Here is a 115,343-nt window from a genome sequence, read left to right as displayed (position 1 = left end):
ACGCGGCTACCATCTTTATCGTCTAGACGATCTTGGCGAGCACGTACTGAACCGATAACTACCGGGTTTACGATTTCTAAGTGAGATGGGTTAAATGCTAGTGCTAAGTGAACGTTGCCACCTGGTGTCGCGAAATCTGCAGAGAAACCTTGATGATATTTAACATCACCAGTACCCCACGAGTCATCGCTGTGCTTGCCCGCAAACTCGTCAAACAGGTCTTGTGGCTTTTTACCAAGCACATTGACCAGCATGTTTAGACGACCACGGTGAGCCATACCAACAACAACTTCACGCATGCCTTGTCCACCTGCATGACGAATAATTTCCTTCGTCATTGGGATCAACGCATCACCACCTTCCAACGAGAAGCGTTTTGCGCCTGGGAATTTAGCACCAAGATAGCGCTCAAGACCTTCAGCAGCAGTTAGCTCTTCTAGGAAAGCTTGCTTTTCTTCTTTATCGAAAGAGGGTTGACCAGAAACAGACTCTAAACGTTGTTGGATCCAACGCTTTTGCTCTGTGTTAGTCATGTGCATGTATTCAGCACCAATCGAACCACAATAAGTTTGCTTTAAAGATTTGTACAAATCTCGAAGCACCATCGTCTCTTGGCCAATGGCGTAAGAGCCGACGTTAAACGTCTCATTGAGGTCATCTTCGGTAAGAGTGTGGAAAGAAGGATCCAGTTCAGCGACTGTATCTCTTTCCCATAAACCTAGGGGGTCTAGATTTGCTGATTGATGCCCTCGGAATCGATAGGCATTAATAAGTTGCAGAACCTTTACTTGTTTCGCATCGACATCTGGATCACTAACTTGGACACTGTAATGCTTTGTTTCTTGAGCGAGTCGACGGAAGTATTCACGAACACGAGAGTGTGGTTGTTCCACTGCTTCTGAAGCTTGCACAGGCAATTCTTCAAAAACACTTCTCCATTCGTCACTTACCGAATCGGGGTCACTTAGATACAGTTCATAGAGTTCTTCTACGTACGTTGCATTGGCGCCAGCCAAGTGTGAAGACTCGAGCCATGCCTTCATCACGCCGTTGTGCATATTTTCCCTTAACCAGTAGTTTTCACGTTTGCTGCGGTCTATGCCGAGCTATTAAAAGGCCGCCCCAAAACTTCTAGGGCGGCAATTTTTATATAACTTAAACCGAACGATTCACAAGCATGGTCTTGATGTGACCAATCGCTTTCGTCGGATTTAATCCCTTAGGACAAACACTTACACAATTCATGATGCCATGGCAACGAAAAACGCTAAATGCATCATCAAGATCGGACAGACGTTCGTCTGTCGCCGTATCTCGGCTATCTATTAGCCAACGGTATGCTGCAAGCAGGCCAGCTGGTCCGATGAACTTATCTGGATTCCACCAGAATGATGGGCACGAAGTTGTACAACATGCACACATGATACATTCATACAAACCATCTAAATGAGCACGCTCATCAGGGCTTTGTAGGTTTTCACGAGCCGGTGGCACATTGCCATCAGACACTAAGAACGGCTTAACTTTTTCGTAGTTATCGTAGAACTGAGTCATGTCTACGATTAAATCACGTACCACAGGCAAACCTGGAAGTGGGCGAATTACGATTTTATCTTGGCCAGTAAGAGCAGACAGAGGTGTAATACACGCCAATCCATTTTTACCATTCATGTTCAAGCCATCAGAACCACATACACCTTCACGGCATGAACGACGGAATGAAATCGTTGGATCTTGCTCTTTCAAAAGAATAAGCGCATCCAAAAGCATCATGTCCGAGCCTTCTTCCACCTCTAGGGTGTACTCTTTCATGTAAGGCTTCTGGTCCACATCTGGGTTGTAACGGTATAAAGAGAAATTCAGTTTCATGGTCATATCTCCTTAGTACGTACGTGCTTTCGGCGGGAATGCTTCACGATGGATAGGTTCCATGTTCACGCCACGCTTAGTCATACTTTCTGATTCTGGGTTGTAAAGTGAGTGGCATAGCCATTGCTCATCATCACGGTCTGGGAAGTCAAAACGAGCATGCGCTCCACGACTCTCTGTACGGAAGTTTGCTGCAACCGCAGTTGCGAATGCCGTTTCCATCAAGTTTTCAAGCTCTAAACACTCAATACGTTGCGTGTTGAACTCTGTCGACTTGTCTGAAAGGTGTGCATTCTTAAGACGCTCACGAATCACTTTAAGCTCTTCTAAGCCATCAGCCATCGCTTTACCTTCACGGAATACAGAGAAGTTGTTCTGCATACATTGCTGAAGATCTTTACGAATTACCGCAGGGTCTTCACCGTCAGTACTGTTTTCCCAACGATTGTATCGCTCTAGTGAACGTTCAATGTCGGCCTCAGTTGCAGGTTTTGCTTCAGCTTGCTTATTCAGAGTCTCACCAAGGTGAAGACCTGTCGCACGACCGAACACAACCAAATCAAGTAGCGAGTTGCCACCTAGACGGTTTGCACCGTGCACTGATACTGAAGCGATTTCGCCACAAGCGAATAGACCTTGAATTTCAACGTCTGTACCGTCTTCAGTTTGTTTGATTGCTTGACCAGAAACCTGTGTAGGAACACCGCCCATCATGTAGTGACACGTTGGGATTACAGGAATTGGTTCTTTAACAGGATCAACGTGAGCAAACGTACGAGAAAGCTCACATACACCCGGTAGACGAGACTCAAGCGTCTCTTTACCTAGGTGATCAAGTTTTAGCTTAATGTGAGGACCCCATGGGCCATCGCAACCACGACCTTCACGAATCTCAACCATCATTGAACGAGCTACCACATCACGACCTGCTAAATCTTTAGCATTCGGAGCATAACGTTCCATGAAGCGCTCGCCGTCCTTATTGAGAAGGTAACCACCTTCACCACGACAACCTTCTGTTACCAAAACACCTGCGCCAGCGATCCCCGTTGGGTGGAACTGCCACATTTCGATGTCTTGCATTGGAACGCCAGCACGAATTGCCATGCCAACACCGTCACCAGTGTTAATGTGTGCATTCGTTGTTGATGCGTAGATACGACCAGCACCACCAGTAGCAAGGATTGTTGCCTTCGCTTTGAAGTAGCAAACCTCGCCCGTTTCCATACAAAGCGCGGTAGTACCTAAGATTGCACCATCTTCGTTTTTAACAAGATCCAGTGCATACCACTCAGAGAAAACCGTCGTTTTGTGTTTAATGTTTTGTTGGTAAAGCGTATGAAGCAGTGCGTGACCAGTACGGTCAGCTGCCGCTGCAGTACGAGCCGCTTGCTCACCGCCAAAATTCTTAGATTGGCCACCAAACGGACGTTGGTAAATACTGCCGTTATCAAAGCGAGAAAATGGAAGACCCATTTTTTCTAATTCGATAACTGACTCAGGGCCATTTTTACACATGTACTCGATAGCATCTTGGTCACCGATGTAATCGGAACCTTTAACCGTATCGTACATGTGTTGTTCCCAGTGATCTTCATGCGCATTACCAAGAGCAACGGTGATACCACCTTGCGCAGATACAGTATGAGAACGAGTTGGGAAAACTTTAGAAAGCAACGCACAAGATAGGCCTTGCTCAGAAATTTGTAGCGCGGCGCGCATACCAGCACCACCAGCGCCAATTACTACAGCATCAAACTCACGAACAGGAATAGTCACTTACGCACCCCACAAAATAAACAGACCAGAGAAGAAATATCCTAGAAGAACCGCAACAACACCGACTTGAAGACCAACGCGCAATTTTGCACATTTGATGTAGTCAGTTAGTACTTGCCACAAGCCGATCCACGCGTGAACCAAAATTGAAGTAAGTGCTAACATGGTGAAGACTTTAGTAAAGGTACCACCAAAGAATTGCGTCCAAGATGCGTAAGAAATATCACCTGAGAAAGCACAGAAGCTCACTAGGTAGATAGTGTAAAGCGTCATAATGATGGCTGTTGCACGAATCAATAGATAATCATGCACACCATTACGACCAAAAGTAGAAACGTTGTTTACCATACTAAGATCCCCGCTAGTAGAGACAATACCGCTGTTGCTGCGAATGCAACCTTCGCGCTCTTAGCGCCAGATTCCAGCTCTTCAAAGTGACCAAGGTCCATAAGAAGGTGACGAATACCACCAGCAATGTGGTAAGCCAAAGCGGTTAAAATGCCCCACAGAATAAACTTCACGAAGAAACCGTCGACAATGTCGCTAGCTTCCATAAAGCCTACAGGGGAAGAGAGGGAAATGGATAGTAACCAAAGCAGAATTCCGATCGCAACAAAAGTAATCACCCCAGACACACGGTGTAGGATGGAAGCTATTGCTGTGATAGGAAAGTGGATGGTCTGTAAATCTAAATTAACAGGTCTTGTCTTTCTTTCTTTCACGGGCTCGCTCACTCAGCTCCATTGAGCATGATGGTCATTAAATAACCTTATGTATTGTTATGGACAAAATTTGATTGCAAACCTTCAAAATTTAACATTAACTTAACAAATAACGTAGGTTGAGCCTTAGATAATTGTAAAATAATTGTTAACAGCTAGGTTTCTGAAGACACCTCACATTTCTTCTTAGCCTTGCATTTATAAGGTTTTAACCAAACTTTTCAGCGCCACTATACGGCTGGCAACATTCTAATACAATTGATGCAACAAATAATGCTACACAGAACAGATTTTTAACGAATTTAATGTAAAAAACACTAACAAGTGCACACAAAGCTGCAGAAAAATTGACTTTCTCACGTAAGACCAGTAAAAAAATGGCACATAAACATCCTGGACGGATTAATAATAACAAAGGAGATTGTTATGGCGGATAAGAAAGCTACCCTTCATATTGAAGGTCAAGCACCGATCGAATTGCCGATTACAGAAGGTGTACTTGGTACTCCAGTCATCGACGTTCGTACACTGGGTTCTAATGGTTTTTTCACTTTTGATCCTGGTTTTCTTGCCACTGCATCTTGTGAATCGCAAATAACTTATATTGACGGTGGAAAAGGTATCCTTCTACACCGTGGTTATCCAATTGATCAACTGGCCAATAACGCTGATTACTTAGAAGTTTGTTACATTCTTTTATACGGCGAAGCTCCTTCTCGAGCTCAATACGAAGAGTTCAAGACGACTGTCACGCGTCACACCATGGTTCATGAGCAAATTGCTAGTTTCTTCCACGGCTTCCGTCGTGATGCTCACCCAATGGCTGTTATGTGTGGTGTGGTAGGTGCGCTTGCTGCGTTCTATCATGATTCATTAGATGTTAATAACGACACACACCGTGAAATTGCGGCATACCGCCTAATTTCAAAAATGCCAACACTGGCTGCAATGTGTTACAAATATTCTATCGGTCAACCGTTTATTTACCCGCGCAATGACCTAGGCTACGCAGAAAACTTCCTACACATGATGTATGCAAACCCATGTGAAGAATATGAAGTAAACCCTGTTGTCGCTCGCGCAATGGACAAAATCTTTACGTTACATGCTGATCACGAACAGAATGCTTCAACGTCAACGGTTCGTTTAGCAGGTTCTTCGGGTGCAAACCCATTTGCTTGTATTGCTGCTGGTATCGCTTCTTTGTGGGGTCCTGCTCACGGTGGTGCTAACGAAGCTTGTCTAATGATGCTTGAAGAGATCGGTAGCGTAGACAACATTGAAGAATATGTAGCAAAAGCAAAAGACAAAGATGACCCATTCCGCCTAATGGGCTTCGGTCACCGTGTTTACAAAAACTACGATCCACGTGCAACAGTAATGCGTGAAGCGTGTCACGAAGTACTTAAAGAGCTAAACATTCAAGATCCACTACTAGACGTAGCAATGGAACTTGAGCGCATCGCTCTTTCTGACGAGTACTTTGTTTCTAAGAAGCTATACCCGAACGTAGATTTCTACTCAGGTATCATTCTGAAAGCGATAGGCATTCCTGTCTCAATGTTCACAGTAATCTTCGCGATGTCTCGTACTATCGGTTGGATTGCACACTGGAACGAAATGCACAGCGATCCGACGAACCGTATCGGTCGTCCTCGTCAGTTGTATACTGGTGAAGAACAGCGTGATTTCCAAGCTCTACACGAGCGCGAATAGTAAAATTTAGACTTTTCTAATCGATTAAATTCAAAAAGGGTTGATGTATTAACATCAACCCTTTTTTGTCTTCCAGTATTTCGTATCACTTCAATGAAGGTACAAATATCCAGAAAGTCATAATCTCTAAACGTGGTTACACTGGATTATCAATATCGATAAATTCTACGTCTAAGCCATGTTCTTTCGTTAGCCATTCACCTAGCGCTTTCACACCATAGCGTTCTGTTGCATGGTGGCCTGCGGCAAAGTAATGAATGTCTTGCTCACGTGCAGAGTAAGTTGTGCGCTCTGAAATTTCACCAGAGATAAATGCATCAATACCTTGAGACGCAGCTAACTCAATGTAGTCTTGACCACCACCAGTACACCAACCAACAGTCGTAATCATTTTATCTTGGTTTTCTGGAGTGATATGTAATGGCTTGCGGTTCAAAGCTTGGCCAATCTTTTCTGCGAACTCTGCACCAGTCATTGGTGAACTCAACTTACCAAACATCGCAACAGATTGTGGATGCCCTTCCAAGCCGCCTTCAACTTCAATGTCGAGCAACTCTGCAAGCTTGGCGTTGTTACCAAGTTCAGGGTGGATATCAAGTGGTAAGTGGTAACCCAAAAGGTTGATGTCGTTTTTAATCAGAGTTCGAATGCGCTTACCCTTCATACCACGAATGGCTTCTGACTCACCTTTCCAAAAGAAACCGTGATGGACTAATAAAGCGTCTGCGTTCAGCTCTACCGCTTTATCAATTAATGCTTGAGAAGCTGTCACACCAGTAACAATGCGCTTTACTTGAGAAGTACCTTCCACTTGAAGACCATTAGGACAGTAATCTTTAATCTGCTGTGGCTGAAGTTTTTCGTTAAGTAGCTTTTCTAATTGTAAGTTATTCATTTTTCTTTCCAGCTTAACTTTATAATAACGTCGTTATATCAATTTACGGGTAGAATGTCGAAAGCCCCACGATGAGTTTATGAGGAACCGATGACAGCACTGCAACGTTTTTACCAATGGGTCATCGACTCACCGCCGTTACTGAAAATTAAGCCACCGATTTCCGATCTTGGTGCATTCTTAAGCACCCATGCCATCGACTCATTACACACTTATAACGGAAACCCAAGGTTAGGTTTCCTCTACCAGCATCTATGTGAACAAGTCATTGAAGCCTCACCTGATTATTCGGTCAAGTACGATGAGATTCAAATTAATGTTGAGGGAAGAACACTCGGTGCTATCGACTTTATTTTAGAAGAAGAAAGTAGCCAGAAACTGCAACACTGGGAAGTCGCGATCAAGTTTTACCTGCTCCATGAACAGACATGGTTTGGTCCTAACTCTCATGACCAATTGGATAAGAAGTTAGACAGGATGCTCACCCATCAAATTGGCATGTCCTCTTCAGCGGCGTTTGTGGAGCAATATCCAGAGATCGATGTCGACTCAAAACATCTCCTCATGCAGGGTCGTCTATATACCAACCCATTCTTAGATCAAAAAGTACCTACTGAATGTTTAGGCTATGACATTAATTCAAGCCAAGTAAACGGTTTTTGGTGTTATCAAAACCAAGCCCATTTAATTACTGATGTACTCTACCCTCTCACCAAAGAGCAATGGGCAGCTGGCACTGATGACTTCACCTGTGAACCTATCACCGAGTTTGGTGATCGCTTCGTTCATGGGCAAACTAAATCAGGGCAGTTTTGGTTTGTGATGCCACAAAGTTGGCCACACGGTTAAGACAATCTACTCATTTGCAAATTAATTCAAACACTTAGCCTTAACCGCTATACCCACAAGCTGATAAAAAAGGGCTGATGCTTTCACATCAACCCTTTCACTATTTACTTGATGACTCTACTAATCGGTATTCGATTATAGGCCAGCGGCTGCAAATACTTGATTAACAATCTCTTGAGCTTCTGCTTCGATTGCTTTCAGGTGCTCTTCACCTTTAAAGCTTTCACAGTAGATCTTGTAGATGTCTTCTGTACCTGATGGACGAGCAGCAAACCAACCGTTTTCAGTCGTCACTTTTAGGCCACCAATCGCAGCGCCATTACCCGGAGCGTGCGTTAGGCGTGCGGTAATTGGGTCACCAGCCAGCGTCTCAGCAGAAACCATCTCTGGAGACAGCTTCTTAAGTACGTCTTTTTGTGCACCGTTTGCTACCGCTTGAATACGGTTATACTTAGATTCACCGTGTTTAGCAGCAAGCTCTTCGTAATATTCTTGTGGGTTCTTACCCGTTACTGCTGTGATCTCAGCCGCAAGCAAACAAAGAATTAGGCCATCTTTATCTGTTGACCAAGGCGTACCGTCTTTACGTAAGAAAGATGCGCCAGCACTCTCTTCACCACCGAAACCAAACTGACCGTTGTATAAGCCATCAACGAACCATTTGAAACCAACCGGCACTTCACAAAGTTCACGACCTAAGTCGGCAACAACACGGTCGATTAGTGCACTTGATACTAGTGTTTTACCCACTGCAACGTCTTTGCCCCAACCTTCACGGTTACGGTATAGGTAGTCAATACAAACCGCTAGGAAGTGGTTTGGATTCATCAAGCCTTTTGGCGTAACAATGCCGTGGCGATCGTAATCAGGGTCGTTACCAAACGCTAGTTGATAGTCATCTTTAAGCGCCAGTAAGCCTGCCATTGCGTACGGAGAAGAACAATCCATACGAACCACACCATCTTTGTCTAGAGACATAAATTGGAACGAAGGATCAACCGCTTCACTGACCAGAGTAAGATCTAGGTTGTACGCTTTGCCAATTTGACGCCAGTAATCAATACCGCTGCCACCCAGTGGATCAACACCAATCTTGATGTTTGCTTTCTGGATCGCTTCCATATCAACCACGTTAACCAAGTCAGCAATGTAAGGAGCAACGAGATCAACTTCTTTCACTAGCTCAGACTGTTTAGCCTGTGCGATAGGAGTACGCTTTACACCTTGCATTTGCTCAGCAATGATGACGTTCGCACGATCTTCAATCGCTTGAGTTAGCTCAGCCTCAGCAGGGCCACCGTGTGTCGGATTGTATTTAATACCACCGTCTTGTGGTGGGTTATGCGAAGGCGTGATAACAATGCCGTCCGCTTTTTTGTCATTCACTAGGTTATGCGTAAGAATCGCGTGCGAGATACCTGGTGTTGGAGTAAAGCCATTGTTTTCTTGAATAATAACTTCAACATCGTTGGCTACAAGCACTTCGATTACAGTAGAAAACGCAGGCTCAGAAAGAGCGTGAGTATCTTTACCTAGGAAAAGAGGCCCTGTTGTACCTTGCTCAGCACGAACTTCAGCCACCGCTTGTGCGATCGCTAGGATGTGGTTTTCATTAAATGTTGATTTGTCTGCTGTACCACGGTGACCTGAAGTACCGAACAGTACTTTGTGGTCTGGGTTAGTAGCATCCGGTTGCTGTAAGAAATAGTTAGCAACTAAAGCCGGAATATTATGAAGATCTTCCTGCTGAGCTTTCTGCCCAGCACGAGGGTGCATAGCCATTTTTCGACATCCTTATATATAAAATTTAAAAACAAAAAAACCTCATAATATCTTCTTATCCATGGATATTATGAGGTTTAAATCAGATTTCGTTAAATTGAACCTGTTACTTTTTCTATCAATTCTGCTTGGAAACTCATGCGGCTCATAAGCTGTTCAACCATTTGTCTTTTACGGCTAGTGTTATTATTAGTTATAACCCAAAAAGGACTTTGTGGAATGGCTTTAGGCTTCGTTGTGTTGCCGTTTGCTAGCAAGGTCTCTTCGTTGTCTGCAAAGTAAACACGCTTGCGGCCTTTTACTTGAGTTGCTTCTGAAAAGCTTAAAGGGTCGATTTTATGCAGTGTCGATAACACAAGCATGAAACGATCAATGGCTTTCTTCAGTGATGCAAACTCATCTGATATTAGTAGTGAGCGCATTTCTTTAACACCATCGAACTTCTCTGGAGTAAAGCCTACCTCTTTGCTAACAACGATACCTTTTGGCTCAACGATCTCTTCGATCGGAACCATGCCTTGGCTATCAACCTGTAATAAGCGGCGCAGAATATCTGAAGCGCTTTCGCCAATACGTTCTGTCTGACCCGCAATAAAACGGTATAGGTCCTCATCAACCTCAATTGTTTTCATTCGCTTTTCACAATCTCAATGTTTAAACTCAGGGGGATTATAGCGAGATCCGCGCGGATACTCTACGTCAAACCCACCATGAATAAGATAAAAATGTCAGTACAGCTCAACTATAAATTAGAAGGTGCGGGTCACACCATTGTTTTGATCCATGGATTATTCGGTAATCTGGACAACCTTGGCTTGCTAGCTAGGGATCTAAAAGCCGATCACCAGGTACTTAGTATCGATCTACGCAACCACGGCCAATCCTTCCATAGTGACACTCACAGCTATAAAGCAGTGGCACAAGATGTGGCTCAACTACTGAATGATCTTGAGTTAAATGATATCACTGTGATTGGTCATTCCATGGGTGGCAAGGTAGCGATGGCGCTGACACAACATCTTACGCTGCATAAATTGATTGCCTTGGATATGGCACCAGTTGCGTACACCCAAAGTCGTCACGACAACGTATTCGCCGGCCTACAAGCTGTGATAGAAGAAAAACCGACATCACGCTCAGACGCGCTTAAGATCCTCGCAAAACATATCGAAATTGATGGGGTTCGCCAGTTCTTGACCAAATCTTTGTTCAAAACGGAACAAGGCATCATGGAATGGCGCTTCAACGTTGCTTCGTTATTGAGCAACTATCCACAAATTATTGGTTGGGAACCGATCGTGAAAACCTCGGTCAAAACCTTGCTAATAAAAGGTGGGGATTCTGATTACCTCACAGCTGAGCATCAAACCGCCGTTCAACAGCAGTTTTCCAACGCAAAGGCTCATGTTATCGCTAACACGGGACACTGGTTACACGCGGAAAAGCCAGCCGAAGTACTCCGTGCAATAAGAAAATTCATCGCTTAGATAAGTTGATTAGTCGATATAAATGAGAGCTGTGTAATCACAGCAGATTAACTTTATCTCACAACAGTGATATAGTGCGCCCAAGCAAATTTGGTATATAAGGTTCCCATGCTTTACGACTACATGAACATCATTGAATCTATTGGTTTAGATCTTCTGTTTGCCGCGATTTTCTTTCTAATCGGAATGGCAATTAAAGACGTTCTAAAGGAAGGAAATGTTCCTGCATTTGGTCGTCGCATCGTATGGTTAGTACTTTTCCTTGGCTGCGCAGGTTTTATCGCAAAAGGGATAATCCAACTAAGCTGGGAAGGAACTGGAATCTAACGATTTCCTCCGAACTTTATTACACCGACAACAGACAAAATGAAAGGTAATGATTCTATGGCAAGTGTAGGTCTCTTCTTTGGTAGCGATACAGGTAACACTGAAGCTGTTGCTAAGATGATTCAAAAGCAATTGGGCAAGCAGCTCGTTCAAGTTCAAGACATTGCAAAAAGCAGCAAAGAAGATATCGATAACTTCGATCTACTGCTGCTTGGTATCCCTACGTGGTACTACGGCGAAGCACAATGTGATTGGGACGACTTTTTCCCTGAGCTAGAAGCTATTGATTTTTCAACTAAGCTTGTTGCTATCTTTGGTTGTGGCGACCAAGAAGATTACGCAGAATACTTCTGTGATGCTATGGGTACTATCCGTGACATCGTTGAAGCGAAAGGCGGTACTATCCTAGGTCACACATCAACTGAAAGCTACGAATTTGAAGCATCGAAAGGCTTAGTTGAAGGCGATGACAGCCAATTCGTTGGTCTATGTATCGATGAAGACCGTCAACCTGAGCTAACTGATGAGCGTGTATCTAACTGGGTTAAACAAATCCACGAAGAAATGTGCCTAGCAGAGCTAGAAGACTAATTCTCTAGCGATTGTTAATTGTTACAATTAATGACCGATATGTAGATATGAAAAAACCTCCTTATAGGAGGTTTTTTGCTATTTAATGTTCATCAATCAACACTCAGCTTCTAATGCTTCGTCATCCTCTCTGAACTGCGGCTTCTTTCTCACATACAGGGTTCGCTGAATTGCTGACACCACATTCCCCTGCTTATCTTTAACGTGGATAATAAATTCGGGGAAGCACTTCTCACCAAGCTGTGTCTGACGATAGATATCATCCAGTTGCCCTTGGCTTATCTCAAAATCTGCATACAAGTCGGATTGACCCGGCTTGATAAAGTTAATACTCGCCTCTTTATCCCAAACATAATATCGCTCACCTAAAATACCCATTAACATCAAAGAGTAAACTGGATCGGTAAGAGAAAAGATACTGCCGCCATATTGAGTACGATTGGCGTTCTTATTCCACCAGCGCAGCTTTAGTATCGTCTTAACAACCCTAAAGTCAGGGCTAATGTGAGCTATTCGAATTCCCGCCCCCCAAAAAGGAGGCCAAATATTGAGAGCAAATTTTACAATGTTGGGTTTATATATTTTTGCGAGTTGCTTATTCATAACAACATTCCATGTTCATATCAGAAACACCGTCAGCTTGACTGGTCGTACCTCCACTATAAGTGAGATACTTCCAATTTACAAAACAGATTGTGATGTCAGTAAGTAACCCTTTGAAGTTCGTGGTTTATTGTTATGCCTGACTAAACTATAATGGTATTAATATTGAATTCTGTTAATTGCTGCAGATCATCAACAGGAAAGTATATGTCAGACAATAATCAAGCGCTAAAAGATGCTGGTCTTAAAGTGACCCTCCCACGGCTCAAAATTTTAGAAGTATTACAACAACCAGACTGCCAACATATTAGTGCTGAAGATTTATATAAAAAGCTGATCGACTTAGGTGAAGAAATCGGCCTTGCGACCGTTTATCGCGTACTGAACCAATTCGATGATGCTGGCATTGTAACTCGCCACCACTTTGAAGGTGGTAAGTCTGTATTTGAACTTTCAACACAGCATCACCACGATCACCTAGTATGTTTAGACTGCGGTGAAGTTATCGAATTCTCTGATGATCTTATCGAAGAAAGACAAAAAGAAATCGCTCAACGCTACAACGTACAGCTAACCAACCACAGTTTGTATCTGTATGGTAAAAGCATCACTGGGGATTGCAAAGGCAACCCAGACGCACATAAAGCGAAGAAGTAACACAGAACGCTGGCTTAGGCCGGCGTTTTTTATTTGGGTTGATACCGTATTAAGAATCACAGTAACTTGGCCCACAATTTGGTTATTTCCCAGACACAAAAAAACCGGCTCTAAGCCGGTTTTTTATTAAGCGTATCTTGAGAAACTAAGCTTTAAGACACTAAGCTTGGAAAAACAGAGCTGAGAAAAACAAAGCCATTAAGCTTCAGTTTTACCCCAAGTGTCACGTAGACCAACCGTACGGTTGAATACTAACGCGTCTGCTTTCGAGTCTTTCGAATCCACACAGAAGTAGCCTGTACGTTCAAACTGGTACGCTTGCTCTGCTACACCTTCCGCTAGGCTAGGTTCAACAAAACCGTTTAGCATAACAAGTGACTCAGGGTTAAGCGTTGCAGCGAAATCATCAGCAGCGGCTGGGTTTGCCACAGTGAATAGACGATCGTACAAACGAATCTCAGCAGGCAATGCTTTATCAGCCGATACCCAGTGGATAACGCCTTTCACTTTACGGCCATCTGCTGGGTTCTTGCCGAGTGTTTCGTTATCGTAAGAACAGAAGATAGTCGTAATGTTGCCTTCTGCATCTTTTTCGATACGTTCAGCTTTGATCACGTAAGCACCACGTAGACGAACTTCTTTGCCAAGAACCAAACGCTTGTATTTCTTGTTTGCTTCTTCACGGAAGTCGTCACGCTCAATCCAAACTTCACGTGTAAATGGAACTTCACGAGTACCCATTTCTGGCTTGTTCGGGTGGTTTGCCACTGTCAGTGTTTCTACTGTATCAGCGTCGTAGTTTTCAATCACGACCTTGATAGGGTCAAGAACAGCCATTGCACGAGGTGCATTTTCGTTCAGATCATCACGGATACAAGATTCAAGTGAGCCGAACTCAATCATGTTCTCTTGCTTAGTCACACCAATACGTTTACAGAATTCGCGAATCGAACTTGAAGTGAAGCCACGACGACGCAAACCAGAGATTGTTGGCATACGTGGATCATCCCAACCTTCAACTAGGTTTTCAACCACAAGTTGGTTCAGCTTACGCTTCGACATTACCGTGTATTCAAGATTCAGACGGCTAAACTCGTACTGACGAGGTTGGCAATCAATCGTGATGTTGTCTAGAACCCAGTCATACAAACGACGGTTATCTTGGAATTCAAGCGTACAGATAGAGTGCGTAATGCCCTCTAGCGCATCAGAGATACAGTGAGTGAAGTCGTACATTGGGTAAATGCACCACTTGTCAGCAGTCTGATGGTGGTGAGCAAAACGAACACGGTAGATAACTGGATCGCGCATAACCATGAATGAAGAGCTCATGTCGATCTTAGCACGTAGACATGCTTTGCCTTCTTCGAAGCCACCGTCACGCATTTGTTCAAACAACGCTAGGTTTTCTTCAGGGCTGCGATCACGATATGGGCTCGCTTTACCAGGCTCTTTTAACGTGCCACGGTATTCACGGATCTGCTCAGGACTTAGCTCGTCAACATACGCTAAGCCTTTATTAATTAATTCCACAGCATAAGCGTAAAGCGTATCGAAGTAGTTTGATGAGTAACAAATATCACCCGACCATTCGAAGCCTAACCAACTTACATCATTCTTAATTGACTCAACGTATTCAACGTCTTCTTTTTCAGGGTTTGTATCATCGAAACGAAGATTACATTGTCCCTGGTAGTCCTGAGCAATACCAAAGTTCAAGCAAATAGATTTAGCGTGACCAATGTGCAGGTAGCCATTTGGCTCCGGCGGGAAACGAGTATGCACGCTACTGTGTGTACCATCCGCTAAATCTTTATCGATAATTTGGCGAATGAAATTCGATGGACGAGCCTCAGCTTCACTCATCTATAGCACCTCTATGTATTTAGTATTGTCAGAGAAAGTTATCTTTCATATCCGAGACAAAGGCGGCTTTTGCTGCCGATCAAAGATAGAAAGATCATTGTTGCTAATCATCCACAATTCTTCGCCTTTGCACAATAAGAACCATCAGTTAATTGTGATTATTTCTGCTATTCGATGAAGAATAGAACGAACCTTGTTCACTGGCCTTAAATGACAGGCACAAAAAAGCCTCCCGTGTGGGAGGCTTTCAATTTGAAACTTAGTTAAGAGCCGTTGTTACGTCTTAACAAGTACTTCCTTTACTATGGAAGTTTTACATCAGATAGGTCTTCACCTGCACCGATAGCTTTCATTTCGCCAGCGACGATTTCAGCTAGTGGGCCTAGGATAACCTGTAGGTTGTTCTCACCTAGTTTAACCACACCTTTAGCGCCAAGTTTCTTAAGAACAACTTCATCAGCGATAGAGCGGTCTTTAAGAGTTAGACGTAGACGAGTGATACAAGCATCAATTGAAGTCAAGTTTTCGTGACCACCTAGAGCTTTCAGGTATTGACGAGCAACGTCACCTTTTGGCGCGTCGCCAGCAGGAGCTGCAACAGCTTCGTCATCATCTTCACGGCCTGGCGATTTCAAGTTGAAAGCGCGGATTGCGAAAGAGAAAGTGAAGAAGTATAGAGCACCGAAGCCAAGACCGATTAGTAGTAGTACGAATGGTTTAGTTGCTAGACCCCAGTTCAATACGAAGTCGATAAGACCAGCAGAGAAACCGAAGCCGTGCAGAGTACCAAACATGTTAGCAACTACTAGAGACAGACCTGTAAATACAGCGTGCATTGCGTATAGAGCAGGAGCTAGGAATACGAACATGAATTCTAGCGGCTCTGTGATACCTGTTAGGAATGAACAGAATGCAACTGAGAATAGTGCGCCACCAACTTGGCTACGTTTTTCAGCAGGAGCAGCTAGGTACATTGCAAGTGCAGCACCTGGTAGACCGAACATCATTACTGGGAAGAAACCGTTCATGAATACACCAGCGCCTTTATCGCCGCCGAAGAAACGGTGTAGGTCGCCAGATTTAACTGTTTCAGTTACTTCTTTAACAGTTGCAACAATTTCTGGGTTAACTGAGTTAGCAAATTCAAATGTGTACTCTTGACCAACAACTAAAGTTTTAGCTAGTGCAGGGTCAACACAAAGTTGAGAGAAGCCTTCTGCAGCAACTACGATCTCTTGACAAGAGCCCATACCGAACCAGAAGTACGAGTTCAGTACATGGTGTAGACCTACTGGGATAAGTGCACGGTTAAGAGTACCGTAAACGAATTGACCGATAGCGCCAGACGTTGAAACTGCATGAGCAAGTGCATCTAGACCAGATTGAACAGCAGGCCATACAACACCAAAGATTGCGCCAGCAACTAAAGCAAATAGACCAGCCATAATAGGAACTAGACGTTTGCCAGAGAAGAATGCTAGCCACTCTGGAAGACGAGTCGCGTGGAATGCATTGTAAGAGTGACCTGCGATGATACCTGCAAAGATACCGCCGAAGAATGACATATTTACACTAGCATCGATGTTTGTTGCTGTTGCAGTCAGAACAAAGTAAGCAACTGCACCAGCAAGACCTGCTGCACCGTTACCGTCTTTAGAAAGACCAATCGCGATACCCAAACCAAACAACAATGGTAGTTGGCTGAAGATTGCGTTACCAGCAGATGCCATGAATGCGATATCGAGTAAGTCTGGTTGACCCAGACGTAGCAGCAATGCCGCAATCGGAAGCGTAGCGATTGGTAGCATTAACGCCTTACCAAGCTTCTGTGCATACCCTAGAATATTCACCAGTTGTTTCCCCCTATAGGATTTTTTAGAATTCGTTTGAGAAACTTATTTTAGTCGCTCAATTTAGTCCTATTCAGTGTATTCAATTAATTTTGCTCCGCAAATTAAAACCTTACCATTTGTGATCCTAATCACCAGTTTTTACCAAATCCAGAGGTTTTTGCTAGCGAGATCATAAAACTTATTTTATCATTCAAAAAAATGAACATTTATAGATAAAATCCAAATCTAATCATTAGGCAAAAAGATTGTATCTCCGGGTTTACAAAGCCCCTAGAACAATCATTATCAATATGCCTAAATGTATAATAACAATCAATTGTTCATATGTTTTTCAACAACTTAAATAGCTTTTCAATTTAAAGCCGTTTGCCCATAAAAGATAAATCGTTACGTAAATGATGCTCGCAAACTAAGTCCACATTTAGGTAACGAACGAATTTAAAAGATCTCACGAAATAAGGATTAGCTGACTATGTACGCGCTAAGTAACTGTAAAATTTACACTGGTAGTGATGTTCTAACCGATCATGCTGTTGTAATAGAAAACGAACTGATCAAAAAAGTCTGTCCTATCTCTGAATTACCAGAAGGAATCGAGGTTCGCGACCTAGATGGAGCAAACCTAAGTCCAGGTTTCATTGACCTACAATTGAATGGTTGTGGTGGTGTAATGCTTAACGATGAGATCACTGCAGAAACCATGCAGATCATGCACAAAGCAAACCTGAAATCTGGCTGTACTAGCTTCTTGCCAACGCTTATCACCTCTTCAGACGAAGATATGCGTGCGGTTATCGCGGCAGCTCGTGAATACCATAACCAGTACCAAAACCAATCTTTGGGTCTGCACCTTGAGGGTCCTTACCTAAACGTTGCGAAAAAAGGCATCCATAGCGTCGACCACATTCGTAAGTCTGACAGCGAAATGATTGAGCTTATCTGTGAGAACAATGACCTTGTTGCAAAAGTAACATTGGCTCCAGAACTCAACGACCCAGAACACATTGAGCGTCTGCGCAAAGCTGGTGTGGTTGTTTCGATTGGTCACACGAATGCAACGTACGCAGAAGCTCGTCAAGGTTTCGAATCAGGTATCACTTTCGCCACTCATCTATTCAATGCAATGACACCAATGGTTGGTCGTGAGCCTGGCGTTGTTGGCGCAATTTACGACACACCAGAGGTTTACGCTGGCATCATTGCCGACGGTTTCCACGTTGATTACGCAAACATTCGAATTGCGCACAAAATCAAGGGAGAAAAGTTAGTATTAGTGACGGATGCCACAGCTCCTGCAGGTGCTGACATGGAATACTTTATTTTTGTCGGTAAGAAAGTATATTACCGTGATGGTAAGTGTGTTGATGAAAACGGCACACTGGGCGGCTCAGCTCTGACTATGATTGAAGCAGTTCAGAATACAGTTGAGCACGCTGGTATCGCTTTAGACGAAGCTCTTCGCATGGCTACGCTATACCCAGCTACGGCTATCGGTGTAGAAAGCAAGCTAGGTCGAATCAAAAAAGGCATGGTTGCAAACCTAGCTGTATTTGACCGAGACTTTAACGTTAAAGCGACTGTTGTTAATGGACAATACGAGCACAATTAAGTATGAATGGCGGACAAATAGGTAACGTAGACTTAGTTAAACAACTAAACAGTGCGGCGGTATACCGACTAATAGACCAACAAGGGCCTATCAGTCGTATACAAGTGGCTGATGTAAGCCAACTCGCACCGGCAAGTGTTACAAAAATTACCCGCCAACTTTTAGAGCGCGGCCTAATTAAAGAGGTTGCGCAGCAAGCGTCTACTGGCGGTAGACGCGCTATCTCCCTAACCACAGAAGTAGAGCCTTTTCACTCTGTCGCTGTGCGCTTGGGTCGAGATTACATTCAAATAAGCCTGCATGACCTTGGCGGTCGTGAGCTGGCTTTCCAACAGCAAGACCTGAATTACTCAGACCAATCAGACCTCACCCAAGGCTTGGTCAATAACTTGAAGGCTTTCATTGCTGAACACCAACCAAAGATCGACCAACTGATTGCCATTGGTGTCACTCTTCCAGGCTTGGTTAACCCAACGACAGGTGTCGTTGAGTACATGCCAAATACAGACATCGATAACCTTGCGTTAAGCGACATTATTCGCGACACATTCCATGTTGCTTGTTTTGTTGGTAATGACGTTCGAGGAATGGCGCTTGCTGAGCACTACTTCGGTGCAAGCAAAGACAGCCAAGATTCTATTTTGGTTAGCGTTCACCGTGGTACTGGTGCTGGTATTATTGTTAATGGTCAGGTTTTCCTTGGCCATAACCGCAACGTGGGTGAAATTGGTCATATCCAAATTGATCCACTTGGCGAGCAATGCCAATGCGGTAATTTCGGTTGTCTTGAAACCGTAGCGGCAAACCCTGCCATTGTTGAACGTGTCCAAAAGCTAATTAAGCAAGGTTATGAGTCCTCGCTAACAGAGATTGAACACATTACCATTCAAGATGTATGTGACCATGCTATCAATGGCGACGAACTGGCTAAGCAAAGTTTGGTTCGAGTAGGTAATCAACTGGGTAAAGCTATCGCAATGACGATTAACTTGTTTAATCCTCAGAAAGTTATCATTGCTGGTGATATTACAAAGGCACAAGAGATTGTTTTCCCTGCAATTAAGCGCAATGTAGAGAATCAGTCGTTAACGGCTTTCCATAGCGGCCTGCCTATTGTAGCATCACAGATCGATAAACATCCTACGATGGGAGCTTTTGCCATGATTAAGCGCGCCATGCTCAACGGTGTGTTACTTCAAAAGCTTCTTGAAGACTAAAGAAAAACAACTCTGATTTTCCGCGGGCCGTGTTTGTATAAACACGGCCCGTTTTTTTAAGCTAGGGAACTACTACTACAAGTTATGGAACTTATATTAATATCCACTGCGTTTATTGCAGGATTTATTGCTTTAAAGTGTCACCTTCCCCCATTGGTCGGCTTTTTGGTCGCTGGTTTTGGGCTCTTTGCTCTGGGTTTTGAAACCAATGACACCATCATTACCTTGGCTGACCTTGGTGTCACCCTGCTTCTATTTACGATTGGCTTAAAGCTCGATATCAAAACCCTGCTCTCTAAAGAGATCTGGGCTGGCGCAACAATCCACAACCTTTTATCCACTCTGTTTTTTGCGGTCGCCCTGTTTGGTTTTAAATTCCTAGGTATTTCCTCGTTGGCAGCCATGTCAATAGAACAGATTGTTCTACTCGGCTTTGCCCTTTCATTCTCTAGTACCGTATTCGCAGTTAAGTCTCTGCAAGAGAAAGGGGAAATGAATGCGACCTATGGAACATTAGCGATCGGTATTCTGGTCATGCAGGATATCTTTGCCGTGGTCTTCTTAACGGCATCGACAGGCAAAATTCCAGAGTGGTATGCCATCGCACTGTTCGCTTTGCCATTCTGTCGTCCGTTGTTCTACAAAGTCCTCGACTGGGTTGGTCACGGCGAAATGTTGGTGCTGTTCGGCATTTTCTTCGCATTGGTCGTCGGTGCAGGTTTGTTCCAGTTTGTAGGGGTTAAACCAGATCTAGGTGCTCTTATCTTAGGTATGTTGCTAGCCGGTCACCCAAAAGCTTCAGAGCTGTCGAAATCGCTGTTTAACCTCAAAGAGCTTTTCCTTGTTTGCTTCTTCTTGAATATTGGATTATCCGAGCAACCTACCATTCAAGGCTTTATGCTCGCCATCTTATTTTTGCTGTTGCTGCCAGTGAAAGGCGTGCTTTACTTCTTGGTACTCAACCGCTTCAAATTCCGTGTTCGAACTTCTCTACTCGCCTCTCTATCATTGTTTAACTACAGTGAATTTGGTCTTATCGTCGGTGGTCTTGCCTTTAAGATGGGGTGGATGTCTGGCGATATATTAGTAGCGGTGGCGATTGCGGTTTCGTTATCGTTCTTAATCGCTGCTCCTTTAAACAAAGCGGGTCATAAGCTTTATCAACAGTCAGGTAAGTGGCTCAAAGAGCACGCTGCTGAAAAGCTTCACCAACGTGATAAACGAATTGATCCTGGTCGCGCACAAGTGCTTATTCTTGGTATGGGGCGCATTGGTACCGGCGCCTACGATGAATTGCGTTCTCGCTATGGTAAGGTTAGCTTAGGTGTCGAAGTTCGTGAAGAAGCCGCACACAACCATAGAAGCCTTGGAAGAAACGTTATTTCTGGCGATGCAACTGACCCAGATTTCTGGGAGCGTATCTTAGATACAGCAAACGTGAAGCTAGTGATCTTGGCGATGCCTCATCACCAAGGTAATCAAACAGCCTTAGAACAGCTAAAATCACGTGATTTTAAAGGTCAAATCGCAGCCATTGCTGAATACTCCGACCAGCTAGAAACATTGAAAGAGAATGGTGTCGATGCGGCATTCAACATTTACAGTGAAGCTGGTAGTGGTTTTGCTCGACACGTATGTGAGCAATTAAACCCAAACATCAATAAGATCTAGTCCTAAACATTGTCTAGTTAACCTCTCAAAATTGCTGTTCTTTTGCACTTTTGAGAGGTTTTTGTTTAAAAAACCAACCGCAATTAGACGCCACTCACCAAAACCACCTTAAAATTAGATAATTTCTAACAGAATCCCCTTTATATTATTTTTTTGCTCACATTCGGTTGCTTTTTTTAGCCAGAATGGCAAATTGAATACAGTTGATTTAGAAATTATTTAAAAGGAAGTTCTATGTGTTCAGTATTTGGCATTCTCGACATTAAAAGTGATGCCGCAGCACTTCGCCCTATTGCTTTAGAAATGTCTAAAAAGCTTCGTCACCGTGGCCCAGACTGGTCTGGTATCTATGCTGGTGAAAAAGCAATTCTTGCTCACGAGCGTTTGGCTATCGTTGGTCTGAACAGTGGTGCACAACCACTATACAGCCAAGATAAAAAGCACATTCTTGCAGTGAATGGTGAAATTTATAACCACAAAGAACTTCGTGCACGCTATGAAGATAAGTACCAGTTCCAGACTGACTCTGACTGTGAAGTTATCCTAGCGTTATACCAAGAAATGGGCGCGGACCTTTTAGAAGAACTTAACGGTATTTTCGCATTCGTTTTATACGACGAAGAGAAAGACGAATACCTAGTCGGCCGTGACCATATTGGTATCATCCCGCTTTACCAAGGCTACGACGAGCACGGCAACTACTACGTTGCTTCAGAGATGAAAGCACTCGTTGAAGTATGCAAGACGATCAGTGAGTTCCCTCCTGGTAGCTTCTATTCTTCGAAAGATGCAGAGCCTCATCGCTACTACATCCGCGATTGGAATGAATACGCTGCGGTACAAGGTAACAGCACAAGTAAAGAAGAACTGACTGAAGCGCTAGAAGCTGCAGTTAAACGTCAACTAATGACAGATGTACCTTATGGTGTACTTCTATCTGGTGGTCTTGATTCTTCAATCACTTCAGCAGTCGCTAAACGTTTTGCTGCAATGCGTATCGAAGACGATGAGCAATCAGAAGCTTGGTGGCCACAACTACACTCATTCGCAGTAGGTCTAGAAAACGCGCCTGATCTGATTGCTGCTCGTGAAGTCGCTGATAAAATCGGTACAGTACACCACGAGATGACTTACACCATTCAGGAAGGCTTAGACGCAATCCGTGATGTTATCTACCACATTGAAACTTACGATGTAACGACGATTCGTGCTTCAACGCCGATGTACTTGCTTGCTCGTAAGATCAAGGCAATGGGTATCAAAATGGTACTGTCTGGTGAAGGTGCTGATGAGATCTTTGGTGGCTACCTGTACTTCCATAAAGCGCCAAACGCAAAAGAGTTCCATGAAGAGACAGTACGTAAGCTTCTTGCTCTAAGCATGTTTGACTGTGCTCGCGCCAACAAATCTCTTGCGGCATGGGGTGTTGAAGGTCGTGTTCCATTCTTGGACAAAGAGTTCATCGATGTAGCAATGCGTTTGAACCCTGAAGATAAGATGTGTGGTAACGGTAAAATGGAGAAACACATTCTACGTGAGTGTTTTGAAGACTACCTACCAGATTCAATTGCATGGCGTCAAAAAGAGCAGTTCTCTGATGGTGTTGGCTACGATTGGATTGACACATTAAAAGCAACGGCTGAAGAAAAAGTAACGGATCAACAAATGGAAGCTGCGAAGTTCCGTTTCCCTTACAACACGCCAACAACCAAAGAAGGTTATGCTTACCGTGAAATTTTTGAGGAGCTATTCCCTCTAGAATCAGCGGCAGAATGTGTACCTGGTGGTCCTTCAGTTGCTTGTTCATCAGCGAAAGCGATTGAGTGGGATGAGTCATTCAAAAACTGTGTCGACCCATCAGGCCGTGCAGTACAAGCCGTTCACAACGATGCTTACAACGCTTAGCGCGTTTTGAACAAACCCTAAAGACTAAAAAAGGCGCATTATGCGCCTTTTTGTTTTAAGCCTATTTCTTGCTTTGTATTACTGCACTTATGCGTGAGCTTGTAGTGCTTCGTTCTCAATACTGATCGGAACCACTTTGCTGATCATTTTTACCAGCATAATAGATCGAGCTTCACCATCTTTCTGATGGAAAATAGCTTCAACCCCAGCAAACTGACCACTATTGATCTTGACCACTTGCCCTGATTCAAACTCAACACAGCACTCTTCAGGTTCATCTTCGCAACACTTCTCAAACTCTTTCAGTTCATACACTAAGTCGCCTTGGACTTCATGTGGCCTTGCTCCAAACTTAATAAAGTCGACAACGCCACGAGTCGAACGAACTGTCGTAAAACTAGGGCCTTGCTCATAATCAAAGCGAACAAAGATATAAGACGGGAACAGCGGTTCTTTGACCTGCTTCTCTTTCCCTCTCACGACCTTCTTGACATCGATTTGAGGATAAAAACACTCTACCCCCTGATTTTCTAGGTGCTGTTGAGCGCGTTTTTGATCACCACGCTTACAGTAAAGTAAATACCAACGTTTCATTTAACTAGCCATTTTATATTTTTAGATATTTTACCACATACCTAAAACGGTTGAATCGCCATTAATAAAATGAATCATTGTGAGCAAGAAATATTGCGTAGCAGACCAATTTATCAACAAAAAGTTATAGGAGCTAAAAGTGGTTAAGCATTGTACAGAGATCATTTAGAGATCAAAAGGCTCATTGTTGTAAGCATATGTATCCCACCTTTAATGGGGATTTCATTCTATTTAATCTCAAACCAATACGCCAGACCAATATATCTAAACACTTTTATTCGATGTTGCTTTAAAAAAGCTCACTTATCAACCAGCTCAAATCTGGAAAGTTAGTTTGCAGCACACTCGAAATAATCAACATCAAAAGCAAAGAGCATTAATATCAATGACTTAACAAAATTCAGTTATCGTAACCATAAAATACACCTATTGCAGACTTTTATCCCACTGTGTATACATGAGTGACTATAAAATCTTTTAATACCTAAAATTAGTAAAACTTATGCCAAGCAATCACAACATCTTTGGCCACCCTAGAGGCCTATTTCTACTTTTTAGCACAGAGCTATGGGAACGCTTCTCCTACTATGCAATGCGTGCCATCCTTGTTTTATTTCTTACCGATACCACTATCAATGGTGGCCTTGGTTGGTCAACAAAAGATGCCCTCGATCTTTATGGCATCTATACTGGTTTAGTCTATATCACGCCATTAATCGGCGGCTGGCTGGCCGATAACTACTTAGGACAACGTAAATCGATCCTAGTGGGCGGTGTATTAATGGCCTTAGGCCAATTTACGCTCGCTCTTCCTAACGGCGCTATTGGCTTAGACCAAGTAAATGCTCTTTATCTGGGTTTAGCACTGCTTATCAGTGGTAACGGTATGTTTAAACCAAACATCTCAACCATGGTTGGCGACCTATACCAAGAAGGCGATAACCGACGTGACGGCGCTTTCACCATTTTCTACATGGGCATCAACTTAGGCGCGCTACTGGGTGGCTTAATTTCAGGTGCTGCAGTCGATTCATTCGGCTGGAAAGCTGGCTTCCTAGCCGCTGGTATCGGTATGGTTATTAGCTTAGTTATGCAATTGACGATGGCTCAGTCATGGTTAGGCAACATTGGCTCAGTACCTGCAGCTGCACGAGCGAAAGCGCTGAACAAATCGAAAGAGAAAACACCACTGACCAAAGAAGAGTTCGACAGACTAAAAGTTATTCTAGTTATGGGTCTGTTCGTAATCGTTTTCTGGGCTGGCTTTGAACAAGCTGGCGGTTTGATGAACATCTACACTCAACAATATACTGACCGTATGATTGGTGGCTTTGAAGTTCCTGCAGCTTGGTTCCAATCTCTGAACCCATTTTTCATCATTACACTTGCACCAATCATTGCTGCATTTTGGGTCAAGCTTGGTAAGCGTGAACCAAACTCGCCAGTGAAATTTGCGATGGCGTTGTTTTTCTTAGCACTAGGCTTTGTGTGCATGATGGGCGCAGTAATGGAGCAAGGTGGCGACCTAACAGTCAAAACATCAATGCTATGGCTAGTCGGTGCTTTCTTCTTCCATACCCTTGGCGAGCTTTGTCTATCTCCTATTGGCCTGTCGTTGGTCACTAAGTTAGCTCCGCTTCGTCTGGCATCGTTAATGATGGGCGCATGGTTTGGTTTTAATGCTGTCGCAAACTACGTCGCTGGCCTTGTGGGTTCTCACGTTGGTGAGCTTGGCGCAATGTCTATCTTCGGTGGTATCGCAATTACAGCGACAATAAGTGGCGTCTTACTGCTTCTTTGTGCAGGTAAACTTGTATCATGGATGCATGGTGTAGAAACTAACATGACGCTTGAAGCAGAGCCAAAAGCAGAAACTTCTGTTGCTTAATATCTAGATCTATTTCAAAAAGAAACATCAAGATCAAAAAGGGCTGCTCAATGAGCAGCCCTTTTGTTATTTATTCTATTGGTATATTAGTTAGCGATGAAGCGCCACTAGCTCAGCCATCATATCGATGTGTGAGTCTCTGTCGTTAAGACACATAATGTAGCTAAAGCCTGAGCCACCAGCATCAATGAACGTCTCTTTACACTGGTCAGAAATCTCTTCCAACGTTTCCAAACAGTCAACCGAGAACGCAGGAGCCATGATATCAATCTTCTTGATGCCCTTACTCGGCAGTGATTCAAGTGTCTCGTCAGTGTAAGGCTTCAACCACTCTTCTCGACCAAATCGAGACTGGTATGTCATGGTGATATCGTCCGCTGATAAGCCTAACTCAGCAGCAAGTAATTTGGTCGTCGCTTCACAATGCTGAGGGTAGATGTCACCTTCATCAGCGAGTCGCTTCGGAATACCGTGGAAAGAACACACTAAATGATCGGCCCTACCATTTTCTTCCCAATGGCTACGAACACTTTCAGCCAGTGCTTTCGCATAGCTAGGGTGAGAATAATAATCTCGAATAAAGCGATAGCTCGGGATAACAGGCATTTTTTTGAAGGCTTTAGTTAAACCATCAGAAACGGCCGCTGTCGTTGTTCCTGAGTACTGAGGATACAGAGGTAGTACGATGATGTCTTCGACACCCTGCTCCATCAGTTGTTCGACACCCATCTTAAGACTTGGGTTGCCATAGGTCATACCCAGCGCAACAGGCATTTGCAATTTCTTCTGCAGTTTCTCAGCTTGTCTTTGTGAGTACACAAGCAGCGGTGATCCATCGTCCATCCAGACAGACTGATACAATTTAGCCACTTTCGGAGCTCGAATCGGTAAGATCACCCCATGTAAAATAGGACACCAAAGCCAGCGAGTTAGGTTTACCACTCGTTTGTCGTGTAAGAATTCACTTAAAAATCGGCGAACGCCAGCTGGAGTCGCGGTATCTGGTGTTCCTAGGTTAACCAGTAAAACGCCCTGCTTTTTATTATTTTCCATAGCTACCTGAGACCAATGTGTGATTTTCTGGAACGTAATATACTAATCTGCATAAATTTAAGATCATTGTTACGCAACTAAATTTAAGAATAGTCGTTCTTAACCTGAGTTATCGCAACATCACCTTGATCGTTAGCCGTGCGAATCTAAACCGTAGCGCGGAAATTATGCACAATCGATTTTATCTAGATTGGTATATGACTAAAAATTGAAACAAAAAAAGCGACCTTAAAGGTCGCTTCCAATATATCAAATTCTAAAACTGGCTGTTAGCCAATTATGCTAGTGCTTTCTCAAGTTCTGCACTAACTTCAGCAACTTGCTTAGTACCGTCGAACTTAAGGTACTTAGTGTTGCCTGCTTCAGCTTCTTTACCGTAGTAAGAAATAAGCGGAGCTGTTTGATCGTGGTATACACCTAGACGTGCACGAACTGTTTCTTCTTTGTCGTCATCACGAACCACTAGCTCTTCGCCAGTGATGTCATCTTTACCTTCTTCTTTAGGCGGGTTGTACACATTGTGGTATGTACGGCCAGAAGGAAGGTGAGCACGACGACCAGCCATACGCTCAACAATCACATCGTCAGCTACGTCGAATTCAACAACGTAGTCTACTGCGATACCCATTTCTTTTAGGCCATCAGCTTGAGGGATTGTGCGTGGGAAACCGTCTAGTAGGAAACCTTTCTCACAGTCATCTTGAGCGATACGCTCTTTGATAAGACCAAGGATAATTTCATCAGAAACTAGCTGACCCGCGTCGATTACTGATTTAGCTTGCTTACCAAGCTCAGTACCCGCTTTGATAGCAGCACGTAGCATGTCACCAGTTGAAATTTGAGGGATACCAAATTTGTTCATGATGAAGTTAGCTTGAGTACCTTTACCCGCGCCAGGAGCACCTAGAAGAATGATGCGCATGTTTAATCCTCTTATAAAAATTATGATTTATACCGAAGCTCACTATCCCGCCTTTCTGGTTTAATTTAGGTCAAACAAGAGAGGTTAGGTAACAACTGAGGCTAAGCACAACTGTAAACAGAAGCAAAACGGTAAGTTTCGGTATAATGTTTAAAAATCATACAACTGGAGACGATAGGTTCATAGTACCAGCTGATTAGGTCGAGCATTCTATCACATTAATATTCAATTTGGCTGAAATTAAGACTAAAGAATGTGTCGACAGCGTTTGCGTTCGTCTTGTTAGCAACTTTAGCAACATTTCGATGAAGTTAAGCGACGTTCATAAAAAAAGCCCGCATTCGCGAGCTTTTATTCATAATTATGGGCTTAGCCCAAAGTCGAAAGACTAGCGTTTTGTTAGTAGCTCGTTGATTGCACCTAAGAATTGTGACGGATCTTCCATTGAGCCCTTTTCAGCCAGCATAGCCTGGCCAAGTAATAGCTCAACCCAGCGACCAAACGCTTGTTCATCCGCTTCATCAGCCATCTGTTTAACTAGCGCATGTTCAGGGTTAATCTCAAAGATGTACTTCACCTCAGGAGCAGCTTGACCCGCAGCTTCAAGAAGTTTAGCCATTTGAGTGCCCATCTCGAAATCATCGGTAACAACAACAGCAGGTGTAGTTGCTAACTTGAATGTCGTGCGAACCTCTTTAACACGATCACCAAGATAAGATTGAGTGCGCTCAACAACAGATTTGAACTCTTCTTCTGCCTCTTTTTGCTTCTCTTTCTCTTCTTCGCCTTCGAACTTGCTTAGGTCTAAGCCCGCTTTGGTGATCGATTGGAACTGCTTACCATCAAAATCAGTAAGGTAGTTCATTACGTACTCATCAATACGATCGTACATTAGAACCACTTCGATACCTTTTGCTTTGAACTGCTCCAAATGCGGGCTGTTCTTAGCGGCAGCGTAGTTATCTGCTGTTAGGTAATAAATCTTGTCTTGACCTTCCTTCATACGTTCAACGTAAGACACTAGGCTGATAGCTTGGTCAGCAGAGTCAACTTCCGTTGATGAGAAGCGAAGTAAACCAGCGATTTTTTCTTTGTTCGCCATGTCTTCCGCTGGGCCTTCTTTCAGTACAAGGCCAAACTCTTTCCAAAACTCTAGGTACTTGTCGTTGTCATTCTTCGCCATGCGCTCAAGCATAGTCAGGACACGCTTGGTACATGCGCCACGAAGAGACTGAGTTACCTTATTATCTTGCAAGATTTCACGAGACACGTTCAGTGGTAGATCGTTTGAGTCAATCAAGCCGCGAACGAAACGCATGTAAGATGGCATGAACTGCTCTGCATCATCCATGATGAATACTCGCTGTACATAAAGCTTAAGGCCGCTCTTATGGTCACGATTCATCATATCCCAAGGTGCTTTAGCAGGGATGTAAAGTAGGCTTGTGTAGTCGTTCTTACCTTCAACTTTGTTATGGCTCCACGTTAATGGATCAGCAAAGTCGTGAGATACGTGCTTGTAAAACTCCTGGTACTCTTCTTTCTCGATATCAGACTTGTTACGAGTCCAAAGCGCTTGAGCCTTGTTAATCTGTTCCCAATGTTTCTCTTCGGTGTCTTTGCCTTCGTCATCTTTAACCGCAGTTAAGATTGAAACAGGGATACCGATGTGATCAGAGTATTTACCAATGACTTCACGCAGACGCCATTCATTTAGGAATTCTTTACCGTCTTCGCGCATATGAAGAATGATATCAGTACCACGAGACTCTTTAGTGATGTCTTCGATGGTGTAATCACCTTCCCCTGCAGAGTGCCACTGAACAGCTTCATTACTCGCTAGACCTGCTGCACGTGTGCGAACCGTTACCGCGTCTGCAACGATGAATGCAGAATAGAAACCAACACCAAATTGACCAATCAATTGAGAGTCTTTGCTTTGGTCTTCAGACAGCTTTGAGAAAAAGTCTGCAGTACCCGATTTAGCAATCGTACCTAAATGCTCAATAACGTTGTCGCGGCTCATGCCGATGCCGTTATCTGAAATCGTTAAAGTATTGGTTTCAGCGCTAAAAGATAATTTTACGCCTAGGTCTGCATCACCTTGGTAAAGGTCACCGTTTGACAAGGCTTGGAAACGAAGCTTATCAGCCGCGTCAGATGCATTAGAGATCAGCTCACGTAAGAAGATTTCTTTATTTGAATACAGTGAGTGAATCATTAGGTGAAGTAGTTGTTTTACTTCAGATTGAAAGCCACGAGTCTCTTTATTTTGCGTTGCTGTTTCGCTCATTTTTACTCCAAAACATCTATACTTTATGTTGAATACCATAGGGGCGTAACACTTGATGCCACTCTTATGTTCATTAACATGAGGATGACAAATGTAAATTCAAGGTCAAAAATCATAAAAACACTGTTTTTTTGATCTGTTTTTATTATCCTTGAGTCTGATAAATATAAAAGAACATAAAAGAAGCCATGATTTGGTGAAGAATTAACGGAACTTCACCTGAGATTTGTCTATTTCGCACTCAAAATTATCCAAAATAGAAGAATTCAATGAGCAATATCGGCACAAAGTTTATTCTCGCACAGCGGTTCGTATTCGACCCAAATAGCAATTCACTTGTTGATCAAATGAGCGACGGCGAAGTCGTGCGCCTTGGCAGCAATGAAAGCCGCATTCTCCTGATGCTGTCAGAAAGACCCAATGAAGTTATCACTCGTAATGAATTGCACGAGTATGTTTGGCGAGATCAAGGCTTTGAGGTTGATGACTCAAGCTTAACGCAAGCAGTTTCGACCCTGAGAAAGATGCTCAAGGACTCGACCAAATCTCCAGAATTCGTAAAAACGGTACCTAAACGCGGTTACCAATTTATTGCAACCGTTGAACGCTCTGCACCACTTTCATCAAATGATCAGCCAGCAGCGGCTGAAATTGCAGAAAATGACGTAGAACCTATCTTAACGTTTGCAACGCCTACAATGACCGAAGAAGCAATGACTGAAGCTGTTGAGCCCGAGTCAATTACAAAGTTTCAAGAAACCAAAGTTGAAGTGGAACCAGCAACAACACCAACTGCGACCCCGGTTAAAAGCACCAATAAGTGGTTAGCGTTTTCGTTATTGCTTGCGGCTTTCATCATACCAATTCTGGTTTTAACGTTTACTAACCCCGCAGAATCCGAGTTCAGAACATTGACTGAAGTGGATGGTGTAAAGATTCAAACCCCAATCAATCATCCTGATCTCAGCAGTTGGCTACCTGCGATAGAGAAGTGTGTATTGCGCTACAACACCAATCACACTGGCATGCTGAAACCGACTGAGGTGATTGCAACTGGTGGACAAACCAACAACCTTGCCCTCAACTACATTCACCCGCAAGATTACTCTAGCGAAAATGTAACCCTAAGAATTTACGCAAACCAGTCGGATGTAAACGACATTTGTAACGGTGGTCAGTAACATGAAACTAAAAGTATCGATTATTTTACTGGTTCTATCTGCATTTTTAAGTGGTTGGTTATATTGGGGCAGTGATGCAAAAGTAGAGCGCTTGCTCACTCAGCATGAATGGCAATCGAAAATGGTGACTCTGATTAGCGATAACAAGCAAGCTGATTCAATCGGGCCGCTTCGTAAAGTTGAATTGTCATCGAATGCGAAATACCTACCAAATGGTACGTACCTGAGAATGTCAGTGGTTAGGCTGTACAGCACTCAAACTGCACCTGCGAATGTCATCAACATATCTGAAACAGGTCAGTGGGATATTAACGATAACTATTTACTGATTTCGCCAACGGAGTTTAAAGATGTAACTTCTGCTGAGCGCCAAGACTTTTCGGAAGAGCAACTCGAACTTATCACTCAAGTGATTAAGATGGATGCAGAGCAAAGCCGACGCATTGATATTATTAATCAGAAGGCACTGCTGCTCACTAGCTTAAATCACGGTTCTACCGTTTTGTTCTCAAACTAAAACTCTGCAGTTATTTATGTATATCAATAGCTGAATACCATTAAACGGTATATCAATAGAAGGGGCATGATGCCCCTTTTTTGTTAGCCGTTGGTATCAAATTACGGATGTAGCATTTTAAGGATTAACTATGAATACGGATCAACCAAATCTGACGCCAGCAAAAGAGACAGCAACAAAAGCGACAATCGCAATACACTATTGCCGTCAGTGTAATTGGATGCTTCGTTCAAGTTGGTTATGCCAAGAGCTGCTGCATACCTTTAGCGAAGAAATTGAACAAGTGAGCTTGCATCCAGACACCGGAGGCAGGTTCGAAATCTTTTGTAATGGTGTGCAGATTTGGGAAAGAAAAGCAGATGAAGGTTTTCCAGAAGCGAAAGTTCTGAAGCAAAGAGTGCGAAACATCATTGCTCCAGACAGGGACCTCGGCCACGTAGACTCAAAGTGAGCCTTTTCTAACGCCGCCGATTGAGTTTATTTAAAGCTCGCCACTCACAATTACGTCACCTTCAAGGCTAATGACTTTAAAGGTATTATTTTCATAGATGCCATGGCTCGCTGCGTGACCATCTCGTGGGAATGTCACCGAACTAGGGTTAAAGGTAAAGATATCATCTTGGTATTCGGCAACTGGAATATGGGTATGCCCATGGGCAATAATATCACCCGCTTTTAGTGCTGGTCGTTTAGTGGTGTTATACAAATGACCATGGGTTAGAAAGATACGCTGACCTGATTCCAATAACACCCATGAGTAATCCATCATCATTGGAAAAGACAACAGCATTTGATCCACTTCACTGTCGCAGTTACCACGAACGGCGATGATCTCTTGAGAAAACGCATTCAATTTCTCTGCAACCGCCGGCGGATTGTATCCTTCGGGAATCGGGTTTCTTGGACCATGATTCAGAATGTCACCCAATAGCACTAAATATTGCGCACCAGACGCTTGGTAGAGTTCTAATACCTTTTCTGTTGCTGGCAGCGAACCGTGTAGGTCTGAAGCAAAAAATAATTTCACACGTACTTCTCCATAAAATTTATGAGCCTATTGTACGTATCTAAATGCTACACGTCATCTCTCACCATACCGTTGATCACGATATTATTGTAACTAACCATACCGACTATTTTGTTATCACGAACTACTGGCGCGCGACTGATACCAAAGCGTTCAAACAGGCGAGCGCAATACTTTACGTTCATCTCAGCAGACACGCTTAGCGCTGGCTTGGTCATGATTTCATAAACATTGGTTCGCTTGGGAGATCGATTCTTAGCCAACACTTTCTTTGCTATATCATTCATCAACACGATACCGTACTCGTCATCCTCATGGCGTTTATCGACGATGATCGCTTTCACTTTGTGCTTCTTCGCCATCTCTATCGCTTCTAACACCGTAGTTAGCCCATCGATAATCACATACGTATTGGCCATGACATCGCCTACTCGGATCTTTTCACTGGTACTCATAGCTCATCCTCCACAACCTTTGTTAACGTCTCAACTTGGTGCGCAACGCCTACTGCATCTTCCACATCTATCTGTACTGCAATACCCTGTCCCGATTCTTGGTCAAACTCCCCCACTTCACTAATTCTTTCGAGAATATGCCTTGCTAGATGCTCCTCAACGACAAACAGCAGCACATCTTTTTGCACCTCTAATGTTAATCCGAAGAAGGTGCGCTTTTGGTTTAAGCCCTGCCCTCTGGCATTATTAATCACGGTTGCTCCGGTTGCGCCCGCATCACGCGCGGCATCGAGCACAGTGTCGGTTTTGCTCTCTTCTACAAACGCTAGGATAAGTTTAAAGCGCATCTTTGCTCTCCTTAGAGGTGTGTAAACGGTTTAACCATTGGGTTATTTGGGCGTAGCTCATCACCGAAATAATGGGGAACAAACTCGCAAAGGCGATTAAGCCGAAACCGTCTATTACTGGATTTCGCCCCGGTACAGTTGAAGCAAGCCCTAATCCAAGAGCCGTCACTAAAGGCACAGTCACGGTAGATGTCGTAACCCCGCCTGAATCGTAGGCCAATGGAATGATCAATTTGGGGGCGTAAAAGGTTTGAATCACCACAATGACATAGCCACAAATAATGTAGTAATGGATAGGATCGCCCGCAACAATACGGTAGCTACCCAATGAGATACCGATGGCAACGCCTAATGCCACGGCGATTCTCAGTCCGTTAACACTGATACTGCCACCGGATACTTGGTTTGCCTTAATCGCTACAGCAATCAAAGAAGGCTCGGCTATCGTGGTACTAAAACCAAGACAAAACGCAAACAGGTAAACCCAGTAATAATCAAACCAAGCCAATGAAAGACCAGAGCTGATCTTAAACTCAGTCAAAAAGCTTGGTTCGGTGAGTTGCATTGCCATCGTCTCCCCTAGAGGGAATAACGCGAGCTCCAACCCCATCAAAAAGAGTGATAAGCCAAGAATGACGTAAAAGAAACCGATGAGCACTTTGGCAAGGTTATTGACAGGCTTACGCAGTACCGCTAACTGAAAACCAAAGATGATCACCGCAATCGGAATCACATCCATCACAGTGCCTAGAAAGGTGTCGATAAATTGCTGCACACTGATCATGTCACCACCATCCCGTACACCATGACAAACATCATCGGCAGAAGTGAAGCAAACGCGATCAATCCAAAGCCATCAATCATAGGGTTTCGTCCTTTAATCGCCGAGGCTAAACCTACGCCTAATGCGGTCACTAACGGAACGGTGATCGTCGATGTTGTGACGCCGCCAGAGTCGTACGCAATCCCAATAATGTTTTCCGGGGCAAATGCAGTGAGCACCACAACTCCAATATAACCACCGATGATCATGTACTGAATTGGCCAACCTTTTAAGATCCGAAGTACGCCTAATAGAATCGCAATACCGACCGATAACGCCACGGTGAAGCGCAGGCCATCGGCATATTGTTCCCTTTCATCTAAAGAGTTAGGAATAACACCACCTTCAGCTGCAACTTCTGCTGCTTCAGCAGCCACTGCGGTTAACGCGGGTTCGGCAATGGTGGTACCAAAGCCCAAACAAAAAGCGAAGGTCAATAACCAAAACACGCTCCCCTTACGAGCAAAAGCTTGAGCCATAGACTCGCCAATTGGGAACAGACCCATTTCAAGGCCAAAGATAAAAAAAGTCAGTCCAAAAACCACCAGCACTAAGCCAGTTAGAATAGACAAAAGATGAGGGAGTGGCTCTTGCAAAACAGCAAGCTGGAAGAAAGCAATCACCGCCACGATCGGCAAGAGATCCCTTAGACTACCTAACATGGCTCGAAACAAAGCAAGCACTGCCGTCATCGCAACTCCTAGTCATTGAAATTGTATCTGGTTATTAATTACTAATAATCATGGCAAATCCTTATCATTCCTTATGTGACAAATATTACGCAGTTGGTAACATATCCGAGTAAAGTCCATAAGTGTGATAGCGGTATACATCCTAACTTGATGAATTTAATTTCATTCTTTCGTAAATTGATACGGCGTAATTTGGGTATCACACGATTGAAACCAACTGATCGTTATAGTGATTTTTTCGTATTGATTGGCGTTCAAAAACAAGCCATGTCTATAATTATGTTTAATAGGGAGATTGGTATGAAGATATTGTTAACTGGTGGTACGGGATTTATTGGTTCTGAATTGGTCAAAAGCTGGAACACTGACGACGTGACATTATTGACGCGGAGCCCCGAAAAAGCGAAGCAAAACCTAAATCATCTGAACCAGAATAACCTTCATTACATTCAATATCTTGATGGACTGAGCGACCTCAATGACTTCGATGTAGTGGTCAATCTTGCTGGCGAACCTATCGCTGACAAGCGCTGGAGTGCGGAGCAAAAAGAGAGGATCTGTAACAGCCGCTGGCACATTACTGAAAAACTGGTCGAGTTAATTCATGCCAGCAGCAACCCGCCGAAGGCTTTTATTAGCGGCTCAGCCGTGGGTTACTATGGTGATCAACAGCAACATCCGTTTGACGAATCACTACAAGTAGAAGATGAAAGCTTTCCTCACAAAGTTTGCACTCATTGGGAAGAGATAGCCAAGAGAGCACAATCAGAAAGAACACGCGTGATACTACTGCGAACAGGTATTGTACTTGGTGAAAATGGCGGTGCGCTCAAAAAGATGCTTATGCCGTACAAACTCGGAGTTGGTGGACCGCTAGGTTCAGGCGAGCAATACATGCCTTGGATTCACATGCTGGATATGGTGAGAGCCATCAACCACTTATTGTCGATGCCTCACGCTCAAGGGGAATTTAATATGTGTGCCCCGCACCCTGTCACCAACAAACTGTTCAGCAGCACACTCGCCAAACAACTACGCCGACCTCATTTCTTATTCACTCCTAAATGGGCAATGTCGCTTCTGATGGGTGAATCTTCTTGTCTGCTCTTTGACAGCATTCGTTCCAAACCAAAGAAGCTCACTGAAATGGGGTTTATCTTTAGTTACTCAAGAATCGAACCGACACTAAAAAACTTGTTACAACATCAAGACTAATTCTTTACTCTAAAGCGATAGAGACTCTAATAAAGGATTAAGTGTGAACAAGTCGATTCTTATCACTGGTTGCTCAACAGGCATTGGCTATACATGTGCTCATGCACTTCAAAAACGTGGCTTTCATGTCATTGCATCTTGCCGTGACCCACAGGATGTTCAACGCCTTCAAGATGAAGGCCTCACTTGTATTCAATTAGATCTTTCCAACCAAGAGAGTATCGAGAATGGCGCCAAGCTTGCGATTGCACTCGCACCTAACGGGTTGTATGGGTTATTCAATAACGGCGCTTACGGTCAAGCAGGCGCGCTAGAAGACTTACCGACCCAAGGTCTCAAGGAGCAATTCGAAACCAACTTCTTTGGTTGGCATCATCTTGTTTGTCAGATCCTCCCGCACATGCGCGAACGTGGTGAAGGCCGAATCGTGCAAAACAGTTCCGTATTAGGTTTTGCCGCCATGAAATATCGTGGCGCTTATAATGCGTAAAAGTTCGCAATTGAAGGCTGGACAGATACCTTGCGTTTAGAGCTGCATGGCAGAGGTATATACATCTCGTTACTGCAACCTGGGCCAATTGAGACTCAATTTAGAACCAATGCCCTGAAAGCATTCAATAAATGGATCAACATTTCTGGCAGTGCTCACCAAGACGCTTACCAACAACAAAAAGACCGACTCGAAAAGGCGTCATCGAACAACGCTTTTGTTCTGCCACCTGAGAGTTGTATCGAACCTGTATTTCACGCACTTTCGGCCAATAAACCCAAGCTAAGATACCGAGTTACGACCCCGACTAAAGTGTTCGCGGTATTGAAAAGGATTCTACCGAGTCGCTGGTTAGACCCTATTTTGAGAAAAGCTGCATAATTTTCTAACTTTGAATGCACAGTCGCAAACTTTAATGTAACGATGTAATTTTTCCGTAACAATAAGATGTCATGATTTATCCTATCTCATCAATTACTCCCAATTGGTGAATCTAATCTGGATATTTCATGACTTTAAACCGCCTTAATTGGGTAGGTTTGAGTGTGGCGATTACGTTGTTTATTCTATTTTGAGTATCTCACGCAATACCTCACTGACCACCTCAATGATTACGCTATGCCTTCTATGTAGAGATAAACATCCTACCAACATCGAAGCATAGCGTTTTTATTTTTGTCTCTTTTTATCTGAGATACTCCAGTTAGATCTTGAAGTTACCGACTTATCCCCCCATATTTGCAACGTATCCATAAACAAACCTCAAGGAACGTAAATGCAATCTCCGCATATTGTTGAACTTAATGAGCAGAACTTTCGTCAAGTATTAGAAGGTTCGATGCAGACCCCTGTACTCATCCAATTTTGGGCACCAATGAGCCAAGAGAGCGCCCAAGTCATTCCTGAACTGCAAACATTAACTCAGCAATACAATGGCGCTTTCACCCTAGCTTTATTGAACTGCGAGCAAGAGCAAGCCATTGCTAGCCAATTTGGGGTTCAAGCACTACCGACCATTGCACTGTTTGTTAACGGTCAGCCTGTCGATGGGCTTGGTGGCCCTCAGAGCTTAGAAGCCATTGTTGAAATGCTAAACAAGCACCTTCCTAGCCAAGATGAACTTGCATTACGTCAAGCTCTAGAGCAAATGCAAGCAGGTGAGCACACACAAGCACTAGCAGCTATGCAGCAACTCCCAGCAGAGCTGACGAATAAAGGTGAAGTAAAACTGGCGATCGCAGAGTGTTTGTTAGAAACGCAACAGTTTGATCTTGCTGAAACTCAGCTAGCCACCATTCCTCTAGAGTACCAAGACAACTACTACAAAGGCTTAGTCGCGAAACTTGAACTTCACAAGCAAGCAGCAGACAGCCCTGAAATACAGGCATTAGAAACCGCTCTGCAGCAAGACTCTAATGACGCTAAGACTGCCTCTGAGTTAGCATTGCAATATCACCAAGTGAACCGCAACGAAGAAGCGATGGAGCTGTTGTGGTCTTTCCTAGCAAAAGATCTAAATACTTGCGATGGCGATATGAAAAAAGAGTTCATGGACATCTTAAGTGCGCTTGGGCAAGGGAACCCAGTTGCCAGTAAGTACCGTCGACAACTGTACTCTCTGCTTTACTAACAAAACCCTAAAATCGTTAGATTGAACATCGAAAACTGACAATTTAATCAATTAGTTTATCGAATTAAATAATATAAAATGGGCCATAAAATCAATATTTTATGGCCCATTTCTCGTTTATAAATTTGCTCAGAATTTAAATATGAGTCAGTATCAATAGTGAACTATCAAAAACTTAAACTTGCAAAGGATTTTGTATGGCTATTGATACATTGATTACTATTGGCGTCTTTACTGTCGTCGCACTACTGTTCATTTTCGCTGGTGTCAAAACCGTTCCACAGGGCAATAACTGGACCGTAGAACGCTTTGGCCGCTATACACAGACACTCAAACCAGGCCTAAACCTGATCATTCCATTTATCGATAAAGTCGGACAACGCATCAGTATGATGGAGCGAGTTCTCGATATCCCAGCTCAAGAAGTCATCTCCAAAGATAATGCTAATGTCATGATTGATGCAGTTTGCTTCGTACAAGTTATCGATGCACCGAAAGCGGCTTATGAAGTAAATGACCTTGAGCATGCGATCCGTAATTTAACCCTCACCAATATCCGTACAGTACTTGGCTCTATGGAACTGGATGAAATGCTTAGCCAGCGTGACATGATCAATACCAAGCTGCTAAATATCGTGGATGAAGCAACTAACCCATGGGGCGTAAAAGTTACTCGTATCGAAATCAAAGATGTACAGCCACCAGCTGATCTAACCGCCGCGATGAATGCCCAGATGAAAGCTGAGCGAAACAAACGTGCCGACATTTTATCGGCTGAAGGTGTCAGACAAGCTGAGATCCTAAAAGCGGAAGGTCATAAGCAATCAGAAATCTTAAAAGCGGAAGGTCAAAAGCAAGCAGCCATCCTGCAAGCAGAAGCTCGTGAGCGTGCAGCAGAAGCAGAAGCTAAAGCGACAGAAATGGTGTCGACGGCCATCGCTCAAGGTGACATGCAAGCGGTCAATTACTTTATTGCACAAGGTTACACCGACGCATTGAAGTCTATTGGCCAAGCTGAAAACGGCAAGATAATCATGCTACCACTCGAAGCGACTGGCCTAATGGGTTCTGTTGCAGGTATCGCAGAGATGTTTGCACAAAGCAACGACAAGGGTAGTAAGGACTAACTTATGTTCGAGTTACTAGAGCAAGTAAACCACTGGCATTGGTTAGCATTTGGTCTAGCGCTGCTAGCCCTAGAGCTGGTTGGTACTGCTGGTTACTTTTTGTGGATAGGCATATCTGCCATGTTGGTCGGAGCGCTATTAGGCGCGCTACCAATCGGTTGGCAGATGCAATGGTTGTCCTTTGCGAGCTTTTCACTTATCACCACTTGGTTGTGGTGGAGAAGACAACTATCTAATGACAAGCAGTCAGATGCTGGACGAGAGCTAAATCAAAGAGAAAAACAACTTGTAGGGCAAACTGTTTTTCTTACCGAAGAGGTCAAAAGAGGCAACTGCCGAATTAAGGTAGGAGACTCTTCTTGGTCAGCAAGAGCTAGCCAAGATATTCCATCAGGCACAGAAATTAAGATTGTGGATTTAGACGGAATAATTCTAATAATCCAGCCTTTATAGCTAATTGGCATATTAGGCCTACATTATCGATAAATGTAGGCTTTAATAACTTTAGAGAGCAAAGAACATTCTAATTATCATTGTGATAGATTGAATTGAAAAAAAAATAAGTTCTTATTTCGTAAAGCTAAAAAGTTTGATTGAGCTAAAAAGATATAAGAAAGTCAGTTTTCTTATCCAAAATATATATGAATAATTAACCTTACTCTCCCTTAATTATAATTATTAAAAATGTTAAGTCCGTCCAATTTTTGAAATTTTCTTTTCCTTGTCCATACTTTCAATTATCTCAACTAGAGATAAACCTAATGGAGTTTGTATGAGACATTTTTTAATAATTCTAACGGCTATTTTCAGCTTATCATTCGGAAGCGCTCTCGCGAGCAGTCAGTCTCCAGGTAACGGAAACATGGGACCTATTGTTAAGTGTTCAGATGGAAACGCGGTCACTCATGTGCCACTTTTAATCTGCAAACACTATGGCGGAAAGGTACTTTGATAGGTAACTAATGTCAGGCAAGTAATATTCTTTGTTGCCTGACACACTATTTGATTGCTAGGCGAGATTTAAAGAAAAATATGTTATTTTCGGCCTGACAAATTGTTCAAAATTGGGCATTCGTTTGAAGCATCTCCCGGGCAATCATGCACCCAAGACTGTAACTGAGCCTTCATTTTATTTAACTCAGCAAGTTTCAATTCAATTTCATCTAACTTCTGAGTGGCCTTCTTCTTTACTTCGTAGCTTTGTCTGTTCGGATTCATTGCCAACTCGACAAGCGACTTACACTCATCGAGAGTGAATCCAACCATTTTAGCTCTCAGTACGAACTCTAACTGTTCGATATGAATCTCGCCGTATTGCCTGTAACCATTTTCTGATCGGTGTGGTGGGCTCATCATGCCTTTACTTTCGTAAAAACGAATGGATTTCGCTGTTGTACCAACACGTTTCGCTACTTCACCAATATTCACTCTATTACCTACAATTCAAATTGTTACCTAAAACAAAGAGCGCGACCTAAAACGAAAAACAGCAGTACTGCTGTTATACAATACTGCGGTTAAAAAACATAGCTAGAGACTTACGTTAGAGGCTTACTCTTGCTCTAACAGCCAAATCATAGTTTGAGATTTTTCTTCACTGTCTAGCTTATTGAACCAATATGAAACCATCTCGATTTCTTTTGAGCCTTCAATTGATGCTGGAGAAGCGTTCTTACGATTTTTGAATGCCCAATCTGTCACTGCAGACTGCTCTTCTTTTGTCGCTTGTCCATACCAGTAGTTAACCATATCTTGAGCTTGTGAAGCTTTTGGTTCTTCAGCAACAACCGCTGCTACAGGTACCGCGACTGCGGCAACCGCGATCGCAGTATGATTATTCGCACCATTGTAGATCGTGTCGATATACGCTTTCGGCACAATAAAGTTTGTACTCATTGTTGAGTTTTGTCCATCAAGCGTAAACTCTAAATTTTTTTCTCTTGCTTGCTGGATATCAGCGTCGCTTAATGGAAATTTAATATATTGAGTCTTTGTACAGTGCTCGCTGCAACTCTCTCTTGGAACCTGTCTCTCTTCTAGCTCTATCGTCTTGCCGAAAAAGCTTACCGTTTCATATTCTTTATAGCTCTGGAAGTAGCTCACATCCATTATAATTGAAGATTCTGGAGCCGAATTCTGTGTTACTTCTTTGTTGTACGTAAAGTAGAGTGACGATTTCAGGATGTCTGCTCCAAAATTTGCTTTACTTTCCGCAACGTAAGATTGCCCAGTTACCTGAATATAGCCACCTTTAGGCTGTACATCCGCAACTGAATCTGCAAAATCACTTTTTGAATCGAGTGAACTACAAGCTCCCAAAAATAATGATAATACAACTACACTAACTTTATTCATTATGACTAATTCCTTATGTTCACTATGGAAAAACGCTGGCAAAATAATTTACCAGCGTTTTGATTTTATTTAACTATTTTTAAGCTGATAACTTTAGCTTAGAAACCGTACTCAAGGCCAACGCGAGTTACAATATCTGTATCAGCGTCACCAACAGTACGACCCGCTACACGTAGGTAAGGTACGAAACCGTTGTGAACAGCCATTAACTGAGCAGAGATAGTGTTACTATCGTCAGTCTGTGCAGCTGCCAATTTTGAGTTAGATGCAGTAGTACCTGAAAGGTCTGCTTCTAAGTTTGCAGCATAACCAACCTTCACACCAATTGGACCATTCCAGTATTGACCAATGATTGAGTAAGAGTCTTGCGTATATTTGCGCGTGCCGTTGTCTAGCTCTTCGCCTTTATACGCAGCCGCAATACCGAATCCAGCAGGTAGACTTGCTTCGAAACCAACAATGTAAGCGAACGTATCATCGTCATAGCCAGCTACAGCTGCTGTGCAATCCGGCGTACCTGGAGCATCTGGGTCAAACACACAAGATTCATCGGTATCTGCAGTTACACGAGTACCAGATTCAACACCAGCCATGAATGTGATTTTTTCGAAGCTGTACTTAGCACTTGCACCAACAAAGTTAGCATCACGAGTCGCTGCACCGCCACCGTTGTCGTTATCATCACGACCAACAGAAGCTGCAAAAGAGAAACCACCAAATTTAGCTGAATCGTAACGTACTTGGTTAGATTGACGATCGTAGTGACCATTGATGCCGCCCCAATCGAATACAGAACCTAGACCAGGGTTAGAGAATGGCCAATCGACGATTTCGTATAGTGGCGTAAGAACACGACCCACACGAAGGTTACCCCAAGAGCCAGAAGCGCCAACGAACGTATCACGGAAACCAAGCACACCGCCTGAAACACCACCATGAGACCAGTCTGTGCTATCTACGTAACCAGATTCGATCTGCATTGTGATTAATACGTCATCAAACATCTCTTTATGAGCACGGAAGCCGATACGAGATTCATTCTCTACAGCATAACCTGAGCTAGAGTCATTGTTATCAGTCGTGTTGTAGTTAACTAGAGAGATAGCTGCAACACCGTATACGTCAACGTTGAAATCAGAGTTGATACCAACTTCTTTCGCCATTACGCCTGTCGATAAAAATGCAACCGTTGCACCTAGTAGAGTACGTTTGAAAATTTTGTTTTCCATGGAATAAAACTCCTAAAAATGGATATAGCTGTTTGAATATTCCCCGCCTAAAGTTGGCCGCCGTAGAGAGAAATACCTTTTCTTGTTTGAGAACCCTAAACTCGAATTCTCTATTTCCTTTCTGGTTATACACATCGTGTGCATCCATGGCATTAAGACTAACTTCGCCCTCAAAAAGATCAATGAGAACTTAATTTTCATCTAAAAAAATATGAGTTGGTGCAAATTTAGTAGGTACTTAGTGATCCAGATCGATAAATTGTAAAGATCATAACCAAAAACAATTAAATAAAATAATATCAATTACTTACACTAAACCCGCTCTTAAAAAAATAGAAGTGACTCGCATTTTCAATACAACTATAACGGCATTTCATTAATGTTGAGCAGCGTCACTGTCCTGATTTTAGAGTTCGTATAAGAACAAAATTCTCAACAATTAAAAAGCCATCATTTTTATATCAGAAACAAAAAAGGCACTCCCTTGAAAGGAGTGCCTTTGAGCTTTTTTTATCTGTATTTACTTACGAAATAAGTGCAATTAGATCTTCTTCCGTTCTTATTTCGATACCTAAATCTTGTGCTTTAGTCAGTTTAGAACCAGCGGCTTCACCAGCAAATAAGATATCCGTTTTCTTAGACACGCTACCGGTTACTTTTGCACCCAAAGCCTGCAAAGCGGCTTTCGCTTCACTGCGTCCTAATTTAGACAGTGAGCCCGTCAACACAACCACTTTACCTTCTAACGGCAGCTCTTGGTCATCCGCAACAGATTCGATTGCAGGCCAGTTAACACCAAGCTCTAGCAACTGCTCGACTACGGCTCTGTTTTTCTCCTGCGAGAAGAAGCTCGTTAGATGACTTGCTACGATGTCACCAATATCTGACACTTCAACCAACTGTTCATGAGTTGCTGCTTGAACCAACTCCAGCGTCTTAAAGTGCTGAGCTAAGTTCATAGCCGTCGCTTCACCCACTTCGCGAATCCCTAGAGAATAAAGGAAACGCGCTAATGTCGTGTCTTTGGCTTTATTAAGCGCACTCACTACATTCTGTGCCGATTTAGGCCCCATACGGTCAAGAACCGTAATAACGCCAGCGCTTAACTTAAAGAGATCGGCTGGAGTTTCTACCATTTCACGGTCTACAAGCTGCTCGATCACTTTTACGCCAAGACCATCAACATCCAGCGCCTTTCTAGACACAAAGTGCTTAAGCGCTTCTTTACGCTGTGCCTGACAGACTAAGCCACCAGTACAACGCGCTACAGCCTCTCCCTCAACGCGCTCTACTGCAGAGTTACATACTGGGCAAGCATCAGGGAATACAATGTCTCTAGCGCTATCAGGGCGACGATCTTGCACAACAGCTACAATCTGAGGAATAACATCACCAGCACGACGAATGATTACGCTATCTCCGACCTTCACACCTAAACGAGCAATCTCATCAGCGTTGTGCAACGTGGCATTACTTACCGTCACACCACCAACAAAGATAGGTTCTAGTTTAGCCACCGGCGTAATTGCGCCTGTACGACCCACCTGAAACTCAACATCGTTAAGTAATGTAATCTCTTCTTGAGCGGGAAATTTGTATGCAATAGCCCAACGAGGTGCTCGTGCAACAAAGCCTAGAGTGACTTGTGCGGCAATGTCATCAACCTTAATCACCACACCGTCAATCTCATAAGCCAGAGCATCACGACGAGTCATAATATCTTGATAGTACGCTTTTACGTCCTCAAGCGAGCTTAGCTGCTTAGTTTCAGGACACATTGGCAAACCCCAGCCTTTCAGCTGCAAGAAGCGTTGATAGTGGCTATTCGAAAGCTCAGCTCCTTGAACAACACCGACACTGTATGCGTAGAAAGCCAGTGGACGTTTCGCTGTAATGCGAGAGTCAAGTTGACGCAGGCTACCTGCAGCGGCGTTGCGTGGGTTAACAAAAACTTTGTCGCCCTTCTTCAAAGCCAACTCATTCAGTTTATCGAAGCCTGCTTTAGGCATAAACACTTCACCACGAACCTCAATACGTTCTGGCCAACCTTCGCCTTGCAACTTAAGCGGAATCGAGCTAATCGTTCGTACGTTTTCTGTGATGTTTTCGCCAGTAGCGCCATCACCACGCGTTGCAGCCTGAACTAAGGTGCCATTTACATAGAGTAGGCTTACCGCTAAGCCATCAAGCTTAGGCTCACAACAGAAAGTCTTAAGATTGGCCATTGGCGCTCTATCAGACATACGCTTATTAAACGCATCCAAATCTTCATCAGAGAATGCATTGTCCAGAGAAAGCATCGGGATCTCATGAGTCACTTGAGTGAAGCCATCGAGAGGCTGACCACCGACACGTTGGCTCGGAGAATCCACCGTCACAAGCTCTGGATTCTCTTCCTCGATCTTTAGCAACTGTTGCATCAATCGATCGTACTCGACATCAGGGATCTCAGGGCTATCTTCTACATAATAACGAACGGCATGATAGTGCAGAGTTTCTCTTAACTGCTCTAAGGTAACTTGAATCGATTCTTTCATATCATTCTCTGTCGTGATTGAAATATCAAAAAGGGCTCCCTTAGGAGCCCTTTTCTATAAATATAGATTATTTACAAGGCTAAACAATACGGCTAGGCATTCGTAGCGGTCATAAAGTCTCTGATTTGCTTGCGGTAGTCTGACAAACGATTGGGCGTCATTAAGTTACGTGACTCGTCCAAAACGTTTCCGCCCATATCATCAGCAATTTTCTGAGCTGCACTCAGCATTACATTAAAGTTCTGATCAGCTTGACCGTAACAAGGCAGCGTCATAAAGAACGAAATACCTTTCGTTGTAAAGTCAGCAGGATCATCATGTTCTAGAGTTCCCGGCTGCATCATGTTCGCAACACTGAAAATAACTTTTGGCTCATCGCTAGATTGTGCAAAACAATGGTAGATAGACATCTCACCATAAGTTAGGCCGTTATTCTCCATACTACGGAAAAGTTCAGTCCCTACGAATGGGATTTCTCCAGCACAGTGAACATTAAGAACAATCACTTCTAAGCCAAGTTCTTCATCTGGCTTAGCTTCTTCAACAGGCGCGGCGCTTTGTGGAGCAACGACCTCTTTCGAAACAAGCGGTTCACTTGGCGTCAATGATCCACTAGGAACGAGTGGTTCGGTAACCGAATCAGAAGCTTCTTCAAACGAACCGTACTGCTCTTGAAAACCAGCATGACTTTCTTTTTGCTCGTCAGTCAATTCAAAGCTTGGAACCTCTGGTTCAGTGGCCTCTTGTATGTCTTCAGGTTCACTCTCGATCTGAATTGGTTCTTCTTTAACACTGAAGGAAGGAAGATCATTCAATTCGATGTCGTCTTCGATAACTTCTTTCGTTTGTGGCGCAGTAAGTGGATCTGAGTCAATCAGCGGATCAGTCTCAGATGGTGAGACTGCAAAATCCGGCTCTTTACGCTCTTTTCGGATTATCTCAAAATCATCTTCTGGGGCGAATGAACGGTTTGGGATCGTTTCTGCTTCATCTAAGCTGTCGTTATCAAGCTTACCAAGCGGCTTATCTCCAAACTTTGCTTTCCCTTCTTTTTTACTCGTCCATAGACCATGGAACAATAATGCGGCGATAGCTAATGCGCCAACAATAATGAGTACAAATCGCAATTCCTGCATTTTTCGCTCTCAGCTTTCTTAGTCGACTAGCTATAAACACGCTGTCACTAAGTTGGGTTAATTTGGCTAATCTCACTACTCTATCAAAAGTAGCCACTGTTTTAGAACAACTTAATACAATTAGTTCCTTACATGGTGTGATTTTCACCACGCTTTTTTTCTTAATTTCGGTCTAGTACACTAGGGATGTTTGCTATTTAACCAAATTCACATGTGACCTAATTTTAATATGACTATTGAATCTGTTCCCCGCTCAGGCTTTGGCTATTTTATTTTCGGAATAAAAATCGCTTTGTCGCCGAGCATTCGTAAGTTTGTTTTACTTCCACTCATCGCTAACGTGTTACTCGTTGGTGGTGCTTTGTTTTATATCTTTTCCAACCTCAACACTTGGATTGAAGGATGGATTGGTGCATTGCCAAGCTTCTTGTCGTGGTTGTCATACATTTTATGGCCGCTACTTGTCATAACCGTCTTGGCCACGTTTTCGTATTTCTTTAGCACGCTCGCTAACTTCATTGCTGCGCCGTTCAATGGATTACTCGCAGAAAAGGTAGAAGAGCTGCTTAGTGGCAAAAAAGTCAATGACGATGGTTTACTTGATGTCCTCAAAGATACGCCACGTATATTAGCGAGAGAATGGCGCAAACTTGTCTACGTTCTGCCAAAAGCGATCGGTTTATTCCTACTTTTGTTAATTCCAGCACTCGGACAAACCGTTGCACCGTTTTTATGGTTCATCTTCACCGCATGGATGCTCGCTATCCAGTACGCTGATTACCCATTTGATAACCATAAAATCAAATTCGATGATATGAGAAACATTTTGAAACAAAAACAAGGTAAGACCTACAGCTTCGGTGCGCTTGTTTCTGTGTTTACGACAATTCCAATTTTAAACCTGATCGTAGTGCCTGTTGCGGTTTGTGGTGCCACAGCCATGTGGGTTGTTGAATTCAAAGAACAAGCATTAAACTCTCGTCGATAAACGACCCCACTTACCTTTCCGCGCCTATCTTTTGAAAATTCAATGACCAGTAAAGATAGGCGTGAACTCTCCTACATATCTATATGATATAACTTTTTAATCCTTTTACCTTTTTTTCAAGTTGTTTAATCTAAATTCAAGCTGAACAAACATCGAAAGACACTAGACGGTAAAGTGATTGATATACTACGTTTAGTTCTGTCATTAAATGAAGGAATATCGCATGAGCAAGATCTACGAAGACAACACCCTAACGATTGGTAACACACCGCTAGTCCGCCTTAACAAAGTAAGCAAAGGTAACGTCCTAGCTAAGATCGAAGCTCGTAACCCAAGCTTCAGTGTTAAGTGTCGTATCGGTTCAAACATGATCTGGGAAGCAGAAAAAGCAGGTACTCTTAAACCAGGTATCGAGCTTGTTGAACCTACCAGTGGTAATACAGGTGTTGCTCTTGCATTCGTAGCAGCCGCTCGCGGTTACAAGCTAACGCTAACTATGCCTGAGTCAATGAGCCTAGAGCGTCGTAAGTTGCTTAAAGCACTAGGTGCAAACTTAGTACTGACTGAAGCACCAAAAGGCATGAACGGCGCGATAGCTAAAGCAGAAGAAATTGTCGCTTCAGACCCAGAAAAGTATCTGCTGCTTCAGCAATTCAACAACCCAGCTAACCCACAAATTCACGAGAAGACAACTGGCCCTGAAATTTGGGAAGCAACAGATGGCGAAATCGATGTATTTGTCGCTGGCGTAGGTACCGGTGGTACGCTTACTGGTACAAGCCGTTACATTAAAGGCGAGAAAGGTAAAGCGATCACTTCTGTAGCGGTTGAACCAGCAGAGTCTCCAGTGATTGCACAAGCGCTTGCTGGCGAAGAAATCAAACCAGCTCCGCACAAAATCCAAGGTATTGGTGCAGGTTTCATCCCTGGAAACCTAGATTTAGAGATTATTGACCGAGTTGAATCGGTAACTTCTGAAGAAGCGATTGAGATGGCTCAACGCCTAATGAAAGAAGAAGGTATCCTTGCTGGTATCTCATCTGGCGCAGCTGTTGTAGCGGCTAACAAAATTGCCGAACTACCTGAATTTGCAGGAAAAACTATCGTTACTGTGTTACCAAGTTCTGGTGAGCGTTACCTAAGTACAGCCTTGTTTGCAGGCATCTTTACGGAAAAAGAGAACCAACAGTAATATGTGGTCAAATCAATTTTTCGTCCAAAAAAGCCCCGTTTAGGGGCTTTTTTGTTGATCCCTGCCCCACCTTTGGTAATATCAGCTCTGTTTTATTTTTCGCTTCAAAATAAAAGAAGCAATAAACAGATTCTGAAAGTCATGAGTACTCAACAAAAGACGACCATGGCTGGATAAAAATTTATAACCAGTCTAAGTTCTAACACGAACATAGCGTACTAGCCTCTAGCGGATTTACGTTAAAGCAGTTAAGCTGAATTGGTTACAAACTTACAAAAAATAAATTAATTGGGGTATATAAAATGTACGAGAAGCAAGTAGAAATCACAGCAGAAAACGGCCTTCACACACGTCCAGCTGCACAGTTCGTTAAAGAAGCAAAATCTTTCGACGCTGACATCACAGTGACTTCTAACGGCAAAAGCGCTAGCGCGAAAAGCCTGTTCAAGCTACAAACTTTAGGCCTAGTAAAAGGTACTAACGTTACTATTTCAGCTGAAGGCCCTCAAGCTCAGCAAGCAGTAGACCACCTAGTTGCTCTTATGGATCAACTACACTAATACGGTCTCCTTCTTTCAAAGCCATTTTGCACAGCAAAGTGGCTTTGTTCGAAATAGATAGCAATAAGCGCGACATTTAGTCGACGACTTAAAGTCACACATTCTCCCGTTTACAGTTGAACAACTAAGGTAAGGCTATGATTTCAGGCATCCTAGCATCTCCTGGTATTGCTTTCGGTAAAGCACTACTACTTCAAGAAGATGAAATTGTCCTAAACACTCAATCTATCTCAGACGATCAAGTTGAAGCAGAAGTTCAGCGTTTTTTTGACGCTCGTAACAAATCTTCTCAACAACTTGAAGTTGTAAAGCAAAAAGCACTTGAAACTTTTGGCGAAGAAAAAGAAGCAATCTTTGAAGGCCATATCATGCTGCTTGAAGATGAAGAGCTAGAAGAAGAGATTTTAGCACTCATCAAGAAAGACAAAATGCACGCAGACAACGCGATCTACACAGTGATCGAAGAGCAAGCTGTTGCACTTGAGTCACTTGATGATGAGTACCTAAAAGAACGTGCGACTGATATCCGTGATATCGGTACTCGCTTCGTTAAAAATGCACTAGGCATCAACATTGTGTCTCTAGCAGATATCAATGAACAAGTTATCCTAGTTGCTTACGACCTAACGCCATCTGAAACTGCACAAATCAACCTAGACTACGTTCTTGGTTTCGTTTGTGACATCGGCGGTCGTACATCTCATACTTCAATCATGGCACGTTCACTTGAGCTTCCAGCTATCGTTGGTACTAACGATATCACTAAGCAAGTTAAGAACGGCGACATGCTAGTGCTAGACGCGATGAACAACAAGATCATCATCAACCCTTCTGACGCTGAATTAGCAGAAGCTAAGAAAATCAAATCTGATTTTGAAGCAGAAGCGGCTGAACTAGCAAAACTTAAAGACCTACCAGCTATCACGCTTGATAACCATCAAGTAGAAGTTTGCGGCAACATCGGTACAGTTAAAGACTGTGACGGTATCCTGCGCAACGGTGGCGAAGGTGTTGGTCTATACCGTACTGAATTCCTATTCATGGACCGTACTGCACTTCCTACTGAAGAAGAGCAATACGTTGCTTACAAAGAAGTAGCGGAAGCAATGCACGGTGAGTCAGTGATTATCCGTACAATGGATATCGGTGGCGATAAAGATCTTCCATACATGGATCTTCCAGAAGAAATGAACCCGTTCCTAGGCTGGCGTGCAGTACGTATCAGCTTGGATCGTCGTGAAATCTTACGTGACCAACTACGCGGCATTCTTCGTGCATCTGCACACGGTAAGCTACGTATCATGTTCCCAATGATCATTTCTATTGAAGAGATCCGTGAACTGAAAAAAGCAATCGAAGAGTACAAAGTTGAACTTCGCGCTGAAGGTCACGCATTCGATGAAGACATCGAAATTGGCGTAATGGTTGAAACTCCAGCAGCAGCTGCAATCGCACACCACCTTGCTAAAGAAGTCGCTTTCTTCTCTATCGGTACTAACGATCTAACGCAATACACTCTTGCAGTTGACCGTGGTAACGAGATGATTTCTCACCTTTACAACCCACTATCTCCAGCGGTTCTTCTTGTAATCAAGCAAGTAATCGATGCTTCTCACAAAGAAGGCAAATGGACAGGTATGTGTGGCGAGCTAGCAGGCGATGAGCGTGCAACTCTACTTCTTCTTGGTATGGGTCTAGACGAGTTCTCTATGAGCGGTATCTCTATCCCTAAAGTTAAGAAAGTAATCCGTAACTCTAACTTCGCAGAAGTTAAAGCTATGGCTGACGAAGCACTATCTCTACCTACAGCTGCAGAAATTGAAGCTTGCGTAGAAAAATTCATCGCTGAGAAAACTCAGTAATCACCAAGAGCTTAATAAAGTTAGACGGCTAAAAATAGTCGTCTAATTTGTTAGATTGGTATAGTATATTCTACAGAATAAAACTAAACGTTAGGAGCATGACACAATGGGTCTGTTTGACAAACTGAAAAAGCTTGTATCTGATGACAGCGCTGATGCTGGTGCAATCGAAATCATCGCACCTCTTTCTGGTGAAATCGTAAACATCGAAGACGTGCCAGATGTAGTTTTCGCTGAAAAAATCGTTGGTGACGGCATCGCTATCAAACCAGCTGGCGATAAAATGGTAGCTCCAGTTAACGGTACTATCGGTAAGATCTTCGAAACTAACCACGCATTCTCTATTGAGTCTGACGACGGTGTTGAGCTTTTCGTTCACTTCGGTATCGATACTGTTGAACTTAAAGGCGAAGGCTTCACTCGTGTAGCTGAAGAAGGTCAATCTGTTAAAGCTGGTGACACTATCATCACTTTCGACCTAGCGCTTCTAGAAGAGAAAGCGAAATCTACGCTTACTCCAGTTGTTATCTCTAACATGGACGAAATCAAGGAGCTGAACAAGCTTTCTGGTTCTGTAACTGTTGGCGAAACTCCAGTTCTTAAAGTAACTAAGTAATTTCGATTACTTATCTGCTTTAATTAAAACGCTACCTAAGGGTGGCGTTTTTTGTGCCTGCTATATTTGTTCAATACCTCAGATAGGCATTACTGACTATCACACCGAAACCCTTCTCCTAGCTCCCTCAACCAATGAAAACTACACTGACCGTTTATCTCCTGCTATCCGACCTAGTTTTTTACTAAACGTTGTTAAGCGCTATTCAAGGCATTTCGCCTATACATCAAATTACACTTGTGAATTTTAACAAACAGAGATCTCTGATATCTCGTTCTACTCGATTCTGAGATACGACTAAAGACTTCGATTCAGGTAAACAATGGATCAATACCGCCCTATAGTCGTCACTCCCTACAGTGAGGAACGAGCGTGATAGGGAATCTCGCTTTTGCTTCTGTTTACCCGCACAGCACTTTTCCAAATATATCTTAGCTAAATAACAGGCAATAAAAAACCCAGCCGAAGCTGGGTCTGTTTAGCGCTCATCTCTCACCACGAGCTAATTTGTGGAAGCCTAACGTTAACGTTTATGATCAACAGCACTAATGATCAACAGCGCTTATAACCAACTTGGCAACGTGGCCTTTCAATCGATTAACCTAGTAGGCTAAGTGCCGAGTTCGGCGCTTGCTTCGCTTGAGCAAGAATCGAGCTTGAAGCTTGAGAAAGGATCTGAGACTTAGTCATCTGAGTCGTTTCTTTCGCGAAATCGGTATCTTTAATACGGCTCTTAGATGCGTTAACGTTCTCGTTAATGTTGTCTAAGTTGCTGATAGCGTGGTCGAAACGGTTTTGGAAAGCACCCAGTTCAGCACGGTGGCTATCTACATACTTAAGTGCCGCATCGATAACTGCAACAGATTCTTGTGCGCCGCCAACTGATGTTACGTCGATAGTATCAACCGTTACATCTTTACCAGGTTGCATGCCTAGTTCACCAGCAAGGCTGCCAGAGAATGCCACTTCGCCTTCAACTTTATTGTTGCCAGTAAACATTTGCAGCTTACCGTCTTCAGTTACGGACGCTTTAACAGAATCTTGTTGACCGTTGATGTACGTTGCTAGCTCTTCGATGTCGTCGCCCGCTTTCGCAGACACATCGATTTCTTGTGCTTGGCCGAAGTTATCAGTGAACGACATTTTTAGGTCGTTTGCGCCAGCTTGAACGTTCCAGTCTTTGTCTTTCGCGTTCTCAGTTTGGTAGCTCTTACCACCCATCTGAGCGTTATCAGAGCGCATGTCTTTCAGTTGAAGCATTACCGCTTCACCGTTGTCCGCACCGATTTGGAATGATTTAGTACCGTGAGTACCGTTAAGCAGCTTGTTGCCACCAAAAGACGTGGTTTCCGCGATACGGTTCAGTTCGTCGTTCAGAGCTGTTACTTCTTCTTGAATCGCTACACGCTCAGATTTTGAGTTTGAGCCGTTTGAAGATTGTAGAGACAAATCACGCATACGTTGCAGGATGTTTGTTGTCTCGTTCATTGCACCTTCAGCAGTTTGTGCAATAGAGATACCGTCGTTCGCGTTACGAACAGCAACATCAAGACCACGACTCTGAACGTTCAAACGGTTCGAGATTTGTAGGCCCGCAGCGTCATCTTTCGCGCTGTTGATTTTAGAGCCTGAAGCTAGACGCTCCATTGATGTTTGTTGTGCGCTGTTTGCGTTGTTTAGGTAACGTTGTGCTGTCATCGCTGAAACGTTGGTATTTACATTCACTGCCATGGTGACTTCTCCAATTGATTTTCCGGTATAGCGGTTTCCGACGTCTCGGAAAACCAAGTAGTTATCTCTAAGTTACTATTAATAACGGCATGAATACTGAAACCTTTAGGAAAAAAACAATAAAATTAAAGAAATAGCGAGAAAGGGGAAGAAAGCGTGACTGGCAGTGAAATTATCAAAAAAAGATGAGAAAAACACTAAAGTTGTCGATAAGTCGGTCGAGCGAAAAGTTGTGCTTTTATTAACCAAAGGGCTTTAGTTAAGCTGAATTACCTTTATAAGATTTGAGGTAATTTATTAGCCAAGCAGCGTTAAAGCTAGATTGGGCGCTTGCTTAGCTTGAGCCAAAATAGTGGTACTGACTTGTTGTAGTATTTGTTGCTTGAGCATTTGAGTGGTTTCTTTGGCGTAGTCGGTATCTTTGATTCGGCTGTTGGATGTCGCCAAGTTCTCATGAACATTTTCAAGGTTATTGATGGCATGATCAAAACGATTTTGCATTGCCCCTAGTTCAGAACGATGACTATCAACGTACTTCATCGCTGTGTCCAAAATAGAGACGGCGCGCTGAGCACCTCCCACATCGGTTACATTAATGTCATCGACTGACTCGTAATAGCCCGCCGACATCGAAAGCTCACTGGCTAATGAACCTGAGAAAGAGATCGTGCCTGCCGTGTCTTCACCAGACATATAGATCTGAAGCTGTCCTTCATCATTAACTGAAGCCGAGACCAGATCCGTTTGGCCATTAATATAGGTCGCCAACTCTTCAATATCATCGCCCGCTTTCGCGTTAATGGTGATCTCTTGTGGCTGACCAAAACGGTCGGTAAACGACATCGTCATATCATTCTGGTTGGATTCGACTTCCCACAAGTCACTTGCCATGCCATTGGCGACATAGCTAAAACCACCCATATTGATGTCATCGGTTCGCATGTTTTTCAAACCTATCTGCACCGCTTCACCAGAACTGCCACCGATTTGAAATGACGAACTACCAAAACTACCGTTAAGAAGTTTTTTACCGCCAAATGAAGTCGTTTCAGCAATTCGATTCAACTCATCATTTAGAGCTGTCACTTCTTCTTGAATCGCTGTCCTTTCAGACTGGCTATTCGAACCATTACTCGCCTGCAGCGACAAATCTCGCATGCGTTGCATGATATTGGTGGTTTCATTCATCGCTCCTTCTACAGTCTGCATAATGGAGATTCCATCGTTAGCGTTTCGAACCGCGACATCAATGCCGCTCATCTGCGCTTCTAATCGATTCGAAATTTGTAAGCCAGCCGCATCGTCTTTTGCACTATTAATACGACTCCCTGAAGCTAAGCGCTCCAAAGATTGGTTCAGCATGTTGTTGGCATTCGACAGATTCCTCTGAGCCACCAGCGCTGAGACATTTGTATTAACAGTTATAGCCATAGACCTTCACTTACAAAAAGATGAATAAAACTCACGATTGCTCTTGTATCGACCAATTCATCTAAAGCTTTAATAAAAAAGGAGCCCTGAGGCTCCCTTTGTTTATTCTATTTTGAGACGATTTACTTAACCGTTAATGCACTCAACATGTCAGTCGACGGTGCAAAGTAGTAAGCGCCTGTCACCGCTTCAGTAAAACGCAGCAGTTGGTCTGTTTTACCATCTGTTACGCCGTACATGCTCTCTAGCATCGCATCAAAGTTATGACGGACATTACAGTAAGCAATGAACAATAAGCCATGGTCGCCCGTTGCTGTGCCGTAAGGCAGGCTGTGACGAACAATTTTCAGGCCCTTGCCTTCTTCTTTGATATCCACACGACCAACGTGAGACGCCGCAGGAACATCGTCTAACTCAATTGAATCGGGCTTAGTACGACCAACGACTTTCTCTTGTGCCGATACATTCAATCGATTCCAAGCAGGTAGGTTATGGACAAAACGTTGCACCATCACATAGCTACCACCCGCAAATTCACCTTCAGGCACAATCGCTACTTCAGCGCGCTGTGCGTCTTTCGGGTTTTCAGTGCCATCAACGAAGTCGGTCATGTCACGTGAATCTAGGAAGCGGTAACCGTAGGTTTCATCAACTACTTCAACGTCCGCAGCTACTTCAGATAGCAATTTACGTAGGATGAAAAAGTGCAGATCGTGTCGATTTGAATGACAGTGAATCAGAACATCAGACGATGTGCTCGGTGCAGTGACATCACCTTCTCCAAGCGCAGGGAAATCAATGAGGTCAGACGGAGCAGCTTGCTCGAACTTATCCCAAAAAGCCTTTGAGAACGCAACTGACGCCGTTAAGTTCGCATCTGGCTGAGTTTGGTTGAGCTCTTCGATTAGCGCAGGAATCTTTTGAATTTCCGCTAATACATTAGCAGCGTTAGCATTCACTTTTAGTTGAACGTAAAGAGCGAAAGGCCCTGCTTCTGGTAAGATAGCACTTTGAACGTTAGGCTGCTCATTTGAGACATTAAGCATAGATTATTCCTTCCAGTTTTAGCTTCTAAGTATAATTGTGAATAGGACAAATGTTTTGATGATAATCAGTCTTCGAGCTCAACCACTTTAAAGCAATCCCTAGCGGCATGACTATTGGTTAGAAAAAGCGCTAACCATAGGAGCAATAACAGGGTGATGCCATTTGACCAACGGAACCATCCATTATCCAGATAGATTAAATAAATGGTATGAGACCCCTGTGCCAAGATAGCCACCATGGTGACCCAACGCCCCCAAGATACGACTTTATTGAGACGCTTTCTCTCTGGTGTTCTGAGTCCAAACAACCACATGAGTAACAAGATCGGAATACTCAATGCAATCCCAACATAAAACATTTGATGATCTGGATAGATGATTTCGAGGATATCAGTGCCCGACTCTCGGCTTGCACCTGCAACAATGAAAACGACCAAAGCTTTCGCCAAGAATAGCCAACCTAACCATAATAGGATTGGGGCTTTTAAAAAGCCGTGCTTGTCGTATTGTTCTATGGAGTACCGCACAAATCTCACTTTCACTTATTTTCAAACCAACACTTTAACGCAAATCATTCATACTTAACTAGGTTTGCGTTATCTTATTGGTTAATCCGTTTTAATTATCGAACTCAGTATGAAAAAGAAAACTAATACACCATCTGTTGAATCACAACAAGAAGCACTGAAGATAGCCAAAGCGACACAAAAGCCAGCTCAAACCAAAGAACAAACCAAATTGATTGCTCAAGGTATCGAGAAAGGCATCGCACTCTATAAAAAGCAGCAGAAAGAACGTGGCCGCCAAGCCGATAAAGCTAAAAAGCGCGTACAGAAAGAGAAGCAGACTCTACAAGCGAACCAAGACCAAGAACAGAATGTCGACTCGAATAATGAAACAACATCAAATCACGCCAGTAAATTGCCGTGGTTATTATTGTTCGCAAGCTGGATAGGCTTCGCGATTTATTTGATGAAATAACAGGATAAGCGTATGAAAAAGGAATTAATCGCTTTGGCTATGAGTAGCGTGTTACTCGGTTGCACGACACCGACATCAACGCCTCATAGCGAAGCTGCCAACGTGCAAATGGATTACCATGGCGTGATTAATATCGATAAATGTAAGTATAAAGGGGAAGTCACTGGCAGCGAGGGCCATTGGTATAGTTACCTGTTTTACCCAAATGACACCTTGATTCAGGGCGCGATGAATGAGCTCAAGTCAAATACGATCGAGTTAGGTGCAGATACCGTGATATTTACACTTCCCCAAGACTTTTCCAGTTCCGTGACTATGTTGGGCACTGCCTATCTGTGTAAGTAGGTAGAAATATAGTTAGACAGCTCAGCACTCAAATGAGCGAGAGGCTACCTCTTCTATTTCGATTTCTACTTCTACTTCTACTGCAAAAAAGAAAGCCAGCTTTCGCTGGCTTATGCACTAAATCCAAGGCTTATTGCTATATCGCCTTTACGTTGGATAACCCATTGACTGTCAAATGGACCCCAGTCGGATAACTGGTAATAGCCATCATTATGACGTCGCCCATCTTGAACAAACATAAGTTCGATACCGATCCCCGGTAACGCCTTGAGTACATCTTGAATAGTACGACGAGGCCAACCCGTTTTTTCGATGAGTTTAGGCACATTTGGCCTATCAAGGCTTTCCACTAACAATGCTAAATATAGCCGCCTTGCAAAAACAGGACTCAACTCCATTGACACCTCCTATATATGTGCAACTCAATTATTTCTTTTTTCGCTGACAACATGTTGAGGTTGATCAATAAGTCTCCAATAGTGACATTTTCTTACTGTTTTTTTTCACTCTATGAAATATTCCTCACTCTATTTTGTCTGAATTGCAGCTTCCTGATAGGATTCAACTCATAACAACGAAATAAAATCACCCAAAGGAAGAACAATGACTATCACTATGTTTGGCATTCCGAACTGCGACACCATTAAAAAAGCAAAGAAATGGCTCGAAGCTGAAGGGATCAAGTTCGAATTTCACGATTATCGCAAACAAGGCATCACTGAAGAGTTGGTTACGACCTTCTGTTCAGAACTTGGCTGGGAACTTGTATTGAACAAACGTGGTACGACTTATCGCCAACTTTCACAAGAACAGAAAGATACATTAACGGAAGACAAAGCCGTAACTCTGCTTGTTGAGCAACCAGCAATGATTAAGCGACCGATACTAAAAGTAGACGGCAAGCTTCATATCGGATTTAAAGCCGACCAATACGCCGCTATTTTTGCTTAGAGCGTATTATTTACATAGACAGACAACTGGACGTTGTTCTCGGAATCAGCGTCCTAAAAATTAATGACTAGACGTTTTATTTAAACAAGGAATTCAAGGATGACAGATAGCCCAACTTTGGCTCTGGCAAAAGACCTCATTAGCCGCCAATCAGTAACCCCTGAAGATGCAGGCTGCCAAGATTTAATGATTGAACGCTTAAAAGCACTCGGATTCGAAATCGAAGTGATGGTATTTGAAGATACGACGAACTTTTGGGCTCGCCGTGGTACAGAGGCGCCTCTATTTGCCTTTGCTGGCCACACTGATGTTGTACCTGCAGGCCCAATTGAGCAATGGAACACTAAACCATTCGAACCGACTATCGTAGATGGTTTCCTGCACGGTCGCGGCGCGGCAGACATGAAAGGTTCTTTGGCTTCAATGATTGTTGCTGTCGAGCAGTTCATTGCTAAACACCCGGACCACAGCGGCTCAATCGGTTTCCTTATCACGTCAGATGAAGAAGGTCCTTTCATCAACGGTACGGTACGTGTTGTTGAAGCACTGATGGCTCGTGGCGAGAACATCGACATGTGTATTGTGGGTGAACCATCAAGTACTGAGTACGTCGGTGATGTCGTGAAAAACGGCCGTCGTGGTTCTATCACTGGTGACCTAACAGTTAAAGGCACGCAAGGTCATGTTGCGTACCCTCACCTAGCGAACAACCCGGTACACAGCTCTCTGCTTGCGATCAATGAACTGGCTACTACCGAGTGGGATAAAGGTAATGACTACTTCCCACCAACCAGCTTCCAGATCCCAAATGTAAGTGCGGGCACGGGCGCATCAAACGTGATTCCTGGTGAGTTTAATGTTCAGTTTAACCTTCGTTTTAGCACAGAGTTAAACAACGACATCATCGTTGAGAGAATCACAAATACACTCGACAAATACGATTTCGAATACGATTTGAAATGGACATTCAATGGCGACCCGTTCTTAACAGACGCAGGCTCACTGCTTGATGCTATTGTTGATGCCGTTGGCCACGTTAATGACGTAAAACCAGCACTACTGACTACAGGTGGTACATCTGACGGACGCTTTATTGCGCGCATGAAAGGGCAAGTCGTAGAATTAGGTCCGGTTAATGCCACCATTCACAAGGTTAACGAATGCGTGAAAGTGGCTGACTTAGAGAAGCTAACCGACATGTATGAGAGAACATTAGTGAACCTGTTCGCTAAATAGTTTTTTCATCAGCGATTGATAGCATCTAATTATTGAGAGACGCGTTATGACACCAGAGCAGCTTACCGGGCAATCAGATTCTCATCTGGAACCTAACCTGATTGGCACCAAGACATTCTTGGTTCACAGTGATGTCAAAGATGACCTAAACAGTTTGATTGGAGCTGCTCAACTCGCTGGCTTTAAAATGGAGATTGCCAGTGGCTTTCGCGACTATGAAAGGCAATCTCTGATTTGGAACCGTAAGTTTTCTGGTGAAGCACCAATATTAGACTCAGAAAGCCAACCACTTGATGCTTCAAGACTCAGTGAACAGCAAAAGTTGTCAGCGATACTGAGGTGGTCTGCACTGCCTGGGGCGAGTCGTCACCATTGGGGTTGTGACTTTGATGTCTTTGCTCGTAATCACTTGCCTGAAGGCACACAGCTGCAACTGGAACCATGGGAATACCTTACTGGCCACCAGCAAGCGTTTTACCAATGGCTTTATGCTAATGCATCTCAATTTGGGTTCTTCTTTCCGTACAGTCAAGACCTCGGCGGTGTGGCGATAGAACCTTGGCATATCAGCCATCGAAAAGTATCGGAGTTGTGTTTATCACAGTTATCTCCCTCTTTACTTGGCAAGCAACTCCAATCTAAGCCAATATTAGGGTATGAGATTATTATGGAGCAGCTAGACGAGATCTATGCGCGCTTCGTGGCGAATATCAGTCATTAGGAGCGCTTATGTTGGAGTGGCTTACAAACCCTTGGGTTATCATCATCATCGTGGTTAGCGTTGTGGTGGGTAATATTGCTGCGCTCAAACAGACCGCCAATATGGATCTGACTGGTCGTAACAAAACAGAGAAAGACTTAGACAAGCTCAATCAATTGGATAAACAGAACCAAGAGAAAGCTCAAAAAGATGAGTCTACGGACAACAAAGACGCTTAATTTTGTAGCTCTAAGGAGCCAATCTAATTTGCTAATAATCCGCTGACGACTAATCAACGAATACAAAAAAGAGGACACAATGTGTCCTCTTTTTTATTGGCTTTAGCTAACCACAGGGCTGATATGACTAACTCTGTGGTTTTTCAGCTATGCTCACTCAGTTTACTTACTTACATCAGCTTCTTTGTCATCTTTGGTTTGGTCAGCAACATGTGCTAATACCGGTACCATAGACTTAAGTAATGCTTCTTCTACTGGTTTACCTGATGCATCCGTTACGTTAATTGACGTACGGTTACCAAGATCACCAAACAAGAAGGTGTAAGTACCTGGAGCCAAATCAATGGGTTGTAGGCCAATTGTTTCCCAGAATTCATCATCTGGTGCAGCATACTTAGCTTTTACAGTACCTTGAGACTGGTTACGCTCTTCAAGCTCAAAGCCCATCGTCGGTAGCAAGGTAGGCAAACGCTGCCACAATACATTGTATGGAGTACGAGCAATGATCACAGGGAAGCCACTGCGGTCAGCACCCATTGAGATTGGAATGCGTTTAACCAACTCTTGTGCTTTCAACGCCGCTTCAGCACGAAGGTTTTCATCGTACTTAGCCATCACGAGGTTCGTTAAGAACGCGTTGTAACGCTCCTTATTGGTTGCCGATACCGGCTTCTCTTCAGAGCCTTCACGCCAATCGATAAGGTTGATCTTGAAGCCATGGCGGTTGTTCGCTTGGAAACGAGAGATAGAGTAGCGACTGCCGATCTCTACTTCTTCATCTTCAGAAACCCAAGTAACCCAATCGGTCTCAATATCGTTTTCTGACTGTTCACGAATACCAATGCCACGTTGTGCCAGCATATCTACAGCCGTTTGCCACACGCGGTCTGCTTCTTCAGCACGAAGAAGCCATAGTGTCACTTCACCATTCTGACGTTCAGATCGAGCTCCTGGGATCAGCTCAAGAACCTGTTGCGGCGGACGAATATCCACTTCACGGCCAGTACCACCACTGAACTCACCGTTTGGGATGTCAAAATTGGGATAGAACTGAGGTTGAGCATCTTCAGGCAGCTGCCATTGTGAAAACTCAGGTGTTTCTAAGTATTCGAAATCATCTTTGGCTTGGCGACGTTGAGTCGGGCTGCCAGAACATGCTGTAAGAACGAAAACAGCCAGTGATCCAATCACTAGCTGGTGAGAATACTTCATTTATACTCCTAAATGCCGAAGGTTCACTTCGGCATCACTTCATACATTTTTAGTAAATACACGCTTCAGTCATTGCTTGAGCAACAACGGGTTGAGCTGGCTTTGACAATTCAGTCAACGGTAGACGTAAGCCACCTTCAGCAATCAGACCCATTTTATGAACCGCCCATTTTACGGGAATAGGGTTGGACTCAACGAACAAATTCTTATGTAGAGGCATCAAACGCTCATTGATCGCTTCTGCTTCTTCAAACTTGCCTTCTTTCGCTAACTTGAACATGGTTGCCATATCAGCGGCTGCAACATTGTTTGTTACAGAGATCACGCCATCGCCACCACGCTTAACAAATTCTAGACCTGTTAAGTCATCACCACTTAGTAAGATAAAATCTTCGCCACAAAGTTCACGGTGAATTGCAATTCTGTCGAGATCACCCGTCGCATCTTTAAGTGCAACGATGTTTTCGATCTCAGCAAGGCGAGCAACCGTTTCAGGTAACAAGTCTACAGCAGTACGACCCGGTACATTGTATAGGATTTGTGGAACGTCACTGACTTCAGCAATCGCTTTGTAGTGTTGGTACAAACCTTCTTGAGTCGGTTTGTTGTAGTAAGGCGTTACGCTCAGGCAACCAGCAATACCAGAACCATTCAGCAAACGGCTGAATAGAACAGATTCGTGAGTTGCATTTGCACCTGTACCAGCGATAACGGGAATACGACCATCAGCAAATTCAACGATCTTATTGACGACTTTGACATGCTCTTCAATAGTGAGTGTTGAAGACTCACCTGTTGTGCCAACCGCAACCAGACCATCACTACCTGCAGCAACATGGTGCTCAACTAACTTTTTAAGGCTGTCGAAATCCACTTCACCATCTGTATTAAATGGCGTAACTAGCGCAACGATACTTCCTGAAAACATGTCTATCTCCCTTAATTTATTCTTTTTGCATGTTACTGTAAGCCAATCAATAAACACAAGACATTAAAGTGGCTTACCGGCAACATCTGCATTAAATATTGTCGTATGTTTGAGGTAAAACGACTTCTAAAGGCGTTCTACCGAGAATTTGGATAACCTGCGCTCAATCTAGCGGATAGCACAGCACTGGATGTCAGTAACAAGTAAGCTGTGCTCTCACCGCTCAATCTCATTTTTTAACGCTCTCAATATTCTTATCATTGGTTGTATGTTAGAAGCAAGGTACCTCATAAAAAGCCCCGTACGCACGCTTATTCCACAAGCTAACTGTGCTAACATGCATGAATCAATGGAATATAAAGAGACGTGATTTTATGACTCAACATCTAGTAATCACAGCTGTGGGCACAGATCGCCCAGGTGTATGCAACCAAGTGGTTCATTTAGTCACCCAATCAGGCTGTAACATTATTGATAGCCGTATCGCTCTATTTGGCGAAGAATTTACGCTTATCATGCTGCTGTCTGGAAAGGCAAACAACATCACCCGCGTTGAAACCACCCTGCCCTTGCTTGGACAAGAGCACGACTTGATTACGATTATGAAGCGAACCTCAACTCATGATGTTATTGAGAACTCTTACACCGTAGAGGTGTTCGTTGAGTCAGACGATAAAATCGGCCTTACCGAGCAGTTTACCCAGTTCTTCGCAGACCGAAACATCGGCCTCGATTCGTTAAGTGCGCGAACCATCAATAAATCTAAAGTTCAGCTCGATAACGACCAATTCCATATCTCTATTACCGCTTCTGTGCAATCAGAATGTAATTTGATGCAGCTACAAGAAGAATTTGACGCGCTGTGTCAGAGCCTATCCGTACAAGGCTCGCTCAACTTTATCAAAAACAGTTTTTAAAAAGGAAATATCATGAATACGCTAACGGCTGGTGTTCCAGCACCTGCTTTTTCTCTTCCTGATCAAGATGGCAATATCGTATCTCTTGGTGACTTCAAAGGTAAAAAAGTCCTGTTCTATTTTTACCCAAAAGCAATGACTCCAGGTTGTATTGTGCAAGCTGAAGGCCTGCGTGATATCAAAGCACAACTTGATGACCTAAATGTGGTTGTTCTAGGTGTGAGTGTTGATCCAGTAAAACGCCTACCAAATTTCGTCGAGAAGAAATCTCTAAACTTCACACTGCTATCTGATGAAGACCACAGCGTTGCTGAACAGTTTGGCGTTTGGGGCGAGAAGAGATTTACCCTTAGAAAAAAAGAATGACAAAAACCTTGATATATTTTTATGACAAATCTATCTTTGATGTGTGGGTAGCATATCGAGGATTGTTTTGTGATAGAAACGTACAAAGAAAAATGTTCTGATGTTTATGATGACTACCGACTTCTTTCTATCGAAGTCGATACATTGGCAAAGCTTAAAGTCTTTACAAATACTGATACTGAATCAGGAGAAGTGACATACTCTCCCGACCTCTCTCCTTCCAATCTAGAATCACGCATAAAGAAAACCGATATCATCGTTGCCCCTGACGGTAGAGTGGTTTATCCACAATCTCTTTACCTAGTATCTAAATTGCGTGGTGAAGCGGCGGTAAAAGACACAGGTTCAATTGCAAAAGGTTTGCTGGCTTTCACTCGGTATTTAGATTCGACTCACTACTCTCAAGTTGATGAAGATGGTCATGAAATACCATGCGAATATCTAACGTATAAAACACTATCAAAGTACGAAGAGGAAGGCGCTCCTTGGCGATTTGCTGAGTTCCTGCTTGCGAACTGCAATGATATTGAGGGTTCTAGTGGCAGCGAGGCTTTTAGTTTATCTACCGCACGCACCTATATGGGCGTAGTAATTGGTTTCTATAAGTGGATGCAGAAATACGGCTACATCAAAAAGAACGATGACAATATCGTTACCCACTACACCACAGAAACAGTCCATCAGGAGTTAAACCAGCACGATATGCTGGCTCATACAAAATCTGGCTCTCAACGTACCTATGAAACGTCCAATATCATGAAGATGTTTCCTAAAAAACAAAATACGCCTGCTCATAAAAAACTCAAGCCGATGCACCCTGAACACAAGTTTTTATTTAATGAACATGTAGTGTCACTCCCAAAGACGACAAAGCTCATCTTTCGCCTATGTGTTGAAGCAGGACTTAGAATTGATGAAGCCATTCACTTCCCCGCTCACAATATCGGTAACGCTGACTTCGGTGATTTAGAAACTGTACCTGTCAATATTACTCACACTAAAGGCAGTAAGGCGCGTACCGTAGAAATTCCCATAGAGCTGTACGAAGAGCTAGAGATACACAAAGAAAGTCATACGCAACTTAAAAACCTAAACAAGCGCAATGAGCTTATTCAGGCAGGCAGCGCAATAGACACCGTTGAGTACCTATTTCTTTCAAACAAAGGTGTGCCTTACTCAGCCAATACCTTAGAAACGCACTTTTCAAACCTTAGAAAGCAGATTCGCGAAGTGGATTCCTCTTGGTATTACCGAATTCATGATTTACGTTCTACCTTTGCGACCCACTGGCTTTGGGAGGAATCAAAAGAGCGAAGTGTTAGTTATGACTACCTTATGGGTGAGTTAGCAGAATTGATGGGGCATGTCAGTACATCGACCACTGAAAAGTACATTCAGTACATGAATAAACTGGACGACCAAATCAGCACAGCTAAGGCTAAAAACCTCAAAATAAACGGAGGTTGGTCGTAATGGCGAAAAGTAAAATCGCAAAACAGTCCAAATCCGTCAAGCGTGTGCGAAACAACCAAAACGTTGTTCCTTTGAACCTTGAGATTCCTTATAAGCACTCTAAATCAACAAAAGTAGAGCAGTTCGATGTTTCTCACCTATTACATTTAGGGTGTAACAAAGAAAACAAAAAAATAGACAGTCGAACCGTATTTATCAGGTCTTTTTGCAAAAAAGCTCAACAATATGTCAAGAATGGTAAGTCAGCAAAATCCGTCACAAGGCACTTCGAGACCTTACGCGCTTACCTTTCTTTTTGTGATGCGATAAATGCTGCCCCATTCACCGAAAATGGCTATTTGAAATATGCTGGCAACGATGGAGAGTTAAGGCATCGCATCAAGACATTTACCCCTTCAAAACGCCTGTGGGAATACAATGATGGTGATGAGTTAGGTATTAAAGAATCAAGCGCATCTGGAATACTTTCATCACTTCGCACTGCACTTGAATGGTGCGGTTTATCTGTTTCCGATTGGGCTAATAATCACCGAGGGTTTGGAGGGGAAAGGGCACCCTTTAAGGGGTACTCTGATGAAGAAGAAAAGCTTCTAGTAGAACGATTAGAAGCATTATTTTTCACCCTTGCGCCTCAGCTCATTGCTGCGAAAGAAAGCAGCACACCTTTACCCGACACCCTACCTCTTATCATTAGCCTTGGCTTGAATGAGGAAACACTTCAAATTCCGACTTCATTAGAAGTGAGAAAAGGAGTGCCCAAAAAAAATGGCACTGCTGTTAATCCAGCCTCAGCTTTTAACCTTGCGATGGGCGCTGCCTATCATTTAATGTGTTTTTTCACCTCACTGAATGACAGCAACATTCGTCAAATTGCCCACCCCATTGATGTTAAAACATCAGAGCGAGATAAGAGCTTACAAGTAGTCAAGGTCTCAAGCTATAAGGCACGTTCAAGCAGCGAAGTCGATGCCCTTTTGGTGGGTGAGTCGTTTGACGTTGATAAGCGCGATGGCGTGAAGTTTATAAAGCTGCTAGAGCGGTTATCCAAGCTCTACGGCAGTGGTGAGGATGGCTCTGAGTTACTTTTTACTCTCAACGATAACGCAGAGGTCACTGATGCCTTTAATTTAAGAGAGGTGAATAAGAAGCTCTTTAACCAACTGCACCTGCTATCGCCCTATCGAGCGGGCAACCTGCCTTGGTTTAAAGAGTTGTTTTACGCCTACCGAAACCAACAAACCATCACGCTAAAAAAGACCGTGAGTCATTTAGGTCGCACGGTTGTGCTTAGAGAGGTAGAACCAACTTCCAAAGCTGTGGCTGGGAAAATGGCGACCAACAGTGCCTACTGCATTTTGTCTTGTTACACCGACTTGCCACTTAAAGGGATTTTACTACCACTTACCTACTCCGAAATTGATAGCGATGGCAATGTTACCGTTTCTTTTAACTATAGAAGTGGCGAAGTTGGGTATTTCAAAGTTCCCGCTTCTGATTTAACGCTTATTAAAGATATTGAGCAATTTGCGAAAGAAAAAGCAGACAGGCAGCCTAAGAGGTACGAACGAATGCTTTTAACAAGAACCTCTTCGAGGGGCGCTCCTTTTTATTGGGAAGGTATTAGCCCCATTTCGGGAAATCTCATGAATACTTGGTCTATTGAATCCAACCATTACTATATCTCCCTTCAATCAAGTCGCTGGCGAGAAATGAGCAGCAATCAAGCCTATGCGGAGGGCGGTATTCAAGCCGTTCAGAGCCTGCTCCAAAACAAACGAGACACAATAGAGAGAAGTTACGCAAACGGGCTTCCATCACTTAATAAAGTGATTCTCTCTCAAGGTATCGAAGTCATTGAAAACCTCTTTGATAATGACTTGGAGCAAGCAAAAGCTACTGTGACTGAAAAGCGCGGCATTCCGATACTGACATACGAGGAAGGTGAGAAAAAGCGTAAAACTAACCCCAATGGAATTGCTTGTGATGGGAAGCAAGTCATGATTGATGGTAAGAACACACAGCGAGAAACGAACTACGCGCTAGGTGTGGATTTACCTTGCGCCGAGTTTGATATGTGCCACAAGTGCCAATCTGCCAAAGCGGTGGATGACGTTGACGCTATTTATAAGCTTATTTCAACCATCGATGTTTTTAAGGAAGGTCTTGATATGTTTCCTGACTCGAAAGGGGATGCTCTAGAAAGAATCGAAGCGTATGAGTATACGCTAGATGGAGCAAGTGACGATGTATTCGATGAAGCCATGAAAAAATTCAATACCCAAGGTCGTCATCCAAGGGTGTCCATCGACCATGCCATTCTATTGATGTAATTGCGGAGGCTCACATGATAAAACTCTCTGACCCAGAACACCAAAACAAGCTTCTTAAAGCGCAACAAAGCGTTGGCGCTCATACAAATTACTTAATGGATGTATTAAAGCCAGCGATAGAAAGCGGGGATTGGGATGAACTCGAAGCGCTTGATATAGGCTTTACGGTGACAGGTGAATCATTAGGTAAAATTGGTAATAATGAGGCTTGGAAGAACTTGCAACCTCATTTTGAGCCGCAACCAGAGAGGTACCAAACCCTCGATTTTACCAACGATGGTAAAGTAATTGAGCGCAACCTAAAATTTGAGCTTATAACTCTCATCCTTAAAATGATGTGGCTTTCACCTCATAACCACTCCTTTGCCACTCTTTATACGGCGCTAACTGATCTAAAAAAAGTCATCAAGCCGCTTTTAAATGAAGGGTTTAACACGCTATCAGCGCTTAACTTTGAACTACTCGAAACTTGGGTGCTAACGGGCTTTACCGATATCAACTTCAAAAGATCTAGAATTTACAACGGGTTAAATCGCCTTTACAAAGATGCCAAAGGTTTACCCTTTGAGGTTAATTTAAACAAAAAGCTTAGCGCCTCAGATTTTGGTTTAACTATTAAAGAAGCTAAACAATATACCGTCATTCCACAAAGGCTCTACTATATGGGGCTTCAAAAATCGGAAGAACTAATTAATCAGGCTTATGCTGTGCGTCACGAGCTAGAGCAACTGGCAGATTACATCACCTCGTATGTAGACAAAGCCTATGATGGTTATGCTAAGTATCTTGTCAGTGGTGAGGCTAGAAAAAAGAACGGGGATATTACATGGTATTTAGAAAAGAATATAAATAATAAAAAGCGCACTATCGCTTTCAAGCAAGCCTTCACCGCACTTAACGCACCAAATGAACAAGAGGCACTGGCTCTCCTAGAGCTTCATAATCCAAAGATACAGAACGAGTATTTAGATAGGTTCCACACAGAGCGAAAACTAACGATTGGGCAGTGGACAATCACCAACTTAAAAGAGGCGCGAGCACTTTTCAAAAAGCTCAACGGTGGCTGTATATGGGGCTTAATGGCAAGAACAGGAATGAGAGGCGATGAAATGTATAACCTGAATACCGCTCAGGGCTGTACAGAGGATATCATTGACCGCCAAACTATATACGTTATCCATGCAAACCTTTCAAAGACAGCAAAAGGCTCTCAATCAATTCAAGATGAGTTTGTCACTACCGAAATTGGCATGAAAGCTTATGAAGTCCTTCAAGCGATGCATACACCACTTAGAAAAATACATCCTAGCTCACAATCCTTCTTTCATAAAACAAAAGAGGACTTTAGTGAAATATCTAAAAACCAAATAGGAAGACAATCTCCAGACTGGTTTAAAGATGTAATGGGTGAAGAGCTTACGCTCACCAATGCAGATTTAATTGACCTAAAAGTATCCGACCCTAACTTATCTTTTGAAGTGGGTAAGAATTACGAATTTACACCACACCAACTTCGCCGCTCCTTTGCTTACTACTTGATAGGCTTTGAGCTATGTCACTTCCCGCAACTCAAACAACAGTTCAGTCATGTGTCTATGGCAATGACACGGCATTACGCTAAAAATGCCAGTAAATTTCAAAAAATCAGGCAAAAGAAAAAGACACTTGCGAACGAAATTGATAACGAGCGAATCAACCAAAAAGCTCGTGTCTATTTGAGTATCTATGAGAAACTGGCAAACAAGGAAAGAGTTGCAGGCGGTAAAGGCAAAGAGTTTGCTAAAAGCATGACCAAAACAGACCGTAACTTATTCAAAGATAAAGTGGATAATGACATGCTTTCTCTTAATTTCTGGGAAAAGCAACTTCGAGATAAAAAACGACACCTTCATGCGGTTGCGCCTGGAATATATTGCACTTCAACCACTTGTGGATTAAGAACGCTTGTTAACCTACTTGAATGTGTAGATTGCAAGAATGACTACATCGTGGATGCCGTATTCGCTGAGGCGATGCGTAAAGAAGCTGAAATTCACATGCTTTACGATATTGAAAATAATGAACTCACCCCACAAACTGCCGCTCAATCTTACGCTAAGATTCAAGCGGCTGAACGTATTATGAGTGATTTAGGTATCGACTATGAACCTGTTGTTTTCCCTAATGAAGTTGCGGATTTACTCATCCCATTTGGAGTGGTTTCATAATGTCACAGGCAACAAAAAAGAAACTAATTGACGCATTAGAAAGGCTGCTGAGCGGCGATGTATCAAAACTAACATCGAGAGAGCTGCGTAATAAGGCACGTAAAGGCAAACTCAAAATCAACAACAGTAGCGTTGAAAAAGAAGCAGGGCTTTCTGCTGGCGCACTAAGAAGACACAGCGATGTCGTTCTGATGATAAAAAACAAATCATTAGAAGTACAAGTTGCTCAAGATGAGAATACAGACTCCCCTATTGAAGTGCTTCAAAAGGAAATAAAGGCACTCAAAGGTGAGCGGACTCAAGCCAACAAGAAGAAAAAAGAGTATTACGATGAGGCTCAAAGCCATAAAGAGGCATTGGCTACTCAAGCAGCTATTCATGTGAAAGTAGTTCAAGAGCTTATGGATATGCTGCATGAGAGTCTGCGAGAAAAAGCTATGGATAAAATAGTCTCGACTCGCCTAGATAATGTAGTTGCACACCAATTTAGAAAGCCGAAGTAGTGAGCACCCCTATTTAAAAACCGTCCTGTTTGGAGTAATCACTAGACAGGATACTGAATTATCGATAAAAGTGTACGCTCTAACGTAATAAAAATGCTCTAAAAAGGACGTAGTGAAAAACGCTACGCAAATACCATTAATTGAGAAAGTAAGGACAAAACCAATGGCAATCGAAGTCGGACAAACTGCACCAGATTTCACTCTGAATGACCAAGACAATAACCCAGTTACGCTCTCAGAGCTTCAAGGAAAGAAGGTGCTACTCTACTTCTATCCACGCGCTTCAACTCCTGGCTGTACCGTTCAGGCTCAAGGATTACGTGACACTAAAGCTGAGCTAGATGCCCACAACGTTGTTGTGCTTGGTTTAAGCCCAGACACCCCGAAAAAGCTGACCAACTTTATCAACAAGCAAGGGCTGAACTTCACTCTACTAGCCGATGAAGAACATGAAGTATGTGAGAAATACGGTGTTTGGCAGCTCAAGAAGTTCATGGGTCGTGAAAACATGGGCGTTGTAAGAACAAGCTTCCTGATTGATGAGTCTGGCAACCTTGAGCATGTATTCAACAAGTTCAAAACCAAAGATCACCATGAAGTTGTATTGGACTACCTAAACAGCAAATAACCGTCCATGAACTATTAACTCTTCAACTTGGGGGCAGGCATGATTGGTTACATTCGAGTATCAGATTCACAGAGAGCCGATGGTGAATCTCAAAGAGAAGCTATCAAGGCTTACGCCGCTAAACATGGTATCCAAATATCAGATTGGATCGAAGAGCATGTGTCTGCCACCAAGACAGAACTGAGTGAGCGGAAGTTATATTCCCTCATCACCTCGCAACAAAACATCATCGTATCGGATATCACTCGGCTGGGTCGCCATAAGGTGATGGAGTTGGTCGGCGCTATAGGCCAGATAGCCTCCTACGGTGAACTGCATTTGGCATACAGTGACACCATCATTAACTCAGAAAACGTTGATAATGCAGAAATCATTTTTACTGTTATTGGGCAGTCCTTTGCCAGTGCCGTCGAGGCCCAGAAGCGCTCTGATCGAGCCAAGGCAGGTCATGCTAAACGTAAGGCCAAAGGACTATCATCTGGCCGCCAGAAGGGACAGAAGGTTAGATCCAAGCTTGATGAGCATACTGCGTTCATTTTGAATATGCTTGATTCTGACAAGTCAAAGGCAGAAATTTTAAGGAAGCTTGGTGACAAAGGGGCACAAGTATCTCGAAGTCGTTTCTACTCTTGGCTGGAAGACCGTGGCCTGCATAACAAGAAAGCAGAGTTTCAGGCAGACATGTTCACTCAGTAGCACTACTCAGTGCTGATTATCCCTTAATCATACTTGGCTAGCTTATTTATGCCCCATTCCTTCTCAGAGTCATCAAAGTCTATGATTAAAAGTCTTCAATGCAGGCCAAATTTTTCTAATCCAGCTACTGGGTGTTATACGGAAGTTTTCCCGTAGTTTCTGTTACGTCGAACCCACGACTCACACTATAGCTGGATAGTAATTGAATTTCATAATCAATAGCTTCACTATAAATAGAAGGCAAAAGCGGAAAAATTCCGTCTATAGAGCGTTAGTTTTATATTGGAGTCAAATGGAAATTTCAGAAAGTGTACAACACTTAAAAAGCAGTTTTTCTAATATCAAAGATTGGGATAAAGGCACTTTTTCTTATGAAAAAGCTTTTGTTTGTGGCGTAATGTCAAATTTAGCATACTGTCATTTAACGGATTTTGAGCTTGAAAATACTGAGCATGTAAACCTTATTCCATCTGACGCATTTGGAACTGCTTACCGTGAAAAACGAACTTCTATGTTTAAGTTGCTTCTTTCTGAGTTGGGTACTGAAAATCCAATAATAATTGAAAGGGCTGGTTCTGTTACGGTAGCTATTCAATATCAAGATGTCGTCTTCATATCAATGAGAGGTACCGAGAGTTTTAAAGATTGGCGGAAAAACTTAAAATTCCGCAAAATCACACCATCACGATATGTACGTGATGAATCAAAAGTTAAGTTGCATAAAGGTTTCTACTTTGAAGTTGACTCATTCATGGATACTTTGGTGGCAGAGATCAGAGAAAGGGGCTGGCAGGATAAAAAAATTTATATTACAGGTCACTCTCTTGGAGGGGCTTTAGCTGCGTTAACATATGCACTTCGCATAGATGGTTTTCACTACTTCTACGATGATTATCTATATCATCGAAAAGGACTGTTAAATATCGTGTCTTGCTATACATTTGGTATGCCTAGATGGGGTAATGAAGCCGCAATTGAACACTTTCCAAGTCCATATCACGTTTTTGTCAGCAACGATATTGTTCCTTCAGTACCTCCAAAGCGTTTTGGCTTTGATGACTGTAAAATCAATTTTAACCTAGATGCACAGGCTTTTAAGTATGTTGACTTTTCAGATGGTTCTTTCAAATCATATATAAAGAATTTCAAGCTCTTCATTACAAAGGGTAAACTTGAAGATCACCGCATAGAAAACTATGTGGAGCGGATTTATCATAAAAAATAAAACTGACAAACTGTTTAAGAGTGATTAGCAACGCGTGGCATTTTTACTATGCGTTGAATTTAGTGTTTAAGGTGGTCTGCGGCGGCATCGGTATTGCGTTGCTCTCACCTTAACAGGGCGTTAGCTTTCTTTAACATTAGGAGGATTAGGTAGCATATGGATAATTATGAGAACCCAGTTGAAGGTAAGACATATATCAGTCCTAGCCTTAATCAGTTTATCGGTGATAGAAAAATCAGAATTGCTTCAAAAGTGATTGAATCCCCAGATACCTATGCATTTGGCACGATTAAAGGTGAAACGGTAATTCGCCATAAAACCGATGCCAAGTCATATATTACTGCAAAATTTTTCGAAGATACGAAAGGCATTTTTGTTCTAAATATTCAGGGCTATAGTGTTGCGACAGATAAGCCTCACAATGCAAGTTTCTCATTTGTAGGTGATGAAATCGGCAAACTAGTCGAATTCATTAGAAATATTCAAGCTATTAATTTTACACATCGTGGCTCAGTAAATATTACAGACGAAGAATTAAGTCGAATCACATTATCTGATTCGCAGGCAAAAACCTTGTTACAGGATAACCATGAACTATTCACGGAAGTATTGCGTTCTGAAATTACAACGAAGGATATAGTATCTGTAGGGTATCGTAAAAAACAGATTGATGTGTTTAGACGCTTATTAAATGACGAGCAGTATTTTTCCAAACTGAAAGCACAGAAGAAAACCAAAGATGAAGGGTTGTGGCAAAAATATTTTGAAAAAAATGAATGGATATTTGGGTATGGGTTAGGTTATCTATTTCTCTCAGGCTTAGATGATAAAAAGCTTGAGCAAGTGGTTCAAGGTCATAGTGTTGTCAATCATGGTAAACGAGTAGACGCTTTGATGAAAACCAAAGGTATCATTTCAAATCTCTGCTTCGTTGAAATTAAAATTCATACCACAAAACTGTTGGATACTAAGCCTTATCGAGCAGGGTGCTGGGCTCCTTCAAAAGAGCTAGCAGGAGCTGTTGCTCAAGTTCAAGGTACGGTTGCTTCAGCCGTTGATAGCCTTTCGACTAAAATAAGCTTAGATGATGCATACGGCAACCCTACTGGTGAAGAAATATATAACTATCAACCTAAATCATTTCTTGTAATAGGTAGTCTAGAGGAGTTTTCTGGAGAGCACGGTGTAAATAAAGATCAGCTGAGGTCATTTGAGTTGTTTCGGAAAAATACCATAAATCCAGAGATAATCACTTTCGATGAACTTTACGAAAGAGCTAGGTTTATAGTTCATCACAATGAAAGCTAACAAACGCTTCAAGTGGGACTATAAACGCGTGGTGATTTTGGTGCCAATTTTAGCTTTGGGGATTAAGGAGGGCTGTTCAGCTTTGGCGGTAGCGTTTCTAGTCCGTTAGCTTAGCGTTAGACATTTCATTGTAGGTAATAATTTTTATGAATAATGAGGTTGGAATAAATTTGGACTGGCTACAGATTACTGTTGATTTCATATCGAATAACATTGGGTGGCTAACGTTTATAGTATTTATCGTTGTCTTTCGAGATGCGTTATCTGATTTATTTAAAAGATTAACTGCATTAAATATTTCAAATGGTGAATCTAAGCTTGGTCTTAATGCTGTACCACCAATGAAAATAGAGCCAATGGAACCACAACAAGATTCCTCGGTAAGTGAACCGAAGGCGCAAGAATTAGAGCTAGTGGTAAATGAAAAAGAAGCTAAAAGTTGGTTTTCTGCGGTAAATGAAGCTCTTGAAGAAGGTGACATAGAAAAAAGCAGGAAGGTTTTTAAAGCGTATGAGTTAGAGGCTACTGACCAGAGCAAGCTGTATTCCGATAAGAGCTTATATTTATATCTAATGTTTCACAATGCAAATGATAGAAGTGCTATAGCTTTACTAGAGAAGCACTTGGACGAATCTCCGAATGAAGAGCTTAGATATAACGCGCTTACTTGGCTTTCATATTGTTTGAATGATAGTAAGCAATTTTCTAAAGATATAGATCTTTGGCGTAATGAGTCTTCTAGATTCCAGTCTCAAGAAATTGATACTAAGGTAGCTAAGGATTTGGCATTTGCCTATCGTGCAAATGGTGATTTGGATGAGGCGAAAAATATTCTCATCAATAAATTAAAGACTCTAAAGCAAAGTAAATACAAAGCCTTAATTTTTTCTGCATTAGCTCTCGTAGAGGAAGAACTGGGGAACAAAGCGATGGGAGCGTATTGTAGAGATAAATCGGTTGAAAATGATCCTGAAAATCTTGATGAAATTTTTAGTTCCGCTTACAACGCTAGTGAAGCAGGTATAGGCGAGTTAGCTATTAGCAACTATGTATTGCTTACTGGCGTCAACCCCAAAAACGCCACTGCATGGAATAATTTAGGTGTTCAGGCAAAGGAATCTGAGTTAAATACTATAGCAATTGAAAACTACGGAAAAGCGATAGAGTTAGAGGATACATTAGCAATTGCAAATAAAGGGTATGCCTTACTACATGCTGGCTTTGTCGATGAGGCAGAGCGAATGGCAAGCAAAGCACTTGAATGCAAAGAAATTCACGAAAATGTTTATAGCCTGTTGTCTCGAATATCTTCAGTTCGAAAAGAAGAAAATAAAAAGTGGTTAGAAATACAGAATAAGGCTTTTAAAAAGCAAGGGAAATTTAGAAAGTACACAGACAAATATTATCTAGGTAACTCTAGTGAATTTAATGGTACTTGGAGTATAGGGGACGAAGAAAAAACAATTGTTACTGGTAAAGATAAAGTAAGTATATCTTGGGAGTCGCAGGTTGGATTGTCTTCAAAGACCAAGTTTACTATTACAGGTCTAATTACTGGTGCAAGCTTCCGAGGTCAATATAAATCTGAAGCAGTAGACCAAGCGAAAACATCGTTACTTGGAGGATTAAGTAATTTTAACTTAGATTGTTTAGGTTATGTGCATGGAGAGAGCTTATATGTGTTTTCTTTAAATAAAGATAGCGAAAGAAATATAGAGTTCAAAAAAAGCAATACCTAACAAAACCATCAAAACGACCATCAACGCTCGGTATTCTTGGTATGAATTGGCATCAGTGTTTACGGTGGTAATTTACAAGTTGTCGTAATGCGTTACTGGCGTTTTATGGCAAGCGTTATATTTCATGGGGGCGACAGTGAAAAATTTGGAAAGTGAAGTCATTGAATATTTTAAAAAATTTTCTGTGGAAGCTAGGAAAATTGATGAGTCTGATGAAAAGACGCCTGATTTTCTGATAGTTCAAGAAGAAGTCGTGTTGATTGAGTTAAAGGAAAAGTCGGACGACGATACACTACATCAACGCCAACAAAAAGAATTAGAAGAAGGTGGTGTTTTTGAGCACGTCGGGAGTACAGGCTATCGTAACCGAATTTCAGGTGTTATTGGACACGGAATAAAGCAATTGAAAGCGCAGAAAGAAAATACAAAAAGTGATTTCTGCTTACTTTTTATTATTGCGAATGGTGTTGCTCAAGGTACTCAAGCTGAGCAAGTTATCTCAACGCTATATGGTAGAAAGCACATAATTGACTTTGACTCTCAATCTAGCGAAGCATTGAGTTGCTACTATGCATACCATAGCGAGTTTTTTAAGCACAAAGATGTCATAGATGGTGTTTTCCTTATCACGAATAGAAATGTTACCCTTCTTGTTAACGACAAATCTCCAAATTACAGTAAGTTCAAAAAATCTGCTTTTCTAGATAAGTTTATTAGCAAAATCGGAGTATTCGACCTATTTGAGCTCGAAGCTAAGGAAAATATCTTGATTGCCGACTGCGATATTCCCCGAAGTGATGAAGAAGCTGTGAAGCAGTACATCTTTGAAAAATACTCTATTAGTCGAGGTTTAATGTTAGATTTTCCTCATTATTCATTTCAGGCTAGGGGCAACGAAAATTAAATTTAAAAATGTTTAAGGTTTCAAGATACTTTTTCTAATATGATCGAAACAGTTTAGAGCAATACATCTAAAACGTTTTTGTCCAAAAGATTCCCAGCGCGCGATCATCGCTAAGAAGGTTTTGCCCCAAAGTTTGCTAAAGCCGATACAGTTTAAGCCATGTGTGATTGTTTATAGTATGATGATAAACAAGGTGTTATGACTTAGATGTAAAGGGTGTCAATGACTAACAAATACAAGATTGAACAGTACAATGTTGTTCCAAAAGATAAGAACACATCATTCATGAGTCCTAGAGATCAGTTAGAGTCAAACTTATCTCTATACCATTACACCGACTTAAATGCTCTGATTTCAATTCTGAGTCATCGACAACTGTGGCTAACTGACAGCATGTACTTAAATGACTCTGAAGAAATGTATGATGGTGCCAGTATACTATCGACCACTTTACTTTCCGATGATTTAGAGCCTCTAAGTAGTGGTAATAAAAAATATATTAGTGATGTCATCAATAACATCAAGAATAGGGATATTCCTGCATATTACATCGCAAGCTTTAGCGAGCAAGACGATCTATTGAGCCAGTGGCGAGCTTATGGAATGTTCTGCATTGAATTTGATCCAAGTAAAGTCAATAACATAAGATGTGCTTATGCGAGTGATGATAAATCCCAGATAGCTCACAACAGCATCAACACATGCGATCAATCAATTCAGCTTTATAAAATGCAAGGAGCTGACACTTTCGCTGAGCATACAACTTATATGGAGTTGGTAATTGCTAGTTTAAGAATGAAAAATGAAGGCTTTTCGGAAGAAAAAGAACACCGAATGATAGTCTCAGTTGAAGGCACAGACCGATCTAAACAAGTAAAATTTCGGGCGAGGAATGATGTTGTAATCCCTTACATCACTTGGGATTTCGACCCCACAGCGATTAAAGCAATACACGTTGGGCCAGTGAAAGATAAAGATCTAACTCGTAAGTCCATAGAAAATATGCTGCGGCATCAATCTGAAATAGCCCCTGAGCTTTACGGTCATATTGAAATAAAAGAATCGAACATTTCATATAGAGGCTAAGTTTTTAAGTCCGTTCTCTAACTCTCTTTTGTCCGTGCGACCTGAAGTCGTATGAAGCGTTGTTCACCGCTTTATGAGTGAACCGTCTGTATCACCAGATGAACCTACGAGCCTGAATAAAGCAGCGGCTCGGACAATGTAACGAAACTTGGCCGTTTGGCCGAGTGGGAAAAGAATCGTGAGAGGACGTTCCTCCTGAAAACCACAATTCGGGTAAGTGCTAGGTAGTCAGTATGATGAACGTATGTGAATCCATTCAAGGTGCGTTATGTGATGAAGCAGCGGAAGTGGTTAATACGCTGTGGCCAAAAGGCAATGAGAGTTGGAAAGAGGTTGGACAGTACTTTTTCGTGGTCGCTGTACTCTCCGCACTATAGTGGGCATCTAAGCTGACATTTTACGTAACATACGGAACAGGGTAAGCCTGAATCACTCCCTTTGGGAAAGCCTTTGTGGCCGATAGTGATGCAGGTATAGGAGGTCGGAAAAAGCGAAAGCTGCATTGTAATGATGTAGATACAGACCTGTGTCTGATCACGAAAGTGAGCCCACTTCCGACTGGTCTCCCATTGCGAGATAATTTGAAGAACTTTATTCAAGGAGAAAAGCAAATGATGATCTCGAAAGAGATTAGTGCACCTTCTGACGGCGCTCAATGGCAGTCCATCGATTGGAAATCCGTTGAAGCACACGTATTGAAGCTTCAAATGCGTATCGCAAAAGCAACTAGAGAAAAGAAATACGGTAAGGTGAAGTCCTTACAGTGGCTCTTGACTCATTCTCGCTCAGCCAAGCTTCTTGCGGTTAAGCGAGTCTCTCAGAATAAAGGCAGTAAAACGCCTGGAATAGACGGTGTCACCTGGAACACAGATGCACGCCGTATGAAAGCAGTCAATCAACTGAGTCGCAAGGCTTACTCTGCAAAACCACTCAAACGTATCTACATTCCCAAAAAGAACGGCAAGCTCAGGCCATTGGGTATTCCATGCATGATTGATAGAGTGCAACAAGCCCTCCACCTTCTAGCATTAGATCCTGTGTCCGAAACATTTGCCGACCTCAATAGCTATGGTTTTAGGCCAAATCGCAGCACGGCTGACGCTGTCAGTCAGTGCTTCAAATGTTTGGCTCTAAAGCGATCAGCGAAATGGATTCTTGAGGGAGATATTAAAGCTTGCTTCGACAAAATCGGGCATGAATGGCTGATGGACAATATCACTGTAGATAAACGAATGTTAGAGCAATGGTTAAAATCTGGCTATGTAGATAAGGGGCTGTTCTACGATACCGAAGAAGGTACACCTCAAGGCGGAATAATATCTCCAACCTTGATGCTAATGACTCTCGCGGGAATAGAGCAACAAATAAAATCTACAGCCCTGAAAAAGGGTGCTAGGGCCAACTTTATCGGTTATGCGGATGATTTCGTGGTCACCTGCTCTTCAAAGGAAGTGCTAGTGAACGATATCAAACCGTTGATTGCTGACTTTCTGGCAAAAAGAGGGCTAACCCTCTCCGAAGAGAAAACAAAGGTCACTCATATTGATGATGGCTTTGACTTTCTGGGTTTCAATCACAGGAAGTACAAAGGGAAATTGCTCATTAAACCGAGCAAATCCAACACGTTGTTATTCTTGAGAAACCTACGTGAACTTATTAAAAAGCACGCAACCATCCCTGTTAACGATCTTATCAAGTTGATAAACCCGAAACTCAGAGGATGGGCGAATTACTATCGCCACTGTGTTGCTAAACAAGTATTCGGGTATGTCGGCCACAAACTATTCCAAGCGCTATGGCACTGGGCAGTTAGACGTCATCCAACCAAGTCCAAAGACTGGGTTGTTCATAAGTATTTTCTTAATCGTAAAGGCCAGTGGCAATTTCACGGTTGGCAGAAAATTATGACCATGGACTGTCACTTCAATCTGTTCCAAATAGCGAAAGTACCCATCGAGCGACACGTAAAAATCAGGAATGCAGCGACCCCTTTTGATCCTCAATACCAAGAATACTTGGCGAAGAGAAAACCCAAAAGGCTAGCCCGCAACTCTTGGAAAGAACCTGTCCCGACTGCGTTATAAGTTGCTGGGTATCAATGATGCCTTAGTGGAGGCTTGAGCCGTATGCAGTGAAAGTTGCACGTACGGTTCTTAGAGGGGCGGCACTTGGTAACAAGTGTCGTCTACTCGACAAAAGTGAGTTGGGTGATAAGTGTGTGATCACCAAGCGATCCCATCGAGATGACTATCAACCTATAGAAACACCTTAGTTTTTATGACAAGTTTAAGCTTGGAAAAGCGTCAAAATCAGCCCGATTTACAAAAAATTATGACAACTGCTATAATTGAGGTTCAAAAAGAGAAATTATTAACCTAACTCACTGTTAAAGTTAGAGTTTGTGATAAATCGTCAGAAATTGAGTCTAAAAAAATTTCCAAGGGTACTTGACCATGGGTAAAGTGTACGACGGTCTGCACCGTATTAGCTTCCTAATTGATGAAGAAGGCCAGATTGAACACGTCTTCAACAAGTTCAAGACTAAAACTCACCACGAAGTGGTTCTGGACTACTTCAATCCAGAAGCTTAATGTTGTTTCTAGTGAATTAATGACCTAATTTCATACCTAGATGATCTAAGTTAACAATTGACTAAGCCAAATACAAAAAGGCCGAATATCATGGATATTCGGCCTTTTTAATACTTACTCAACTGTATTGTTCTTCAATTACGATTGATGCTCAGGGTCATCGTCGAGAGCATGACTCGGTAAAGCATTCCAAACCGCTTTTACCAGCGTAGCAAGCGGGATAGCGAAGAACACGCCCCAGAATCCCCACAATCCGCCAAACACCAATACCGCTACAATAATCGCTACTGGGTGTAGGTTCACGGCTTCAGAGAACAGAACAGGAACGAGCACGTTGCCATCTAGTGCTTGGATAATACCGTAAGCAAGAAGCAGCCAGTAAAATTGAGGCTCTAATCCCCACTGGAACAGGCCAACAATCGCAACTGGAACGGTCACAGCTGCCGCACCGATATAAGGAATCAGTACCGAGAAGCCGACCGCGACAGCCAACAGAGCTGAATAACGCAAATCTAGAATCGCAAAGGTCACATAGCTGACACCACCGACGATCAAGATCTCAAGCACCTTGCCGCGAATATAGTTCGAGATTTGTTGGTTCATCTCAACCCAAACCTTGGTCGCTAGACGACGATTTTTCGGTAGCACGCCACTCGCCATGCTGATCATCTCTTCTTTATCTTTTAGTAAGAAGAAGATAAGCAGCGGCACAAGAATCAAGTAAACCGCAAGCGTAGCCAAGCTCACTAGAGAAGCTAAAGAACCTTTAACAACACTTTCACCAAAGCCCAATGCTTTATTTTTCGCGTTAGACACAATCGATTCAACGATCTGCAAGTTTGCTAATTCAGGATAGCGCTCAGGAATCGTCGCGATGAACTTCTGTAAGCCGCCATACATGCTTGGAATATCATTGATGAGATTACCCACTTGCTCCCAAATGGTCGGTACCAAACCAAATATCGCCAATAGCATCACGCTAAAGAACATTAAGATCACCAACATCACTGAAGGGGTTCTTGGAACACCGAGTCTTTGAAGTTGGGTAACCGGCCACTCAAGTAAGTAAGCCAACACAATTGCAACCAAGAGTGGCGCAATAAGGTGACCAAAAAAGTAGATCGTAATAAAGCCGAATAGAATGATGGCAACCAAACTGACAGCATGGGGATCAGAGAAACGTCGTTTATACCAACGATTGACCATTTCAAGCATCTGACTGCAATTCCTTTTTAGTGACGAGGATATGATGGTAATTAGAGCAAACCTCAGCGATGACGTCATAGGCTTGCTTAGACAAAAAAGTAACAATATCTTTCATCGAGCTGTTATCAGAGACATAAATTGACAATGACTGTCCTACTTCTAACTTTACACTGTGACGCTTGGCTAATAATAAAGCCATTGGACATCGCTCTTGGCGTAAATCTAGAATATTAGGTGTCATTCTTGGGCTCGATGCTTATTATAAGGGTCGTATTGTAATCTGTTTTTCAAAACGCGCCATCATTCATTCATCTTCCTTAATGATAGCGCACGCACTTAGTAAAGGTTAAATCAGATAAAGAACCAATTTGCATTGCTCTTGTCTTACTGTCAGAAGAAACGGAGTATTACTGACTAATATGTTTAAACGCGCTCGTTCAATTGCTTGCTTATGCATCGCAGCCACATTAAGCACCCCAACTTTGGCAAATACCAATGGTTTGGAGCTACCGGATATCGGCACCGCTGCTGGCGGCACCCTCACTATCGACCAAGAACTTATCTATGGTGATGCCTACATGCGCATCATCAGAAGCAGCCAGCCCATCGTCAACGACCCTGTTCTAAACCAATATATCGATACGCTCGGCCATCGCCTTGTCGCGAACGCGAATGATGTAAAGACCCCTTTTCAGTTCTTTATGATCCGTGACCGCAACATCAACGCCTTTGCATTCTTTGGTGGTTATGTTGCTTTGCACTCAGGTCTGTTCCTGCATGCACAATCTGAAAGTGAGTTGGCTTCAGTATTGGCGCACGAAATCGCGCACGTTACCCAACGTCACTTAGCGCGTAGTATGGAAGATCAAGCGCGTCGTTCTCCAGCAACCATCGCAGCGCTAGCAGCCTCTGTATTATTGGCCATTGCAGCACCTGAAGCAGGTATCGCAGCTCTAACTGCCACAACCGCTGGTAACATGCAGAGCCAGATCAACTACACCCGTAGTAATGAAAAAGAAGCTGACCGCTTTGGTATCAATACACTGGCGAAAGCAGGGTTCGATGTGAATGCGATGCCGCGTTTCTTCGGTCGTTTGGCTGATGAATACCGCTATGCAAGCACACCACCCCCAATGCTGCTGACTCACCCATTACCAGAAGATCGAATCACCGATTCTCGCGCTCGCGCTCGCAGCTATCCGCCACTTAAACTGGCTCCATCACTGGATTACCATCTAGCAAGAGCCCGCATTGTCGCGCGCTATGCGGGCATTAATAATGATGCCGCTCTAGATTGGTTTGAACGTAAGCTGAAGAAAGCACCTAAAGCTTTGGTTCCATCATTAGAGTATGGCCAAGCACTGGTTTACTTAGATTCTAAAAAATTAGATAAAGCTGAGCCGATTCTGACCAAGCTCATCAACAGCGATCCAACCAACCTGTTTTATCTAGATGCCATTTCGGATCTGCACATTGAACAGAAAAAGCCTGAGATTGCGATTAAAGAACTCGAATCAGCGCTGGTTCGCCAACCAAACAACCCGGTTCTAACCATTAACTACGCCAATGCGCTGATTGAAAATGAAGACCTACAGGAAGCCGTTCGCGTGTTGCAACGTTACACGCACGATAACCCGAACGACACCAATGGTTGGCACCTACTTTCAAAAGTAAATACAAGCCTGGGTAATAGCGACGAAGAACTGGCTGCTCGTGCAGAGATCTTGGCACTGCAAGCCAACTGGAACAAAGCGATTCAATACTATACGCAGGCTAGCCAAATCGCAGAGCTCGGCAGCCTAAAACAAGCACGTTACGACGCCCGAATTGATCAACTAATGATTCAGCGTGAACGCTTCTTGTCGTTACAGTAAGTGTATTTATTGGCAGCGGTTAGTTGTCAGAAGAAAAAGAAAGCTCAACGTTACATAGTAAAGAAGCCACTCAAGTGGCTTCAACTGAACAATTAAATCAAAAATAATAATGAGGAAGAACCATGTCCGTCGTGATTTATCATAACCCACGCTGCTCAAAGAGCCGTCAAACTCTCGAACTGCTTGAAGCAAACGGCGTACAGCCAGAAGTTATCAAATACCTAGATACGCCTTTAACTATCGAGCAACTTAAAGTGCTTTTCACGCAGCTTGGTTTTGACAGTGTTCGCGAAATGATGCGCACCAAAGAAGCGGATTACAAAGAGGCTAATCTTGGCGATGCATCGGTTACCGATGAAGATCTATTCTCAGCAATGGCGACAAATCCAAAACTGTTTGAACGCCCTGTTGTTGTTGCGAACAACAAAGCAAAGATTGGTCGTCCACCAGAGCAAGTGCTAGAGATTCTGTAAGCCAATATGAGCATCAACATTCTTGTTCTCTACTACAGCCGCCACGGCAACACACGAGGACTAGCAAGGCAAATTGCACGAGGGATTGAATCTATCCCTAACTGCGAAGCTATGTTAAGAACCGTGAACGACGTATACACAGCAGAAGAGCAGCCTGATTCGCGTTATCAGCCGACCGACCCTATCGCGACATTGCAAGAGCTCCGTTCTTGCGATGGTTTAGCACTAGGCAGTCCGGTTTGGTTTGGCAACATGGCTGGACCTATGAAGCACTTTTGGGACAGCACAACATCACTGTGGATAAATGGCGATCTGATCGATAAACCAGCTTGCGTGTTTACCTCTTCTTCATCATTGCATGGCGGGCAAGAGACCACACAACAAAGCATGATGTTGCCACTGCTTCACCATGGCATGTTAGTGGTGGGCATCCCCTACTCAGAACCTGCGCTGCATACCACTCAAACTGGTGGCACACCCTATGGTGCGAGTAGTACCGGAGAGAGCGCTTCATTAAGCAAAGATGAAATTGAGTTGGCGCAAAACCTAGGCAAACGCCTAGCGCGCATCGCAATAAACCAGAAGGGAATTTCTCAATGATGTATATGCCAGAGAAGGCGATGTCTCCCACAACCAAGCTATTCCGCTACCTTGCTCTAGCGGGCAACTTGTCGCTTTTATTCTGGGTGATTGCTTGGCAGATGACACTTTCGCCGCATCCTCATCTAAGTAATGTAACGCTTGCGATCGCTTGGGCTATACCGCTGTTACTCCCATTACCGGGCATTCTAGCAGGTAAACCTTATACGCATGCTTGGGCGAACTTTGTCTTAATGCTCTACTTCCTACACGCATTAACTATTTTGTATGTAGACGGTGGCGAGCGCTTATTAGCGGCTGTAGAACTGCTTCTGACGACTTTAGGCTTCGCGGGCAATATCTTATTTACTCGCTTTCGAGCCAAAGAATTAGGCATCAAACTTAAGCGCCTTTCTGAAGTAGAAAAGACCGAGAAAGCTAAGTTCGAGCAGTAACCTGGATTAGGTTGTCCTGACCTAGTATCAATAGAAAAAAGTGACAACAAACAAAAAGCCCTGCGAGATTTTTCTTGCAGGGCTTTTTTCATGAATTCATTTCAATCGGTCATGTCAGAAGACAATCACTAGCGAACCCATTCGTATACTAGGCTTGGCTTAGCATGTACTGGCGCAACAACTGTTAGCTCTTCCGAGCCAGACGTATTCGTTAGCTCAGCATCCGCTTCAGTTGATAACTCACTACCTTTGATGACTTGAACACTTGGGTCTGCTTCGTTAGCCGTCGCTTCTGCGCCATCGTTCAGGGTCGTATCAGTAACAGCTGCTGAATCATCGCCTACAGACATGGTGTTGTCTTGCGTTTCAAATTCAGGGCTCACTTCAGGTTCAATGTAAGATTCTTCAACCTTTGCGACTTGGCGAATGCTTTCTACTTCTTGCTCAAACTCTTGTTGAGTCGACAATAAGTGAATTCGAAAAGTTACTTCGTTATTCTGAATTTTCAGAATATCTAAGCTTGCCACCGAGTTTAAACGCTTAAGTGCATTCTCCAATTGGAAGAAGTCTTGTGCGTTATTCAGGCTAATAAATTGCGTTAAAATCGACTCTGATGATTCACTTGCTACTGTAACCGCACTTTTACCTGCGTAGTAACTACTGATTTGGTCGACAAGTTTCTTAGAAGTCGTCGCGCTGTTGCCCGATAGCGAACCACTGACTGGCGATTTTGGTGCGCTCTTCAATTGGTTTGGTTTTTGATCGTATAGAGTCCAACGTAGACCTGAAGATTGAGCCTTTATCACCAGAACAGCATCAACTGGGTAACGCTGACTCGCTTTACTGATTGGTGTAACAAAGCTACCCCAAAGATCAGAAGTCGCAATACCCGTAATGTCATCAAAATCACCCACAGGTAGCGTTAGAGGCAAACCGCGCTCTTTTGCGTTGGCTTGCAAACCTGCCGCTAATTGTGAGTTGGAGTGTTCCCACACAATATTCTTGTCGTAGTTCTGTTCTTCCACCAGCCAAACAAGGATGTTTGAACGCGTGTCAGGCCAGTACGGCAACTGTGCTTGCGTCAATAGAGAACGGATTTGAGCACCGTTAAAACGCATACGCAATGTTGATTGGTCACTGCTTTCGCCAAAACTCATTTGAGACATGTACTGCGAACTCTTACGCATCGCCTTTTGAATCGTCTCATTCGAAGCGACATCAGTTTGGCCAGTCGCACGTATCAAAACCTGCTCCATGCCGGTATTTCTTGCCACTTGTTCTGGCTGTTTGTTTTCAGCGTTAATCGCAACTTCAGCACTAAAGATATCTACTTGAGTTAATGCATAACTCGGAGAGGCTAATAGTGCCATTAACAACAATGCTATGTAGCGCATACTGATCCTAATATTCAAATCTTGTGCCTAGATGATAAGCAACTATGGATTGTGGGGCAAGGTCGATAGCGCCCACTGTGTTTAATAACCTTAAAATATCACCTGGCCATGATAGATCGCTCACTTATAAACTGAGTTTTTCAGGCGAGGATGGATATAAAACATAACTAAGATAAATAAATTTGATCTATTTGGTGTGGCAATCGATTGCTAAGTGATAGAATCCCGCGAATTTTATTTTTCACTTTTCATATAACGACCATTTTTAAGGACATAACATGAAAAATGCTCTGCAAGGTGCGCAAATGCTGTTTGTAGCGTTTGGTGCGCTTGTACTCGTGCCGCTACTAACAGGACTTGATCCCAACGTTGCACTCTTTGGCGCGGGTATCGGTACCCTTTTGTTCCAACTTATTACACGCCGTTCAGTGCCAATCTTCTTAGCGTCTTCTTTTGCATTCATCGCGCCTATCATGTTTGGTATTCAAACTTGGGGTGTTGGTGCAACCATGGGCGGCCTAATGGCAGCAGGTGTTGTGTATGTCTTAATGGGCGCGTTGATTAAAGTGCGTGGCGTAGCCTTCATCCATAAACTGCTTCCACCCGTGGTGGTTGGCCCTGTGATCATGGTTATCGGCTTAGGTCTTGCGCCTGTTGCAGTAAACATGGCGCTAGGTAAAACCGGCGATGGTGCGGTTCAACTTATCGATGCAGACGCCGCGTTATGGATCTCGTCTATTTCATTGCTAGTGACGATTGTCATCAGTGTTTTCTCGAAAGGCTTCCTTAAATTACTGCCTATCTTTGGTGGCATTGTAGCGGGTTACGTAACGAGCTTGGTATACGGCGTAGTTGATTTTACCCCCGTAGCTCAAGCAGCTTGGTTAGCACTACCAAACTTCACTGCACCAGAATTCAACATCAACGCTATCTTCTTTATGGTGTTTGTGGCAATTGCACCTGCTGTTGAGCACGTGGGCGACATGCTTGCTATCTCGAACGTTACCGGCAAAGACTACCTTAAGAAGCCAGGTTTACACCGTACTATTACTGGTGACGGTGTGGCAACAATTGCCGCTTCAATGCTGGGCGCTCCACCAAACACTACGTACAGTGAAGTAACAGGTGCAGTAATGCTGACCAAAGCATTCAACCCAGTGATCATGACTTGGGCTGCGGTAACAGCGATTGTTCTTGCATTGGTCGGTAAGCTAGGCGCGCTACTTCAAACGATTCCTGTTCCTGTAATGGGCGGCATCATGATTCTACTGTTTGGTTCAATCGCGACGGTAGGCTTGAATACTCTAATTCAGAATAAAGTAGACCTACATAAATCACGCAACCTTGTGATTGTGGGTATTACGTTAGTCTTCGGTATTGGCGGCATGGCATTTGGCATCGGTGACTTTAGCCTACAGGGCGTAAGCTTATGTGGCATCGTGGCAATCCTACTTAACCTAGTCCTTCCAGAAGAATTAGGCGACAACACCGTAGTAGACAAAGCTCAAATCGATTAATTTATCGGTAAGGCTGGATTCAAAAAAATCACAACCTAACAAGATCAAAAAAGGGAGAGCATCGAATGCTCTCCCTTTTATTTATACGGCTAATTAAGCAGGTTCAGTTAAATTTAAAACTCTTTGAATTAATTTAAACCGAAACTGAATTACTTAGTACCGAAGATCTTATCACCAGCATCGCCAAGACCAGGAACAATGTAGCCCTTGTCGTTTAGCTTCTCATCGATTGCAGCCGTGTACAGCTCAACATCTGGGTGCGCTTTTTCTAGAGCAGCGATACCTTCAGGAGCAGCAACAAGCACAAGAATCTTAAAGTGCTTACAACCTTTCTCTTTCATAAGGTCGATAGTCGCGATCATAGAACCACCTGTCGCAAGCATTGGATCTACCACTAGAGCAATACGCTCATCGATGTTAGATGCAAGCTTGTTAAAGTATGGTACTGGCTCAAGCGTTTCTTCGTCACGGTAGATACCAACAACGCTGATACGTGCACTTGGGATGTGCTCAAGAACGCCGTCCATCATGCCTAGACCAGCACGTAGGATTGGCACTACCGTTACTTTTTTACCTTTAATTTGGTCAACTTCTACTGGACCGTTCCAACCGTTAATCGTCACACGCTCAGTTTCAAAATCTGATGTCGCTTCGTATGTTAGAAGGCTACCCACTTCTGTCGCTAGCTCACGAAAACGCTTAGTGCTAATGTCACCTTCACGCATCAGGCCAATTTTATGTTTTACTAGCGGGTGTTTCACTTCAACAACTTTCATTTCCAACTCCGGCAATATTTAAACAAACCTGTAGATTATACACGAACTGTGGGGTTATTTCAGAATCTTTATTCTAATAAAAAAAACCGCGCAAACGTTTGCTCTTGGTAATCAAGCCCTGTTAGAATAGCGCCGTTTTCACATCCAACTTAAGTTCGAGGACTATCCCGTGAGTGGTAATACTTCTTCTCTAAGCTACAAAGACGCTGGTGTTGATATCGACGCAGGTAATGCACTAGTAGACCGTATCAAAGGTGCTGTTAAACGCACTCGTCGCCCTGAAGTAATGGGCGGTATTGGTGGCTTTGGCGCCCTATGTGAACTTCCAACGAAATACAAAGAGCCGGTACTTGTTTCAGGTACTGATGGTGTTGGTACTAAACTTCGCCTTGCTTTGGATCTGAAAAAACACGACACCATTGGTATCGACCTAGTGGCAATGTGTGTGAACGACTTAATCGTTCAAGGTGGTGAGCCGTTATTCTTCCTAGACTACTACGCAACAGGTAAGCTAGATGTAGATACAGCTGCAGACGTTGTTTCTGGTATCGCTGAAGGTTGTGTTCAAGCTGGCTGTGCACTAATCGGTGGTGAAACGGCTGAAATGCCTGGCATGTACGAAGGCGATGACTACGATGTTGCTGGCTTCTGTGTTGGTGTCGTAGAAAAAGCTGACATCATTGATGGTACTAAAGTAGCAGCAGGCGACGCACTTATCGCTGTTGGCTCAAGTGGTCCACACTCAAACGGTTACTCTTTGATTCGTAAAGTTCTAGAAGTTTCTGGTGCTGATAAGAATGAAGAACTAGAAGGTCGCACTATCGGTGAGCACCTACTAGAACCTACTAAGATTTACATCAAATCGGCACTTAAGATGATCGCTGAGCATGACATTCATGCTATTTCGCACATCACTGGTGGTGGTTTCTGGGAGAACATCCCACGCGTACTTCCTGAAGGCACTAAAGCAGTGATTGATGGAAAAAGCTGGGAATGGCCTGCTATTTTCAGCTGGCTACAAGAGAAAGGAAACGTGGAGACATTTGAAATGTACCGCACTTTCAACTGTGGCGTAGGCCTAATTGTTGCTCTACCTAAAGATCAAGCAGACGCTGCTGTTGAACTACTGAAAGCTGAAGGCGAAAACGCTTGGGTTATCGGTGAGATCGCAAACGCTGAAGCTGGCGAAGAGCAAGTTGAAATTAAATAAGTGATACGTTCACTTACTTAGTTAATAAATGAGGACCTATTGGTCCTCATTTTGCTATTTAGCCCGCAGAAAACCTTAGTTTATGTAGGTAAATTGTAAATACTTTAGTTAACCAATCGCATGACCCACTCTATGAAGAATAGCCATTCTATGAATAACAGTCACTCTAAGAAAAACATCGTCGTTTTAGTCTCAGGAAGCGGAAGCAACTTACAAGCTATTTTGGATGCCTGTGACAGCCACACGATTGACGCCTCTGTTAAGGCAGTTTTCTCAAATAAAGCGGATGCTTTTGGTCTAGAGCGCGCAAAATCAGCAGGTGTTCACGCTCACTCGGTGAATCCAAAAGAATTTAACTCGCGTGAAGAGTTTGATCATGAATTGATGGTTCAAATCGATGCTTACCAACCCGACCTGATTGTACTCGCTGGCTACATGCGCATTCTGAGTTCAGAGTTTGTTCGTCATTACGCGGGTAAAATGATCAATATCCACCCTTCTCTATTACCTAAGTATCCTGGGCTCCACACCCACCAGCGTGCCATTGATGCGCAAGACAAAGAGCATGGCACCAGCGTTCACTTTGTTACCGAAGAGCTCGATGGTGGCCCTGTGATCTTACAGGCTAAGGTGCCAGTATTTGAAGATGATGATGCTGACATGTTAGCACGTCGAGTGCTGACTCAAGAACACTGCATTTACCTTATGGTCTGTAAATGGTTTGCCGAAGATCGTTTATCGATGGTAAACGGGCAAGCTGCCTTAGACGGTAAAGTATTAGGCAATCACGGTTACGCAGAAGAGTAATTCGTCAGAAACTAAATCAAATCAAATCAAATCAAAAAAGGCCGCTTACTGATTCATTAGTTCAGTAAGCGGCCTTTCTTTTATGCGTTTCAAAATAATACTATTCGGAATACTTAGCTCAATGGCTCAGTTGGCGCTTGGCTTGCAACTTTTTTAGGTGCGTAAGCAACATCTTCCAACGCTTTATGGTTATTACCGATCAGCTCACCAAAATGAAACAATGCGTATTCGCCCGGCTTCATTCTAAACCACTCTTCATTGCATGTTAGAGGCTGAGTTGCTACCACCGTGACCACATCATTCGGCGTGGTCTCTTCTTGGAAGTTTATCTCAACATCTTCATCAATCAGGCTCGCATTACCAAAAGGCGCGCGTCTTGTTATCCAGTACAAATGATTCGTACAGTAGGTCATCACGTACTCACCATCACTGAGTAACATGTTGAAGACGCCTTTCTCTCTTAGCTGATCACAACACTCAGCGACAAAGCGAAACATACCTTCCATGTCTTGAGGAGGCTCAGGAAAACGATCTTCTAGTTGTTTCACTAACCAACAGAAAGACAGTTCACTGTCCGTCTCACCGACCGGTCTGAAACGACCACTAACCAGATCATCGTAATCCGTTAATTGGCCATTATGGGCGAAGGTCCAGTATCGTCCCCAAAGCTCACGGGTAAATGGGTGAGTATTTTCTAGATTAACGCCACCACGATTAGCTTGACGGATATGACTGACAACAGCTTGACTTTTAATTGGGTAGTTTTGAACCAACTCAGCGATCTTGGATTCACAACTAGGGTTAGGATCTTTAAACGTACGGAAACCCTTTCCTTCATAGAAAGTAATACCCCAGCCATCGCGGTGCGGGCCAGTATTACCTCCACGCTGCATAAGACCAGTAAAGCTAAAACAAATATCAGTTGGCACATTCGCGCTCATACCGAGCAATTCACACATGGTTTAATCTACTCCCTATCAAAACCAATGGAGCCTAAGTTGGGCCCCAAATGTCTTTAAAACTATTATTCCATTTCTTTTTCAACAAGCTGAATCACAATGTGGATGATCTTAATGTGAATCTCTTGGATGCGGTCAGCGTAACCAAAATGTGGAACTCGAATTTCGATATCGGCACAACCTGCCATTTTACCGCCATCTTTACCGGTTAGCGCGATGGTTTTCATACCTTTAGCTTGAGCAGCTTCAATCGCTTTCAAAATGTTGGCAGAGTTACCTGAAGTCGACAAACCAAACAACACGTCACCCTTACGGCCTACGGCTTCTACATAACGAGAAAATACGTGGTCGTAGCCAAAGTCGTTACTTACACAAGATAAATGGCTAGGGTCTGAAATCGCAATACCAGCGAAGCCTGGACGATTTTCACGGTATCGGCCAGTAAGCTCTTCCGCGAAGTGCATCGCATCACAGTGTGAGCCACCGTTACCACAAGAAAGCACTTTGCCTTCTTGCTTGAATGAGTCAGCAATCATCTTTGCAGCAGCTTCAATTTGAGCAATGTTATGGTCATCACTCAAGAATTTGTTAAGAACGTCAGCAGCTTCGTTCAATTCACTTTTGATTAGGTCTTGGTACATAAGGCTTATCTCTTATATTTTTTTACGCAACTTAAAGTACGTGAAATGAGAGCTGAGGGTTTTTCCCTCTATTACCTGAGTTTACCCACAAACATGAAATAGTGTCGACACTTAAGCCCAAAGATTGCCACCTTTATTAGCCTGTCGCTGCCGATCCGCCCAAATATTCGCCACCAACCTCTCACAATTAGAACTTTAACTCAATTGAGATCACTTTTTATCCACTTTAGAGTTTTACAAATATTTAATATTTTGTTTACACTTGACTGGTTAGACCTCTTACCTAAACTTAATAACAATAAGTGATCTCTGAAAAGGAAATCGATCATGAACATATTGCTCTCCCTACTCGGCATGACAGCTGTCTTAAGCGTCTGTCTTTACCATAGAGTTAGCCTAGTACGCGCATTAATCGTATTAACCGGCGCAATGGTAGCATTAACGCTGTTTGGCGGCGTAGCTGTCACTGGCTGGCTTTGTTACCTCTTAGCCATTGCGATTTTTGCTGTACCGGCAATTCGTCAGACTATCATCAGTCAAAAAGCGCTTTCTTTGTTTAAGAAAGTACTGCCTGCAATGTCTCAGACAGAAAAGGAAGCATTAGAAGCGGGTACTGTATGGTGGGAAGCAGAGCTGTTCAAAGGCAAGCCTGAATGGAAGAAACTTCAAAACATCGCTGACCCGAAGCTGTCTGAAGCTGAGCAAGCATTTTTAGATGGTCCAGTAAATACAGTGTGCGAAATGGTCAATGATTACCAAGTAACGCATGAGCTGGCTGATTTGCCACCAGAAGTATGGCAATACCTGAAAGACCATAAATTCTTCGCAATGATCATCAAGAAAAAGTATGGCGGTTTAGAGTTCTCGGCTTACGCTCAGTCTTTAGTGCTACAGAAGCTAACTGGCGTTTCTAGCGTATTGTCATCAACCGTTGGCGTACCTAACTCGTTAGGCCCCGGTGAGCTATTGCAGCACTACAGTACAGAAGAACAAAGAAACCACTACCTACCCCGCTTAGCGGAAGGTAAAGAGATCCCTTGTTTTGCCCTAACTAGCCCAGAAGCAGGCTCAGATGCCGGCTCAATCCCCGATTACGGCATCGTATGCAAAGGTCAATGGCAAGGCGAAGAAGTTCTAGGTATGCGCCTCACTTGGAACAAGCGCTACATTACCCTTGCACCTGTCGCAACAGTATTGGGACTTGCGTTTAAATTACGAGATCCAGACGGCCTACTTGGTGACAAGCAAGAGCTCGGTATCACTTGCGCGCTTATTCCTACAGATTTAAAAGGCGTGAAGATTGGTAATCGTCACTCCCCACTTAACGTACCGTTCCAAAATGGCCCAACCCAAGGTGATGATCTCTTCGTTCCTATCGATTTCATCATTGGTGGCCAGAAAATGGCCGGCCAAGGCTGGCGTATGCTGGTTGAGTGTCTATCTGTTGGTCGTGGTATCACACTGCCTTCAAACTCAACGGGTGGCATTAAATCGGCCGCGCTTGCAACCGGTGCTTACGCTCGTATTCGTCGCCAGTTCAAACAACCTATTGGTCGTATGGAAGGGGTTGAAGAGCCGCTTGCACGCCTAGCAGGTAATGCCTACGTAATGGATGCGGCGAGTAACCTAACGGTTGCAGGTATCGATCTTGGCGAAAAGCCTTCGGTTATCTCAGCAATTGTGAAGTACCACTGTACTCACCGTGGCCAACGCAGCATCATCGATGCGATGGACATCGTCGGTGGTAAAGGTATTTGCTTAGGCCCATCAAACTTCTTAGCTCGTAGCTACCAAGGCGCGCCAATCGCGATTACCGTGGAAGGTGCCAACATCCTAACTCGTTCGATGATCATCTATGGTCAAGGTGCAATTCGTTGTCATCCTTACGTACTAAACGAAATGGAAGCCGCTTATTCTGAAAGCAGCGATGCGCTTGATAAGTTTGATTCAGCGTTAGCAGGACACGTTAGCTTTACGATGAGTAACCTAGTCCGCAGCTTGTGGTTTGGTTTAACCGATGGTCGTGGTTCAGATGCGCCAGCACCTTCAAATAAAACAGATAAACAGACACAGCGTTATTACCAACAACTAAACCGCTACAGTGCCAACTTAGCGCTACTGTCTGATATTTCAATGGCAGTTCTAGGCGGCTCACTGAAACGCAGAGAGCGCCTATCAGCAAGATTAGGCGATATCCTAAGCCAACTGTACCTAGGTTCAGCAACACTTAAGCGCTTCGAAAGTGAGGGCAGCCACGCTGAAGATTTACCGTTAGTACATTGGGGTATGCAAGACAGCCTAAGACAGACAGAAGTCGCCATTGATGAGTTTTTAGCAAACTTCCCTAGCCCTGTGATTGGCCGTTTACTTCGTGTTGTGTTGATGCCATTCGGTCGCATTCGTCGTGCGCCAAACGACAAACTGGACAGCCAAGTCGCGCACATTCTACAAACGCCAAGCGAAACACGTTCTCGTATCGGCCGCGGCCAATACTTGGAAGCGACTGAATACAATCCAGTGGGTAAGATTGAAAAAGCGTTAGAAGTTATTCTTCAAGCAGAACCTCTATTCGACAAAGTCTGCAAAGAGACGCACCAAAAGCGCGCTTTCTTACGACTAGACCTTGTTGCTCAATTAGGGTTGGAGAAAGGCATCTTAACGCAAGAAGAGGCAGATCTGCTGATTAGCGCCGAGGAACATAGACTGTACACGATTAACGTTGACGACTTCTCTCCAGAGGAGCTTGCAGCAAAGTCTCAGTACCCAGACCAATCGATTGATAACGTCGCTTAAGGTTAGAAAAAGAAACAAAAACGGGACTCCTATGAGTCCCGTTTTTTTTTGGTCATGACATCGTTGTCACAAATTTTAATGCTGACATTCTCGAAGCTTACTTTCTCGAGATTTGTTCTTTCGAAGTTTGCTCTCTCAAGACAACTCCAATGATATAGACAAGTTACTTTGGTGCCTTAAGCTGCATCTCTGGTTGAGCTTTTTTCTTCGCCTTTACCCGACGAACCACAAACCAAATCAATAAACCTAATAGAATCGCGACCACATTACCCACCGCAATAATGATCATACTGCGCTGCCTGTCATCTTCACGCTTCTGAAGTATCATCAACTCTGCTGCGATACGCTTTTGCTCAGCAAGCGCTTGTTCTTGCAGGCGTCGAGACTCCGCTAAGTCGATATCTTCAACAACGCTGTACGAGTGCTCGGTAATGGGAAAGATCAGTGGACGTTGGCTTGAGGCATCAGTGGCGTAAACCATCCCCGACCAGTTATAAATCCCCAAATCGCCATTATAAGGCACCTCTAAAGCGACTTTCATTGCATCGACCTCAGCTTGGCCCTGCTTATACATTTCGTATTCATCCGGAGCCTTGTGTTCAACATGAACTGCTAACGAACTCGGCGCAATCATGCCCGGCTCCCCTGAAACGACAATCGTATGAGGCAGCCCCTCTTTTCGAGACTGAATAAAGGTTGTAGTGATCGGTGTTGGGTACACCAAAACTTCTTGCTCTTGCGCTCGCAGGAACACACCATTGCCAGAAGTAATACGCGCGCGGTATTTACCTGGCTCAATATCAATCGGCAACGACACAGTGAAAACGCCATCTCCGGCTTTTTCATCAAGACCACTGCCATCGTCGGCAAACTCGCCCATCACAACCGGAATTGGGCGCGCCTCTCTCACTAAAGACTCTTCATTTTCAACGAACTTAGTAAAAGTGACCTTAAGTTTCACGCGATCTAAAAAATCACGCAGCACAAGAGGCTTGCCGTCAGAGGTCAAACGAGCCGTAAATTTAATGTGTTCGGTTTGATACAGTTTGTCTGGGAAGTCATTGGCATCTAAAACAAGGTGAGATAATAGCTTGATGTTGTTCTTAGGTGATACCTTACCTACCGCTTGCCAAGGTCCTGGCATCGGTTTGTCGATAGATATGATGTCCATGGACGATTCTTCGTACCAACGGACATTATCAGCATTGCGCCAAGAGTAGTATTTCTTGCCATCCGGACGAACCAAAACGACAGGTTTAGAGTTATCGGCTCGATAAATCACAAAGGTGACTTGTTCAATACTGGGATCAACTCGAAAACGGTTGTCCAATAAACTCATTACGGATTCTGTTGCCGCATGTAAGCTAAAGCTTAACAACAATAAGCAACCGGTAGCCAATACCCTTAACATACTTTCTCCCTACTGACGCCAGAGGCAGCTTCCGCTTTTCTCGACGAGATCTAAACGACTTTGATGCGCTTCTACTTCATCGGCCGTAGCTCGTAAAACCTTTAGGGATTTTCGACCACTTTCTGCTCTTCGTATACTTTCACCTTCACCTTCCTTTTGCCCGGCGTTAAATTGCAGCGAAGTTTGCCCACCCGTCATCAATAAATAGACGTCGGCTAGGATTTCCGCATCGAGCAATGCACCGTGGAGGGTACGGTGCGAGTTATCAATACCGTAACGATCACATAAGATATCTAGGTTGTTTCTTTTGCCTGGAAATATCTTCTTCGCCATGGCCAAGGTATCGGTAACTTTACAGTAGTCATCCGTTTTACCTATCGCTGGGTTGAGCTTCTCAAACTCATAGTCCATAAAGCCCGTATCGAAGGGCGCGTTATGAGCTACCAGCTCAGCACCTTTGATAAAGTCGAGAAACTCTTTATGTATGTCTTGGTATTCTGGCTTATCAATCAAGAATTCATCGGTAATACCGTGAACGCCAATCGCCTCTTCTTGAATCGCACGATCGGGCTTTATATAGACGTGGAAGTGACGCCCGGTCAGCCTACGGTTGATGATCTCTACCGCACCAATTTCAACGATGCGATGCCCCATATAGTGAGGGCCACCTTCTGTATTCATACCGGTGGTTTCGGTATCGAGTACAATGATGCGCTTATTTTCGTCCGAACTGTTTTTTTCGTTCATGTTTTGTTCTGGAGTGCTACTGGTATTCATAAGGATAACTGTGTCAGACTATGCCGATAATGTGCTTGAGGTAATAGTATCAAATCATGACGAAACAAGTTGAAATTTTCACTGACGGTTCTTGTTTAGGCAACCCAGGTCCTGGTGGCTATGGCATCGTACTTCGCTATAAAAAAGTAGAAAAGACACTAGCCGAAGGCTTTACACTAACGACCAACAACCGTATGGAAATGCTCGCAGCTGTCATCGCTCTCCAAGCACTCAAGGAACCTTGCTCTGTGATTCTGACCACGGATAGCCAATACGTTCGCCAAGGCATCACACAGTGGATCCACAACTGGAAAAAGCGTGACTGGAAAACCGCCGATAAGAAACCGGTTAAAAACGCAGACCTGTGGCAAAGGCTCGATAAAGAAACTGCTCGTCATAGTGTTGATTGGCGCTGGGTTAAAGGACACGCCGGGCACCGAGAAAATGAAATGTGTGATGATTTAGCAAGAAACGCAGCGGAAAATCCGACTCAAGAAGATACGGGCTATCAGCCAAGCTAACCGCTTTTTAAATTAGACGCACATTTCAGAAAGCGATCTGCTAATTTCTCAACCGAATTAGCAGATCAAAAGCCGACAACTAATCGGCTTTTTCTGTTTTCAACGGATATGAAGCTTTAGTTGAATCCATGGTACGACGCGTATTGGTTCTAAAGCTTGCTCCAACCGGAGAGAAACGTCGCTTAAGGTGCCAATGCGGCTTGATAGGCTTAAGTGGGTAAGTTCGTTTACGAGCAACAATAAAGTATTGGCTACCAGCAAAGGAAGCACAGCCGCCCAAGCTGTTCTCTAACCACGTCCACATCGCCTGATACTTACTCATCGGAAATAGTGCATAGGTATCGCAGTGAATCACTTCGTAGTTCAATACACCTAACCAGTCTTTAATTCGGTTTGGCGTGTACATACGTCCACTCCAAGGCAAGCTGTTCTTTCGCCAAGGCAGTAAACTTGCTAGTCCGGTAATACTAAACGGATTGAAGCCAGTAATAATGATATAACCATCGTCCATCATCACTCGGTCGACTTCTCTCAATAATCGATGTGGGTCATTGCTATAATCTAACTGATGACTCAGCACCACAACATCAAAGCTTTTCTCCAAAAAGGGTAAATTATAGCCATCCGCTATCACATTATGTAATGGGTTCTGGATATCTAGGTTTACTTGATGTTGAATGTTGCATGTGCAGCTAGAAATCTCACTACTGAGACCGCCAAGCTTGAGCATATGGTAACCAAATAGCTTTGGGCACCACTCATCGAGTCGAGTTTGAATAGATTCTCTCAACCAGTCCCCATTGTGCAATTGTGCCCAAGTGTAAGGACGCTCAAACTTCTTTCTGCTACGTGCTGGCTTCATCAATAACCTGTCTCACTTATTCTGTCTCACTAAAAGTGACTGGAGAATCAATAATGTTACATATCAAAAGCATACCTGCATTTAACGACAATTACATCTGGCTGATTCAAAATAGCGATCGCCGTTGTGCTGTCGTCGACCCTGGTGATGCGGCTCCAGTATTAGAGTACTTAGCACATCATGAGCTAACTTTAGATGCAATCTTGATTACACACCACCACCATGATCACATTGGTGGCGTTCCAGAACTAGTCAGACAGTTTCCAAGCATCGATGTTGTGGGTCCAAGGAATGAACCAATCCCGACCTTAACTCACCCCGTTGATGATGGTGATCAATTAGAATTGTTTGGTGAAGTCTTTTTAGTACTCGGGCTCAGTGGCCACACAGCTGGTCACATTGGTTATATAGGCGATGCCAAACTATTTTGTGGCGATGTGCTGTTTTCAGCAGGTTGCGGTCGAATCATGGAAGGCACGCCACAGCAAATGTTTGATGCATTGAACAAGATCACAGCACTTCCTCAAGAAACCGAGGTTTACTGTGCTCATGAATACACCGCCGCGAACATCGCTTTCGCATTAGCGGTTGAGCCTGACAACCAACATTTGCAGCAATATCGCGACCAAGTAAACCGACTGCGAGCTCAGAATAAGTCGACCATCCCCACAAATTTGAGACAAGAGAAGTTTGTGAACCCTTTCTTGCGCTATACCGAGCCAAGTGTAGTGAAATCAGTATCTAATCGTACTGAGCAGACAGATCCTTTATCGGTATTTACCGCTTTACGTGCGTGGAAGAACGAATTTTAACAAATACAGACTTGTCACTCATAGGGGGTGGCAAGTATTATCACCGGCCGTTAATTAAAAAGGCTGTAACATGCGAGTTAAGTACAGCTGGGCTTTGGTATTACTACTTTCTGGTTGCCAATTAACTCAGTCAGAGAATCCAGACCAAGCTTCCGAGCAAACCAACACACCTCCTACTAAAGAAGTTTCTCAAGCGAACGTTTCATCAGAAGCAGCAGCCAAAGAAGATCAAAAAGTTGAAGCACCTGTCGTTACTCCACAAACACAAGAAGATGTTTGGAAACGTATTGCGATGCAACTAGAAATGGAAGTACCCGACCAAAAGAAGGTTGATTACTACCGAACTTGGTATTTAAAACACCCTAGTCATCTAAAAACCGTCTCACAACGTGCTGAACCTTTCCTTTATCTGATCACCACTAAGATTGAAGAAAAAGGCTTACCACTAGAATTGGCACTATTACCCGTTGTAGAAAGTTCTTTCGATGCATTTGCCTACTCTCATGGCAGCGCAGCAGGTCTATGGCAATTCATTTCTGGCACAGGCAAAGACTACGGACTTGAACAGAACTTCTGGTACGACGGTCGTCGTGATGTCGCTGCCTCTACTGACGCCGCATTGGATTTCCTCTCAGACCTTAACCGACGTTTCGATGGCGATTGGAACCATGCCATTGCTGCCTATAATAGTGGCGGCGGTCGTGTAAACAGTGCTATCCGCAAGAACAAGAAGCTGGGTAAGCCAATCGACTTCTTCTCTTTGGACTTGCCAAAAGAGACCAGCAGCTACGTACCTAAACTCCTTGCGCTAGCTGATGTGATTGCCAACCAAGAAAAGTATGGCATCGATATCCCTGCGATTCCAAACAAGCCAGTACTGACCCTGGTTAACCCAAACGAACAGCTTGATTTAGCGATTGCTGCAAGCTACGCAGGTATTCCAGTCAAAGAACTGCAAGGCTACAACCCCGCTTATAACCAATGGGCGACCGCACCTGAAAAGCATCAGCAATTATTGCTTCCCCTAAGCTCTGTTGAAAAGTTCAACAAAGAAGTGGCGGCCAATAAAGGCAAAGGCATGAAGTTGGTGCGTTACAAGGTTCAGTCTGGTGACAGCATTAGCGTACTAGCAAGTAAATATAACACCACCAGCAAAGTGATCCGCTCTGCAAACGGTTTGAGCAACAACAATATTCGTATTGGACAGCACTTACTTATCCCAACATCCACCAAAGACGACAAGACATACGCACTAAGCGCTTCAAATCGCCTAGCAAGCACACAGTCGAAGAGTCGTGGTCAATATAAGCTTAGTCATACCGTAAAAAGTGGTGACAGCCTATGGACGATTGCACGCGCAAATAAGGTATCTCACCAATCACTGGCTAAGTGGAATGGTATGGGGCCACGCGACACGCTTCGAATTGGTCAAGAACTGGTCATTTGGAAGAATAGTTCCGACGGTGCCATCATCCGAACTGTCTTTTATAACGTAAGATCAGGTGACACAGTCAGCGGTATTGCATCAAAGTTCAAAGTAAAAAGCGCAGATGTTGTAAAATGGAACGCTTTGCAGAACAAGAAATACCTACAGCCAGGACAAAAACTGAAGCTGTATGTTGATGTAACTAAGGTAAGTGTATGAACCCGTCAAGTAACCCACTCGTCATGCTGTTGGATATATTCCGTTCACCAACAGCTTGTTTCTTAGCGCTTTATCAGCGAAGTGCTTGGGGATGGCAACCCTACGTCGTATTAATGCTCAGCCCGTTTTTATTCTGGGGTGCTTATTTTTCGAATGTAGATTTTGCATGGTTAAGTGCAGAATTGTCACAACAACTGGCTCAAACGAACCCTGACCAATTGGCGTTACTTGACAGTAATACCTTACTCGCGAGTGAAATCATCAGCGATGTGTTTGGCCGTACGTTAACCATCATTCTGTTGGCATTCTGGTTTAACCTAGCAACCAAACCAAGCCAGCATCAACATAACTTTTGGCGATGGTTTGCAGCGGCATCGGTTGTGATATTCCCGGCTGTTTTAGGTGATGTAGCAAGCTACGCAAGCCTGATACTCAAGCATGGACAAGTGATGAGCTACGCTGCTGACTTGAACAGCTTAAACGGCTTAATCAAGTTACCACTAACCAATGATTGGTCGCAGTTTGCCAGCTCTTTACCACTGTTATTACCATGGTATATCGTGTTGGGTTATGCCGCGGTATTAACGTGGACTGAGTTTGAGCGTGGTCAAGCATTGGTCATCTCTGGCTTGCCATGGGTTGGCTACTACCTAATCTGGGCGCTCTACATTTTAATCTTTTAAGTTGAAGAGGTAAGGCTAGCGAAAACTCTCTAGCTTATTACCCAAAGTAACCACAGTGTGAACGGTGAATGGCAAATAGCTAAGATCCAATGACTAATAAGCTAATAAGCTAATAAGCTAATAACTTTTTACTATTTAGCCTTAAAGGTCACTCGCATAGGGTTATGATCAGAAGCGTCCGTAATGGGCGCTTTTGCATTTTCTACCTCTAGCCCTCGATAGAACACATGGTCGAGCACCAATCCTGTCATAAACTGAGTTCGGTTATCCGGTTCAAAGGCAACCTCCGTCAAACCGACCTGTTCCAACGCGCCTTTCAATACCGCAAAGCGAGCCTCACTCCAGCTATTAAAATCTCCAGCAAAAATAACAGGCCCACGATACTGTTGCAGATTGTCAGTTAAGCTCTTCAGCTGAGCCTCGTAATCTTCCGTACCAAAGGTAAAGTTCACAGCATGGATATTAATCACAGCCAACTCTTCGCCATTGCTTAGTTGGTAACGCGACCAAAGCGCCGATTTAGGCAATTGAAGCCAAGGTTCTTCATGAGTATAAGCACAAGCTTCGATCGGTAAATGCGTCGCTAAGTTAAGTACGCCAGCACTTTGTTCAAAGGCTTCAAACGCATTCACACGAGTGCTTCCCCACTGGCCGCTTGTCACCCATTGGCGAAGCTCTACTGTCATACTCGCTTCTTGCAGCAATACAAGATCGCTTCCTGCCGTCAATTTGTTCAGTTCACTCTGCCAATTACTGCGATTTTGCTTGTAGATATTCCACACGGTAATGCTTAGTCCATCAGACACATCAATCGCTTTCGGTGCGGAGTTTTGGTAGCAACTGTAGATGTCGTTACTGGTACTTTGAGAGGAAGTGATCAGGTTGGGTTTATTCGGGATCACGAAGATAAAATGAAAACTAACGACAGCAAGCGTTATCAATACGGCGATAACAATGATGGTTTTCTTAAACATACAGCACCCTACCAGAAATGAAAAAGGAGCGATAAACGCTCCTTTTAGGGTAATAGTTTTTTTATACGGCGTCTTCGTCTTCTTCGCCAGTACGAATACGTACCACACGTTCAACGTCAGTAATGAAGATCTTACCGTCGCCGATTTTACCAGTTTGAGCCGTTTCGATAATGGTATCAACACACTGGTCAGCCACTTCGTCGGTCACAACGATTTCCAATTTCACTTTAGGTAAAAAGTCGACCATGTACTCTGCGCCGCGATATAGCTCAGTATGACCTTTCTGGCGTCCAAAGCCTTTAACTTCAGATACTGTCATACCCGTAATACCCACTTCTGCAAGTGCTTCACGTACATCATCAAGTTTGAATGGCTTGATAATGGCTTCAATCTTTTTCATGTTCATCCCTTAAACTGTGCGAATAGCTCATTATCGGTTAGCTATAGTAAACATTCAATGAAAAAAGCCAGAGCTTTAAAGCTCTGGCTCGAAATTTATCATCTTGTTTAATCAGCGCTTTGAGAAGGTTTTACTTAAGGCTTGCGTAGTAAGCGGCTAGATTCGCGATATCTTCATCACTCAGCATAGAAGCTTGAGCCTGCATCACAGCGGCCAAGCCACCATTACGCTGTTTTGTTTTGTAAGCGTTGATCGATGAAACAATGTACTGCTCGTTTTGTCCTTTCAGGTTTGGGTAACCTGGAATCATAGCGATACCATCGGCGCCATGACAAGCCGCACAGATTGCTGCTTTAGCTTGACCCGCAGCAACATCACCCGCCAGAGCGTTACCACTCAATAGTCCAAACCCAAGAACTAATCCTAGTGTAATTTTCTTCATTGCATATTCCATTAATTATTTTTATTAAAGTGACGGTGAATTGTGACACAAACTTTTTCTACTTGCTCCAAAGCGCTTCACAATCTTGACCTTCGTAGTTTTTATCTACGAATAAGCCTAAAACAGCGATCACTCGATCGCCATCCATTAATATCGGCGTTCTGCGTCTTAACCAACTGGGTACTTGGTATTCTTGAAAGAGCTTCTTGAGCTTTCTACTATGCCCGCGCCCAACAGGGTGAGCCGAAAGTCCTTCAGGGTTAAAGATCACTCTTAGTGTTGCACTTGTATCCGACAAACTAAAGCTTTGCACATCACGGTTGTTAGATTCGCCCTCACTCAATGCTGAATTTAAGCGTAGCTCCCCTAAGCCATCGGGTAGCGTCACACTCTCTCCCATTAAAAGATGGCTTTGCCAGTCGGATAGGTCTTTAGTCTCTCTCACTAAATAGAGCTGATGATTAAAACGTCGAACTTCGGCATCATTCAACACCAGCTTAGGGTTGGCGTCCGCCTGAGCGCATGCGACTTCATCCCAAATAAGCTTGAGCTGCTTTTGACTCGGCATCGGTTGATTACAATGACTCAACCACATTCTTAGCAGGCGTGCTCGTAACAAGTCTGAATGTTGAGATAACGCCTCAATGCTTAAGTTTTGGCTATCCCCTAAAGCTTGCTGAAAGTGTGATTCAAGCAACTCATCCAACAGTAACTCTTGCTCTGCACATAGCTGAGCACTACGACTGACCGCCTCTCGGAAACTAGGCCAGCGCTCAGTCAGTGCCGGAGTGACTTGATGACGAATAAAATTGCGGTCAAAGCGAACGTCTTGATTACTCTCATCTTCGACCCAAGTTAAACCCATGTAGTGCGCCGACGCTTCAATGTCTGATCGAGTCACTGAAAGTAGCGGTCGAACGATAAACGCTTCGCCAAACGGCATCACCTTCGCCATTGAAGAGAGCCCTTTCGGACCACTGCCACGCTTCAACGCCAACAAGAAAGTCTCCAGTTGATCGTCGATGTGTTGACCTGTAATGAGAACATCACCAAAACTCAGGTGCTTCTGAAACGCATTATAGCGAGCATCTCGAGCCAGCTTTTCTACGCTCTCACCACTATCGATATCCAGCGAGACTCGTTCTATAGCTAACGAAACCGACAAAGCATCACACCATGCTTGGCATTGCTCAGCCCAGTGATCAGCATTGTTGCTTAAACCGTGGTGAACGTGCACCGCGCAGCACTCAATGTCATAAGTTTGCGCGTACTGCGCTGCTAACTCTAACAAAACTCGAGAATCAACACCGCCACTGAAAGCCACGATCAACCGACGAGGCTTGAGCACGCTTTGTTGAAATGCAGAGGTAAAAGTTTCGATTAAGTGAGTCATGGGGTTAAGTGAGCCGTGTGTACTAATGAGAAAGGAGAATGTTTTAATAATAAAAAAGGGTTGGCACTGAGTCCAACCCTTTCATCAACTTGTTATGGAAAGCAGGTCTTATACCTTGCTAAGGCCGCTTATCAGCAGTAACCGTAGCTCATTAGGCGCTGGTAACGACGCTCTAGAAGTGCTTCGTTATCAAACTGCTCTAGTTCTTCTAACTGTTTAACTAACATGTCTTTCATGTTCTGAGCTGTCTGTATTGGATCGCGGTGCGCGCCACCTAGAGGCTCAGGGATGATTTCATCGATAAGCTCAAGCTCTTTAAGGCGAGGAGCAACTAGACCCATAGCTTCAGCAGCTTGTGGTGCTTTATCTGAATCACGCCATAAGATTGAAGCACAACCTTCTGGAGAGATTACTGAGTACGTAGAGTACTGAAGCATGTTCACGTAGTCACCAACACCAATCGCTAGTGCACCACCAGAACCGCCTTCACCCACAACGTTACAGATAACTGGAACTGAAAGGCCCGCCATTACTTTAAGGTTCTTTGCGATCGCTTCAGATTGACCACGTTCTTCAGCACCAACACCTGGGTAAGCACCCGCCGTGTCGATGAAAGTAATAATTGGCATGTTGAAACGCTCAGCCGTTTCCATTAGGCGAAGTGCCTTACGGTAACCTTCTGGTTTTGGCATACCAAAGTTACGGATCACTTTCTCTTTAGTCTCACGACCTTTCTGGTGACCAATAACCATAACAGGACGACCATTTAGACGAGCCATACCACCCACAATAGCTTTGTCGTCAGCGTAAGCGCGATCGCCCGCCATCTCTTCAAATTCTGTGAAGGCATGCTCCAGGTAATCTTTGGTGTACGGACGTTGAGGGTGACGAGCAAGTTGAGCTACCTGCCATGCACCTAAGTCACTAAAGATTTTCTGTTTAAGCTCTAAGCTTTTTTTCTCTAGTTGTTCGATTTCTTTGTCTAGATCTACCGCTGTGTCACCACCGTGACGCGAAACGTCACGTAGCGCTTCGATTTTTGCTTCAAGTTCAGCGATAGGCTTTTCAAATTCTAGAAAGTTCAGGCTCATCTATGAATCCTTGTTGATTCAGCTCCGTATTCACGAAGCTAAATTTTAGTTAAATTCGAGTTCTACTTGGCTATTTCCAAGCAGCTGTTTTAATTCGTCTAGTAATGTATCACTTGGCGTCACACGCCATTCTGTGCCCAATGTTAACCGCGCTCTAGCGTCGGCACGCTGGTAGTATACATTGACTGGGACCGTTCCGGCTCTATAAGGTTCTAAGATTTGACTAAAGCGTTCAAAAAATTGACCGTTAATTTGGGATTGATCGATAGATATCGACACCCCACGAGCATATTTCTCACGGGCGCTTCCTAAGTCCATGACCTCGCGCGCGGACATTTTAAGCCCACCATTGAAATCATCAAAGCTGACCTGTCCAGAAACGACCACTATTTTATCTTTTTCGAGTAATTCAGCGTAGCGATCGAGCGCATCCGAGAACAACATCACTTCCATTCGCCCCGATCGGTCGTCGAGGGTCATCAAACCAATTCGAGTTCCGCGCTTCGTGGTCATTACCCTAGCAGCAATTACCAAACCTGCAATCGTTAAAGACTGGTCACGACGAGTTGGCGTGGCGTCTTTCAAACGACAGCTGGTGTATTTCGCGAGCTCTTTAATGTACGCATTAACCGGGTGACCCGTTAAATACAAACCTAACGTCTCACGCTCACCTTCAAGCCAAACCTTTTCAGGCCACTTCGGTACTTGGGTATACTTGTGTTCCACCTCTTCCGGAGCGTCAGTCAACACGCCAAACATATCCGATTGACCAAACGACTCAGCGTGGTGATGTTGGCTTGCCGCCTTAACCGCATCTTTCAATGATGCCATCATCGCCGCTCGGTGAGGACCTAATCTATCTAACGCGCCTGATAGAATCAACTTTTCAATAACACGTTTGTTGACCTTCTTCAGATCAAGACGTGCACAAAAGTCGAATAAATCTTTAAAGTAACCGCCTTTATTTCGCGCTTCAATGATGGCTTCAATAGGGCCTTCACCTACCCCTTTAATCGCACCAATGCCATAAACAATCGCGCCGTCTTCATCGACATTGAAGCGGTATAGACCCGAGTTGATATCGGGTGGAAGTAGCTTGAGCTTCATACGGAAACACTCATCGACAAGGCCAATAACCTTTTCGGTGTTATCCATATCTGCGGTCATTACCGCTGCCATAAACTCCGCCGGGTAGTGGGTTTTCAGCCACAGCGTTTGATAAGAAACCAGTGCGTATGCCGCAGAGTGAGATTTGTTGAAGCCGTAGCCCGCAAACTTCTCTACCAAGTCAAAGATCTTCATGGACAGTTCGCCATCAACACCATTGGCTTCAGCACCTTCTTTAAAGGTACCGCGCTGTTTTGCCATCTCTTCAGGCTTTTTCTTACCCATCGCACGACGCAACATATCCGCTCCACCAAGCGTATAACCCGCAAGGATCTGAGCGATTTGCATTACCTGCTCTTGATACAGGATGATGCCGTAAGTTGGTTCTAGTGTTTCTTTTAACGATTCGTGTTGCCACGTTTCATCAGGGTAAGAGACAGCCTCTCGGCCGTGTTTACGGTCGATAAAGTTATCTACCATGCCTGATTGCAGAGGGCCCGGACGGAACAAAGCTACCAATGCGATGATATCTTCAAAAGAGTCGGGTTGTAGACGCTTGATCAGATCTTTCATACCGCGTGATTCCAGTTGGAATACCGCCGTCGTTTCAGAATTTTGTAATAGGTTAAATGACGCTTGGTCATCTAGAGGAATCGATTCAATACGAACCGGCTCTTTACCTTCTTTCTTCAAGCGTGGGTTTACGAGGCCTAACGCCCAATCGATGATAGTCAGGGTACGTAGACCCAAGAAGTCGAATTTAACCAAACCGGCGGTTTCAACGTCATTCTTATCGAATTGCGTTACCGGGAAGTTGCCTTCCGCATCTGCATAAATAGGTGCAAAGTCAGTAATCGTGGTGGGTGAGATAACAACACCACCCGCGTGCTTACCGGCATTTCGCGTACACCCCTCAAGAATACGACACTTATCAATCAGTTCGCGTACTTCTTCATCACCGTCGTAGAGTTCTGGCAATGCTGGCTCAGCAAGGAAGGCCTTCTCTAGCGTCATGCCCGGATCAGGTGGAACCAGCTTAGAAATACGGTCAACGAAACCAAACGGGTGGCCCAATACTCGGCCAACGTCACGAATTACCGCTTTTGCCGCCATAGTACCAAAGGTGATGATCTGAGAAACGGCATCACGACCGTACATCTCTGCTACGTGATCAATAACTTGGTCGCGTTTATCCATGCAGAAGTCGATATCGAAATCGGGCATAGATACACGTTCTGGGTTCAAGAAACGTTCGAACAGCAAGTCATATTCAAGTGGATCAAGATCGGTGATATCCAATGCGTAAGCCACCAAAGAACCAGCACCAGAACCACGACCCGGGCCTACTGGTACGTCGTTATCTTTTGACCACTGGATGAACTCCATTACGATCAAGAAGTAACCCGGGAACCCCATGTTGTTGACAACTTCAAGTTCAATCTTAAGTCGCTCATCGTATTCAGGTCTGCGTTCAGCTCGAACTTTCTCATCAGGGAATAGAAACGATAAACGACGCTCAAGGCCTTCTTCTGATTTTTTAATCAAGAAGTCTTCAATCGCCAAACCTTCCGTTGGGAAGTTAGGTAAGAAGTATTCGCCCAGTCGAACAGTTACGTTACAACGCTTAGCAATCTCGACACTGTTTTCCAGTGCTTCAGGGATGTCAGAGAACAACTCACACATCTCTTCTTCACTACGCAAGTATTGTTGTGAGCTGTAGTTTTTCGGTCGACGCGGATCAACCATTGTAAAACCGTCGTGAATCGCCACACGAATTTCATGGGCGTCAAACAAGTCTTCAGAGATGAAAACCACTTCGTTGGTCGCGACAACAGGCAGGTCTTCTTGTTCAGCAAGCTCTAGTGCAAAGTGCAGATAAGACTCTTCGTCCGGGCGCCCAGTACGAATGAGCTCCAGATAAAAACGGTCTGCGAAATGTGTTTTGTAAAACTCAACGCTGCTTGCAACCAACTCTCGATTGCCTTTCAGCAGCGCCTTACCAATCTCACCCTCTTTTGCTCCCGATAGAAGAATCAGGCCTTCGGCATGTTCAATCAGCCACTCTTTATCAATAACAGGCTGATGTTGTACATGACCACGAAGGTAAGCTTTTGAAATCAATAATGTTAGGTTGTTGTAACCTTTATTATTCGTTGCAATAACAGTGAGTTTGGTCAATTCATCGCCAAAATCCGGAGACTGCATCAAGAAGTCAGCACCAATAATAGGTTTAACCCCACACCCATGAGCAGTACCGTAAAATTTCACCAAGCCACATAGGTTAGTAAAGTCGGTCAATGCTAGAGCGGGCATACCCATTTCAGCGACTTTCTTAACTAATGGTGGCACCTTAGATAGGCCATCCACCATCGAAAAATCACTGTGTACGCGTAGGTGAACAAATTTTGGATCTGACATTATTTTTCCTGAGTTCTAGGTTTAGGCCTAGGATTACAACTGTGTGTATTCTATTTTTTTCTACCGCAAACAAGCAACTTTATTCGATGCCTTGCTCCGGTCAACATGAGTCTAAGCAATATAAAGCTCTAATCAATATAAAGCTCTAACCAATACTAAGCCCTAATCAATATACAGCCTTAGTCGACGAGTTTTAGTCGAGACCTAAAATGCGCTTTACTGGCTTAAAGCTTTTGCGGTAATGCTCGGTGACACCGTGTTTTTCAATCGCCTCGAAATGCGCTTTGGTCGGATAACCTTTATGTTGAGCAAAACCAAACTCTGGATGAAGTTTATCAAGTTCTTCCATCTCTTGGTCACGAACAACTTTAGCGATGATAGATGCCGCACTGATTTCAGCAACTCGCAAGTCCCCTTTTACAATAGCAAGACCATCCATCGGCAGTTCAGGAACGCGGTTTCCATCGATTAGTGCCATATCCGGTTGAACGCTTAGCCCTGCGATAGCTCGCTGCATAGCAACCATGGTCGCTTGCAGAATATTCCACTCATCAATTTCTTGCGGGGAACAACGACCAACAGACCAAGCCAAGGCTTTCTCTTTGATTTCAGGAAACAGAGCCAGACGCTTCTTCTCAGACAGTTTCTTTGAGTCGTTCAAACCTTCGATTGGATTATTAGGGTCGAGGATAACCGCAGCTGTAACAACATCGCCAACTAACGGCCCGCGCCCTACCTCATCAACACCAGCAAATAACTGGTAGCCTTGAGGATACTCAAAAGGAGGAAGCTCTTTTTTCTCTTTTACTGCCATAATTCTTCTCTTAATGTTCTGTAAACAAGCACTTTATGACTCAACACATGGTCGATCTATCAATTTCAATACCGCATTAGCGGCTTGTTTATCCGCGTCTTTACGAATCCAATGATGCATCTCGGTAAAGCGTTCGATTAATGCGCTGTTATCAGCGGATAGCATCTTATCGACAGACGGAAACAAGAAGTCTGGGTGACACTCTTCAAGAATATGCTCTTTCACAATCTCTTCGCCAGCCAAAATGTTCGGCAACGATACGAATTCAGTAATCGATAATTTCTTAACAATATAACCCGTCAGTTTATTTACTTTGTAGCCAACGACCATCGGGCGTTTCAGCAACATGCATTCGAGAGCAACAGTACCCGAAGCTAACAGAACAGAATCAGCAGCGGTAATCACGTTGGTGGCGGTATCTTCTACCAACGTAAATTCAAGTTCAGGTGCCGTCGATTGCCAAATTTCAGTGAACTGCTTTTTACGCTGCTCATTAACGAGCGCAACAACAAAATTGATATCAGGGTATTTTTGCTTAATACGCTGGCAAGTTTCAATAAAGGGTTGAGCAATCAAACTCATCTCACCACCGCGACTACCCGGTAATACTGCTAACCAAGGCTTATCTTGATCTAAACCTAAAAGCTCGCGAGCTTCTTTTTTATTCGGCTCTAGTGGAATGGTGTCTGCCAATGTATGGCCAACAAATTCACAAGCAACATTATATTTATCGTAGAATGCCTTTTCGAACGGCAAGAAAGCCAGTACCAAGTCGGTTGCTTTGTCGATTTTAAAGATACGCTTTGGACGCCATGCCCATACTGAAGGGCTGACATAATGAACGGTCTTAATACCCGCGTTCTTAAGATCCAATTCAAGTCTTAGGTTGAAGTCTGGCGCATCGATACCAACGAAGACATCTGGCGGGTTTTGAGTGAAATACTTAACCAGTTCCGCTTTCACTTTTAACAAACGAGGTAAACGACCAAGCACTTCTACAAGCCCCATCACGGCAAGCTCTTCCATTTCGAAAAGAGACTCACAACCAAGCGCTTTCATTTTTGGTCCGCTAATACCCACGAATTCAGCATTCGGATATTGTGATTTGACCGCTTTAATAAAACCCTCGCCAAGCGTGTCACCCGAGAGTTCTCCGACGACGATACCTACGCGTAGAGGTTCATTCGAAACAAAGTCCGAGCTATTGGTTGCTGCTTCTTGCTGTGCCATAGTTTTCCAATTCCCTTCTTGCCTAAAACAAAAAAGACCGCCCAATGAGTAGCGATCTTTTTGTTATACCAATCTGATTAAGTCATTATTGTCGTACTTGATATGATTGGTAAACAATCATATCAAGTATTAACGAATAATACCGCGCTCAGAGTTCTCTAGCATTTCTAGCATAGGAGTAACCGAAGTAAACTCTTTCGCCATTTCAACTAAAGCCGCTTTCGCTTCTTCAAGTGTTTTACCTGAACGGTATAACTCTTTGTACGCTTTCTGTAGTGCACGAATTTCTGGTTTCCCAAATCCGTTACGCTTCAAGCCCACTAGGTTAAGGCCAAATGGAGCCGCATGGTTACCCTGTGCAAGCACGTACGGCAGTACATCTTGAACAACAGCAGAACAGCCGCCAATGTAGGCGTAAGCACCTATTGAACAGAACGGGTGAATCGCAGATAGCGCCATTACACCAGCGTAGTCACCCACTGTTACGTGACCGCCAAGAATAGCGTTGTTACCAATGTGAGTATGGTTACCAACAATAACATCGTGTGCTACGTGAGCATTAACACAAAGTAAGTTGTCATCACCGATCACTGTGGTTGCTTTGTCTTGAGTTGTACCACGGTGGATTTGAACCGCCTCACGAATCACGTTGCGATCACCGATCACAACTGTTGTCTCTTCGCCACCGTATTTCTTATCTTGGTTCTCTTCACCGATAACAGCGTGTGGGAAGATGCGGTTTTCTTTACCAATGGTTGTGTGACCTTTGATCACCACATGCGACATCACTTCAGTGTCGTCACCAATTGTCACGTTACCAGCAATGTAAGTGAAAGGCCCAACCGTCACGTTAGCACCGATAGTTACATCACCTTCGATTACTGCTGCCGGGTGAATTTTCGCTGTTTCATGAATCATATTAAAACTCTCTACGAGCACATTTAAGTTCAGCTGAACATACAACTACGCCGTCAACTTTAGCAACGCCGTTAAACGATGCAATACCACGACGCTCTTTTAAGAATTCAACTTCGATAATCAGTTGGTCACCTGGCACTACTGGCTTGCGGAATTTTGCTTTATCTACACTTGCAAAGTAGTAAAGCTCGTTACCAGAAGGGGCACCAAATGATTTAAATGCTAGAAGACCAGTTGCTTGAGCCATTGCTTCTAAGATCAACACACCTGGGAATACAGGAAGTTGAGGGAAGTGGCCGGTGAACTGAGGTTCGTTAACAGAGACATTCTTAATCGCAGTCAGTGTTTTTTCTTTTTCAAAGCTAGTCACACGATCAACCATTAAGAATGGGTAGCGATGAGGTAATAGTTCCTGAATTTCAGTAATGTTCATCGTTGTCTGTTCAGTAGTCAAAGTCGTATTCCTATGTATATTCTTTATTTAATTAGAAGGATTATAAACGAAAAAGACTCGCTGTACGCGAGCCTTTTATTAGAAATGCTGGAATTATGATTCCGCGCTCTTCTCGATAAGTTTTTCAACGGTTTTCAAACGCTTGTTCATTTCATCAATACGATGTACACGCGTTGCTGTTTTACGCCAATCTTTGTTTGGCTGTAAAGGAATACCCGAAGAGTACATGCCTTTCTCAGTGATACTGCGCATTACCATCCCCATACCAGTGATTGTAACGCCGCCAACGATTTCAATATGACCATTAATCACACAACCGCCACCAATAATACAGTACTTACCTATCGTCGTGCTGCCTGCGATAATAGTACCACCTGCAATAGCAGAACCATATCCGATGTGAACATTGTGAGCAATTTGAAGCTGGTTATCTAAGATAACGTTATCTTCAATGATTGTGTCATCTAATGCGCCACGGTCGATGGTTGTACACGCGCCAATTTCTACACGGTTACCAATGCGAACTGAACCGACTTGTGGAATCTTAACCCACTCACCTTTCTCGTTCGCATAACCAAAGCCATCAGAGCCAATGACAGTGCTTGATTGAATCAAACACGCGTCACCAATCACGACTTCATGGTAAACACTTACATTAGCCCATAGCTTAGTGCCTGTGCCAATATTTGCATTTTTACCAATAAAACAACCAGCTCCGATGATCACATCATCACCAAGTACCACACCAGACTCAATCACAGCGTTCGCACCGATAGACACATTTTGTCCAATGGTTGCATCGCTTGAAATTGAAGCAGAATCAGCGATAGCCGCTGCGGGTGCAGGAGTAGTATCAAGCGCTTGAGCAACTTTAGCAAAAGCAACGTAAGGGTCGCTGACCACAATCACGTTGGTCTTACACAGTTCGCGCTCACTCTCTTTAACCATAATAGCGGATGCTTTACAGTCACCAAGGTGCTTGCTGTACTTCACGTTCGAAAGGAACGTAATGTTTCCTTCTTGCGCTTTATCCATAGGAGCAACTGCTGAAACGGTAACCGTACCGTCTCCGTGTAGCTCTCCCCCGGTAATCGTTGCCAATTCGGCTAAAGTCAGGTTCTTCATAAACTTATTTCAGTGATTTAATTACTTGCTCAGAGATGTTGTATTCCGGCTTGCCGTACTGCAGAGCTTGAATATCAACAATCATGTCGTAGCCTTCTTTCTCTGCAACTTTAGTTACAGCATCTTGAATCACTTTGAATAGCTTCTGCTTCTCTTGTGCTTCACGACGTTGGCTTGCTTTTTCTAGAGCTTGAGCTTTGATTTTGTACTTACTATCTAGTTGACCGACTTCGATACGAAGCTTCTCAACTTCGTCAGGACCTAGTAGTTCACCATCACGCTTAAGCTTTTCAATCTTAGTTTTTGCTTCTGCTTGAATGCTCTGCAGCTCAGCTGCTTTATCTTTGAACTCTTCCTGCATTTTTTGAAGAACAACTTCGCGTTGAGGTAGAGCCTGGAATACTTGTGCAGTGTTTACATAACCCACTTTTTGCGCAGCTTCAGCAGCTGTTGCAAAGAAAGAAGAGCTAAGAACTACAAGGCCTAAACCTGCTGCTTTAATCATATTTTTCAAAATATTGTCCTTTAAATATTAGAAAGTTCTACCAATGGTAAATGTGAAGAATTCCTCATCATCACCTTCGTAAATTTTAACGGGTTTCGCTAGAGAGAAAACCAATGGGCCCATCGGCGACATCCATTGAAGGGCTGCACCATAAGATGAACGGTAATTTGTTGGATC

The 115,343-nt window shown here is 43.5% G+C and carries 109 protein-coding genes and 3 pseudogenes (2 of these 112 running past the window's edge); 58 read left to right on the top strand and 54 right to left on the bottom strand.

The window, feature by feature from the left end:
• The 5 genes from sucA to sdhC all read right to left on the bottom strand — a co-directional run.
• Positions 1-1,058, bottom strand: the 5' end (the start) of a protein-coding gene (sucA, locus tag AC3CHU_RS04295) for a 2-oxoglutarate dehydrogenase E1 component (protein WP_017079473.1). Its footprint begins 1,762 nt before the window's first position; the window shows 1,058 of its 2,820 coding nt (coding positions 1-1,058); its start codon is at positions 1,056-1,058; its stop codon lies off the left edge, out of view.
• Between the two features lie 97 nt (positions 1,059-1,155).
• On the bottom strand, positions 1,156-1,869 hold the full coding sequence (locus tag AC3CHU_RS04290; protein WP_004734213.1) for a succinate dehydrogenase iron-sulfur subunit: 714 nt from the start codon (positions 1,867-1,869) through the stop codon (positions 1,156-1,158).
• A gap of 12 nt (positions 1,870-1,881) precedes the next feature.
• A complete protein-coding gene (gene sdhA / locus AC3CHU_RS04285; protein WP_009847321.1) occupies positions 1,882-3,648 on the bottom strand; it encodes a succinate dehydrogenase flavoprotein subunit in 1,767 nt (588 codons plus the stop codon).
• Positions 3,649-3,996, bottom strand: coding sequence for a succinate dehydrogenase, hydrophobic membrane anchor protein (gene sdhD / locus AC3CHU_RS04280; RefSeq protein WP_004734215.1), 348 nt, complete (start codon positions 3,994-3,996; stop codon positions 3,649-3,651). It abuts the gene before it with no gap.
• On the bottom strand, positions 3,990-4,382 hold the full coding sequence (sdhC, locus tag AC3CHU_RS04275; RefSeq protein WP_012604532.1) for a succinate dehydrogenase cytochrome b556 subunit: 393 nt from the start codon (positions 4,380-4,382) through the stop codon (positions 3,990-3,992). The genes sdhD and sdhC overlap by 7 nt, the downstream gene beginning before the upstream one ends.
• Before the next feature lie 414 nt (positions 4,383-4,796).
• Here sdhC and AC3CHU_RS04270 point away from each other — a divergent pair, with 414 nt between their 5' ends.
• Complete coding sequence (locus AC3CHU_RS04270; protein ID WP_004734217.1) at positions 4,797-6,086, top strand: citrate synthase; 1,290 nt, start codon at positions 4,797-4,799, stop codon at positions 6,084-6,086.
• A 136-nt stretch (positions 6,087-6,222) separates the two neighbouring features.
• Here AC3CHU_RS04270 and AC3CHU_RS04265 read toward each other — a convergent pair whose 3' ends face one another.
• Positions 6,223-6,981 (bottom strand): Nif3-like dinuclear metal center hexameric protein, encoded by a 759-nt coding sequence (locus AC3CHU_RS04265; protein WP_171308851.1) that lies wholly within the window; start codon positions 6,979-6,981, stop codon positions 6,223-6,225.
• A gap of 90 nt (positions 6,982-7,071) precedes the next feature.
• On the opposite strand from AC3CHU_RS04265, the gene AC3CHU_RS04260 reads away from it, so the two are divergent.
• The gene (locus AC3CHU_RS04260; RefSeq protein WP_488525129.1) at positions 7,072-7,830 is read left to right on the top strand and encodes a DUF1853 family protein; all 759 of its coding nucleotides are present in this window, start codon (positions 7,072-7,074) and stop codon (positions 7,828-7,830) included.
• A 135-nt stretch (positions 7,831-7,965) separates the two neighbouring features.
• Here AC3CHU_RS04260 and pgm read toward each other — a convergent pair whose 3' ends face one another.
• Both pgm and seqA read right to left on the bottom strand, forming a co-directional pair.
• Complete coding sequence (gene pgm, locus AC3CHU_RS04255) at positions 7,966-9,612, bottom strand: phosphoglucomutase (alpha-D-glucose-1,6-bisphosphate-dependent) (RefSeq protein WP_054547181.1); 1,647 nt, start codon at positions 9,610-9,612, stop codon at positions 7,966-7,968.
• Positions 9,613-9,704: 92 nt separating this feature from the next.
• Complete coding sequence (gene seqA / locus AC3CHU_RS04250; RefSeq protein ID WP_004734221.1) at positions 9,705-10,244, bottom strand: replication initiation negative regulator SeqA; 540 nt, start codon at positions 10,242-10,244, stop codon at positions 9,705-9,707.
• A gap of 93 nt (positions 10,245-10,337) precedes the next feature.
• Here seqA and AC3CHU_RS04245 point away from each other — a divergent pair, with 93 nt between their 5' ends.
• The 3 genes from AC3CHU_RS04245 to fldA all read left to right on the top strand — a co-directional run bounded on the left by AC3CHU_RS04245 (position 10,338) and on the right by fldA (position 12,017).
• On the top strand, positions 10,338-11,099 hold the full coding sequence (locus tag AC3CHU_RS04245; protein ID WP_488525468.1) for an alpha/beta fold hydrolase: 762 nt from the start codon (positions 10,338-10,340) through the stop codon (positions 11,097-11,099).
• 108 nt (positions 11,100-11,207) lie between these two features.
• Positions 11,208-11,426, top strand: coding sequence for a DUF2788 domain-containing protein (locus tag AC3CHU_RS04240; RefSeq protein ID WP_004734223.1), 219 nt, complete (start codon positions 11,208-11,210; stop codon positions 11,424-11,426).
• Positions 11,427-11,483: 57 nt separating this feature from the next.
• Positions 11,484-12,017 carry a flavodoxin FldA gene (gene fldA / locus AC3CHU_RS04235; protein WP_004734224.1) on the top strand — a complete coding sequence of 178 codons (534 nt, stop codon included), beginning with the start codon at positions 11,484-11,486 and terminating at the stop codon, positions 12,015-12,017.
• 96 nt (positions 12,018-12,113) lie between these two features.
• On the opposite strand, the gene AC3CHU_RS04230 is transcribed toward fldA, so the two are convergent.
• A complete protein-coding gene (locus AC3CHU_RS04230) occupies positions 12,114-12,620 on the bottom strand; it encodes a DUF4442 domain-containing protein (RefSeq protein WP_488525128.1) in 507 nt (168 codons plus the stop codon).
• A gap of 207 nt (positions 12,621-12,827) precedes the next feature.
• On the opposite strand from AC3CHU_RS04230, the gene fcrX reads away from it, so the two are divergent.
• Positions 12,828-13,277, top strand: a complete 450-nt coding sequence (fcrX, locus tag AC3CHU_RS04225; protein WP_004734226.1) for a ferric iron uptake transcriptional regulator FcrX — start codon at positions 12,828-12,830, stop codon at positions 13,275-13,277.
• A gap of 198 nt (positions 13,278-13,475) precedes the next feature.
• On the opposite strand, the gene glnS is transcribed toward fcrX, so the two are convergent.
• Complete coding sequence (glnS, locus tag AC3CHU_RS04220) at positions 13,476-15,143, bottom strand: glutamine--tRNA ligase (protein WP_488525127.1); 1,668 nt, start codon at positions 15,141-15,143, stop codon at positions 13,476-13,478.
• Positions 15,144-15,445: 302 nt separating this feature from the next.
• Entirely contained in the window at positions 15,446-16,951 is a 1,506-nt protein-coding gene (gene nagE, locus AC3CHU_RS04215; RefSeq protein ID WP_488525467.1) for an N-acetylglucosamine-specific PTS transporter subunit IIBC, read from the bottom strand.
• Positions 16,952-17,468: 517 nt separating this feature from the next.
• Here nagE and nagA point away from each other — a divergent pair.
• The 4 genes from nagA to asnB all read left to right on the top strand — a co-directional run bounded on the left by nagA (position 17,469) and on the right by asnB (position 23,398).
• Positions 17,469-18,605: an N-acetylglucosamine-6-phosphate deacetylase gene (gene nagA / locus AC3CHU_RS04210; RefSeq protein WP_488525126.1), complete on the top strand. Its 1,137-nt coding sequence runs from the start codon at positions 17,469-17,471 to the stop codon at positions 18,603-18,605.
• A gap of 2 nt (positions 18,606-18,607) precedes the next feature.
• Positions 18,608-19,822: a DNA-binding transcriptional regulator NagC gene (nagC, locus tag AC3CHU_RS04205; protein ID WP_004734232.1), complete on the top strand. Its 1,215-nt coding sequence runs from the start codon at positions 18,608-18,610 to the stop codon at positions 19,820-19,822.
• Between the two features lie 84 nt (positions 19,823-19,906).
• A complete protein-coding gene (locus tag AC3CHU_RS04200; RefSeq protein ID WP_017093863.1) occupies positions 19,907-21,493 on the top strand; it encodes a cation:proton antiporter family protein in 1,587 nt (528 codons plus the stop codon).
• Positions 21,494-21,727: 234 nt separating this feature from the next.
• Entirely contained in the window at positions 21,728-23,398 is a 1,671-nt protein-coding gene (asnB, locus tag AC3CHU_RS04195; RefSeq protein WP_004734234.1) for an asparagine synthase B, read from the top strand.
• 87 nt (positions 23,399-23,485) lie between these two features.
• On the opposite strand, the gene rfaH is transcribed toward asnB, so the two are convergent.
• Positions 23,486-23,992 (bottom strand): transcription/translation regulatory transformer protein RfaH, encoded by a 507-nt coding sequence (gene rfaH / locus AC3CHU_RS04190; RefSeq protein ID WP_004734235.1) that lies wholly within the window; start codon positions 23,990-23,992, stop codon positions 23,486-23,488.
• Between the two features lie 502 nt (positions 23,993-24,494).
• Between rfaH and AC3CHU_RS04185 the strand changes: the two genes are divergently transcribed.
• The gene (locus AC3CHU_RS04185) at positions 24,495-25,880 is read left to right on the top strand and encodes a peptide MFS transporter (protein WP_004734236.1); all 1,386 of its coding nucleotides are present in this window, start codon (positions 24,495-24,497) and stop codon (positions 25,878-25,880) included.
• A 90-nt stretch (positions 25,881-25,970) separates the two neighbouring features.
• Here the strand turns inward: AC3CHU_RS04185 and hemH are convergent, their stop codons facing one another.
• From hemH to htpG, 3 genes are all read right to left on the bottom strand, one after another.
• Positions 25,971-26,933: a ferrochelatase gene (gene hemH, locus AC3CHU_RS04180; protein WP_488525125.1), complete on the bottom strand. Its 963-nt coding sequence runs from the start codon at positions 26,931-26,933 to the stop codon at positions 25,971-25,973.
• 277 nt (positions 26,934-27,210) lie between these two features.
• Positions 27,211-27,855, bottom strand: a complete 645-nt coding sequence (gene adk / locus AC3CHU_RS04175; protein WP_009847341.1) for an adenylate kinase — start codon at positions 27,853-27,855, stop codon at positions 27,211-27,213.
• 388 nt (positions 27,856-28,243) lie between these two features.
• Positions 28,244-30,148, bottom strand: a complete 1,905-nt coding sequence (gene htpG / locus AC3CHU_RS04170) for a molecular chaperone HtpG (RefSeq protein WP_004734239.1) — start codon at positions 30,146-30,148, stop codon at positions 28,244-28,246.
• 269 nt (positions 30,149-30,417) lie between these two features.
• Between htpG and AC3CHU_RS04165 the strand changes: the two genes are divergently transcribed.
• From AC3CHU_RS04165 to AC3CHU_RS04155, 3 genes are all read left to right on the top strand, one after another.
• Positions 30,418-31,329, top strand: a complete 912-nt coding sequence (locus AC3CHU_RS04165) for a winged helix-turn-helix domain-containing protein (protein ID WP_488525124.1) — start codon at positions 30,418-30,420, stop codon at positions 31,327-31,329.
• Position 31,330: 1 nt separating this feature from the next.
• Entirely contained in the window at positions 31,331-31,846 is a 516-nt protein-coding gene (locus tag AC3CHU_RS04160; RefSeq protein WP_054547640.1) for a regulatory protein ToxS, read from the top strand.
• Between the two features lie 130 nt (positions 31,847-31,976).
• Entirely contained in the window at positions 31,977-32,297 is a 321-nt protein-coding gene (locus AC3CHU_RS04155) for an Rdx family protein (protein WP_004734242.1), read from the top strand.
• A 30-nt stretch (positions 32,298-32,327) separates the two neighbouring features.
• Here AC3CHU_RS04155 and yfcE read toward each other — a convergent pair whose 3' ends face one another.
• Genes yfcE through AC3CHU_RS04130 form a run of 5 tightly spaced genes read right to left on the bottom strand, consistent with a single transcriptional unit; the run spans position 32,328 to position 35,190 of the window.
• A complete protein-coding gene (yfcE, locus tag AC3CHU_RS04150) occupies positions 32,328-32,873 on the bottom strand; it encodes a phosphodiesterase (protein WP_488525123.1) in 546 nt (181 codons plus the stop codon).
• Positions 32,874-32,920: 47 nt separating this feature from the next.
• The gene (locus AC3CHU_RS04145; protein ID WP_050651629.1) at positions 32,921-33,328 is read right to left on the bottom strand and encodes a CBS domain-containing protein; all 408 of its coding nucleotides are present in this window, start codon (positions 33,326-33,328) and stop codon (positions 32,921-32,923) included.
• Positions 33,325-33,675, bottom strand: coding sequence for a P-II family nitrogen regulator (locus tag AC3CHU_RS04140; protein ID WP_054547637.1), 351 nt, complete (start codon positions 33,673-33,675; stop codon positions 33,325-33,327). Before AC3CHU_RS04140 ends, AC3CHU_RS04145 begins: the two co-directional genes overlap by 4 nt.
• A complete protein-coding gene (locus AC3CHU_RS04135; protein WP_488525122.1) occupies positions 33,665-34,459 on the bottom strand; it encodes a DUF1538 domain-containing protein in 795 nt (264 codons plus the stop codon). Before AC3CHU_RS04135 ends, AC3CHU_RS04140 begins: the two co-directional genes overlap by 11 nt.
• Positions 34,456-35,190: a DUF1538 domain-containing protein gene (locus AC3CHU_RS04130; protein WP_017079455.1), complete on the bottom strand. Its 735-nt coding sequence runs from the start codon at positions 35,188-35,190 to the stop codon at positions 34,456-34,458. The genes AC3CHU_RS04135 and AC3CHU_RS04130 overlap by 4 nt, the downstream gene beginning before the upstream one ends.
• Positions 35,191-35,490: 300 nt before the next feature.
• Here AC3CHU_RS04130 and AC3CHU_RS04125 point away from each other — a divergent pair, with 300 nt between their 5' ends.
• The 5 genes and pseudogenes from AC3CHU_RS04125 to AC3CHU_RS04105 all read left to right on the top strand — a co-directional run bounded on the left by AC3CHU_RS04125 (position 35,491) and on the right by AC3CHU_RS04105 (position 40,105).
• On the top strand, positions 35,491-36,405 hold the full coding sequence (locus AC3CHU_RS04125; RefSeq protein WP_488525121.1) for a TIGR01777 family oxidoreductase: 915 nt from the start codon (positions 35,491-35,493) through the stop codon (positions 36,403-36,405).
• Positions 36,406-36,448: 43 nt separating this feature from the next.
• Positions 36,449-37,276: pseudogene (locus AC3CHU_RS04120) on the top strand (SDR family oxidoreductase).
• Between the two features lie 394 nt (positions 37,277-37,670).
• Positions 37,671-38,525, top strand: a complete 855-nt coding sequence (locus AC3CHU_RS04115; protein ID WP_488525120.1) for a co-chaperone YbbN — start codon at positions 37,671-37,673, stop codon at positions 38,523-38,525.
• Positions 38,526-38,722: 197 nt separating this feature from the next.
• On the top strand, positions 38,723-39,652 hold the full coding sequence (locus AC3CHU_RS04110; RefSeq protein ID WP_004734251.1) for an SPFH domain-containing protein: 930 nt from the start codon (positions 38,723-38,725) through the stop codon (positions 39,650-39,652).
• Positions 39,653-39,655: 3 nt separating this feature from the next.
• A complete protein-coding gene (locus AC3CHU_RS04105; RefSeq protein ID WP_488525119.1) occupies positions 39,656-40,105 on the top strand; it encodes an NfeD family protein in 450 nt (149 codons plus the stop codon).
• Positions 40,106-40,687: 582 nt separating this feature from the next.
• Here the strand turns inward: AC3CHU_RS04105 and cueR are convergent.
• The 5 genes from cueR to zipA form a co-directional block, all read right to left on the bottom strand.
• Entirely contained in the window at positions 40,688-41,080 is a 393-nt protein-coding gene (gene cueR / locus AC3CHU_RS04100) for a Cu(I)-responsive transcriptional regulator (RefSeq protein WP_054547633.1), read from the bottom strand.
• A 123-nt stretch (positions 41,081-41,203) separates the two neighbouring features.
• The gene (locus AC3CHU_RS04095) at positions 41,204-42,007 is read right to left on the bottom strand and encodes a DUF2057 domain-containing protein (protein ID WP_488525118.1); all 804 of its coding nucleotides are present in this window, start codon (positions 42,005-42,007) and stop codon (positions 41,204-41,206) included.
• A gap of 98 nt (positions 42,008-42,105) precedes the next feature.
• Positions 42,106-43,236, bottom strand: coding sequence for a porin (locus tag AC3CHU_RS04090; protein ID WP_488525117.1), 1,131 nt, complete (start codon positions 43,234-43,236; stop codon positions 42,106-42,108).
• 524 nt (positions 43,237-43,760) lie between these two features.
• Positions 43,761-45,773, bottom strand: a complete 2,013-nt coding sequence (gene ligA, locus AC3CHU_RS04085; RefSeq protein ID WP_372244361.1) for an NAD-dependent DNA ligase LigA — start codon at positions 45,771-45,773, stop codon at positions 43,761-43,763.
• 92 nt (positions 45,774-45,865) lie between these two features.
• Positions 45,866-46,909 (bottom strand): cell division protein ZipA, encoded by a 1,044-nt coding sequence (gene zipA / locus AC3CHU_RS04080; RefSeq protein WP_428783325.1) that lies wholly within the window; start codon positions 46,907-46,909, stop codon positions 45,866-45,868.
• 229 nt (positions 46,910-47,138) lie between these two features.
• Here zipA and cysZ point away from each other — a divergent pair, with 229 nt between their 5' ends.
• The 5 genes from cysZ (at position 47,139) to crr (ending at position 52,127) form a co-directional block, all read left to right on the top strand.
• Entirely contained in the window at positions 47,139-47,897 is a 759-nt protein-coding gene (gene cysZ / locus AC3CHU_RS04075; RefSeq protein ID WP_488518151.1) for a sulfate transporter CysZ, read from the top strand.
• 223 nt (positions 47,898-48,120) lie between these two features.
• On the top strand, positions 48,121-49,089 hold the full coding sequence (gene cysK, locus AC3CHU_RS04070) for a cysteine synthase A (RefSeq protein WP_488525116.1): 969 nt from the start codon (positions 48,121-48,123) through the stop codon (positions 49,087-49,089).
• A gap of 302 nt (positions 49,090-49,391) precedes the next feature.
• Positions 49,392-49,649, top strand: coding sequence for an HPr family phosphocarrier protein (locus tag AC3CHU_RS04065; RefSeq protein WP_004734263.1), 258 nt, complete (start codon positions 49,392-49,394; stop codon positions 49,647-49,649).
• A gap of 137 nt (positions 49,650-49,786) precedes the next feature.
• The gene (ptsI, locus tag AC3CHU_RS04060; protein ID WP_488525115.1) at positions 49,787-51,511 is read left to right on the top strand and encodes a phosphoenolpyruvate-protein phosphotransferase PtsI; all 1,725 of its coding nucleotides are present in this window, start codon (positions 49,787-49,789) and stop codon (positions 51,509-51,511) included.
• Positions 51,512-51,617: 106 nt separating this feature from the next.
• Positions 51,618-52,127, top strand: a complete 510-nt coding sequence (gene crr / locus AC3CHU_RS04055) for a PTS glucose transporter subunit IIA (RefSeq protein ID WP_004737851.1) — start codon at positions 51,618-51,620, stop codon at positions 52,125-52,127.
• A gap of 597 nt (positions 52,128-52,724) precedes the next feature.
• Here crr and AC3CHU_RS04050 read toward each other — a convergent pair.
• From AC3CHU_RS04050 to AC3CHU_RS04035, 4 genes are all read right to left on the bottom strand, one after another.
• Positions 52,725-53,858 (bottom strand): flagellin, encoded by a 1,134-nt coding sequence (locus tag AC3CHU_RS04050; RefSeq protein WP_004736189.1) that lies wholly within the window; start codon positions 53,856-53,858, stop codon positions 52,725-52,727.
• Between the two features lie 297 nt (positions 53,859-54,155).
• The gene (locus AC3CHU_RS04045) at positions 54,156-55,289 is read right to left on the bottom strand and encodes a flagellin (protein WP_488525114.1); all 1,134 of its coding nucleotides are present in this window, start codon (positions 55,287-55,289) and stop codon (positions 54,156-54,158) included.
• Between the two features lie 122 nt (positions 55,290-55,411).
• Positions 55,412-56,335 (bottom strand): Dyp-type peroxidase, encoded by a 924-nt coding sequence (locus AC3CHU_RS04040; protein ID WP_488525113.1) that lies wholly within the window; start codon positions 56,333-56,335, stop codon positions 55,412-55,414.
• Positions 56,336-56,400: 65 nt separating this feature from the next.
• The gene (locus AC3CHU_RS04035) at positions 56,401-56,862 is read right to left on the bottom strand and encodes a DUF2919 domain-containing protein (protein WP_065205012.1); all 462 of its coding nucleotides are present in this window, start codon (positions 56,860-56,862) and stop codon (positions 56,401-56,403) included.
• 109 nt (positions 56,863-56,971) lie between these two features.
• On the opposite strand from AC3CHU_RS04035, the gene AC3CHU_RS04030 reads away from it, so the two are divergent.
• Entirely contained in the window at positions 56,972-57,316 is a 345-nt protein-coding gene (locus AC3CHU_RS04030) for a DUF2956 domain-containing protein (protein WP_054541672.1), read from the top strand.
• Between the two features lie 12 nt (positions 57,317-57,328).
• Positions 57,329-57,661 (top strand): DUF4156 domain-containing protein, encoded by a 333-nt coding sequence (locus tag AC3CHU_RS04025; RefSeq protein WP_488525112.1) that lies wholly within the window; start codon positions 57,329-57,331, stop codon positions 57,659-57,661.
• A gap of 110 nt (positions 57,662-57,771) precedes the next feature.
• Here AC3CHU_RS04025 and AC3CHU_RS04020 read toward each other — a convergent pair whose 3' ends face one another.
• Entirely contained in the window at positions 57,772-58,059 is a 288-nt protein-coding gene (locus AC3CHU_RS04020; protein WP_029224613.1) for a winged helix-turn-helix domain-containing protein, read from the bottom strand.
• Positions 58,060-58,264: 205 nt separating this feature from the next.
• On the opposite strand from AC3CHU_RS04020, the gene AC3CHU_RS04015 reads away from it, so the two are divergent.
• From AC3CHU_RS04015 to AC3CHU_RS04000, 4 genes are all read left to right on the top strand, one after another.
• Positions 58,265-58,612, top strand: a complete 348-nt coding sequence (locus tag AC3CHU_RS04015; RefSeq protein WP_017079437.1) for an ArsC family reductase — start codon at positions 58,265-58,267, stop codon at positions 58,610-58,612.
• A gap of 99 nt (positions 58,613-58,711) precedes the next feature.
• Complete coding sequence (gene dapE, locus AC3CHU_RS04010; RefSeq protein WP_132969908.1) at positions 58,712-59,848, top strand: succinyl-diaminopimelate desuccinylase; 1,137 nt, start codon at positions 58,712-58,714, stop codon at positions 59,846-59,848.
• Between the two features lie 46 nt (positions 59,849-59,894).
• Positions 59,895-60,569, top strand: a complete 675-nt coding sequence (locus AC3CHU_RS04005) for a M15 family metallopeptidase (RefSeq protein ID WP_488525111.1) — start codon at positions 59,895-59,897, stop codon at positions 60,567-60,569.
• A gap of 8 nt (positions 60,570-60,577) precedes the next feature.
• Positions 60,578-60,787 (top strand): DUF2897 family protein, encoded by a 210-nt coding sequence (locus AC3CHU_RS04000; RefSeq protein ID WP_004734277.1) that lies wholly within the window; start codon positions 60,578-60,580, stop codon positions 60,785-60,787.
• A 162-nt stretch (positions 60,788-60,949) separates the two neighbouring features.
• Here the strand turns inward: AC3CHU_RS04000 and bamC are convergent, their stop codons facing one another.
• Together bamC and dapA are read right to left on the bottom strand one after the other, a co-directional pair.
• Positions 60,950-61,999 carry an outer membrane protein assembly factor BamC gene (gene bamC, locus AC3CHU_RS03995; RefSeq protein ID WP_488525110.1) on the bottom strand — a complete coding sequence of 350 codons (1,050 nt, stop codon included), beginning with the start codon at positions 61,997-61,999 and terminating at the stop codon, positions 60,950-60,952.
• A gap of 49 nt (positions 62,000-62,048) precedes the next feature.
• Positions 62,049-62,927, bottom strand: a complete 879-nt coding sequence (dapA, locus tag AC3CHU_RS03990) for a 4-hydroxy-tetrahydrodipicolinate synthase (protein ID WP_004734279.1) — start codon at positions 62,925-62,927, stop codon at positions 62,049-62,051.
• 374 nt (positions 62,928-63,301) lie between these two features.
• Between dapA and AC3CHU_RS03985 the strand changes: the two genes are divergently transcribed.
• From AC3CHU_RS03985 to AC3CHU_RS03910, 16 genes and pseudogenes are all read left to right on the top strand, one after another.
• Complete coding sequence (locus AC3CHU_RS03985) at positions 63,302-63,844, top strand: glycine cleavage system transcriptional repressor (protein ID WP_017079431.1); 543 nt, start codon at positions 63,302-63,304, stop codon at positions 63,842-63,844.
• A gap of 12 nt (positions 63,845-63,856) precedes the next feature.
• A pseudogene (gene bcp / locus AC3CHU_RS03980) lies at positions 63,857-64,189 on the top strand (thioredoxin-dependent thiol peroxidase); the annotation flags it as partial.
• A 90-nt stretch (positions 64,190-64,279) separates the two neighbouring features.
• On the top strand, positions 64,280-65,683 hold the full coding sequence (locus tag AC3CHU_RS03975) for a tyrosine-type recombinase/integrase (protein WP_488525109.1): 1,404 nt from the start codon (positions 64,280-64,282) through the stop codon (positions 65,681-65,683).
• Positions 65,683-68,013: a hypothetical protein gene (locus tag AC3CHU_RS03970; protein WP_488525108.1), complete on the top strand. Its 2,331-nt coding sequence runs from the start codon at positions 65,683-65,685 to the stop codon at positions 68,011-68,013. Before AC3CHU_RS03975 ends, AC3CHU_RS03970 begins: the two co-directional genes overlap by 1 nt.
• 14 nt (positions 68,014-68,027) lie before the next feature.
• Positions 68,028-70,220, top strand: a complete 2,193-nt coding sequence (locus AC3CHU_RS03965; protein ID WP_488525107.1) for a site-specific integrase — start codon at positions 68,028-68,030, stop codon at positions 70,218-70,220.
• Positions 70,220-70,723 (top strand): bacterioferritin comigratory protein, encoded by a 504-nt coding sequence (locus tag AC3CHU_RS03960; RefSeq protein WP_488525106.1) that lies wholly within the window; start codon positions 70,220-70,222, stop codon positions 70,721-70,723. The genes AC3CHU_RS03965 and AC3CHU_RS03960 overlap by 1 nt, the downstream gene beginning before the upstream one ends.
• A 163-nt stretch (positions 70,724-70,886) precedes the next feature.
• The gene (bcp, locus tag AC3CHU_RS03955) at positions 70,887-71,351 is read left to right on the top strand and encodes a thioredoxin-dependent thiol peroxidase (RefSeq protein ID WP_488525105.1); all 465 of its coding nucleotides are present in this window, start codon (positions 70,887-70,889) and stop codon (positions 71,349-71,351) included.
• Between the two features lie 39 nt (positions 71,352-71,390).
• The gene (locus AC3CHU_RS03950; protein WP_488525104.1) at positions 71,391-72,047 is read left to right on the top strand and encodes a recombinase family protein; all 657 of its coding nucleotides are present in this window, start codon (positions 71,391-71,393) and stop codon (positions 72,045-72,047) included.
• Positions 72,048-72,339: 292 nt separating this feature from the next.
• Entirely contained in the window at positions 72,340-73,272 is a 933-nt protein-coding gene (locus AC3CHU_RS03945; protein WP_488525103.1) for a lipase family protein, read from the top strand.
• A 156-nt stretch (positions 73,273-73,428) separates the two neighbouring features.
• Positions 73,429-74,580 carry a Shedu immune nuclease family protein gene (locus AC3CHU_RS03940; protein WP_488525102.1) on the top strand — a complete coding sequence of 384 codons (1,152 nt, stop codon included), beginning with the start codon at positions 73,429-73,431 and terminating at the stop codon, positions 74,578-74,580.
• Positions 74,581-74,726: 146 nt separating this feature from the next.
• Positions 74,727-76,319, top strand: coding sequence for a tetratricopeptide repeat protein (locus AC3CHU_RS03935; RefSeq protein WP_488525101.1), 1,593 nt, complete (start codon positions 74,727-74,729; stop codon positions 76,317-76,319).
• Positions 76,320-76,455: 136 nt separating this feature from the next.
• Positions 76,456-77,223, top strand: a complete 768-nt coding sequence (locus AC3CHU_RS03930) for a hypothetical protein (RefSeq protein WP_488525100.1) — start codon at positions 76,456-76,458, stop codon at positions 77,221-77,223.
• A gap of 222 nt (positions 77,224-77,445) precedes the next feature.
• Entirely contained in the window at positions 77,446-78,309 is an 864-nt protein-coding gene (locus AC3CHU_RS03925) for a DUF2971 domain-containing protein (RefSeq protein WP_488525099.1), read from the top strand.
• Positions 78,310-78,542: 233 nt separating this feature from the next.
• The gene (locus AC3CHU_RS03920) at positions 78,543-78,686 is read left to right on the top strand and encodes a hypothetical protein (protein WP_170962378.1); all 144 of its coding nucleotides are present in this window, start codon (positions 78,543-78,545) and stop codon (positions 78,684-78,686) included.
• 234 nt (positions 78,687-78,920) lie between these two features.
• Positions 78,921-80,393: a group II intron reverse transcriptase/maturase gene (gene ltrA, locus AC3CHU_RS03915; RefSeq protein WP_488525098.1), complete on the top strand. Its 1,473-nt coding sequence runs from the start codon at positions 78,921-78,923 to the stop codon at positions 80,391-80,393.
• 369 nt (positions 80,394-80,762) lie between these two features.
• Positions 80,763-80,900: pseudogene (locus tag AC3CHU_RS03910) on the top strand (thioredoxin-dependent thiol peroxidase); the annotation flags it as partial.
• Positions 80,901-81,038: 138 nt separating this feature from the next.
• Here the strand turns inward: AC3CHU_RS03910 and AC3CHU_RS03905 are convergent.
• Both AC3CHU_RS03905 and AC3CHU_RS03900 read right to left on the bottom strand, forming a co-directional pair.
• Entirely contained in the window at positions 81,039-82,115 is a 1,077-nt protein-coding gene (locus AC3CHU_RS03905) for an AI-2E family transporter (RefSeq protein WP_054547617.1), read from the bottom strand.
• Complete coding sequence (locus AC3CHU_RS03900; protein ID WP_017107216.1) at positions 82,108-82,347, bottom strand: sulfurtransferase TusA family protein; 240 nt, start codon at positions 82,345-82,347, stop codon at positions 82,108-82,110. The genes AC3CHU_RS03905 and AC3CHU_RS03900 overlap by 8 nt, the downstream gene beginning before the upstream one ends.
• A 178-nt stretch (positions 82,348-82,525) precedes the next feature.
• Between AC3CHU_RS03900 and bepA the strand changes: the two genes are divergently transcribed.
• The 4 genes from bepA (at position 82,526) to AC3CHU_RS03880 (ending at position 85,487) form a co-directional block, all read left to right on the top strand.
• On the top strand, positions 82,526-83,980 hold the full coding sequence (gene bepA / locus AC3CHU_RS03895) for a beta-barrel assembly-enhancing protease (RefSeq protein ID WP_054547616.1): 1,455 nt from the start codon (positions 82,526-82,528) through the stop codon (positions 83,978-83,980).
• 122 nt (positions 83,981-84,102) lie between these two features.
• On the top strand, positions 84,103-84,453 hold the full coding sequence (gene arsC, locus AC3CHU_RS03890) for an arsenate reductase (glutaredoxin) (protein ID WP_017086244.1): 351 nt from the start codon (positions 84,103-84,105) through the stop codon (positions 84,451-84,453).
• 6 nt (positions 84,454-84,459) lie between these two features.
• Positions 84,460-85,053 (top strand): NAD(P)H:quinone oxidoreductase, encoded by a 594-nt coding sequence (gene wrbA / locus AC3CHU_RS03885; RefSeq protein ID WP_488525097.1) that lies wholly within the window; start codon positions 84,460-84,462, stop codon positions 85,051-85,053.
• Positions 85,050-85,487, top strand: a complete 438-nt coding sequence (locus AC3CHU_RS03880; protein WP_004734315.1) for a DUF2069 domain-containing protein — start codon at positions 85,050-85,052, stop codon at positions 85,485-85,487. The genes wrbA and AC3CHU_RS03880 overlap by 4 nt, the downstream gene beginning before the upstream one ends.
• Positions 85,488-85,615: 128 nt before the next feature.
• Here AC3CHU_RS03880 and AC3CHU_RS03875 read toward each other — a convergent pair whose 3' ends face one another.
• A complete protein-coding gene (locus tag AC3CHU_RS03875; RefSeq protein WP_488525096.1) occupies positions 85,616-86,881 on the bottom strand; it encodes a DUF2066 domain-containing protein in 1,266 nt (421 codons plus the stop codon).
• 278 nt (positions 86,882-87,159) lie between these two features.
• Here AC3CHU_RS03875 and AC3CHU_RS03870 point away from each other — a divergent pair, with 278 nt between their 5' ends.
• Positions 87,160-88,398: a uracil-xanthine permease family protein gene (locus AC3CHU_RS03870; RefSeq protein ID WP_004734317.1), complete on the top strand. Its 1,239-nt coding sequence runs from the start codon at positions 87,160-87,162 to the stop codon at positions 88,396-88,398.
• A gap of 149 nt (positions 88,399-88,547) precedes the next feature.
• Here AC3CHU_RS03870 and upp read toward each other — a convergent pair whose 3' ends face one another.
• Positions 88,548-89,174, bottom strand: coding sequence for a uracil phosphoribosyltransferase (gene upp, locus AC3CHU_RS03865; RefSeq protein ID WP_004734318.1), 627 nt, complete (start codon positions 89,172-89,174; stop codon positions 88,548-88,550).
• Positions 89,175-89,343: 169 nt separating this feature from the next.
• On the opposite strand from upp, the gene purM reads away from it, so the two are divergent.
• Positions 89,344-90,384 (top strand): phosphoribosylformylglycinamidine cyclo-ligase, encoded by a 1,041-nt coding sequence (purM, locus tag AC3CHU_RS03860; RefSeq protein ID WP_054547613.1) that lies wholly within the window; start codon positions 89,344-89,346, stop codon positions 90,382-90,384.
• Positions 90,385-90,504: 120 nt separating this feature from the next.
• Complete coding sequence (purN, locus tag AC3CHU_RS03855) at positions 90,505-91,191, top strand: phosphoribosylglycinamide formyltransferase (RefSeq protein WP_488525095.1); 687 nt, start codon at positions 90,505-90,507, stop codon at positions 91,189-91,191.
• A 113-nt stretch (positions 91,192-91,304) separates the two neighbouring features.
• On the opposite strand, the gene AC3CHU_RS03850 is transcribed toward purN, so the two are convergent.
• The gene (locus AC3CHU_RS03850; RefSeq protein ID WP_017079424.1) at positions 91,305-92,150 is read right to left on the bottom strand and encodes a class II glutamine amidotransferase; all 846 of its coding nucleotides are present in this window, start codon (positions 92,148-92,150) and stop codon (positions 91,305-91,307) included.
• 65 nt (positions 92,151-92,215) lie between these two features.
• On the bottom strand, positions 92,216-92,791 hold the full coding sequence (gene lpcA, locus AC3CHU_RS03845; protein WP_017084137.1) for a D-sedoheptulose 7-phosphate isomerase: 576 nt from the start codon (positions 92,789-92,791) through the stop codon (positions 92,216-92,218).
• A gap of 327 nt (positions 92,792-93,118) precedes the next feature.
• On the opposite strand from lpcA, the gene fadE reads away from it, so the two are divergent.
• Positions 93,119-95,584 (top strand): acyl-CoA dehydrogenase FadE, encoded by a 2,466-nt coding sequence (gene fadE / locus AC3CHU_RS03840; RefSeq protein ID WP_488525094.1) that lies wholly within the window; start codon positions 93,119-93,121, stop codon positions 95,582-95,584.
• Between the two features lie 163 nt (positions 95,585-95,747).
• Here the strand turns inward: fadE and AC3CHU_RS03835 are convergent, their stop codons facing one another.
• Complete coding sequence (locus AC3CHU_RS03835) at positions 95,748-96,995, bottom strand: TIGR03503 family protein (RefSeq protein ID WP_171316955.1); 1,248 nt, start codon at positions 96,993-96,995, stop codon at positions 95,748-95,750.
• Between the two features lie 9 nt (positions 96,996-97,004).
• On the bottom strand, positions 97,005-97,772 hold the full coding sequence (dnaQ, locus tag AC3CHU_RS03830; RefSeq protein ID WP_488525093.1) for a DNA polymerase III subunit epsilon: 768 nt from the start codon (positions 97,770-97,772) through the stop codon (positions 97,005-97,007).
• Between the two features lie 56 nt (positions 97,773-97,828).
• Here dnaQ and rnhA point away from each other — a divergent pair, with 56 nt between their 5' ends.
• Complete coding sequence (rnhA, locus tag AC3CHU_RS03825; RefSeq protein WP_004734327.1) at positions 97,829-98,293, top strand: ribonuclease HI; 465 nt, start codon at positions 97,829-97,831, stop codon at positions 98,291-98,293.
• A 79-nt stretch (positions 98,294-98,372) separates the two neighbouring features.
• Here rnhA and AC3CHU_RS03820 read toward each other — a convergent pair whose 3' ends face one another.
• Complete coding sequence (locus tag AC3CHU_RS03820) at positions 98,373-99,155, bottom strand: class I SAM-dependent methyltransferase (RefSeq protein WP_054547607.1); 783 nt, start codon at positions 99,153-99,155, stop codon at positions 98,373-98,375.
• A gap of 53 nt (positions 99,156-99,208) precedes the next feature.
• Between AC3CHU_RS03820 and gloB the strand changes: the two genes are divergently transcribed.
• From gloB to AC3CHU_RS03805, 3 genes are all read left to right on the top strand, one after another.
• Positions 99,209-99,967, top strand: coding sequence for a hydroxyacylglutathione hydrolase (gloB, locus tag AC3CHU_RS03815; protein WP_488525092.1), 759 nt, complete (start codon positions 99,209-99,211; stop codon positions 99,965-99,967).
• A gap of 70 nt (positions 99,968-100,037) precedes the next feature.
• Positions 100,038-101,612, top strand: a complete 1,575-nt coding sequence (locus AC3CHU_RS03810; RefSeq protein ID WP_065205026.1) for a LysM peptidoglycan-binding domain-containing protein — start codon at positions 100,038-100,040, stop codon at positions 101,610-101,612.
• Complete coding sequence (locus AC3CHU_RS03805) at positions 101,609-102,295, top strand: YIP1 family protein (protein ID WP_488525091.1); 687 nt, start codon at positions 101,609-101,611, stop codon at positions 102,293-102,295. Before AC3CHU_RS03810 ends, AC3CHU_RS03805 begins: the two co-directional genes overlap by 4 nt.
• Before the next feature lie 131 nt (positions 102,296-102,426).
• Here AC3CHU_RS03805 and AC3CHU_RS03800 read toward each other — a convergent pair whose 3' ends face one another.
• The 13 genes from AC3CHU_RS03800 to bamA form a co-directional block, all read right to left on the bottom strand.
• Entirely contained in the window at positions 102,427-103,269 is an 843-nt protein-coding gene (locus tag AC3CHU_RS03800; protein ID WP_114633895.1) for an endonuclease/exonuclease/phosphatase family protein, read from the bottom strand.
• A 61-nt stretch (positions 103,270-103,330) separates the two neighbouring features.
• Complete coding sequence (gene glnB / locus AC3CHU_RS03795) at positions 103,331-103,669, bottom strand: nitrogen regulatory protein P-II (protein WP_004738609.1); 339 nt, start codon at positions 103,667-103,669, stop codon at positions 103,331-103,333.
• Between the two features lie 130 nt (positions 103,670-103,799).
• Positions 103,800-104,111: a c-type cytochrome gene (locus AC3CHU_RS03790; RefSeq protein WP_004734334.1), complete on the bottom strand. Its 312-nt coding sequence runs from the start codon at positions 104,109-104,111 to the stop codon at positions 103,800-103,802.
• Between the two features lie 58 nt (positions 104,112-104,169).
• Complete coding sequence (tilS, locus tag AC3CHU_RS03785) at positions 104,170-105,504, bottom strand: tRNA lysidine(34) synthetase TilS (protein WP_488525090.1); 1,335 nt, start codon at positions 105,502-105,504, stop codon at positions 104,170-104,172.
• Positions 105,505-105,635: 131 nt separating this feature from the next.
• Positions 105,636-106,595 (bottom strand): acetyl-CoA carboxylase carboxyl transferase subunit alpha, encoded by a 960-nt coding sequence (accA, locus tag AC3CHU_RS03780; protein ID WP_009847403.1) that lies wholly within the window; start codon positions 106,593-106,595, stop codon positions 105,636-105,638.
• 45 nt (positions 106,596-106,640) lie between these two features.
• A complete protein-coding gene (gene dnaE / locus AC3CHU_RS03775) occupies positions 106,641-110,120 on the bottom strand; it encodes a DNA polymerase III subunit alpha (RefSeq protein WP_488525089.1) in 3,480 nt (1,159 codons plus the stop codon).
• A 193-nt stretch (positions 110,121-110,313) separates the two neighbouring features.
• On the bottom strand, positions 110,314-110,934 hold the full coding sequence (rnhB, locus tag AC3CHU_RS03770; RefSeq protein ID WP_004734338.1) for a ribonuclease HII: 621 nt from the start codon (positions 110,932-110,934) through the stop codon (positions 110,314-110,316).
• 33 nt (positions 110,935-110,967) lie between these two features.
• Positions 110,968-112,164, bottom strand: coding sequence for a lipid-A-disaccharide synthase (gene lpxB / locus AC3CHU_RS03765; RefSeq protein WP_017095544.1), 1,197 nt, complete (start codon positions 112,162-112,164; stop codon positions 110,968-110,970).
• A gap of 129 nt (positions 112,165-112,293) precedes the next feature.
• Complete coding sequence (gene lpxA / locus AC3CHU_RS03760; protein ID WP_171329178.1) at positions 112,294-113,082, bottom strand: acyl-ACP--UDP-N-acetylglucosamine O-acyltransferase; 789 nt, start codon at positions 113,080-113,082, stop codon at positions 112,294-112,296.
• A gap of 1 nt (position 113,083) precedes the next feature.
• The gene (gene fabZ / locus AC3CHU_RS03755) at positions 113,084-113,536 is read right to left on the bottom strand and encodes a 3-hydroxyacyl-ACP dehydratase FabZ (protein ID WP_004734341.1); all 453 of its coding nucleotides are present in this window, start codon (positions 113,534-113,536) and stop codon (positions 113,084-113,086) included.
• Positions 113,537-113,629: 93 nt separating this feature from the next.
• Positions 113,630-114,661: a UDP-3-O-(3-hydroxymyristoyl)glucosamine N-acyltransferase gene (lpxD, locus tag AC3CHU_RS03750; RefSeq protein ID WP_017079409.1), complete on the bottom strand. Its 1,032-nt coding sequence runs from the start codon at positions 114,659-114,661 to the stop codon at positions 113,630-113,632.
• Positions 114,662-114,665: 4 nt separating this feature from the next.
• The gene (locus AC3CHU_RS03745; RefSeq protein WP_004734343.1) at positions 114,666-115,166 is read right to left on the bottom strand and encodes an OmpH family outer membrane protein; all 501 of its coding nucleotides are present in this window, start codon (positions 115,164-115,166) and stop codon (positions 114,666-114,668) included.
• Between the two features lie 27 nt (positions 115,167-115,193).
• On the bottom strand, positions 115,194-115,343 hold the 3' portion of the coding sequence (gene bamA / locus AC3CHU_RS03740; RefSeq protein ID WP_017079407.1) for an outer membrane protein assembly factor BamA. The gene runs 2,256 nt beyond the window's last position; only the last 150 of its 2,406 coding nucleotides appear in the window; its start codon lies beyond the right edge, outside the window; its stop codon occupies positions 115,194-115,196.

The organism is Vibrio sp. QJM3NY_39 (assembly GCF_057785895.1).
This window is presented reverse-complemented; position numbering and strand designations above follow the sequence as displayed.

Bases quoted from the DNA above. Each gene is read 5' to 3' on its own strand.
- AC3CHU_RS04290 (WP_004734213.1), bottom strand. From the start codon at position 1,869: ATGAAACTGAATTTCTCTTTATACCGTTACAACCCAGATGTGGACCAG.
- sdhD (WP_004734215.1), bottom strand. From the start codon at position 3,996: ATGGTAAACAACGTTTCTACTTTTGGTCGTAATGGTGTGCATGATTAT.
- AC3CHU_RS04270 (WP_004734217.1), top strand. From the start codon at position 4,797: ATGGCGGATAAGAAAGCTACCCTTCATATTGAAGGTCAAGCACCGATC.
- AC3CHU_RS04265 (WP_171308851.1), bottom strand. From the start codon at position 6,981: ATGAATAACTTACAATTAGAAAAGCTACTTAACGAAAAACTTCAGCCA.
- AC3CHU_RS04260 (WP_488525129.1), top strand. From the start codon at position 7,072: ATGACAGCACTGCAACGTTTTTACCAATGGGTCATCGACTCACCGCCG.
- pgm (WP_054547181.1), bottom strand. From the start codon at position 9,612: ATGGCTATGCACCCTCGTGCTGGGCAGAAAGCTCAGCAGGAAGATCTT.
- seqA (WP_004734221.1), bottom strand. From the start codon at position 10,244: ATGAAAACAATTGAGGTTGATGAGGACCTATACCGTTTTATTGCGGGT.
- AC3CHU_RS04245 (WP_488525468.1), top strand. From the start codon at position 10,338: ATGTCAGTACAGCTCAACTATAAATTAGAAGGTGCGGGTCACACCATT.
- AC3CHU_RS04240 (WP_004734223.1), top strand. From the start codon at position 11,208: ATGCTTTACGACTACATGAACATCATTGAATCTATTGGTTTAGATCTT.
- fldA (WP_004734224.1), top strand. From the start codon at position 11,484: ATGGCAAGTGTAGGTCTCTTCTTTGGTAGCGATACAGGTAACACTGAA.
- AC3CHU_RS04230 (WP_488525128.1), bottom strand. From the start codon at position 12,620: ATGAATAAGCAACTCGCAAAAATATATAAACCCAACATTGTAAAATTT.
- fcrX (WP_004734226.1), top strand. From the start codon at position 12,828: ATGTCAGACAATAATCAAGCGCTAAAAGATGCTGGTCTTAAAGTGACC.
- glnS (WP_488525127.1), bottom strand. From the start codon at position 15,143: ATGAGTGAAGCTGAGGCTCGTCCATCGAATTTCATTCGCCAAATTATC.
- nagE (WP_488525467.1), bottom strand. From the start codon at position 16,951: ATGCTACCAATCGCTACGCTTCCGATTGCGGCATTGCTGCTACGTCTG.
- nagA (WP_488525126.1), top strand. From the start codon at position 17,469: ATGTACGCGCTAAGTAACTGTAAAATTTACACTGGTAGTGATGTTCTA.
- nagC (WP_004734232.1), top strand. From the start codon at position 18,608: ATGAATGGCGGACAAATAGGTAACGTAGACTTAGTTAAACAACTAAAC.
- AC3CHU_RS04200 (WP_017093863.1), top strand. From the start codon at position 19,907: ATGGAACTTATATTAATATCCACTGCGTTTATTGCAGGATTTATTGCT.
- asnB (WP_004734234.1), top strand. From the start codon at position 21,728: ATGTGTTCAGTATTTGGCATTCTCGACATTAAAAGTGATGCCGCAGCA.
- rfaH (WP_004734235.1), bottom strand. From the start codon at position 23,992: ATGAAACGTTGGTATTTACTTTACTGTAAGCGTGGTGATCAAAAACGC.
- AC3CHU_RS04185 (WP_004734236.1), top strand. From the start codon at position 24,495: ATGCCAAGCAATCACAACATCTTTGGCCACCCTAGAGGCCTATTTCTA.
- hemH (WP_488525125.1), bottom strand. From the start codon at position 26,933: ATGGAAAATAATAAAAAGCAGGGCGTTTTACTGGTTAACCTAGGAACA.
- adk (WP_009847341.1), bottom strand. From the start codon at position 27,855: ATGCGCATCATTCTTCTAGGTGCTCCTGGCGCGGGTAAAGGTACTCAA.
- htpG (WP_004734239.1), bottom strand. From the start codon at position 30,148: ATGAGCGAAACAGCAACGCAAAATAAAGAGACTCGTGGCTTTCAATCT.
- AC3CHU_RS04165 (WP_488525124.1), top strand. From the start codon at position 30,418: ATGAGCAATATCGGCACAAAGTTTATTCTCGCACAGCGGTTCGTATTC.
- AC3CHU_RS04160 (WP_054547640.1), top strand. From the start codon at position 31,331: ATGAAACTAAAAGTATCGATTATTTTACTGGTTCTATCTGCATTTTTA.
- AC3CHU_RS04155 (WP_004734242.1), top strand. From the start codon at position 31,977: ATGAATACGGATCAACCAAATCTGACGCCAGCAAAAGAGACAGCAACA.
- AC3CHU_RS04145 (WP_050651629.1), bottom strand. From the start codon at position 33,328: ATGAGTACCAGTGAAAAGATCCGAGTAGGCGATGTCATGGCCAATACG.
- AC3CHU_RS04140 (WP_054547637.1), bottom strand. From the start codon at position 33,675: ATGCGCTTTAAACTTATCCTAGCGTTTGTAGAAGAGAGCAAAACCGAC.
- AC3CHU_RS04135 (WP_488525122.1), bottom strand. From the start codon at position 34,459: ATGATCAGTGTGCAGCAATTTATCGACACCTTTCTAGGCACTGTGATG.
- AC3CHU_RS04130 (WP_017079455.1), bottom strand. From the start codon at position 35,190: ATGACGGCAGTGCTTGCTTTGTTTCGAGCCATGTTAGGTAGTCTAAGG.
- AC3CHU_RS04125 (WP_488525121.1), top strand. From the start codon at position 35,491: ATGAAGATATTGTTAACTGGTGGTACGGGATTTATTGGTTCTGAATTG.
- AC3CHU_RS04115 (WP_488525120.1), top strand. From the start codon at position 37,671: ATGCAATCTCCGCATATTGTTGAACTTAATGAGCAGAACTTTCGTCAA.
- AC3CHU_RS04110 (WP_004734251.1), top strand. From the start codon at position 38,723: ATGGCTATTGATACATTGATTACTATTGGCGTCTTTACTGTCGTCGCA.
- AC3CHU_RS04105 (WP_488525119.1), top strand. From the start codon at position 39,656: ATGTTCGAGTTACTAGAGCAAGTAAACCACTGGCATTGGTTAGCATTT.
- AC3CHU_RS04095 (WP_488525118.1), bottom strand. From the start codon at position 42,007: ATGAATAAAGTTAGTGTAGTTGTATTATCATTATTTTTGGGAGCTTGT.
- AC3CHU_RS04090 (WP_488525117.1), bottom strand. From the start codon at position 43,236: ATGGAAAACAAAATTTTCAAACGTACTCTACTAGGTGCAACGGTTGCA.
- ligA (WP_372244361.1), bottom strand. From the start codon at position 45,773: ATGAAAGAATCGATTCAAGTTACCTTAGAGCAGTTAAGAGAAACTCTG.
- zipA (WP_428783325.1), bottom strand. From the start codon at position 46,909: ATGCAGGAATTGCGATTTGTACTCATTATTGTTGGCGCATTAGCTATC.
- cysZ (WP_488518151.1), top strand. From the start codon at position 47,139: ATGACTATTGAATCTGTTCCCCGCTCAGGCTTTGGCTATTTTATTTTC.
- cysK (WP_488525116.1), top strand. From the start codon at position 48,121: ATGAGCAAGATCTACGAAGACAACACCCTAACGATTGGTAACACACCG.
- AC3CHU_RS04065 (WP_004734263.1), top strand. From the start codon at position 49,392: ATGTACGAGAAGCAAGTAGAAATCACAGCAGAAAACGGCCTTCACACA.
- ptsI (WP_488525115.1), top strand. From the start codon at position 49,787: ATGATTTCAGGCATCCTAGCATCTCCTGGTATTGCTTTCGGTAAAGCA.
- crr (WP_004737851.1), top strand. From the start codon at position 51,618: ATGGGTCTGTTTGACAAACTGAAAAAGCTTGTATCTGATGACAGCGCT.
- AC3CHU_RS04050 (WP_004736189.1), bottom strand. From the start codon at position 53,858: ATGGCAGTGAATGTAAATACCAACGTTTCAGCGATGACAGCACAACGT.
- AC3CHU_RS04045 (WP_488525114.1), bottom strand. From the start codon at position 55,289: ATGGCTATAACTGTTAATACAAATGTCTCAGCGCTGGTGGCTCAGAGG.
- AC3CHU_RS04040 (WP_488525113.1), bottom strand. From the start codon at position 56,335: ATGCTTAATGTCTCAAATGAGCAGCCTAACGTTCAAAGTGCTATCTTA.
- AC3CHU_RS04030 (WP_054541672.1), top strand. From the start codon at position 56,972: ATGAAAAAGAAAACTAATACACCATCTGTTGAATCACAACAAGAAGCA.
- AC3CHU_RS04025 (WP_488525112.1), top strand. From the start codon at position 57,329: ATGAAAAAGGAATTAATCGCTTTGGCTATGAGTAGCGTGTTACTCGGT.
- AC3CHU_RS04020 (WP_029224613.1), bottom strand. From the start codon at position 58,059: ATGGAGTTGAGTCCTGTTTTTGCAAGGCGGCTATATTTAGCATTGTTA.
- AC3CHU_RS04015 (WP_017079437.1), top strand. From the start codon at position 58,265: ATGACTATCACTATGTTTGGCATTCCGAACTGCGACACCATTAAAAAA.
- dapE (WP_132969908.1), top strand. From the start codon at position 58,712: ATGACAGATAGCCCAACTTTGGCTCTGGCAAAAGACCTCATTAGCCGC.
- AC3CHU_RS04005 (WP_488525111.1), top strand. From the start codon at position 59,895: ATGACACCAGAGCAGCTTACCGGGCAATCAGATTCTCATCTGGAACCT.
- AC3CHU_RS04000 (WP_004734277.1), top strand. From the start codon at position 60,578: ATGTTGGAGTGGCTTACAAACCCTTGGGTTATCATCATCATCGTGGTT.
- bamC (WP_488525110.1), bottom strand. From the start codon at position 61,999: ATGAAGTATTCTCACCAGCTAGTGATTGGATCACTGGCTGTTTTCGTT.
- dapA (WP_004734279.1), bottom strand. From the start codon at position 62,927: ATGTTTTCAGGAAGTATCGTTGCGCTAGTTACGCCATTTAATACAGAT.
- AC3CHU_RS03985 (WP_017079431.1), top strand. From the start codon at position 63,302: ATGACTCAACATCTAGTAATCACAGCTGTGGGCACAGATCGCCCAGGT.
- AC3CHU_RS03970 (WP_488525108.1), top strand. From the start codon at position 65,683: ATGGCGAAAAGTAAAATCGCAAAACAGTCCAAATCCGTCAAGCGTGTG.
- AC3CHU_RS03965 (WP_488525107.1), top strand. From the start codon at position 68,028: ATGATAAAACTCTCTGACCCAGAACACCAAAACAAGCTTCTTAAAGCG.
- AC3CHU_RS03960 (WP_488525106.1), top strand. From the start codon at position 70,220: ATGTCACAGGCAACAAAAAAGAAACTAATTGACGCATTAGAAAGGCTG.
- bcp (WP_488525105.1), top strand. From the start codon at position 70,887: ATGGCAATCGAAGTCGGACAAACTGCACCAGATTTCACTCTGAATGAC.
- AC3CHU_RS03950 (WP_488525104.1), top strand. From the start codon at position 71,391: ATGATTGGTTACATTCGAGTATCAGATTCACAGAGAGCCGATGGTGAA.
- AC3CHU_RS03945 (WP_488525103.1), top strand. From the start codon at position 72,340: ATGGAAATTTCAGAAAGTGTACAACACTTAAAAAGCAGTTTTTCTAAT.
- AC3CHU_RS03940 (WP_488525102.1), top strand. From the start codon at position 73,429: ATGGATAATTATGAGAACCCAGTTGAAGGTAAGACATATATCAGTCCT.
- AC3CHU_RS03935 (WP_488525101.1), top strand. From the start codon at position 74,727: ATGAATAATGAGGTTGGAATAAATTTGGACTGGCTACAGATTACTGTT.
- AC3CHU_RS03925 (WP_488525099.1), top strand. From the start codon at position 77,446: ATGACTAACAAATACAAGATTGAACAGTACAATGTTGTTCCAAAAGAT.
- AC3CHU_RS03920 (WP_170962378.1), top strand. From the start codon at position 78,543: ATGATGAACGTATGTGAATCCATTCAAGGTGCGTTATGTGATGAAGCA.
- ltrA (WP_488525098.1), top strand. From the start codon at position 78,921: ATGATGATCTCGAAAGAGATTAGTGCACCTTCTGACGGCGCTCAATGG.
- AC3CHU_RS03905 (WP_054547617.1), bottom strand. From the start codon at position 82,115: ATGCTTGAAATGGTCAATCGTTGGTATAAACGACGTTTCTCTGATCCC.
- AC3CHU_RS03900 (WP_017107216.1), bottom strand. From the start codon at position 82,347: ATGACACCTAATATTCTAGATTTACGCCAAGAGCGATGTCCAATGGCT.
- bepA (WP_054547616.1), top strand. From the start codon at position 82,526: ATGTTTAAACGCGCTCGTTCAATTGCTTGCTTATGCATCGCAGCCACA.
- arsC (WP_017086244.1), top strand. From the start codon at position 84,103: ATGTCCGTCGTGATTTATCATAACCCACGCTGCTCAAAGAGCCGTCAA.
- wrbA (WP_488525097.1), top strand. From the start codon at position 84,460: ATGAGCATCAACATTCTTGTTCTCTACTACAGCCGCCACGGCAACACA.
- AC3CHU_RS03880 (WP_004734315.1), top strand. From the start codon at position 85,050: ATGATGTATATGCCAGAGAAGGCGATGTCTCCCACAACCAAGCTATTC.
- AC3CHU_RS03875 (WP_488525096.1), bottom strand. From the start codon at position 86,881: ATGCGCTACATAGCATTGTTGTTAATGGCACTATTAGCCTCTCCGAGT.
- AC3CHU_RS03870 (WP_004734317.1), top strand. From the start codon at position 87,160: ATGAAAAATGCTCTGCAAGGTGCGCAAATGCTGTTTGTAGCGTTTGGT.
- upp (WP_004734318.1), bottom strand. From the start codon at position 89,174: ATGAAAGTTGTTGAAGTGAAACACCCGCTAGTAAAACATAAAATTGGC.
- purN (WP_488525095.1), top strand. From the start codon at position 90,505: ATGACCCACTCTATGAAGAATAGCCATTCTATGAATAACAGTCACTCT.
- AC3CHU_RS03850 (WP_017079424.1), bottom strand. From the start codon at position 92,150: ATGTGTGAATTGCTCGGTATGAGCGCGAATGTGCCAACTGATATTTGT.
- lpcA (WP_017084137.1), bottom strand. From the start codon at position 92,791: ATGTACCAAGACCTAATCAAAAGTGAATTGAACGAAGCTGCTGACGTT.
- fadE (WP_488525094.1), top strand. From the start codon at position 93,119: ATGAACATATTGCTCTCCCTACTCGGCATGACAGCTGTCTTAAGCGTC.
- AC3CHU_RS03835 (WP_171316955.1), bottom strand. From the start codon at position 96,995: ATGTTAAGGGTATTGGCTACCGGTTGCTTATTGTTGTTAAGCTTTAGC.
- dnaQ (WP_488525093.1), bottom strand. From the start codon at position 97,772: ATGAATACCAGTAGCACTCCAGAACAAAACATGAACGAAAAAAACAGT.
- rnhA (WP_004734327.1), top strand. From the start codon at position 97,829: ATGACGAAACAAGTTGAAATTTTCACTGACGGTTCTTGTTTAGGCAAC.
- AC3CHU_RS03820 (WP_054547607.1), bottom strand. From the start codon at position 99,155: ATGAAGCCAGCACGTAGCAGAAAGAAGTTTGAGCGTCCTTACACTTGG.
- gloB (WP_488525092.1), top strand. From the start codon at position 99,209: ATGTTACATATCAAAAGCATACCTGCATTTAACGACAATTACATCTGG.
- AC3CHU_RS03810 (WP_065205026.1), top strand. From the start codon at position 100,038: ATGCGAGTTAAGTACAGCTGGGCTTTGGTATTACTACTTTCTGGTTGC.
- AC3CHU_RS03805 (WP_488525091.1), top strand. From the start codon at position 101,609: ATGAACCCGTCAAGTAACCCACTCGTCATGCTGTTGGATATATTCCGT.
- AC3CHU_RS03800 (WP_114633895.1), bottom strand. From the start codon at position 103,269: ATGTTTAAGAAAACCATCATTGTTATCGCCGTATTGATAACGCTTGCT.
- glnB (WP_004738609.1), bottom strand. From the start codon at position 103,669: ATGAAAAAGATTGAAGCCATTATCAAGCCATTCAAACTTGATGATGTA.
- AC3CHU_RS03790 (WP_004734334.1), bottom strand. From the start codon at position 104,111: ATGAAGAAAATTACACTAGGATTAGTTCTTGGGTTTGGACTATTGAGT.
- tilS (WP_488525090.1), bottom strand. From the start codon at position 105,504: ATGACTCACTTAATCGAAACTTTTACCTCTGCATTTCAACAAAGCGTG.
- accA (WP_009847403.1), bottom strand. From the start codon at position 106,595: ATGAGCCTGAACTTTCTAGAATTTGAAAAGCCTATCGCTGAACTTGAA.
- dnaE (WP_488525089.1), bottom strand. From the start codon at position 110,120: ATGTCAGATCCAAAATTTGTTCACCTACGCGTACACAGTGATTTTTCG.
- rnhB (WP_004734338.1), bottom strand. From the start codon at position 110,934: ATGGCAGTAAAAGAGAAAAAAGAGCTTCCTCCTTTTGAGTATCCTCAA.
- lpxB (WP_017095544.1), bottom strand. From the start codon at position 112,164: ATGGCACAGCAAGAAGCAGCAACCAATAGCTCGGACTTTGTTTCGAAT.
- lpxA (WP_171329178.1), bottom strand. From the start codon at position 113,082: ATGATTCATGAAACAGCGAAAATTCACCCGGCAGCAGTAATCGAAGGT.
- lpxD (WP_017079409.1), bottom strand. From the start codon at position 114,661: ATGAAGAACCTGACTTTAGCCGAATTGGCAACGATTACCGGGGGAGAG.
- AC3CHU_RS03745 (WP_004734343.1), bottom strand. From the start codon at position 115,166: ATGATTAAAGCAGCAGGTTTAGGCCTTGTAGTTCTTAGCTCTTCTTTC.